Raw genomic sequence first — 115,343 nt, 5'->3', positions numbered from 1 at the left:
ATATTCCTTGCTGTGAGCGACTTTCAAGCCAGCAAGGTTGTAGCGAGCAAAGGTATCGAGTTCTCCAAATCGAAGAAGTATTTGTGTATCCAATTGCTGTTCAATTGGTCTCGGATTCTCTGCAAAACTAAGCCAAATCAGACCATGCCATGTTCGTACATGGATGGATTCTAAGGCATACTCAGGTTTGTTTACTAATTCTTCCTTGAATTCCGTTGTGTTTGGAACGCTTAATAAATTCCCGTCCAGTCCATAGCTCCAAGAGTGGTAAGGGCATTGAAGGACAGCTCTTTTTCCACAAGGATCCGTGCAAAGCTTGGCTCCGCGATGACGGCAAACATTTAAGAAAGCACGAAGAACGTAATCCTTTCCTCGGACGATGACGATATTTTCACCTTCCACATTCAACGTGATGTATTGGCCAGCCTCAGCCACATCGTATACGTAACCAACGAAAATCCATTCTTTCGAATAAATATGTTCCTTCTCCAAAGCGAAAATCTCAGGAGATGTGTACAGTGGACCTTTTAATGTTGGCTTCATATTATTAAGCTCATTTACCGCACTTTGTTCTAACACCATAACGGATCCCTCCAAAATTATTGATACGCAAAGCGTTTTGGACTGAACAAATCAATTGGGTGATTCGTTTTTCCATCGATGGCGAGGTCGGCTAAAATTTCGCCTACGACACTGGCAAACTTAAATCCGTGTCCAGAGAAACCTGCTGCCACCGATACTTGTGGATGACTTGGATGAGTAGAAATAACGAAATGCTCATCTTCCGTATTTGTATACATGCATGTTTTTCCTTGCAAAAATCGTCCGTTCAACGATGGGATGAATTGCGCTAAATACTCCCGAATCAATTCCACTTCATTTGTGTAAACGTTTCGATCAATGGTTTGAGGGGTACAAGGCTTGCCTTTTCGGAAAAAGGCGACCTTCGCTCCTTCAGCTCCGATGCCGAATGAAGGGAAGCCGTATAATTGGACGCCGTCATCGCCTTCCCATATATAAATCGGGTGTTTGCCAACACGATATGGCTCAATGCCTCCAATTGGTTCAAAGAACATCTGAATATGACGCTCGACCTCTAGGCTCACTCCTAAATCTTGTAAAAGCTGAGGGGCCCAGGCTCCAGCGGAAATGACCAATTTACCAGCTTCATAGGTTCCGTGTTCGGTCACAACTTTTACACCTTCCCCAGAAGGGTTCGCCTTCCAAGAAACAACGGGTTCAAAAAAACGGAGCTCTGCACCATGTTTTTCAGCTTGCTGAAGGTGGGTATAGACACTTAGCTCGGGTCTCACAAAACCTGCTTTTTTCTCATAAAGCGCGATATGATGTGGTTCAGGTGTAAAGGCAGGAAATCTGCTACGAATGTCATTTGAGTCCAACACTTCATAGGAGAGACCCCATTGCTTCGCGCTACCAATACTGCCGGAAACGGTTAGACTATCTGGAGGGCCGAACATCAAACCACCTGTTACGATCAGAATATCTTCTCCGCTTTCTTTTTCGATTTCCTCCCAAAGCTCGTAGGAACGCAGTAGCAATGGAACATAAGAAGGGTCTTCAAAATAGGCTTGGCGGATAATACGAGAACCACCATGACTTGAGCCTTGGTCATGTGCAGGACCGAATTGATCGATCCCAAGCACTTTCTGTCCGCGTTTTGCTAATTGGTAGGCAGTTGTACTGCCCATTGCTCCAAGACCAATGATGATTACATCATAGTTTTTCATCTTGTCACTCCTTCGGCTTTTAAAATGGAAGTATCCTTAACAGCGTCGTAACGTTGGCCAAAATATTCGATTTGAACAGGCATATTTACTACTTCAGGCTTGACGAGCGCCAATGCGACGCATCTTCCAAGCTCATACGAATAAGCTGCACTTGTAACGAATCCGACTACTTGGTCTTCGGCCAAAACAGGCTCATATCCCATTACAACCATGGATGGGTCATCAAGAATGAACGTCGAAGAAACAAGACCATTTTCTTTCCGACTCATTAAGGCTGCCTTGCCGATAAAATCGCCTTTGCTCAAATCGATCATCTCTTCAAGTCCAATTTCAAACGGGGAATGCTCGCTCCAATAATCCTTGCCGTTTTTAATGGATAAAGCTTCAATTCGAAGGTTCTCAAGGGCACGCTTCCCAGCAGGAGCAATTTGATAGGAATCGCCGGCATTCATAAGTTCATCCCATAGCGCCAGTCCTTGATCCGATGTGGTCGTGAATGAATAAGTTTCCAAGTCTCCTAGCTTTGTAAAATAGGAGAGTACCTTTGCTGTGCCAATATATAATGTCTTTGCTTGCTTCGGTTCGGCGAACACCTGGTCAAAAGCCTCGACGACAAAATTTGATTTCGGCCCGATGAGCTGAAGTTCGCATGTTCCAGAACTCAAGTCGACAATTTGAATATCTATAAAGTTTCGTGCTTGTTTTTCTATCCAACTAGCTTCCGTTGCACCAGAGCATAGGACCATGAATTTTGCTGGAGCCTCGCGAATCACGGTTAATTCATCCTTTATTCCACCAAATTCATGGAGCATCAATGTCTTGGTCACTAGGCCGATGGGAATGTCGATATTGCTGGTTGTGAGTTGCTGTAAAAATGGAATAACATCTGCTCCGCTGATTTCCAATCTCTTTTTCTCAGCTGTCACATCAAATAGGGAAGTATGTTCTTTTGTGTGTAATTGCTCTGCTTCAACAATTGGGGACCAATGCTCGGCAGACCAACCTGTACGATGATGCAGTATTTTTTCATAAGAGGATAAAAGGGTTTGATTGATCATGAACCATTGTGGCTGTTCCCAGCCTGATTTCTCATTGAATACTCCACCCAGTTCTTTCTGACGTCCAAAGTAAGGAGTCAAGCGCATATCTCGAGCAGAAGCGGGAGGCTCATAAGGATGATGAATATCGTATACCGTTGCATAATTTTCAATCGATCTTGATTTATAATAATGAGGGCTTTGGGCGTACGTATCAAAACGATTAATATCGCATAATTCCAAGTCAAGCGTTGGGGTACCATTCACAATCCATTCCGCGACCGATTTCGCCACACCGGCTGAGTGAGTAACCCAGATGGCTTCTGCCACCCAAAATCCTTGCACTTTTGATTCACCTAATAACGGCATACCGTCAGGAGTGAAAGAGAAAATTCCGTTGATGCCTTTCTTGAACCCTGTTTGCTTCAAAGTTGGAAAAAGCGCTTGAGCATCCTGCCAAGGTTTTTCAAAATCCTCTTGTGTAAAAGGTTTAACCGAAGGCATCTCTTTCGTTTCACCGTATTTCGTAATTTCACTTACCTCGACCGGCAGAGGACGGTGCTGATAGGAGCCAATTCCAATGCCATTGAATAATTGGCGATAATACAAGGCGCTGTCTTGATGACGCAGCATGGGAAGGCGAATTTCGTCCGTTTCGTTCGCTAATTCTTGTAAATCATGTGTGACCACATATTGATGGGCCATCGGTTGAAGTGGGATGGTCACACCGACCATTTCGCCGATCCGTGGACCCCAGAATCCAGCACAGCAAATGAGGATGTCTGCTTCAAAACGTCCAGCTGTCGTTTCCACAGCTTTTACTTGATTATCAATTACCTTAACGTCTCTCACTTCAGTCCGACCATAAAATTGAACCCCACATGACTTCGAGAATTCCGCCATTTTATCTACTGCTCTAAGTGGTTTGGCAATGCCGTCGGTGGCGACATAGAGTCCACCTAGAATTTGCGTTGGATCGAGTAATGGATTCTTTTCCGCACATTCTTCAGGAGATAGAATCACAGCTTCGACGCCCCAGGACTTAGCGACACCTGCTTTGCGCTTTAAATCTTCTAATCTCTCAGGTGTGTTGGCCAATTCAATGCTTCCAACGGGATGATAGGTAGGAAACGCAGGGCTGTTCAGTTCTTGGAATATCTCAACGGTTTGATTTGCGAAAGCTGTCATTAGTTTTGAAAAATTAAGCTGAAACACAAGACCTGGAGCATGGGAGGTAGAACCGCCCGTTTCAAATAAGGGCCCTTGTTCAATGACGGTAATATTGCTTTGCCCCATTTTGCTTAAGAAATAGGCGAGACTGCTGCCGACTACACCGGCTCCAATAATGACAATCTTTTTTGGCTCCATCAATTCTTCACCCTTTCTATTGGCTAGGTATGGTTGTCACATTTTCTGACGAAATCCCTTTTGGTGACGTTAACTAACTTTACATGTATGATAATTCACCAAACTTTCTCCCACAATCGTCCGTCTATGCCGAATTTTTTATGTTTCCACTATGCAAAAATTGGATGCTGTGCACAATTGTGGACGGAAGGGTGTCCCAGTTATATTAAGATGTAGGAGAAACGACCTCTAAATCAAAAGCAACTTGAATCCAAAATTGGAGCTTTACTGAATGAAGGCTTGCCCCTAATAACTGCTCAATCCGATCAATTCGATAGCGCAATGTATTTCTGTGAATATGAAGCTGCTTTGCGGTTAGTTCTCGATTATACTGATTCCGATTGAGACAACGTAATGTTTCGTAAAACGTCTTCCCTTGCTCTGAAAAAAACTCTTTTGGCAAAATCAAACTCCGTAATTCGCCTGCATTTAGCGGGTTGAGGGAACCATAGAGAATGATTTCGCGGCGGTAGCGATCTGCGTAAAAGAGCTCTTCGTTCGGATTGGCAAACTGGACTAGGCTATGGAGTTGAACAGATTCCTCATAGCTATCCTTTAGTAAAAATGGATTTGTTTTGACACCTCCAATGAGTAAAAACGCATGGAATTGCGCGTATAGATCTTTCTGTAACCTCAAAAGTTCATTTGTAATATGGATAAAGTCATCTGCAAACGTTAAAACAAATAGGATTTTCCCTTCGAATCTTTCAAAAAAACCAGAAACGCACGTACTGGAGTTGATCCAATTTTTACATTGAATATAGAGAAGCTCGGAATCGAGTTCATGGGTGGTAGCGATATATCCGCTAAACCAATTGCTTTGTGCTTGAATGCCAAGTTGATTGATTTTTTCATGGATGAGGACTGAAGCGATTTTTGGGTTATCAAGGATGAGCTCTAATAGCTCGGCCTGAAATTGTCTTCTTTTCGCGATTTTATCTTTTTCTAGTAAAATAAGTTCCTTTATTATAGGTAGCGTGTGTTGAACCGTTCGAATCTTACTTTGGGTGATCTGTTTTGTTTCACAATAGAGCCAAAGTGTTCCGTGATATTCACTTTCATCTTGGATGGGAAGTCCAATGAACTCTTGCTCTACACAAGGAATTCGGATGATGGGGTCATGGTTCTGCAGTAGCAAATGGTGAATATTTGATGTGAGTGTTTTTGTCATTTTTGATAGATTCACGGGACGATTACTAGATGAAATGGATTGGACGATGATTTGATTCGCCGAATCTGTTAGGAGAACCGGAAATCGGTAATTTTGTGCAAGGACATCGCCTATTTCTTGGAGGGAGGTTGCTCTTTGAAAAAGTTGCTGAAGCTCTGATGGGATTTGATTGACAGATTCTTCTTTTTGAAATTGACGTTTCAAGATTTCTTGATGAATTTTTCGCGTAAGCTTAACGAAGGGCACCTCAAAAGGAACCTCCAAAATCGGTATGGCGAATTTTTCTCCAAATTGAAGAACGGTATCGGGACATTCATTGAGATAACGACCAGTTGCAAAGACGATTCCTGCGATTTGATGGGCAAGAAACATGTTCAGAATTCGGCTTTGTTCGTCCAAATCCTCAGGCCAGATTTGTCCACAAGTTAAAAGGAGCTCACCGCCTTCTAAAAAATAGCCGACATCATCATGATCAATCACATGTACCCAACGAACATTTCGTCCTAAGCCATTCTTTCCCGTATGTACAATGGCACTCTGTAACTCTGGTAAATTCAGAATTTCATTCATCGTAAGCAAAAATAATCCCTCCCCATAGTGAAATGCAGGCGTCCTACTTCCAAAATATTTTTATCTCAATAATACTCGAATCTTTTTGGATGAAAAGATATTGTGTTAGATTTACTGACAAGGTAATTATTTTCAAAATTCGAAAATAAGTGTTGAAATTAATGGAAGGATTTAATAAAATCAATGTAAACGATTACATATTTTACCTCATACAAGATAATTTCAGGTGCGTATCCATTTATTTTATTATCTTGATTACAGATCATTACCTAATGTGTAAACGTTTACACGCCTCGGTGGACTGCGACATCTAGATGAATAAATTCATTTCTAAAAAAGGAGGAACTTAGAAGAGTAGTTTTTGAAAATCATTTATCTAGGGGGAAATGAAATGAAGATTTGGAAAATGTTTTCGATTTTTAGTATCATTTTAATCCTTTTATTTCAAGCAGGCTGTAGTGATTCTTCATCAACAGGAGAAGAAGATGGCGTTGTCACATTGAAATTTTGGGATATGCACACTGATGCAGAAAAGGCATTTTTTGAGGAGCTAGTGAAGGAGTATAATGCGGCTAATGAAGATAAAGTGAAAATTGAATATACCGCATTTAATCAGAGTGATTACTCCAACACCAAATTGCCAGTAGCCTTTGCAAATGATGAAGGGCCAGATGTGTTCATGGTAAGCCCTGGCGACTTCACAAAATATGCTGAATCTAATATTCTTGCAGACTTAAATTCCTATTTTCCAGAAGGTGCAAAGGAAGATTTTCTTCCAGCGTCTATTGAAGCTGTCACTTACGATGATAAAGTCCTTGCCCTACCATATGAATTAGAGTTACTTGGGTTATATTACAACAAAAAAATGCTTGCTGATGCTGGTGTTGAAGTGCCAAAAACCTGGGATGAATTGAAAGCAGCAGCAGAAAAATTAACAACTACAGATGTAGCAGGACTTGTTTTACCAACAGATAAAGCAGCATATCTGAACTTTATTTGGTATCCATTCTTATGGCAGCAAGGTGGAAATGTGTTAAATGAGGATGGCACAAAGTCTACATTTAATTCACCTGAAGTTGCAAAAGCGTTGGATTATTGGGGTTCCTTTTTCCAAGATGGGCAAGCACCTTCTAAATTACAGTACGGTCCTTGGGATGCTGGGAATTTAGGTACCGGTAGTGCAGCAATGTCCATTGTCGGTACATGGTTAATTCCTGTTTTAGAAAAAGATTATGCAGATACTGAATTTGGTCTTGCACCAATTCCTGTTCCAGAGGGTGGAAAGCCTGCAACAGATGCTGGCGGTTGGAAAATGGCTGTTAACGCCAATAGTGAGCATGTCGATGAAGCAGCAAAATTTATTATGTGGTGCTTTGCTGAAGATAAGTCTCGTCCATTAAAATGGGCAACTGAAGTCAAGTTTGCTTACTCTCCAAGAATCTCTGTTGTCGAAGAAGGAAAGGCAATTTACGATAAAGGATTGCGCAAAGTCTTCACTGAAGAAATCTATGATTCTGCGATTCCAGAACCACGTTTTGGTCCAGAAATTGTAGATGCAGTAGGAGAAGCGATGCAGCAAGTTATGTTTGGCAATGTTTCTGGTGCGGACGCAGCTGAAGAAGCGCATAAGAAAATTGAAGAAGCATTAAGTAAATAATCTTTTTCGGAAAGTTCGGTGGCTTAAAAGATAGTCTCCCGGACTTTCCTATCACTATGAATTTGGATATCTATCTGATACCTCGATATCGACGAGGAGGACAAAAAGATGAGGCGTAAGGGAATGAAAAGAAAATTAAATGAATCCTTAACCGCATACGGTTTCCTGTTGCCGAACTTGCTCGGTTTGACCGTATTTGTGTTTGTGCCTATGGTATATGCCTTTTACGTGAGCCTTCATGATTGGAACGCCCTATCACCGAAGGTTTTTATAGGCTTTGAAAATTATAAAGAGATGGCTTCAGACAAAGAATGGTGGAAATCTGTTAATCGAACATTTATTTTCACTGTTATTTATGTCCCTCTTTTGTTCGCAGGCTCTCTTTTCTTTGCTGTCATGTTGAATAGTATGAAGCAAAGATTTGTAGGGGTGGCGAGAACAATGTTTTTGCTACCATTTGCGATAACGTCTGTTATTTCAGCCGTTATTTGGATGTTTTTATATGATCCACGTCATGGTTTCATCAATCAATTTTTTGATTTGTTAGGCTTACCTAAGCAACAGTTTTTAGGTTCAACCGATCAGGCATTGTTTGCGATCATTGTCGTTATTTTTTGGATCAATCTTGGCTATAATATGATGATTTTCTTGGCTTCGATTAAAGAAATTCCGTTAGATTATTATGAAGCAGCTAAGATAGATGGAGCAACGGGTTGGAAAGCTTTTTGGAATATTACGTTCCCATTGCTTCGCCCAACAAGTATTTTTATTTTGGTCGTGACAACTATTGGCTCTTTCCAGGTGTTTGACCAAATCATGGTTATGACAAAGGGAGGACCAGCTAACTCAACGATGGTTAGTGTCCTTTATATATACAAGCAAGGTTTTGAATTTTTAAATATGGGATATGCATCTGCACTCGCGGTTGTCTTATTCTTGATAATTTTTGTTCTGTCATTAGCTCAACTTAGATTGTATACGAAAAAGGATTAGGAGGTGCCAAACAGCATGGGAAAAAATAAAACGATTTTAACTGTATTTATATTTGCATGTGGATTACTCATCATTCTTCCTATCTTTTTCTTAGTATTCTCTTCTTTCAGAGCACCGGAGGATGTTTTCAAGCTTAGTCTTAATTTAGGTAACTTAACTTTAGATAACTTTAAGGCGGTCCTTGAAACGAATATTTTAAGGGCGATATGGAACTCATTAGTGGTATCGGTGACGGTAACGGTCGTTGCCATGCTTTTTCATGCGATGAGTGGCTATGCTCTGGCACGTCTGAATTTTCCGGGTAAAAAATTTGTGTTCGGCTGGATGATTAGTACGATGATGGTTCCTTTTACTGTCATTATGATTCCACTTTACATGGTCACAAAAAATTTAGGACTAGCCAATTCTTATGGCGGGTTAATCATCCCGATGATCTTTAACGCATACGGAATTTTCTTATTCCGTCAGTTCTATCAGGATTTTCCGAAAGAATTGGAGGAAGCCGCTTATGTAGAAGGGCTATCGATAGCCGGAACCTTCTTCAGACTCGTTCTACCATTATCAAAGCCTATGATTATTCCGTTAACGATTGGATTTTTTACGGCAAACTGGAACAACTATTTATGGCCGCTCATTATAAATCAGAAAGAAGAACTCATGGTTGTACAGGTCGCCCTCGCCAATATTGTTGGTGGTGGATACGAAACAGCCTGGAGCATTGTACTTGCAGCTGCATTATTGAGTGCAATTCCGACATTCATCGTCTTCTTCTCGATGCAAAAATATTTGGTTGATGGCATTAAGATGTCTGGTATCAAGTAGCTTCTAAAATACATTCTAGGGTGGATTATGATGAAAATAAAATGGGTTGCTTGCATTGCTATTATTCTAGTAATTGGGGTGGTACTATTGCAGAAGCTGAATGGGAGTCAAATAAAAGAAGCGACCGTACCTGAAGAAAGTACTTTTTTCAGCAGTGCAACGATTGAAGAATCGGATACATACAACACGCAAACACAAGGTGATTTATGGCCATCCTGTTGGGCTGACGATGATGCACTTTATGCGGCAAATGGCGATGGCGACGGATTTACGGTAGGGCAAGGGAATGTGGTGAATGTTCCACCGAACGGAGGAAGCTCGTATTTTAATGATATTGCGGTTAGTAAAATCAACGGAAAGCCTGAAGAACTCACTGGCGAAACGATTTCGAAGGGCGAGCAAATCGGGCAAATTTGGAATAACCCAGTTGGTTATAACCGGAAGCCGACAGGCATGGCATGTGTCGGTGGCGACCTTTACTTAGCTGTACAGGATTTAAGTAAGGATTTTAATGATGTTCCAGCTGCAACGATTGTGAAATCAACAGATAAAGGGAAAACTTGGACGTGGGATAAAACTGCGCCAATGTTTGACGAATATCTTTTTACTACTATTATGTTTTTAGATTATGGAAAAGATTATGAGGACGCGATTGATGAATATGTCTATGCCTATGGGTTGGACTATAACTGGCGCGATTCCTTCAATGACCGTGTGGAAGACCCGAAAGATCTTTACCTTGCAAGAGTGCCGAAAACAAGTATTCAAGACCGCTCGGCATGGGAGTTTTATGCCGGCATAAAGGGGAAAGAACCAACTTGGACGAAGGAAATTAAAGAAAAAGTATCGGTACTTCACGATGAGCGCGTATTATACAAAGATGCTGAAGTTACACCGAATAATTTAACGGTTATCTCACAAGGTAGCGTCGTCTACAATAAGCCTCTTGACCGCTATATTTACACATCTTGGACGGAATATACATTTGAGTTTTATGAGGCACCAACCCCATGGGGTCCATGGAAGTTATTTTTATCAGAAGACTTTGGTCAATATCCATGGTCTGACACGCATAACGGTGGTTATGGGGTAACGATTCCATCGAAATTTATAAGCGAGGATGGGAAGACGATGTATGTTCAGTCCAATACATTTATGGGCGGGGCAAATAATTACAATTTCTCGTTGCGAAAGCTGCAAGTGGATACGAAATAGATGGAGTTTAATGTCATTCGTTGTGAGTATTGCTGCCCGGTATCTTGAAAGAGATATCGGATGGTTGAGACAGGGCACCAGGGATTCAGCTGTCATGAATCTGTGGTGTCTTTTGTTTTGAAATCTCTCACTCTAAAGCATTGGTAGTTTACTTTGATAAAAAGAATATTTTTCAGAATAATCGGATATTAAAATTGACAACAAGCCCTATCTCTAGGTATATTGTTTTTAACCAATAAAACTCATTGGTTTTGTCGGTTTAAAAATGAAGTGGAGGAATGTACCATGTCAAATGAAAAAGAACTAAGATTAGAGACAAAAGCCGTTCACGCAGGGCAACAACTTGATCCAGCTACATTTTCTCGTGCAGTACCCATTTATCAAACGACTTCATTTGGCTTCAAGGATAGTGAACACGCTGAAAGTCTATTCAATCTTAGCGAGAGCGGGTATATCTATACGCGAATTATCAATCCTACCACCGATGCATTTGAACAAAGGGTAGCCGCTTTAGAGGGGGGAGTAGGAGCACTTGGTGTTGCCTCTGGGCAAGCTGCGACTACACTCTCGATTCTAAATATAGCGTCTAGTGGAGACGAAATCGTCTCTTCAAGCAGTCTATATGGCGGAACCTATAATTTATTTTCTACCACATTCGCTAAGTTTGGAATCAAAGTCCATTTTGTTGATTCTGAGGATCCTGATAACTTTAGAAAGGCTATTACGCCAAAGACAAAAGCGATATTTGCTGAAACAGTGGGGAATCCAAGAGGCGATGTACTCGACATTCAGGCAGTGGCGGATATTGCTCATGAAAACGGAATTCCTTTAATCGTCGATAATACGATACCGAGTCCATATTTATTAAGACCAATCGAGCATGGGGCAGATATTGTCGTCCATTCGGCGACGAAGTTCATTGGTGGGCATGGTACAGCGATTGGTGGTGTGATTGTTGATAGTGGGAAATTCGACTGGGCTAAAAGTGGTAAGTTTCCAGGATTAACAGAACCGGATTCTAGTTATCACGGACTCGTCTATACCGATGCTGTTGGAGAAGCAGCCTATATTACAAAAGTGCGGGTTCAGTTATTGCGAGATATTGGTGCGGCTCTTTCACCTTTTAATTCCTTTTTATTATTGCAAGGCTTAGAGACGCTTCATTTACGATTACAACGACATAGTGAAAATGCGCTGAAAACCGCTGAGTTTTTAGAAAAGCATGAGTTGGTGGAATGGGTCAGCTATACCGGTTTAAGTAGCCATCCTTCCTACTCTTTAGCGAAAAAATACTTACCAAACGGGCAAGGTGCGATCTTAACATTTGGTGTGAAAGGTGGACGGGAAGCGGCTCGAAGATTAATTGATTCTGTTAAGCTTTTCTCTCATCTTGCTAATATCGGAGATTCAAAATCGCTTATTATTCATCCAGCTGGTACAACTCATCAGCAACTTACAGAGGAAGAACAGCTTGCAACAGGAGTAACTCCAGAGCTAATTAGACTATCAGTTGGAACAGAAGCAATCGAAGATATATTGTCAGATTTGGATACTGCTTTAAAAGCAAGCCAACAACCGGTTTCTGCTTCACGCGTTTGATATAAGAAGCATTGCATTCTCCCAAAAAAAAATAGTAGGTAATAGTTGGACGATCGGAAATAATCTTCTAGTTGAAGAGATTTCAGGATTGTCTTTTTTAAATTGAAACCCCTTTCATCTTAGAGAAACGACATGATAACTAAGCTTTATAGCATTTCATTCCATTCTGATAACATCTTAATCTCTATTTGGTATGATGTTAGCGAAATTATAAATAAATGAAGGGAGAGGATATCATGAATGCAATTTCTATTGTAATAGGAGCAATCTGTATTCTGATTATCGGCTATCGTCTTTATGGATATTTCTTTACGAACAAAGTATTGAAAATCAAAGATAGCGAGAAAACACCTGCTCATGAAATGAATGATGGGAAAGACTACGTTCCCACAAACAAATGGGTTACATTTGGTCACCACTTTGCGGCAATTGCTGCAGCAGGTCCGTTAGTTGGTCCGGTTTTAGCAGCACAGTTTGGTTATTTACCGGGTCTATTATGGCTTTTAATTGGAGCAGTAATTGGGGGAGCTGTACATGATGCAGTCGTATTATTTGCTTCCATGCGCCGTAATGGGAAATCGCTTTCAGAAGTAATGAGGGAAGAGTTAGGTCCAGTGGCAGGATTCTGTACGGGCTTGGCAATGTTATTCATCATTACGATTACAATGGCAGGACTTTCACTTGTTGTTTTAGGGGCACTTGAAAATAACCCTTGGGGCACATTTGCAGTAGGTATCACAATTCCAATTGCGATTTTGGTAGGACTTGCTTATAAACTCACAGGCAATTTATTGTGGACTTCATTAGTTGGTTTCATTTTATTAATGGTCGGTGTTTTCTGTGGTCCATTCATTCAGGACACAGCACTTGGAGCGTTTTTAACATTTGATCGTGATACATTGGCACTTATCTTACCTATTTATGCATTTTTTGCAGCGGCATTACCGGTTTGGTTATTGCTTGCACCGCGTGATTACTTAAGTAGTTTTATGAAAATTGGGGTATTTATTGCATTAATTATTGGAGTGTTCATTGTCAACCCAGTTATTGAATTCCCAGCAATTATTCCTGATTTCTTAAACGGTGGAGGCCCAATTGTGGCCGGTCCAGTATGGCCATTCGTATCCATTACAATTGCTTGTGGTGCGATTTCTGGTTTCCACGCTTTCGTTGGTTCTGGTACAACACCAAAAATGCTCAACAACTGGAACGACATTCGTGTTGTTGGTTTTGGTGCTATGCTAGTTGAAAGTTTAGTAGGTGTTATGGCATTGATTGCCGCAACAGCATTACATCCAGGTGACTATTTTGCTATCAACTCAGCGCCAGCAGTTTTTGCTACGCTAGGAATGGACACGGTCAACTTAGGAACACTTGCTGAAAAAATCGGTATGGACTTAGAAGGACGTACTGGTGGTGCGGTGACATTAGCGGTAGGGATGACGTATATTTTCACAGGCGTATCATGGTTTGAAAATCTATCTTCATATTTTTATCAATTCGTTATTATGTTCGAAGCGGTATTTGTCTTAACAGCGATTGATGCAGGTACACGTGTAGCACGTTACTTAATTCAGGACTTTGGTGGAAACTTATTCAAGCCTTTAAAACGGACAGAGTGGCTTCCAGGTTCTATTTTTGCAAGCGCTTTAGCGTGCTTTATGTGGGGATACTTGCTTTACTCTGGAGATATTAGCTCCGTATGGGCATTATTCGGCGTATCGAACCAATTAATGGCTTCTATTGGCTTGGTTTGTGGTGTGACACTCATTTTGAGAATTGCCGACAAACGTATCTATGCTTTAACTTGTTTGATTCCATTAGTGTATCTATATATTTCCGTGAACGTAGCTGGCTACTGGATGGTGAAAAATGTTTATTGGAACGAGGCGGCAGGTTGTTATTCTGTACTGAATGGTGTTCTATCAGTTATCATGTTAGTACTCGGCTTAATCGTTGTCATAGCTGCTATTAAGAAGTGGGTAGAGCTATGGAATTCACCACGATATGTAAATGGGTTAGCTGTACACAAAATTGACCCAATTGAAGAGAGATCCGTAAGTTAATTAAACAGTTTAAGCGCCCAGAGAAAAAATTCTCTGAGCGCTTTTTTTATGGTGTTAGCTTTCTTCAGTTACCGTGTTTTGGTCAACAGCTTCTTTTTTCTTAGAAGCTTTCTTCGTACTTGGCATAATCAGGGTCACAATCAGTGCAAGAATGGCTAGAATCAGCGTAAAAGTATAGGCAACATTTGTCCCATGAATCGCAGAGTCTAAGGAAAGTTGAGCTTTTGAAAGGACATTGCCAGATTGCATCAAGTCTTCGGCATGATTTGTTGAACTCGTTGTCATGACTGTAATAATAAGAGCCGTACCAATGGCACCAGCTACTTGACGAACGGTATTCGTTACGGCAGAACCATGCGCATTGAATTCTTTCGGAAGTGCATTCAATCCACCAGCTGTGACAGGCATCGTTAAGAATGTTAAACCGATACGCAGGACAATTGTTCGAATCATTAAGTAGGTATAAGTTGTTGATTCACTTAAATCCGTAACTCCCCATAGGGCAGGTATTGTAAAAATGAGTCCAATAATCGCAAGCGGTTTTACCCCGACTTTATCTAATAAGCGACCAGAAACTGGTGACAATAAGGCATTTAATAAAGCGCCTGGAAGTAAAAGTAGTCCTGTTTCAAGGACGCTAAATCCTCTACTTGCTTGCAAGTAAATGGGAAGTAATATCATATCTCCATACATAATCATCGTAAGCAAAACATTGATGATGGCTGTCATCGTGAACGTTTTGTATTTGAAAACCTTCAGGTTGAGTAAAGGATCCGCTGAAGTAAGCTGACGGCGACAGAATGTGTATAGAAAAATGACACCAGCAACAATAAAGGTTAATACTAATACATCGCCCCAACCTTTATCCCCAGCCGTACTAAATCCATAAAGAAGTAAACCGAATCCTAGGGTTGAAAGAATAACGCTTGTGACATCGAGCTTTGCCTTTGACGGCTCTGAAACATTAATGAGAAATTTGAGTGAAAGTCCAATAACGATTGCGACCAGTGGAAGCATTCCAATAAATAACCAACGCCATGAAAGATGTTCGATTACGATACCAGCAAGAGTTGGACCAATGGCAGGTGCGAAAATCATTGCAAGTCCAATCATTCCCATTGCCGTACCACGGCCTTCCGCTGGATAAACAACAAGAACAACAGTCATTAGTAAAGGCATAATAATCCCAGCACCAGCTGCTTGAATGAGTCGTCCTGTTAATAAAAATCCAAATCCTGGAGCGGTAGCATTAATCAAAGTACCAATGAATAATAAGAGCATAGAAGCGATGAAAAGCTGTCTAGTGGAGAATCGCTTCATTAAAAAAGCAGTGACAGGAATCAAAATTCCATTCACGAGCATAAATCCTGTGGATAACCACTGAATAGTAGTTGCTGAAACATCAAATTGGTTCATTAAATCGGGCAATGCGACATTGAGTATGGTCTGATTTAGGATCGATAAAAATGAACCTAAAAGTAAGACGAACATTAGTAGTCCTCTATTTATAGGTGTTTTTCGTTCAGTCATATATTGTTGCACAATCCTTTCTTGTTGTATAATAATTTTACACGAAGTTGTTTAATTGATACCGTGTCAATAAAATACATATTAACATGTGAATAGTGAATATAGCCATTTACACTTTTAATGAAACTGTGGATTAATTGACGTTCCTGTGGATATCTGTTGAATAAGTAGAAAATGTTAGACAAAGGATGGATAAAATGTCTAGAAAAATAGATCCTCGTATTAAGCGGACAAAGAGATTGTTTAAAGAGGCACTCATTTCCTTGATTCAAGAAAACTATGATAAGAGCAAATTGACCGTTCAGACGATCGCGGAGCGTGCTGAATTAAATCGGGCGACGTTCTACTTACATTATCGTGATATCGATGATCTAATGGAGCAAACAATCAATGAAATTCTTGAAGAACTGCACGAAACCTTGAAAGGGGCAACTGAGGATGCTCATTTCACAAATGGAAGTAATCGTCTTGTTTCTTTCCTAGAGCATTTTTACCGAAATGCGGGACTTTATAATGTGATGTTGGAAAACAAGGATTTCCGTAAAAGAGTGTTTGCAATTTTGTTAGATATCGTCATCTATTGGTCTGAATATCGTAAAAAGAAAGGCCGTTCATTTAATGTGCCTAATGAGATTGTTGCAGCCTCCGTGCTCGGGATTGTAACTTGGTGGTTGGAAGAGGGAACCCCGTACAGTCCAAACTATTTAGCGAACTTTATTGTGGAGAGATTTAAATAAAAGGTACCATGGTTTTGGCTTTGAGGCTGAATCCATGGTGCCTTTATTGTAGGTGCTTTTGCAAAAGTCATGGATTTTCTGTTTATGGTTACGATGGTTAAGAAGATCTTCAGAAAAAGGGAATCATGAAGCGTTCATGGTAACGATAGTTAAGTAGTTCTACAGAAAAAGGGAATCATGAAGTGTTTATGGTGCCGATAGATAAGGAGTTTTTCAGATAAAAGTAACCATGCTCTCCACATAGTTATGATACTCTGTGCACCCTCTCTATAAACGCTACTATGTAGAAATTACTCCAACTCCGTCCAAAAAATTCCTAGCAAAACAAACAAACTATCCCTTAATTAGCACAGATGCCTATTTTTCGCATATTGTAAGGGTATCGGATAGCGAGAAAGGGGAGTTTGTGATGCACCATTTTGGACAAATGCCTAGTACCAACAATTTCGTTCGTCAGTGCGCTGAAAATCAATATCCTTACATCATTCAGCAAGGAGATACACTATTTATAATTGCATATCGTCTTGATACTACGGTTTCCAGCATTCTTCGAACCAATCGAGGACTTGATCCATACAATCTTCAGGTTGGACAAAGTATTTGTATACCAGCCTGTCCGCCAAATCATAATGCCTATATTATTCAAACAGGAGATACACTGTGGCGAATTGCTCAAACCCATGGTGTGACGATAAAAAGCATTTTAGAGGCAAATCCAAGTGTTGAACCGGACTATCTCCGTGTCGGTCAAAGGATTTGTATTCCAAACTGTGAAGTCTGTCTTAATTAAAAATGGAATTTTCGAAAAATTATTGTCGTCGTAATAGAGGACTGGCATAATGAAAGGAAGAATATCTTCCTTTGAAAGGACAATTGCTCATGAAATCTCTATTGCTTACAGGATTTGAACCATTCTTGAACTTTACTATTAACCCAACAATGCGCATTGTTGAAGAGCTTCATGGTCAAGAAATCGGAGATTACAAAATTCATAGTGAAGTATTGCCGGTCGATTTTGAAGTGGCCGGAAAAAAGCTCATTGAACACATTGACAAGATTCAGCCTGATGCTCTTATTTCTTTAGGTCTTGCAGGCGGTCGTTACAAAATCACGCCTGAACGGATTGCCATCAATATTAATGATGGGGCACCTGATAACAATGGGAATGTTCGAGTCGACGAGACGATTCAAACTGAAGGCTCCGAAGCTTATATGTCGACCCTGCCGATTCGAGCGATGGTCAATCGCTTATTGGAGGAAGGGCTCCCGGCAGAGATTTCGAACACAGCTGGAACTTATTTGTGTAACCATGTGATGTATCAAGGTTTGCACTATACGAAAAACATCCCATCTGGTTTTATTCATATTCCTGCATCCCACGAGCTTGCCATCCAGCACGGAAAAATCCCGAGCTGGTCTCATGAGGATTTGAAAAAGGGTATTATCGCTTGTATTGAAGTGTTGTCGGAAAATCTATAGAAGAAGGAACCACTTGCGGTTTCTTTTTTTTTTGATCTTTTTTATAGAAAATAACGAATAATTACTTACTTTACAAATATGTGAATTATGATGATTTTGGCTTAATAATTTTGTAATATAATTTATAGTTCTGTAAAATCATGGGTCTTTCGTATAGTCAAAATGAGATAAGGAGGTATTGTTTTGAGAAGTAAATTAAAATGGTCCAATATTAAAATTGGAGGAAAGTACGCAATTATTTTTTCATTCATCACTATTTTCTTCTTAATCGCGATACTTGTTACAGGAATATTTATTAAGAATTCTAGTGACGATATGGATGAAACATTGAAAAGAAATGAAGTTGCCACAAATTCAGCAGAATTGGTCACTTTGTTTCATGAGAAATACTTATTAATACCAGAATATCTTCTTCTTTCAGATGAGGAAAAACTGAATGAGTATTTAGAGCACAGTATTAGTTTTGTGAACACAGCTAAGGAGCTTAAGAAAGATTTAGAAGAGGATCAACTGAAGACTTTAAATCAAATTATCGAAAATAACCACGAGCTGGATGAATACTTCTTTAGCACTATTGTTCCTAAGGTTCAACAAATTAACACAGAAGAGTTTCAACAATTACAACAAGAAGCCAATAAGTTGAAAATTGAAACGGCTGAACTTGGGGACAAACTTGCAGATGCAGCAACAAAAATTAGTAAAGAAGAAATGAAGGCGGCAAAGAGTGATCTAGAAAAATTAATTTTAACCCTAGTAATTTCTACGATCTTCTCCATCCTTATCTCACTTATTCTTTTAGTGTGGATGAGTAGAAAAATTAGCAAGAATTTAAACGATATTGTTTTAAGAAGTAACGAGATTGCTAGTGGTCAATTGAATAGCGAGGAATTGAATTATATAGGGAATGACGAGATAGGGCAACTTTCTAGTTCTATTAATTCGATGGGTCAAAGCTTGCGTGAAATGATCTCGGAAATATCCAATGTATCAAGTGATGTTGATCGTCAAAGTGCTACAATGTTTGCGTCTTCTGAGGAAGTGAAACTTGGAAGCCAACAAATTGCAATATCGATTGAGGAAATGGCTAACGGTTCGAGTTCTCAAGCAGATAGTGCAGCAACGATATCGCAAAAAACAAATGAATTTACTGACAATATTTTAAAAGCAAGTGAGGGCAGTGAACAGCTTGTTCGTTTCTCTGATGAAGTTCTAAAGGCTGCTGTGGAAGGCGATCACCAAATGAAGGAATCGCTAGAGCAAATGAATGTGATCAATCATGTTGTGAATAGTTCAGTAGAGCAAGTTCAGAGCTTGGAAAACAAAACGCAGTCTATAACAGAGATCGTCGGTGTCATAAAATCAATTGCCGATCAGACGAATCTTCTTGCATTGAATGCTTCCATTGAAGCTGCGCGAGCTGGTGAAGCAGGTAAAAGCTTCGCTGTTGTGGCAACGGAGGTTCGAAAGTTAGCGGAGGAAGTCTCTAATTCTGTTGAAGGGATTTCATCTATTATTTTTACAATAAAAGAAGAAACTTCAAGAATGGCAGAAAACCTTCAATCTGGTTTTAGTGAAGTTAATAAGGGAACTAAGCAACTTGAAGGTACTGGTTTACAATTTGCAGAAATAAAAGAGAAGGTTTCTGAAATGTATTCTGGGGTAAAAATGATTTCTTCAACATTGACAGATTTCCAGCAGTCAAGCCAAGAAATGAATGAAAATATTGAAGATATTGCGGCAATTTCAGAGGAATCTGCTGCAAGTTCAGAAGAGATCTCAGCTGCGATCGTAGAACAAACAGCAGCTCTTGATACAATTGCTGGAAGTGCCAAAAATCTCACGGACATGGTTGAAAGAATGAATCAACTTATAAAGAAATTTAAGCTTTGAGATTAAGTTGAAAGGAGGGCATAGGATGAGTAAATTTAATAGGAAATATCTCTACATTTTCTGTATGGTTTTAATCACCTTTTTGGTAGTCGGTTGTACAGGTAAAGAGGTTAAAGAAACATCACAGAAAAAAGACATGAAGTTAATTACAGATGAAGAAAAGCCCTATATCGGATTTTTGATAGATACCTTGAAAGAAGAACGCTGGTACAAAGACAAGGCTTTATTTGAAGAACAAGTAAAAAGTCTAGGTGGAGAAGTGAAGACTTTAGCTGCCAATGGACTTGACGATGTTCAAATTAAGCAGGCTGAGCTCCTTATTGGAGAGGGAGTAGATGTATTGGTCGTAGTACCTCATGATGCGACAATTTCGGCTAAGATCGTAGAAATGGCCCATGAAGCTGGAATCAAAGTAATTTCTTATGATCGTTTGATTAAAGATGCTGATGTAGATTACTATATTTCATTTGATAATGAAAAAGTGGGAGAATTACAGGCTTCTGAAATTTTAAAGAAAACTTCGAGTGGGAATTTTGCTTATATTGGAGGTTCCGAGTCTGATAATAATGCTATTTTATTCCGTCAAGGTGCAATGAAGGTATTACAACCTCAAATCGATAGTGGAAAGATCAAGCTTGTTTATGATGAGTACACGGAAGAGTGGAAGCCTGATGTCGCCAAGAGCAATATGAAAAATGCTCTATCTAAAAATGGGAATAAAATTGACGCTGTTATAGCTGCAAACGATGGAACAGCAGGTGGCGTTATAGAATCGTTGGCTTCTGTTGGGTTAGCTGGTAAGGTTCCAGTATCAGGACAAGATGCAGAATTGGAAGGGGTCCGTCGAATCGTTAAAGGAGTTCAGACGATGACGGTCTACAAATCTATTAATCAACTAGCAACAGAGTCAGCTGAACTTGCCGTGAAAGTAGCGAAAAGTGAAGAGGTTAAAACAGAGAAAACGATTAATAACGGTAAATCCGATATCCCTTCGATCTTCCTTGAACCAATCGCAATTACGCAAGATAATATCCGTGACACGATCATCAAAGATGGTTATTTGACGGAAGAAGAAATATATAAATAAAATTTTATTGCCAGTCATGCCTAAAAAGTGACTGGTTTTTTTCATGTTTTTTCGTCTATTAATAATGGAAAGGAGAAAAAAACATGAATACCATTAAAATCAAAAGAATATACGAACCTTCATCAGAGCTCGATGGCTATCGAGTTTTAGTCGACCGGCTTTGGCCGAGAGGGATTAGTAAAGAAAAATCACAAATTGATGAATGGGCAAAAGAAATTGCACCAAGTACAGACCTGCGAAAACAATTTAATCATATGCCTGATTTCTTTGACGAATTTACGAAGAGATACGTGCTAGAACTTACGGATAATGTGCATAAAGAAGGATTTCTTTCACAGATTCGAGAACAGCTTGGGCAGAGAAATGTTACTCTTTTATACGCCGCAAAAAATGAATCAATAAACCACGCAATTGTATTAAAGGAATGGCTAGAATTCACTTTAGGATGAAAGGCTGAAGTTTAAGATTTTCGAGCAAAGGTAGTATTGAATATGCTACAATGCAATAGTGACAATTAAAAATGATGAGGTTAAAAGATAAATTTGAAACAAGTTAAGTCGGAGGTATGTAATGGATTTTATTGAACTTTTAAAAGCAATCATACTTGGATTAGTAGAAGGATTAACGGAGTTTGCGCCAGTTTCATCAACAGGTCATATGATTTTAGTTGATGATATGTGGTTGAAGTCAGTCGAGTTCTTAGGAAAATACCCTGCGAACACATTTAAAATCGTCATTCAGCTTGGTTCGATTTTGGCTGTCGTGATCGTATTTAAAGATCGTTTCATTGAAATGTTAGGGCTCAATCGTGTATTTAAAAAGGGACAAACTCATTCGGGAACACATTTGAAATTAACACATGTCATTGTTGGTTTGCTTCCTGCGGGAGTACTGGGTGTTCTTTTTGATGATTATATTGATGACTATTTATTTACAACTAAAACTGTATTAATTGGGTTATTTTTAGGAGCAATCTTCATGATCGTAGCTGACCTAATGCGCTCCAAAAATCCTAAAGTAGAAACAGTTGATCAAATCTCGTACAAGCAGGCTTTAACGGTTGGATTAATTCAATGTTTATCGTTATGGCCAGGATTTTCGCGTTCAGGTGCGACAATTTCCGGTGGGGTGTTAACAGGCTTGAGTCACCGTGCTGCAGCTGATTTTACCTTTATTATGGCAGTTCCAATTATGGCGGGAGCAAGCTTTCTGTCCTTGTTAAAGAACTGGGAGTACATCGAGGTAAGTGCGTTACCATTCTATATTGTTGGATTCATTAGTGCATTTGTGTTCGCGCTAATTTCCATTCGCTTCTTCCTAAAATTAATCAACAAAGTTAAGTTGATTCCATTTGCGATATATCGAATCGTCTTGGTTATTGTAATTTACTTCTTATACTTCTAATGCAAAAAAGCTGTTCGCAAAAGGTGGATTACGCCCTTTAGTGAACAGCTCTTCTTATGATTTTTGTTTTTTTTGAATCGTGTCTTCCTACTGAACTCATGCGGACATAGTTCAAGAGATTTCTGAAATTAGTGTCTTCATGAAGGGCCCATGCGGGCATAGTTCAAGAGATTTCTGAAATTAGTGTCCTCATGAAGGGTCCATGCGGACATAGTTCAAGAGATTTTTGAAATTAGTGTCTTCATGAAGGGTCCATGCGGACATAGTTCAAGAGTTTTTTGAAAATAGTGTCCTCATGCCGTCCTACTACGAATCTAGCTCACAAAAACCTTGCTCAAAACGAAACAATCATTCCATCCTTACCAGCGTAAGTACCCATTGTTGCACCCATGTAGTTCACAATTACCTCTTTCGGTCGAAACAAGCGAATCAATTCCTGCTTGAGCACTTCTGCCTCTTCTTCATTGCCAGTATGGGTAATGCCAATCGTCGTACTAGAAAAATCGCTACTTCTTTCTGCGATAATTTCAAGAACTCGTTTCTGGAACTTTTTCTTTCCACGGATCTTTTCTAAAATTTCCACAGTTCCGCCATCTGCTCTTTCCAAGATAACCTTAATGTTAAGGATTTTCGCCAGTGAGCCTTGGAATTTGCTCAATCGTCCACCTTTAACGATGTTTTCCAACGTGTCTAATAGGACAAGGATATTCATGTTTTCTCGAAATTCAACTAGATTTGCCACGATATCATCCATCGAACTTCCAGTCTCCGCAAGCTCAGCAGCACGAATCAACTGTAGTCCATGCCCTAAGGAGCCTGCTAAAGAATCAAAAACAGTTACGCTTGCACGACCAGATAATTCTTTTCCCATGCAGGCAGATTGATATGTACCACTTAACCCAGAGGATATCGTGATACAAAGTAATTCTGTCTCCGGATCGAAGTTCGAGAATGCCTCCGCAAATGCGGCAGGAGAAGGTTGCGATGTTTTCGGCAACTCGTCCGTAGCAAACATTTTTGCGAAAAATTCCTTCGGAGTTAGGTCTATTTTTTCATGATAGTCTTGTCCATTAATGGAGACGGTCAAAGGAACAACAGTAATATCATATCTTTTCATAATCTCCTCCGGTAAATCGGAGGAACTGTCCGTAATAATCTTGATCATTTTTTCACCTCTAACGATTGTAAAAACTACTTTTATTATAACAGGTGAGGTTAAGGATGTATCAAGACAGGTGTTCCGATGGGGATGATACTTGCTAGTTCTTCGACGTCATGATTATGCATACGAATACAACCTCTTGACACGGCGTGGCCAATCGAGCTTGGATCATTTGTGCCGTGGATGCCATAATGCTCTTTGGATAAACTCATCCACATCGTGCCAAAGGGGCCACCTGGATTCGGTGCCCTATTGATGACGATGAAATTTCCGGCTGGAGTATCATGGAGCATTCTTCCAACGGCAATGGGATATTGTTTCTGTTGGACGCCATCTTTTAGCAAAATGAGCCTGCGATTATTAATGGAGACATCAATCGTATAGGGAATTGTATGAATTGGAGGAAAGCCAGGAATGACAATTGATTGGCCAGTGTATATAACATTCGGATTAATAGATGGATTTGCACTCAAGATGGCAGCCAATGGCGTACGATAATCTCTTGCGATTTGGTTCAGCGTTTCTCCTAATTTCACAGTGTGGATCAATGTGGACACCTCCGCGTATATTCCATACATTGTATGCTTCGAAAATTTGGTCGTAACAATTAAAATAAAATCTATCGGTATACATGTTTTTTATGTATGATAGTTCTATAGTCTTAGTGAAAGTGTTGGGAGAACGAATGACAAAACTTTATGACATCAATATAGACTCAGAAAAAAAGATTTTATTTGTAAAAGTAAGTGGATTTTTTCAAGAGGAAGATTCCAAATTGTACGTGAGTGAGTTTCAAACGGCCGTGAACACAATCAATCCTGCAAACTATACTTTAATTGTCGACGGAAGAGGACAAGAGGCTATTGAAAGTCATGTTATACACGATCTTAAGTTTGCGTTACAATTGTATTCATCTGCTAATTTTAAGAAAATCATCATTGTCAATCCGATTTATGAATCATCAAAAGAGCAAGTGGAGTGTTGTGTTAAGGAAGTCAACTTCAAAGGGGAGTTTGTGAATTCTCTCGAAGAGGCACAAAGTATATTAAAAGCATAACTGGTTGAATACTATGCTTATAAAAGTACGTGGAGGAGAGTATGTCAAAAAAAGAAAGCTTATTAAAAAAAGGGAATAAATCATCCTTGATTGCTGCCATTGTGAATACCATTATAGCAATCGTCAAAGGAGTCGCTTACTTTTTTACCGGAAATGTAGCGATGTTTGCAGAAACGATGCACTCTTTAGGAGATGCAGCTAATCAATTTTTTGTATACATAGGAAGTGCATTAAGTAAAAAAATGCCGACAGACCGTTATCCAAATGGTTTTGGAAGGCTTGTTAATCTAGTCTTACTCGGTGCAGTCATTATTGTCGGAATTATGAGCTATGAAACCATTAAAGAAGGGTATCATCATATTTTCCATCCGACAGAATCAACAGGGGTTACCATCAACCTGACTGTATTAGCATTAGCTGTCATCTTAGAGTCTTTCGTTCTTTATAAGGCGATGAAAGAGGTTCTTCATGAAACGCATGTCGAGGCGAAAGGATTCGGAATTGTAACGGAAAGCTTTGGTAATTTAAACAGAGCGAAGCCAGCAACAAAGCTTGTATTTATGGAAGATTTCGTTGCAACACTTGGTGGAGTCATTGCGATTATCGGTATCTTACTATCTTATTTTGCTGGTTTTCATGCGGCTGAAGGAATTGCTTCTATTATCATCGGAGTGATGATGTTCTTTGTAGTCGGAAGGGTGTTCTTAGATAATGCCAAAGGTGCTCTTGGTGAAGCCGACGACGCTTTTGAAGAGGAAATTGCTGCTTATGTCCTTACAAATCCAGAAATAAAGGATATCCAAACCCTATTTGCGGTAAAAGAAGGGGAGGACTTTCATATTGAAATGAAGCTCGAAATCGATCCTAACTTGACCGTTCGTGAGGCAGGTAAAATTAAGAATCGGATTGAAGCAAAGATCCATGAAATGAAAGGTGTCACAGATGTCATCATCGAGTTTGTTGAGGATGACGGTGTGCTGAATGGCGAGTTTAAGCCGGAAGCGAATAAAATAAATTAGACATAATTCTGTATCTGGATAGGTAACGTAAAAAGCAGTGTGACTTCATAATTGAAATCGCCCTGCTTTTCATTTTTTTTGGAATATGCTATATTATTAATATCACTTATTAAAGAACTTTAATAAGTTTTTTGTTCGAGACTTATTAAAGATATTTAATAAGTTTATTTAAATAGGTGGTGACTCTTGTGAACCCAACTCCAAAATCGATGAGAGTGGAAATCCTTCGTGGAATTCGTAGAGCTCTTTTAGAACTTGGTAATGCAACAAAAGTTGAACTTAGTGAAAAATTGGGAATTAGTTTTCCTACAATTAGCAAATTTTTCTCCCAGATGGAAAAAGACGGTGAACTTATTTCAGTCGGCCTTGATGATTCTAGTGGTGGAAGAAGAGCGAAAAGATATACATATAATCCTGAGTATATGTTAGGATTGGCGATCTTTTTAGAGAAAACAGAGACAAACTATATTGTCTTTAACTGTATAGGTGAAATCAAAGATGCAGGAAAAGCTTCAAGTGTATTGGAAAACGATGATTTAAAATCATTAACCGAGTGTGTGGAAGAAATAAAAGAGAAATATCCTCAAATTAGTTCTGTATCCATCGGGGTACCTGGTTCCGTTAATAATGGACGAATCATCTATATACCAGGATATGAGCATCTTCAAAACTTTGATTTGAAGGGATACATGGAAAATCGTTTCAATGTACCCTTCGTAATCGAGAATGATATGAATGCAGCGGTGCTTGGTTACCACGATCGTAATGGAAGGATGAGAAATAACTCTCTTATCTATTTATATTCCGGTCAAAATGGCCCCGGTGCTGGAGTTATGGTAAATGGTGTTGTTGTTCGAGGGAGTACGAATTTTTCAGGAGAAATTTCATTCGTTCCACAATATGATGATCGAAATTTTGGTCAAGCTCTAAAAAACGAGGGCAAAAAAGTATTTGTTAGTAATGAATATGAGATTGATGCTATTAGTAGATTAATAGCTTCATTTGTCGCGATCATTAACCCTCACAAAATTGTTTTTTGCGATGATGAAGTAGACCAAATGATCATAGAAAAAATTGTAAATCGAAGCTCAAAGTATATTCCTACTGAACATCTTCCAGAGCTTCTAATGAGTGATTGGAAACAAGATTATTTATTTGGATTACAAAGACTTGGTCTTGATCTCATGATCAATGAAATTAGTAGATAAGAAAAAAATAAAAGCGAGGTTATTTATGGCTACGTACTTTTTGGTAATCATCTATTTGGCTTTTATCAGTTTAGGGTTACCTGATTCATTGTTGGGTGTGTCCTGGTCCTTGATGCAATCAGAATTTGGGGCGCCGCTTGAGACGGCTGGATTGTTATTTATGACAATTGCTGGCGGAACGATCATATCTAGTTTCATTAGCGGAGCAGTACTTAAGCGCTTTGGAACAGGTATGGTCACATTTATTAGTTGCTTAATGACGGCTGGAGCACTACTTGGTTTTTATTTTTCTCCCACCCTTATTTGGTTGTTTATTTTTGCTATCCCACTTGGATTAGGTGCAGGTGCAGTTGATTCGGGGTTAAACAACTATGTCGCTTCCCATTACAAAGCACACCATATGAGTTGGCTTCATTGTTTTTGGGGTGTTGGAGCTACACTTGGCCCGGTCATTATGGCTCAATTTATTTCAGGTAACCATTCATGGAGAAGCGGGTACCTTGCCATAGCTGGTCTTCAGTTTGTACTAGTTGTTATTCTTTTCCTTACTTTGCCTTTATGGAAAAAGGTTGCTGAAACCAGTAATGCTAACCTATCTGTTGAGCCAGAACATATAAATACTGCAGATTCGAAAATTCAAAAGCCCTTGCAAATTAGGGGTGTTAAATTAGTTTTGAGTGCTTTCTTGTTTTACTGTGGCGCAGAAGCAACCATGGGTCTTTGGGGAAGTAGTTTCCTAGTAAACGTGAAGGATTTATCCGTAGATGTCGCTGCAAAATGGGTTTCCTTATTTTACTTAGGAATCACGGTTGGAAGATTTATCACAGGTTTTATTACTTTGAAAATCGGAAACCGTACGCTCATTCGGATAGGGCAGTTATTAGCATTAGTTGGTGCTGCTCTTCTATTTTTACCATTACCAACGATTTTCTCACTAATAGGTTTCATATTGGTGGGGTTAGGATTGGCTCCAATATTTCCGTGTATGCTGCACGAAACGCCAATACGTTTTGGAAAGAAGCATTCAGGGGCCATAATTGGATATCAAATGGCTTTTGCCTATATAGGGAGCACGTTTTTGCCACCTCTTTTTGGTTTCGTGGCCGCGCACTCCACAATCGGAATCTTCCCATTTGTCATTGTGAGCTTTATTGCAGCCATGCTCTTGGGCACTGAAAAATTAAATGGAAAATTGAATAAGAACACTTTATTAAGTGGAAAAGAGAAAAACTCAACAGTGATATAATCATGCGCAATCATGATTAAGTTAAAACAATACTCAAGGAGTGAAACCGAGATGAAAATAGAGCATGTGGCAATATGGGTTAAAGACATAGAAAATATGAAAACGTTTTATGTTACGTACTTTAATGGAAAAGCAAATTCAAAGTATCATAATAAAGATAAACAATTTGAATCCTATTTTCTAACATTTGATGATGGTGCACGCTTGGAGTTAATGCGTAAGTTCGGTATTGATAAGAAAGATCAGGATGACCGGATCGGCTGGGCTCATATTGCTATTTCCCTAGGGAGTAAGGAATCCGTCGATCAGATGACAGAGCGTTTACAAAATGATGGTTACCGCCTTGTAAATGGTCCACGTGTTACTGGAGATGGCTATTATGAGAGTGTAATAGAAGATCCTGAAGGCAACCTCCTAGAATTGACTGTCTAAGATTTGTAAGTAAGATTTGGCAAGTATCATAAAAAATAGAATTCAAGTTTAGGAGGAAATGAGATGATTAAGCTTGTTTTAACGGATATGGACGGAACTTTCTTGAATAATAGTGGTGACTTTAACAGAAAGCTATACAAAGATGTAAAACAGATCAAGGGGACTACTGTTGAACACTTGCAGCAATTATTGAATGTAACACCCGAAGAAACAATGGCTTTCGGAGATGGTTATAATGATTTGGAACTTATGACTCGTGCTAATTATAGTTTTGCGGTCCGAAATGCCGTGCAGGAACTAAAAGAAGCAGCGAATTTTATTACTCGTTCAAATGAAGAAGATGCTGTAATGAAAACAATTATCCCAATGTTATACTTACAAGAAAAAATACAGTAATTACTTTGTGAATTGAAGCATTCGGTGCGATATGGCTCCGAGTGCTTTTCTTATATACTTTCATATCGATTCAAAAAAGATTAGTGTATAATGTAGAAAAGCAGGAGAAATGTGCCAAAAGGAAGGTAATCTATGTCTTTGGAAAATGAAAACATTACAAGAATTGTTTTAGATGAAAAAGAATACATACTAATCGGTACGGCTCATGTATCTAAACAAAGTGCGGAGCTTGTAAAAGAGGTCATTGAAGCAGAACAACCAGATTCTGTTTGTGTCGAGTTGGACCAGCCACGATACCAGTCCATCATGGAAGGAAACAAGTGGAAGGATACCGATATTTTTAAGGTGATCAAGGAAAAAAAAGCTTCCCTACTTTTGATGAATTTAGCGATTTCTTCTTTTCAAAAAAGGATGGCGAAACAATTAGATATACAACCTGGTCAAGAGATGATTCAAGGGATTGAATCTGCAAAAGAAGTGGGAGCGAAGCTCGTTTTAGCGGATCGCAATATCCAAGTGACATTCTCTCGTATTTGGCATCAGGTAGGTTTTTGGGGTAAAATGCAGCTTTTAAGTCAAGTGATTGCGAGTATTTTTAGCAAAGAAAGCATTACCGAAGAAGAGCTTGAAAAGATGAAGAGTCAGGATATGATCAACTCGGTTCTGAATGAATTTACCGAAACCTTTCCTCGTCTTAAGAAGCCATTAATTGATGAACGTGATCAGTATTTAGCTCAAAAAATTAAAAAGGCTCCAGGGAAAAAGGTAGTTGCCGTTTTAGGTGCTGCTCATGTTCCAGGAATTAAAGAAGAAATAAAGAAGGAGCACGATCTGAAAAAATTGACAGAGCTGCCTCCTAAATCGAAGGTTCCACAAATTATCGGCTGGTCGATTCCGATTCTAATTGTGGCGATTATAGCCTTTACGTTTTTCTCAGATCCATCTGCCGGTCTACATCAGACAATCAGTTGGATACTTTGGACCGGTTCACTTTCCGCCATCGCTACAGCGATTGCTTTTGGACACCCGTTAGCGATATTGACTTCATTTGTCGCAGCACCAATGACAACGCTAAATCCAGTTCTTGCATCAGGCTGGTTTGCTGGAATTGTGCAAGCATATTTCAGCCGTCCAAATGTAGGAGATTTCGAGCGTTTAACAGAGGATGTTTTTAGCGTAAAAGGATTTTGGAACAATAAAGTAACCCGCGTTTTACTCGTAGTGGTTCTTTCCAACCTTGGAAGCTCCGTTGGTACCTTCATTGCCGGTGCTGATGTCATTCGATTATTTTTCAAACATATTTAAAAGTGCGAGTCTATTTCCAAGCGGGAGTAGGCTTTTTTATTTTGTGATTGTTCGTTAAAAATAAAACTTTATGCCTATATATCGTATTAATCCCTATTTTTCTACAAGATTCATCCTTCCACCTTTCCTCTGAATTAAGGAGGATGTCTCAAGGAATATGTGACTTAATCCCAGAATAAAATGGTAAATGGAAATAGATTCCTTTTTAAGTAACAAGCATATAGATAAATAAAAAAAGATGGGGAGAAAAAATGGGGAAACTTTTTTGGGGGTCATTTGTAGTTGCGATGGTTTTCGTAGTGCTTGTGGGGTGTCAAAAGGAAGTAAAAGTGGTTACCACACATAAAGTGTTGGCGGCTCAAACCTTAGAAACAAGGGCAATAGAAAAAGAACTGCCTGTTAGTATCGATGTGATCGATCCTTTTACAAAGGAAATTATTCGTTCCTTTGTTCCAAGAGAAATGCAATATGACGTGAATGAAGATGCGTTCCGAGACGAGCTTGAAGCGTGGGCGAAGGATTTAGCGAGTGGAACCGATGAAGCAAAGGGCTATGATCAGCGGATGGTTTTGGATCGAATTGGCGCAGATGGACAAATTATCAAAGGGAAACCAAGGGTGATCCTAAAGGAATCAGAACTAGTGGAAAGAGTATTGGCAGCAGTGGAAAAAGGAGGAACAGTTGAACTTCCTTTAGAAGTGCAGGAAAGTCAGTACAATCCTGAAGAAGCACAGAGTTTAAATGAAGTCGTTCTTGCCTCTTATACGACGTATTTTGATAGTAGTGTAATAGGAAGGGTGAAAAATATTGAGCTTTCGGCAGCTGCGATTAACAATGTGATTTTGGGAGTTGGAGATATTTTTTCCTACAATGAAGTGGTAGGTCCTCGTACAGTGGAGAGAGGTTACCAGAAGGCGATGGAGATTGTGAACAAGGAGCTAGTGGAAGGGATTGGGGGAGGAATCTGTCAAACTTCCTCCACGCTATTTAATGCGGTCGACCAAGTTGGTGTGGAGTATATTGAATGGCATCATCATTCGATTCACATCGGTTACGTCCCGATCGGAAGGGATGCAACTGTCTCTTGGGGAGGTCCAGATTTCCGATTCCAAAATAAAAAGTCCGTGCCGATGCTCATCAAAGCCTATGTCAACGGCGGTTCCATTACCGTAGAAGTAAGGACTTCGCAGGCGAATGCGAGTCAGTTATAGAAGGTTAGTAGATTTAGAGAGAGGGCTCTGGCCCTTTTTCTATTTGGATGTGGTACATTTCGAGAAAATACGAAATAGTTGTCTTCATGAAAGCCTCATGCGGACAGGTTTCACTGGATTCTTGAAATAGTTGTCTTCATGTCACTATCAAGGCCACTGAATACGTATCATTTTTAGAAAAAGGCAATTTTTTTAGTACCCAAAGGTCTACGCAAGTTAAAAATTATAAGTTCAACAAAAAGTGAATTTTTCAAAAAGATAGATAAAAACGCATGTTAGGAAGAGATTGGAAGTAGTATAATGTGTTTGTATACATAAATGAGAATGCTAGAGGAGGATGGGATTATGCGTAACAAAGAGATGCTTTTAATACCAGGACCTACACCAGTTGTCGATTCAATTTATGATGCATTATCAAGTGAAACTAGAAGTCATACGGATCCGAGATTCGTTGCCATCTACAAAAGCGCCATTGAAAAAACGAGACAAATGCTGAAAACAGACGGCGAAGTCTTCGTGATTTCAGGTTCAGGCACGATTGCCATGGAGATGGCCCTTGTCAATACAGTAGCTGCTGGGGAAAAGCTACTTGTGATTAGCCATGGCTACTTTGGAGACCGATTTATTAAACTGGGCCAAGCTTTTGGAATCGAAGTAGATGTCCTTCAGGCTGAATGGGGAAAGCAGGTTAACCCCGTAGAAGTTGAGAAAAAGCTTAGCGAAGGCAACTTTAAGGCAGTTACGATTACACATGCCGATACCTCTACAGGCGTTGCCGCTAATTTAAATGTTCTTGTACCTATTATCAAAAAAGCTGGAGCACTCGTTATCCTTGATGGAGTCTGTGCAACAGCAGCGATGGAAGAGGATATGAGCAAAACTTACGGAGATGTTGATGCTAAAATTGATGTTGTGTTAACTGGTTCTCAAAAAGCAATCGGCGTTCCACCTGGCCTAGCAATCATTGCTTTTAACCAATCTGCCTTAGAGGCAAGAGAAAAAATCGAGAGAGTACCAGCTTACTATTGTGATATATATAATTGGATGCCAATCATGAATGATCCATCGAAATACTTTGCGACACCACCCGTGAATCTTGTCTACGCTTTTGAAGAGGGCATGAGACTTGTTTTAGAAGAAGGAATGGAAAATCGCTATAAGCGCCATGCCGCTTATGGTAGAGCAGTACGAGCGGGACTTGCCGAATATGGAATGAAGGCCATCGCAGATGAAGAAGTAGCGGCTGCAACCTTGAGCTGCATTCTTTATCCTGAAGGCATTAACGATGCAGCATTCCGAAGTGCCCTTGCGGAAAAAGGATTGATTGTCGCTGGAGCATTAGCTCATTTAGCAGGAAAAGCGTTCCGCATGGGACATATGGGGAATACAACAGTCGAAATTCTTGAGCAAGCGATTGTTCTAATCGGTGAAACCTTAAATGAGCAAGGAGTTTCAGTAGATACGATCAGAGCCGTAGAAAAATTTCAGGAATATGCTTTAGCTGTGAAAAATTGAGGATTCCTCAGGAGTGCCATTACTTTACTGGTAATGGCACTCCTTTTTTGTTTTAATGAATGTGGTGAAAGATATTGGGATAGGAGCCAACGCTATGTACCTAACAGTTAAAGAAACAGCTGAATATTTATCAATTACTGAATCAGCTGTAAATGAACTTATTTTATCGAAAAAAATCCGTGCCCTCCACGATGGGGAGCAATACTTAGTCAATAAAGAGCAATTCAATACTCATCTAAAGCAAGTAGAGAAATACAAGGAACTCATCGAAGAAATTCTAAACGAGCCGATTCCTGAAGACATTGATATTAAAGATGAAGATTAATGTCCGGTACCAAAGGAGTCCTAATTTATGACCATATACATAAAGGAAATTATTCTTCACCGTCTTCGGATGACGCTGAATGATCCGTTTTCCACAAGCTTTGGCACAATGCAGGAAAAAGACTTCTTTGTTATTGAAATGATCGATCAAGACGGTCATCGAGGCTACGGTGAATCTGTTGCATTTACGAGCCCTTGGTATACAGAAGAAACGGTCAAAACGGTCGAGCATATGATGGAGGATTTCTTAATTCCACTGTTGTTTGAAGCACCGATTGAACATCCAAATGATGTTACGAGACGCTTTTCTTCTATTAAAAGAAATACAATGGCCAAGGCTGCCCTTGAAGGGGCCGTGTGGGACTTGCATGCAAAACGGCATAATCAAACTTTAGCCGAAAGTCTTGGGGGTTCGAAAAAAGAGATTGATGTTGGTGTTAGTATCGGCGTTCAACCGACAGTGAAGGATTTGCTGTCAACAATCGAAAAATATGCAACCGAAGGCTATAAGCGCATAAAAATGAAAATCAAGCCAGGCTGGGATATAGATGTTATCAAAGAGGTAAGAAGACAGTTTCCTGACATTCCGCTTATGGTGGACGCAAACTCTGCCTATACACTGCAGGACATTGAGCGCTTAAAGAAACTAGATGAATACAATCTCATGATGATTGAGCAACCATTAGGGCATGATGACATAATGGAACATGCAAAGCTTCAACAGAAATTACAAACGCCGATATGTCTAGATGAAAGCATCTATTCATTGAACGATGCAAAAATGGCGATAGAACTAGGTAGCTGTAAAGTCATTAATGTGAAGGTTGGTCGTGTTGGTGGTTTAACAGAGTCAAAGAAAATCAATGATTACTGCAAGCAACATAATATTCCGGTTTGGTGTGGCGGTATGCTGGATGCTGGGATAGGAAGAGCTCATAATATTGCGATTACGACTTTGGACCAGTTTGTGTTACCAGGCGATACTTCAGCTTCCGATCGTTATTGGAAAAAAGACATTATTGAACCCGAAGTGACAATGGATAATGGTGTAATCAAAGTTCCAACTAAGCCGGGCATTGGTTACGACATTAATTGGAGTGCACTTGAAGAATATCGAATCGAAAAAAGAATATTTAAACCAAAACGATAGGATAAAATCTATCGTTTTTCTTATTTTTATACATCTATATACAGTAATTATCTACCATAATAATATTTTGAAAAAATATATTGCATAAATAATCATGGGTAAGTATAATTAAAACATGTTAAAGAAGACATAAAATAATTTACTAGAATATAAAAGGGGTAGACAAAAATGAAAAAGATAACAAAGTTAAGCTTATTATTCATTGTTGCATTTGCGGCCATTTTAACAGGATGTGGCTCAAACGAAACAAGTGGAGATAGCGATTCAAAAACACTTAAAGTTGTAACAAATGCAGCTTATGCACCAATGGAATATATGAATGGTGATAAGATTGAAGGTTTCGATATAGATTTCATCAATGCTGTTGCTAAAGAAGCTGGATATCAAGTAGACATTAAGCACACTGGCTGGGATGCAATGTTCGTTGAAATTGAAGATAAGATTTCTGATTTAGCTGTTGCAGCGATTACTGTTACGGATGAAAGAAAAGATTCCTATGATTTTTCAGTACCTTACTACTTGTCTACTAATATGATCTTAGTAAAAGAAGGTAGCGATATTAAGAGTGCAGCAGATTTGAAGGATAAGAAGGTTGCTGTTCAAAACGGTACAACTGGACAAGAAGCAGCAGAGTCCATTCTTGGAGAAAACAGCGAGCAACTGAAGAAGTTTGAAGACAACAATATTGCGATTCAAGAACTTTTAAGTGGCGGTGCAGATGCGGTTGTTGCGGATAACACGGTTATTGAAACATATGTGAAGAATAATCCGGATCAAAAATTACAAGTAGTGGAAGATGCAACAGCATTTGATGCAGAATTCTATGCAATTCTTTTCCCTAAGGGTAGCGAATTAAAAGCAGAATTCGATAAGGCGTTAAATACAATTATCGATAATGGCAAGTATGCTGAACTTTATAAAGAATGGTTCGGTGCTGAACCGGATGTTGAAGGGTTAAAAGCTCAACAATAATATAAGTGTTAGAAACATTCCTTTCGTTGTGAAAACAGACTTAAAATGTTCACAAGATTCTAGAACCATTTGTTATAAAATTGGTTGTGTGCATTATTTCACAAAATCAAGAGATACGGAAGGAATGTAGTCTACATGTCTCATTACAAACCTGAGGAAATTGCAACCATTACTATTCAAAATGGTGTAAAAAAAGCCCATTACCCATTATTAAAATCTGCAATCCTAGGCTTTCAGGCTGGTGCATTTATTGCACTTGGTTACTTATTATATATTCGCGTAACAGCTCCGCTCGGAGGAGAACTTGAAGGGTTTTCTACGATTCTAGGAGCTTCTGTTTTTCCAATCGGACTCATCCTGACATTGTTGGCCGGTGGAGAACTTCTAACTGGAAATATGATGGCCGTACCTATGGCTAGATTTGCCAAGAAAATCAACAATCGAGCATTGATACAGAACATAGCAATCATTACATTCAGTAATTTTATCGGCGCTGTGTTTGTTGCCTATTTTTTTGGACATATTGCACAGTTAACGGAAGTAGGTCCATATTTAGAAAAAATGGTAGATATCGTTGAGCATAAATTGGACAGTTCATTTCTCCAAGCTTTTGTATCAGGAATAGGTTGTAACTGGCTTGTCGCGCTAGCAGTTTGGCTTTGCTATGGTTCGAACAGTTCGTCTGGTAAGATACTAGGGATTTGGTTTCCGACGATGACCTTTGTGGCGATTGGATTCCAACACGTCGTGGCTAATATGTTTGTGATACCGGCCGCAATTTTTGCAGGATATTTCAATTGGATGGAATACATTATCAATTTCATTCCAGTATTCTTAGGGAACTTAGTGGGAGGAGCCATATTTGTAGCGATGCTTTATAAATATTCGCTTTATAAGGATGTACTTGAGACAAAGCCCGAGGAAAAAACATGGAAGGTAAGTTAAGAACCCTCATGAAAAATGATTGTAAGTAGAAATATTCTTTATTCTAATATAGGACTATATTAATAGATTATAGGTTGCGTAGGGAACCTTTACTCAGTATAATATCATTATATCGGAATTTATAGAAAATTTTAAACTTACAATCAATGAGGGGGAAGGATTTTGAAAAAATTATCAAAACTAGGCTTAGTCTTGGTTCTAGGTCTTATGATGTTACTAACTGCTTGTGGAACGAGTGAGACGGGATCTACAGATTCAGGAAACTCAGGAGATTCTGGTGCCTCTGATGAAAAGAAGAAATTAAGAATTGTGACGGATGCTGCCTATGCTCCATTTGAATCTTTAGAGGGAGATAAAGTCGTTGGTTTTGATGTTGATTTTATTGGTGCAGTTTTAGAAGAAGCAGGCTATGAAGTGGTAGCACCAGAACATGTTGGTTGGGACCCACTTTTCATTGAAATTGAATCAGAAGAAGCAGATTTAGCTATTTCCGCGATTACCATTAACAGTGATAGACAGCAAACGTATGATTTCTCTGTCCCTTACTTCTTATCTACTAACAAAATCTTAATTCCAAAGGATAGCGATATTAAGAGTGGCGCTGATTTGAAAGGTAAGAAAGTAGCCGTTCAAAATGGTACAACAGGTCAAGCAACTGCTGAAGCAATTTTAGGAACGAACAGTACAGATATTAAAAAATTCGAGAACAATAACCTAGCGATTCAAGAGCTTCTAGCTGGTGGAGCAGATGCAGTTATTGCTGACAACACAGTTATCGAAGAATATGCAAAAAATAACCCAGATCAAAATCTAGTTGTTATTGCAGATGATTCTTTCGAACAAGAATTTTACGGTGTCATGTTCCCTAAAGGAAGCGAGCTAAAAGCTGAATTTGATGAAGCTATCAACAAAGTTTTTGATAGTGGGAAATATGAAGAAATTTATGAAGAATGGTTTGGCGTTGCGCCAGATGTGGAAAACTTAAAAGCACAGCAATAGAGGCAACATACTATTTAATTGCGTAACTCTATCACCTAGTGTTACGCAATTTTTTTTCAGGAGAGGTGAAAGATTGATGGATTTTCGGTTTGATTTAATTGTGGACTATGCTCCCCTGTTTTTGAAAGGGACATTGTACACGATCGGGATTTCACTAGTAGGAATCTTGCTAGGTACGATTTTAGGATTATTAATCGGGTTAGGAAAAATGATGCAAAATAAGCTTCTTGCATTTCCTTTCAACCTATACATCGCTTTTTTTAGAGGAACCCCGTTCTTCGTGCAAATCTTTATCATCCATTTTGGTGTGATTCCTGCTATTTTAGGAACAACGAATGGACTTGCAGCAGGGATTTTGGCTCTATCATTAAACTCTGCAGCTTACATTGCGGAAATTTTCCGTGCTGGTATACAATCCATTGATAGAGGTCAAATGGAGGCAGCTCGCTCTCTTGGTATGAACCACATTCAAGCAATGAGATATGTTATTTTACCACAGGCTTTTAAACGAATGATTCCACCGTTAGGCAATGAATTTATTGTCCTTTTAAAAGAATCCTCCTTAACAGCCCTAATTGCCGTTCCAGAGTTAATGTACTGGGGACGCGCATTTCAAGGCCAATACTATAAGGTGTGGGAGCCTTATTTAACAGCAGCCCTCATTTACTTTATCTTAACTTTAACATTGAGCTATTTATTAAGTCGTCTAGAAAAGAGGTTAGCAACAGAATGATCAAAGTAGAAAAACTTAAAAAATCTTTTGGTGCTAATGAAGTTTTAAAAGATATAAATGTCACAATCCAGCAGCAGGAAGTAGTTGTGGTCATTGGACCATCAGGTTCAGGGAAATCAACTTTTCTTCGTTGCTTAAATTTACTTGAAACCATTACAGCTGGTCATGTTTCTATTGAAGGCGTAGATATTACGGACAAGCAGACAGATATTAATAAAATCAGAGCTGAAGTTGGAATGGTGTTCCAGCAGTTCAATCTTTTTCCTCATAAAACGGTTTTAGAAAATATCATGCTTTCACCTCTTAAGGTGAAAAAAATCACTGAAGATAAAGCAAGAGAAACAGCTCTATCGCTTTTGAAAAAAGTTGGCCTCGAGGATAAAGCGAATGCTTATCCAGATTCTTTGTCTGGTGGTCAAAAACAACGTGTGGCAATTGCGAGAGCTTTAGCTATGGAACCGAAAATCATGCTTTTTGACGAGCCAACATCAGCACTTGACCCAGAGATGGTAGGAGAAGTGCTAGAGGTAATGAAGCAGCTCGCAAAAGAAGGTATGACGATGGTAGTTGTGACACATGAAATGGGCTTTGCGCGCGAAGTTGGAGATAGAGTTCTTTTCATGGATGGCGGCTATATAGTCGAAGAGAATGTTCCACAGGAGCTATTCGACAATCCGCAGCATGAACGTACGCAAGCCTTTTTAAGCAAGGTATTATAAGGGCTAGATGAAAACCGAGTCTATGTTAGGCTCGGTTTTTAGGTATGCTCTTTTCTCAAACTTTGTTGCTTTTTGAACAAAAATTAAAGAATTTATCTTTGTTTTCAACTATATCTAGTCTTAAATCAATGAGAAAAGAGCCAGTTTTTTTCGTAGAAAAAAACATACAAACTAACTACGATGCACAAAATGGATATTTCTACGTTAAAATTGGTAGTAAGATTTTAACAATAATCTCTCCGAAGCAGCCTTTAGGTATGAAAAAATTATGTTATGCTAATGATGGTAGATGAAACTTTACTAGAAATAAAACGTCTAAGAGGATGAGGTGATTGCAATGAAAAAACTAATTTGGGTCTTATTAACCGCACTTGCATTACTAGTCATGACTGCTTGCGGAACAGCCGACACTGAGGACAAGACGACCGGCGATGACCAACAAGTAGAGACAAATCAAGCAGAAGAAAACGCAGTCGATGAGACTGAAACAGATGAGGAAGCAGTAGAAGAAGATACAGCTACCGAAACAGAAGATGTGATTGTTGAAGAAGCAACATATGTGGGGATGGCAGATCCACACACAATTGAAGTAAATACAGAGACTGACACGATTTCACTTCAGATCCTAGATCCTGGTGTGCAGGATGTCGATTTCGAAGCGATTGAAGAAGAGGCTCATGTAACGATCGAGTATCATAAAGAAGGCGAACAAAATATCTTAACAGGTATTGAAATACACTAATAGAAGAGGCTGTTCCAAAGTGAATTTTGGAACAGCCTCTTTTTTTGGTCGGGCGCAAAAAAATTCAATAGTGCCCATCAGGATGTTTTTTTTGAAACAAAGGTAATGATGAAAGCTTCATAATGCCCTTTTTGAAGAAAAAAGAGTAACAAAGGTAACTAAGTAAGCTTCATAATGCCCTTTTTGAATAAAACCGAGCAACAAAGGTAATTATGAGAGCTTCATAATACCCTTTTTGAGTAAAATCGGGCAACAAAGGTAATTATGAGAGCATCATAATGCCCTTAGTGAATAAAACCGAGTAACAAAGGTAATTAAGAGAGCTTCATAATGCCCTTAGTGAATAAAACCGAGCAACAAAGGTAACTATGAGAGCTTTTAATGCCCTTAGTGAATAAAACCGAGCAACAAAGGTAATTAAGAAGGCTTCATAATGCCCTTTTTGAATGCCCTTAGTGAATAAAACCGAGTAACAAAGGTAACTAAGAAGGTTTCGTAATCCCCTTAGTAAAGAAATACTGTTACTATCATGCACCGATCACCCATGCTGCTTCGCGAACGTTGGATATCTTTGAATCACTGCGATAAGCAAAAATCCACTAAGTAACAGTAGTGCGCTTGTGATAAAGAAGACGGATGAGATTCCAAAGTATCCTGCAATGAAACCGCCCATGACAGGCCCAATGACATTCCCTAGGAAGCGTAAGCTTGTGTTGTAGCCAAGCACCTCTCCTTGCATCGCAATTGGTGCTTCCTGGCGAATATAAGCGACCCGCACTGGAATAATTCCTCCGATGGCCATTCCTAGTAAAAATCTGATGATAACGAGTTGCCAAATGTTTGTGACAAAAGCGCCCGGTAAATAAACCACACCTGCCACTAGCAAAAGGGCAATTAATACTTTAATGTATCCATAACGATCCGCGATTTTTCCCCATTGTCGAGCCATCATTAAATTTCCGAGGCCTGCTACCGAAAATGCAATTCCTGAAAAGAAAGCTAGATTAGCGGGACCGTGTAGCTCGCTCACATACAAGGATAAAATCGGCTGAATGCTAAAATGAGCTATTTGAATAAGGGTTGAGATTAATAAAACATTTAGCAGCAAAGGATTTCGTCCAATATGCTTGAAGATCTCTTTTGTTGTGTAAGAGGTTTTTGTTCCTTTTGCATCCTCCATCCTGTATTCCTTGGTCGTGATGACAAGAATGGCAGAAATGAAAATAGCGATGGACGTCCATTTAAAAGTAGAAGCATATCCGAAGGAGTCTGCTAATACACCACCGAGTAATGGCCCGATTAATTGTCCAGTGATACTACCCGTTTGTAAGGTTCCTAAAACTCGACCTGCAATCTTTTTAGGCGTTTGCGTCGAGATGAATGCTTGTGACATGGAGATGAATCCAGCAAATATCCCCATGAACGTTCTTAGTAAAAATAACTGCCAAACCGATTGAACAAATCCCATAATCATAATGGAAAAGGCCATCCCGAATGCAGAAAAGATAAGTATTCTCTTTCGTCCGTATTTATCACCGATTCTTCCCCAAAGTGGTGAAAATAAAAAGGCGGTTACAAAGGTAACGCCAAAGGTCAAACCAGACCAATGCTGAACATACTTCTCTGAAAAGTTTCCGAAGGTCTCAATATAAAGTGAAATAAAGGGAAGAACCATCGTCATGCTGCCAGAAATAAAAAAATTCGCAAACCACATAATACGTAGGTTGTGCTTCGCGATTTGTTGACCGTCCATGAATAACACTTCTTTCTATGAAGAAATTTCGGTTTCCTAAATATTATTTTAACTGAAAAATACAAAAATACAAGAAATTAATATTTCCCATCTTAAAATTGAGAAATAAGCCTTCTCTCGCTATTTACTATTCCCTATTTTGCTTGTAATCTTAGAATAAAAGTATTTGGTGTAGGAGGTTTTCGGAGTGGTTAAAGCGGTTATTTTTGATTTAGATGATACATTGCTTTGGGATCAGAAAAGTGTCAAAGAAGCATTTGTCGCAACATGCTTATTGGCAGAAGAGAAATATGGAATCTCTCATGTAGAACTAGAAGCAGCCGTACGAGAAAAAGCCAGTGGGATTTATGCATCCTATGAAACCTTTCCTTTTACAAAAATAATTGGGATTAATCCATTTGAAGGATTATGGGGAAATTTCCTCGATGATACCGATGATTTTCGTAAAATGAAAGAGATTGCCCCTAACTATCGAAAAGAGGCTTGGACACAAGGATTGCTTGCACTCGGAATTGATGATGCCGTTTTTGGAGAAGAACTGGCAGAGCGCTTCCCGCAAGAACGACGAAATAAGCCATTTGTCTATGAAGAAACTTTTGCTGTATTGGACAAGTTGAAAGATGAGTACAAGCTTCTTCTTCTAACCAATGGTTCACCAGATCTACAAAATACGAAGCTAGCAATAACTCCAGAAATCGCGCCATATTTTGACGAAATTGTTATATCGGGGGCATTTGGAAGAGGGAAGCCAGACCCGACTATTTTTGAGCATGCCTTGCAGATTATGAATGTTTCCAAGGATGAGGCTATAATGGTAGGGGACAACCTAATGACAGATATTCTTGGCGCATCACGAGCCGGGATGAAATCTGTCTGGATCAATCGCCATGATAAAGAACGTAATGAAGTCATTCCAGATTATGAAATTAAGCATCTTGAGGAGCTTATTGAAATACTAGAAACGCTCAATTCTGGTGTTCGCCGATAAAAATCGTTTTTCGCCGACATAATTGAAAAATCGCCGATATAATTTTCGCCGATATCGTTCCACAAAGTGAGGTTATTACCAATGTTTGAACAAGCTGAACAGCTTTTGCAATCCTATTTTGGTTACTCTTCGTTTCGAAAGGGACAAGAAGAAGCCATCCGTTCCGTTTTAGCGGAAAAAGATACAGTCTGTGTCATGCCAACAGGAGGCGGGAAGTCGATTTGCTATCAGATTCCCGCTCTTGTTTTACCAGGTACAACGATTGTTATTTCACCCCTGATTTCCTTGATGAAGGACCAGGTTGATACACTTCTGCAGGTTGGTGTTCCAGCAACTTATATTAATAGTTCCATCACAGTTCAAGAGGCTAACGAGCGCATGAATGATGCGATGGAAGGTAAATACAAACTTATATATATAGCTCCCGAGCGTCTAGAATCCTATGATTTTATTGAACGTTTAGAAGGAATTGAGATTCCTCTTGTGGCCGTCGATGAAGCTCACTGTATCTCGCAATGGGGCCATGATTTTCGTCCAAGCTATCTTCATATTCAAAAGTTAATCGACCGCCTCCCGAATAAACCAATCGTGATGGCTTTAACCGCTACGGCAACTCCACAGGTTCGAGCTGATATTTGTAAAACCCTCCAAATTGCTGAACAAAATACGATTATTACAGGATTTGCAAGGGAAAACCTATCGTTTCAGGTTATCAAAGGGCAGGACCGCTACGCTTTTTTACGAAACTATGTGAAAAAGAATGAGCAGGAAGGTGGCATCATTTACGCTGCCACAAGAAAAGTGGTAGACCAGTTGTATGAAAAGCTCCAAAAAGAAGGAATTGCGGTCGGTCACTATCATGCTGGCATGAGTGATAGCGATCGTCACGAGGAGCAAGAGAAGTTTCTTCAAGATGAGACTACGGTTATGGTTGCAACCTCGGCATTCGGAATGGGGATTGATAAATCCAATATAAGATATTGCCTCCACTATCAAATGCCGAAAAATATGGAGAGCTATTACCAAGAGGCGGGTCGTGCTGGCCGTGATGGTTTAGACAGTGAATGTATCCTTTTATACTCTTCTCAGGATGTGCAGGTTCAGAGATTCCTAATCGACCAATCTGCCGATGAGAGAAGAATTGCAGGAGAGCTAGAAAAGCTTCAATCCATGATCGATTATTGTCATACTGAAAGCTGCTTGCAGTCTTATATTCTCGCATATTTCGGGGATAGCGATGGGGAAGATTGCGGTCGTTGTGGAAATTGTACTGATTCCCGTTCAACGGTCGATGTCACAAGGGAAGCCCAAATGGTTCTATCATGCATCATTCGCATGGGGCAACGATTTGGGAAGACGGCTGTTGCTCAAGTTTTAACAGGATCGAAAAATAAGAAAATCATTGAGTTGAGATTTGATAAATTACCAACCTATGGGATTTTAAACGAAATGAGCACAAAGGATGCGAGCGAATTCATCGAATTTCTCATTTCTCAGGATTTAATTGGTGTCGAGCAAGGGGCTTATCCGACTATTTTTGTGACCCCAGCAGGGAAGAATGTTTTACTCGGAAAACAGATGGTTCATCGTAAAGAAATCATTGAAGTTGTTCAGGTTTCTACAAAGGATCCCCTGTTTGAATTACTTCGTGAGGTACGAAAAACCATTGCCGATCAAGAAAAAGTTCCACCGTTTGTCATCTTTTCCGATGCAGCCCTTAAGGATATGTGTGTAAAATTGCCACTGAGTCCAGATGAGTTTCTGCAGGTCAATGGGGTCGGGGAATTGAAGCTAGAGAAGTATGGGGAAGCCTTTATCCAAGCCATCCTCGAGTTTTGTGAAGCGAATCCAGAACGTAAGAGTGAAGCTTCAGTAGTGACCAATGCAGCTCCAAAGAAAAAGAAACCAGAGAAAAACTCTCATCTTGAAACCTATCAGCTTTTTAAAGAGGGCTTAACGGTTTCGGAAATTGCGAAGAAAAGAGAAATGGCGACGAGCACAATCGAGAATCACATCATGCATTGTATGGATCAAGGGATGGACATCAAATGGACGGACATCATTCCTAGTGCATACGTGCCACTTCTTGAGCAAGCTGTCGAAACAGTTGGCCGGGAAAAGCTGAAGCCGATTAAGGAACAATTGCCGAAAGAAGTTAGCTACCTGATGATTAAGGTATTTTTGGATAAGTAAAAAACTGCCCCGAAATTTGGGGCAGTTTTTATTAACCTATAAATTGCTCTGCTCGCAACAACGGGATGACTTCACCCATTCGTTTTACGACAAGGTCAGCAGAAGTCTCGTTTCCTAAGCCATGAGGGTCAATAAAAATTGTCATACAGCCAAGTGATTGGACGGGATGGATTTCGTTGATCCAATTGTCCCCAACGCTAAGGATTTCATCATACTGAACGTTGAAATGATTTTTGACAAATTCAAACCTTTCGATTGTACGGGTTGGTTTTTCACCATTAAAAATTTTAAAATCGAGTACTTGATCAAGCCCGATTTTTGTTAAAATCGCTTCACTATCTGGTTGTGGACTATTTGTTAATAAAACAAGCTTTACTTTGCTATGTATGCCTTCCAACGCCTCTTTAAAGCCTTCTATCGGTTCCATTTCAAAGTCTGGTCCCATCATATATGCCCTTGTTTCTAAAAAGGCTTGATAACTCTGTTTGCTATTAAGTCCATAGTGGACCGCAATGGAGGTAGAAGTCCACCACGGGTCTCCGACATTTACCATCGTCTCCAGATTAAATTCAATCGGTTCAGGATACAGTTCCTTCACCTTTTCGTCTGGAAGCTTATTGCCGTCCCAATCATACGCTTCCTGTACATGATTATCTAAATAAACTAAGATTAGGTCTCGCAGGGCATCATAAATTCGCCCGATGCGTAGAGGGTGCTTATTTTCTTTTACTGCTAGAAAGTCTTTTTCAAACAATGACTGCTTTTCCAACGGGAGTTTTTCCTTTAGACGCGCTGCTTGAAATTCGAAATGGTGCGTGTCTTCATATAATGTGCCGTCTAAATCGAATACGATTACTTTTATTTTTGTAAAATCCATCTGTATTCACCTCTTTATTAGTGTAAAGAAGTTTGGTAGTGAATGACAAGTGACTGTGAAAAATTTCTGTAAAATTGTCATTCGTCTAGTTTGATATTATGATAATACATATTTAGGAGATCAATTTCTCAGGAGCCTTTTTGAAATTGGTTTAAAATTATTTTTTCAAGGGGAAAAGATATGACGATTCAACAGGAATACACGTATGACGTGATGGAAGTGTGTCTACTTGCAGGAAAAATCATGCTTGAGAGTGGAGCGGAGACCTATCGTGTCGAGGATACGATGATGAGAATGGCCCAAGCGTTTGGGGCGAAGGAATCTCACAGCTATGTCACTCCAACAGGCATTATTTTTTCCATTGAAAGTGAACAACCGACGAAAACAAAGCTGTTTCGCATCACGAATCGTACCACTGATTTACATAAGGTTACATTGGTTAATAGCATATCGAGAAAAATTACGAGTAAGGAACTAGCGATGGCTGAGGCCTATCATGCCCTAAAAGAGATTGAGAAATCTGGCGTAGAGTATTCTGTAAAGCTGCAAGTACTCGCTGCAGCGATTGCCAGTGGATGTTTCTTAATTATGTTTAAGGGAACTTGGGTTGATTTCTTACCAGCGGTAATTGCTGGTGGTACAGGATTGGTTTCCTTTATATTGGCTCAGAGTCTAGTTCCGATCAAGTTTTTTGCTGAATTTGTGGCTTCATTGATTATTGCGCTTCTTTCTCTATTTTTTGTCTCCGTTGGCTGGGGCTATGAGCTTGATAAAATTATCATTGGTTCTGTCATGCCACTTGTACCTGGACTGGTCTTGACGAATGCTGTTCGTGATTTAATGGCGGGGCATCTTGTATCAGGTCTGTCAAAGGGAGCCGAAGCTTTATTAACGGCCTTTGCGATTGGTTCAGGTGTCGCAGTCGTCTTAACTTTTTTGTAGGAGAGTAATGTATATGATTATTGAACAGCTCATTACGAGCTTTATTTCAACCGCAGCGTTTGGCATTATTTTTAATGCGCAAAAGGATTCCTTAATCAAATGTGGGATTGTTGGCATGTCAGGTTGGTTTATCTATGTTGTGATGACCAATTTTGGAGTAGATGCAGTTCCTGCCTCTCTTGCAGGCTCATTTATTGTGGCATTAATCAGCCAGACTTTTGCAAGGATGTATAAAACGCCGATTATCATCTTCAATGTTGCTGGCATTATCCCGCTTGTTCCTGGAGGATTAGCTTATGACGCCATGAGAAACTTTGTTGAAAATGATTACAATTTAGCCATCAGTTTGGCTGCGAAAGCTGGATTGATCTCAGGGGCCATCGCCCTTGGTCTTGTTTTTTCTGAGGTTATTAATCAATTGATTCGCAAGTCCAAGCTACCTCCAAAAGTATATAAAAGATCGAGACTATGATTTAAGAGACGTTCTCCATAACGGAGGGAAGTCTCTTTTAGAGTCTGCATGAAGAGCCCATGAAGACACTATTCCGAGTAAACCAGTAAATAGAGTCTGCATGAAGAGCCCATGAAGACACTAATCTGAGTAAACCAGTAAATAGAGTCCACATGAAGAGCCCATGAAGACACTATACAGAGTGAACGAGCAAATAGAGTCCGCATGAAGAGCTCATGAAGACACTATACAGAGTGAATCAGCAAACAGAGTCCGCATGAAGAGCTCATGAAGACACTATACAGAGTGAATCAGCAAACAGAGTCCGCATGAAGAGCCCATGAAGACACTATACAAAGTGAACAAGCAAATAGAGTCCGCATAAAGAGCCCATGAAGACACTAATCTGAGTAAACCAGTAAATAGAGTCCACATGAAGGGCCCATGAAGACACTATACAGAGTGAACGAGCAAATAGAGTCCGCATGAAGAGCCCATGAAGACACTATTCCGAGTAAACCAGTAAATAGAGTCTACATGAAGAGCTCATGAAGACACTAATCAAAGAAATCAAACAAACAGTTTCCCTACCAAAAGAGACTTTCTCCGTATTTAGGAGCAAAGTCTCTTTTTTATGTATAACGAAAGACCTTTACATAAATAACCAATTTTCTGAGAAGAATATGGAACAAGAAGCAAAAAGTAGGAAGTACAATAATGCTGAAAAATAGGATGATCAGAGTGGTGACTTTCACATTTACAATGATATTTTCTGGACTTTTACTAATGATAGCACTTATCGATATGTTTATATGGCAACAATCTTTTTATCAATGCGTCTCCAAACTTTTCGCCTTAGATGAAGGGGCGAATGAAGGATACGTCATTGCAACAGCAGCTGCCGGTTTTATTTATAGCATCGCATCGGATTATCGCATTAGGAAGAAAAAAAGGTCACAGCAATCATGAGTAAAAAACTCGTAGAAAATATTTCATTATGGCAGCTTGCGGTATTAATGTTTACTTTTGAAATTGGTAGTGTCGCAGTAGTAGGTGTTGGGACAGACACCAAACAAGATGCTTGGATAGCAGTGGGTGTCGCAACTGTTTTGGGTGCGGGACTTGTTTGGTTCTATGTGTATCTTTTAAAGCAGCTTCCAGGCAGAAATTTATTCGAAATGATTACATTTTGCTTTGGAAAATGGTTAGGGAAAATCATTGGGTTATTATATGTTTATTATTTTTTATATATTTCAGCCAGGGTTTTAAGAGACTTTTGTGAACTTATCACATCAGTCATTTTCGAAAACACACCTATTGAGGTTATATCGATTACGATGGTGGGAATATGTGCGTACATGCTCTATTTAGGTCTTGAAGTATTTGGACGAACAGGAGAAGTATTTATTCCTTACGTTTTCACCTTCATTATTTTAATTGGATTAGCTATCTTGTTTTCAGGTGAATTTCAAATGAAGAATTTGCTTCCGATTTTAGGGGATGGCTTGGGACCTATTCTCAAGCATGTCTTTCCAAGACTACTCACTTTTCCATTCGGTGAGTTAGTTACATTCATGGTCATTATTCCATATGTTTCTCATTTTGCAAAAGCTGCAAAGGTGAGTGTGTTCACGGTTCTTATCAGTGGTTTCATTATCATTTACGGAACGGTGATTGAAATCGCATCTTTAGGAGCTAGACAAATGGAGAGAACGGTTTTTCCATTGCTTTCAGCTGCACGAGAAATCTCTTTGCTTGAATTCATTGAGCGGGTCGATTTAGTCATTGTATTCGTCGTTATGTTTGGGATTATCACAAAAGTCAGTGTGTTTTTATTTGGTGGTCTAAAAGGACTTGAACACATCATGAACATTCCATATCGATACTTGGTATTCCCGGTTTCCATGATTATTGGCTACATCGCCATTCAAATCAGTGCCAATAATGCTGAACATATTGAAGAGGGCATTCGTTTTATCCCTCTGTATATGCATATTCCATTTCAGATTATCATTCCGATTCTCATGGCACCTCTTCTTATCTGGAAGGTAAAAAAACAAAAAAGGAGATCGGACGCAAATGGGTCTCGCTGATTTTTTATTTAATCGAAGAAAACATAAGAATAATAATAAAATAACTGCGGAAGAATTATTTCAGCAGGAAAATATATCAAAGAAATATTACAAAAGCTTAGACAAGAACATAAAGCAAATACAAGAGCTTTTTGAGCATTCTTTTGACTTCACAGTCGATAAAATTAAACTTGGTGATACAGATGCATGTGTCTGTTATTTAGGCACAATGTTAAGTAAGGATACTCTTACAAACAAGGTGCTAAATAGTCTACATCCACAAAATGATCATCCAAAGCCTAAGGATATTAATTCGATTCGAGATAATTATTTTCCAACCGTTTCCTATGAATATGCGGATACCTTTCATACGGTTGTGTGGAATGTTTTAAACGGTTATGCGGTCATCATGGTGGATGGTCAAGGGAAGGCACTTTCTCTAGAAATTGGCAATATTGAGAAGCGGGCCATTACAGAACCAAGTACGCAAACGATTATTCGCGGTCCGAAGGAAGCTTTTACAGAAGATATCAACACGAATATTAGTTTAATTCGAAAAAGAATCAGAAATCCTCATTTGAAATTTGAAAGCTTTTATGTCGGTAGGGATACAAAAACACATCTTGTAATTGGATATATGTCGACGATTACGAATGCGGATATTTTGGAAGAAGTTAAAAAAAGAATTGAGAAAATCGATATAGGGGGAGTACTTGATTCTGGGAATATTGAAGAGCTTATTTCTGATAAATCTTTTACACCTTTTCCGCTCATTTTTAATACAGAAAGACCGGATAGTATATGTGGCCACATTATGGAAGGGAAAGTGGCCTTGATTCTAGATGGAAGCCCTTTTGTACTGACTGTACCGAGTGTGCTGACTGACTTTTTTGAGTCCTCCGAGGATTATTATCAACCATTTTTAATGTCGAGCTTTGTACGCTTAATCCGTTATATGTCTTTTATGATCGCTTTAGTCCTTCCATCCCTTTATGTAGCTTTGTCCACCTTTCATCAAGAGCTCATGCCAACACAATTATTATTGAGTATTCAAGCACAGAGAGAGGGGGTTCCTTTTCCGGCTGTAATTGAAATTTTTGTGATGGAACTAACATTTGAAATTATGCGAGAAGCGGGAGTACGGATGCCAAGAGCGGTAGGACAAACTGTTTCCATTGTAGGTGCATTGGTCATCGGCCAGGCGGCGGTTGAGGCTGGGCTAGTTTCAAACGTTTTAGTCATTATTGTCGCGTTCACAGCAATAGCAAGCTTCGTGTCCCCAATTTATAATTTTTCCATTTCGACCAGATTGCTTCGGTTTATTCTGATTCTCTTTTCAGCTATTTTCGGACTATACGGAGTACTATTATTTCTCATAGTAATGGTGATCCATCTTGTGAGCTTACGTTCCTTTGGCGTCCCATATTTGGCAGCAGTTGCTCCATTTAATATTAAAGAACAGGATGATATTTTTGTTAGATTTCCGATTTGGGCGAATCGAAAGCGACCATCTTATTTATACCCAGAATCCCCAATGAAAAAGAAAGGGAAAAACATCCCTTCTCCACCACCAGCAAGGGGGGGAGGCAAGTGAAGAAAAGGCTTCTTTTTCTCCTGTGTGCCGCATCTGTAATTCTTACGGGCTGTTGGGATAGTATCGAGTTAAATGATATCGCCATAGTTACAGGAATGGCGATCGATCCTGGGAAGGAGAAAAAGTATCGATTAACTGTGGGATATGTGAATCCTGCCCAGTATTCCAAGCAAAATCCTGCCCATGGTGCGCCTGTTTCGATCATGACATTGGAAGGAAATTCTCTTCCAGAAATCTCCGCTAAAATGAATGTAGGCGTGAGTAGAAGACTTATATTCTCTCATACTAGAGCCCTATATATTAATGAAAAAGTTGCTAAAGAAGATGGGGTGAGCCATTTTTTAGATTCTTTGGAACGGAGTCCTCAATTTAGAAACGATTTCAATATCTTAATTACGAAAAATAATAGTGCTAGTGACTTTGCAATGATTAATGATCCTGTTGAACGAGTACCTTCATTGAAAGTTCAAAAGTCCATTAAATCCCTCTTGAAAAGTTGGGGAGGCGACCCAAGGGTTCGTTTGACTGATTTTATTGATGCAATTATTGCGGAAGGACGTAGCCCTGTCGCAAGTACGGTTGTTATTGATGGAGATCCTGAAAAAGGACAAAATGCCGAAAGCAATATGGAAGTGAAGGCACCGGCTAGAATTATGCTTGATGGATTAGCTGTGTTTAAGAAAGACAAATTAATTGGTTATTTATCATTAGATGATACTCGGAATTATTTATGGACACAAAAATTAGAATCGACGATGATCAGTATTCCTTGTGAAGAGGACGGGGATAAAAATAATCCCCTTTACTTTGATATTGTTATTACCAATAATAAATCAGAAATGAAAACGTACTACAAAGGGAATCAGCCGCAGTTAGAGCTTAATATTTTTTCCGAGGCAAGTATTAATAGCATGCAATGTCAGAAGGACTTGTCTAGTAAAGAAATTTACACAGAATTGGAGAAGCGGAGCGACAAGCAGATCAAGAATATGATTACTGAAACGATTAAAAAGGTTCAAAATGATTTTGGTGTTGATATTTTTGGTTTTGGTGAAGCACTCAATCGACAGCATTATAAAAAAGCAAAAAAGGTACTTGGGCATTGGAATGAAGAATTTTCTCGAGCAGATGTTGATGTGAATGTTAAGATCGCTCTCCGTAGATCTGGTACAAGGAATAAGAGCTTTATTTCAGAATTGCCTAAGAAGGATGTGGAGGATTAAAAGGATTGCCTAGCTTTTTCCTCCTTTTTTCTGTATCTTTAAGAGTGGCTCAATTCTTAATTTTTTCAAATGATTAGAGAATCGAGTAATGGTATCTCAAAAAGAAATGCTATATTTCATGTATTAGTCCTTGAAAGTAGCCTTAAGAATAGAAAAATTAAAGGAGTACAAAATGAGTGAATTAGTACAAACAGAAATGAAGCCCTTTATCCAAGCTGTATGGGAAAAAGAACAATTTGGACAACCGACACAGGTTCAAACATCTGCCATTCCATTAATTTTAGAGGGAAAGGATGTTCTTGCTGAATCTCCTACGGGAACTGGAAAAACACTTGCTTATTTATTGCCAGTCTTAAATAAAATCGATCCAGATAAAAAATCGATTCAAGTGGTTATTTTAGCTTCATCCCAAGAGCTTGTGATGCAAATTTTACAGGAAGTGCAAAAATGGAGTGAAGGTAGTGGCATTCGATCTGCGTCGTTTATAGGCGGAGCGAACGTCAAAAGACAACTAGAAAAGCTGAAGAAAAATCCTCAAATTATCGCGGGGACGCCTGGACGCCTATTCGAGTTAATTAAACAAAAAAAGGTTAAGATGCACGAAGTAAAAACGATCGTGTTAGATGAAGGGGATCAGCTTTTAACCCATGAACATCTGCCAACCGTTCAGAATATTATTCGTTCGGCTTTAGCGGACCGTCAAGTCGTTCTGTTTTCGGCAACTTTGTCCAAGTATGTTGAAAAAGAAGCGAAGGACTTAATGAAGGATCCTGAAGTCATTCGTATTGAGAAGGATGAAACGATTCAAGCTGGGAAAGTCGAGCATATTTATTTTATTGCTGAGCAAAGAGAAAAGCTCAAGCTGTTGGAAAAAGTGTCCCGATTACCTGAAGCGAAGGCTCTTGTTTTTATCAAGGATATTGGAAACTTAACGGTCGCGGGAGAAAAGCTGGCTTTTAATGGCATTGAGACAGCCCTTCTTCATAGTGATTTAAACAAGGATAAACGAAAAAATGCCTTAAAGGATTTCCGTACAGGAAAAGTGAACATGCTGTTGGCAACGGATGTTGCAGCAAGAGGTCTCGATATTAAAGGGGTCACTCACGTTGTCCATTTAGATTTCCCTCAGGACATTGAGCAATATGTTCATCGTTCAGGTCGTACTGGCCGATTTGGAGCAGATGGAACAGTGATTTCTCTTGTGACAGAACGTGAAGAACGTGAACTAAAGAAATTCTGCCGTGAATTAAATATTTCTGTCGAGCGTAAAGTGTTTTTCAAAGGGGATATTGTTAGCCCTGACGCGCGAAGATAAATATTTTTTGCAAAGAAAACTCATACTACCAATGACAACGAATGAAGGAGTTGAGGTAGTTGGGACGTCAAAAAAAGGGCAATGCCAATGCCGAGCGTAATAAAAATGCAAAAAACCAAAAGGTGAGTTCTGAGCTTGTGGAATTCACGCCAAAAGCCGAAAGAAATCAAAAAAGAATAGAAGATTAGAAAACTGACTCAGGACTTGGTGCCTGAGTCAGTTTTTCTTAATTTGCCTATTCTTCCAATTTTGCTAGAGGCTTAACGGCTGGACCGTCTATGACCTCTCCATCCACAGAGTATCTTGAACCATGGCAAGGGCAATCCCAGGTTCGATCTCCATGATTCCATTCAACTTCACATCCTAAGTGAGTACACGTTCCATCGACAAGATGGAGCTTGCCTTCCATGTCCCGATAGGCAGCAGCCCGCTTGCCATTGACCATAACCGGGGAGCCCTCATCATTTTCTAAATCATCTGGGTGATTAGGAATGAATTCAAGTTTTCCTTTAATTAGATTTTTTGCAACATCGAGATTGGTACTGATAAATTTTTTTACATCTGGATCCGCATGGAATCGATGTGGCGAATAAAGATCTTTATACGGATTTACTTTGTCTAAAATCGTATCCTTTAGAAGCATTGCGGCAGATGTACCATTCGTCATCCCCCATTTTCTATAGCCGGTCGCAATGAGTATGCGAGGTTGACTCTCGAGAATTGAACCGACATAAGGAACTTTGTCTAATGTGTACATATCCTGAGCGGACCAACGATATAAGTAATTTTCAATGCCAAGAACTTGAGCGCCAAACTGTTCGAGTGCTTGGTAGTGCTTAAGTGTATCGATTCCTTGTCCTGTCTTATGACCATCTCCACTAATTAACACCAATTCCTCTCCATTCATAGGGGTACAACGAAGGGAGCGGGTTGGGGAATCGGCACTAATATACATGCCACCAGGAAATAGTTTTTTTGTTTTTACAGCAAGAATATAGGCTCTTTCTACATACATTCTCGCAAAATAGAGCCCTTTTTTGTCGCAAAAAGGAAAATGAGATGCGGCAATAATATAGTCACAATTGATTTTTTTTCCGTTACGGAGCATGACCTGTGGACGCTCCCCGTCATCAATGTCCATTGCTGCTGTATTTTCGTAAATTGTTCCTCCAGCCTCGACAAATAATTGGACAAGCTTATGTAGGTATTTTAAGGGATGAAACTGACCCTGATTATGCATCACTAAACCATTTTGAATATCGATATCAAGAAGAAGGCTGTTAACTGTTGTACTTGTAATGCCAAGCTTTTGATAAGCTTTGGCTTCTTTCTCAACTTTGACTTTGCCTTGATCGGTTGATGCATAAATTATGGCATCCTGATCGCTGTAATCACAATCAATATGATGTGTCTGAATCGTTTTTCGGATGAAGTTCAGAGCGCCATGATTTGCGTCATAATAAAGTCGTGCCTTTTCTTCACCAAAATGACTTATGAGCTCATCGTAAATGATGTTATGCTGCGCTGTGATTTTCGCAGTTGTATGACCGGTTGTTCCTGTTAAAATTCGACCCGCTTCAACTATGGCTACCTTAACCCCTTCTTTTGCTAAAAGATAGCCTGCTGTAATTCCGGTAATTCCTCCACCAATAATTGCGACATCAAATGTTTGATCTTCTGTTAACTTATTAAAAATCGGTAATGGATACTTTCTCCAATAGGACTCTGGAAAAGTAGGCATTTCATAATTTCCCACCATCTTAACCCTCCATCAAAAATCATATTATAGATAATTTTTCCAATTGGATGGGATTTATTCATGAAAAAAGACTGCTCAAGTAAAGGCAGTCTTAATCTTGATTCTTCGGAAGTTTGTCAACGGTTGTGGAATCTTCAGTCGGAAGAGCTTTTCTTAAGAAATGGATAAAAATCCAACCAACAATGAAAAGACTAATGAGAAATCCGATCGTTGTGAGTGCCCATAATAACATGAAACCCCCTCCTTCCATTACACATATATGCAAGGAAATGTCGATAAAGAAGAGGATTTCTTGAGTGTCTTCAAGAATTAGTAGGGAAAAGAGTGTAAGGGGGATGAATATGAGTGTGAGAACGGCAGATTTATGTGATGATTTTTCTAAAGAACTACAGATCGTTGGCTCTGCTTTTCAATCCTATGGGAAAAAGAAACAGTTTTCTGGCCCCATTGAAACGGTGCAGGTATTCGAGGATAATGTCTTGGTGAAAAGTGCATTAGAAATAATTCCTGAAGGCAGTGTATTAGTGGTCGATGGCGGTGGTTCAAAGCGCTGTGCACTAATGGGAGACCGATTGGGAGAAATCGCGCAAGAACGAGGATTAGCTGGTGTGATTATTTACGGCTGTGTGCGTGATTCAGCTGAGTTAGCTAAATTGGATGTGGGCATTTTCGCATTAGGGACGAATCCGTTAAAAAGCAATAAAGAAGGAAAAGGGGAGAAGAATATCTCTTTAAGCTTTCTAGATGTCAAATGGAATCCTGGTGATTATGTGTATGCAGATGAAGATGGGGTTGTAATCTCCAAAAGAAAGCTTAAAGAATAGGGGATAAAGAGAAGAATAGAGTTAGTGCATTATTTTTAATAAACGCTAGGTTCATTCATTTCAAAATGAACCTAAGCGTTTTATTTTAATTTTTTTGAATGCATCACAGTACCAGATCGAAGTGAAAATCTTACCGAGCTAGTTAAAAAAACTGGAACATAGTATAGCAAAACATTTCATTAAGACGCAACCTAAGTAAAAAGGTGCTCTTCTATTCACGACGATATTATTCATTCAATCTCATTGCTTCCAGAATAAGCGAAGTGAAGGCTTCTGGTTGTACTTCTTCCAGTTTTTTAATTCTAATATACCTTAAAGCTTTACCTGTCCCTTGTAATAACTTATTAACGTCTTTCTCTTGAAGTTCATTTCCTCTATGAAAACCAAGATTAACATGGTTCTTAGCAGTTTGGAGATAGCAAACTAATCCATTGTAAGAATAATTAGGCATAGACCATTTATACTCTTCTATAAGCTCTGTCGAAGTATTAAGAATGATTTTTCTTAAAGAAATCGCAATGTTTTGAATATCTGGTGGTAAATTCAAAATAAACTTATTAACCTCGTCAATTTCTCTGTTCTTTTCTACCATAAATTATCTCCTTTTAATAAGTGCTTAAAATACTTCTAAAACAAGTACCCGAATACAAATTTTCCCCCAATTTCTATATTTAATTTAACATAATAAGACACTTACAAAAACCATGACTTTCTATCCTTTCTCAGGAAAAAACTTAGTAATTAGCAAGTTAACCGTTAATTGTTATAGAAGTATTCCCTTTTTCATTGAACTTGGATATAACAACCATGTATGATTTCTCCTTTTTGATGAATTCTATCATCAGAGGAGGTGTAGTGAATGCTGAAAAAATTAGTATTAAGTATTTCATTGTTAGTAGCATTGGTGACTGTTCCGACGATTTCTCATGCTCAACAAGTACATACGGTCAGTCCGGGAGATTCGATGTGGAAGATCTCAGTGTGGTACCAGGTAGGGTTATCTGAAATCATCTCTGCCAACCCGCAAATTAAAAATCCTGCATTGATTTATCCAGGTCAAAAGATCACCATTCCAAATTATGATGCGACAAAATCAATCGAGAATCAGGTAATTCAATTGACGAACCAAGAGCGGGCAAAGTATGGCTTAAAGCCATTGAAGGCCAATTGGGAGCTTTCCCGCGTCGCACGTTATAAGTCAGCAGATATGCGGGATAAGAATTATTTCTCCCATACGAGTCCAACGTATGGCTCTCCTTTTACGATGATTAAAAGCTTTGGGCTTTCCTATCGAAGTGCAGGAGAGAATATTGCTGCAGGTCAAACAACGCCAGCACAAGTAGTGCAGGCTTGGATGAATAGTGAGGGGCACCGCGCTAATATTTTGAACGCTGGTTATACAGAGATTGGTGTTGGGTATGCTGAAGGTGGCTCGAAGCGGTACTATTGGACGCAAATGTTTATATCGAAATGATGAAATGCCGGGTGATTCCGGCATTTTTTTGTTTTTGGTGGGATCGATCGTGTCAGATTAAAACTCTTTATGTAACCCCTCAATAACCAAGTCCGACCTCCAACTAAGCCTCAAGACCGATCTGAAAATAAAGCTCAGGCTCGTTATGAAAAGCTTGAATTCTAGGTAAGATGGAAACATGAAAGGAGGCAACAACAAAATGAAAAAATTCGGGTTGCTTTTAATAGGAGTTATCGCAGCATCAATTTTAATTGCAAATGTTGGTCCGATTGTGGGGTTAATTGTTAGTCTTGCGATCCTGTACTTTGTCTTTAAACAATTCTTAAAAACAGAATCTGTAGGGGGGAAAATTGCTCTTGGTATTTTGGGTGTCTTCTTATTACTCACAGCCGCATCAAATGCACCTGCCATTATCGGAGTTGCAGCTGCGTATGTCCTGTATGTCGTCTACAAAAAATGGAACGGAACAAAAAAAGTCATCAGAGATGACAACGACCCATTCCAAAACTTCGAAAAACAATGGTCAGAGTTAAATAAATAATATTAATAAAAAAATAAGGAGAGATCGAACATGACAAACCTATTCACTCGTATTAAAAATACTGTTTTAGCAGACTTAAATGAGGCTTTAGATCATAAGGAAAAGAAAAATCCGATTGCTCTACTTAATCAATATCTACGTGAATGTGAACAGGAAACAGATAAGGTTCGTAAGCTGATTGAACGTCAATATCAATTAAAGGATGAATTTGCTCGCGAATATCAGCAAGCAGCAGACCTTTCGGAAAAACGCAAAGCGCAGGCTGATATCGCTGCAAAAGCTGGAGAGCAGGAGTTACACCAGTTCGCGTTCCAGGAAGCGAACCACTATGAAGAGCGTGCGACTCGTATAAAGAACACATTAAATGAAGCGGCAACTGAGCTACAAAACCTTGAAAATAAATATGAAGAAATGAAGCACAAATTAAAGGATATGCACCTTCGTAGAATGGAATTAATGGGTCGTGAAAATGTATCGAGAGCGAACCACCGTATCAATCGCGTAATGGATAATGATGCTTTTTCAGAGAAATCCTACTCTAAATTCGTCGAAATTGATTCATATCTTGAGCGACTAGAAAAAGAGGTTACGCAATCCTACAATCGCAATACAATTGACGCACGCATTGACGAGCTTGAAAAATCAATGAAAAAAGAAGAAAAGCTTTTAAACGAATAGTCTTGAAAAGCTAGACAAGTATGTGCATACTTGACCTTAGAATGGGCGTAGAATCTACGCCTTTTTCGCAATATATCCATAGCTCATGCATTGAAGGGGAGAAGAGCATGCAATTTAAAATGAATAGCGATTTTACAAAAAAGGCCGTGTTATTTGGGATTGTCGTCCTACTACTTGAGGTGTTGTTCTTTAATCACGGTGTCATCTTTACCCTTCTCGTGGCTATAGGGATGATTTATTTTGGTCGAAAAAAGATGCCCCGCCAAAGCGGAAAGCTCCTCTTTTGGTTCGGGATTATCCTGTTTGTGATATGTATTTTTGGAATGATGACCTTCAAGTTTTTGCTGTTGGCAATCCTGATTCACTTTATCATTCAATATTATCAATCGAAAAAAACGCCACAGATTATTCAACCGAAGATTCATAAAGAAGAAATTTTAGAAGAAAAAATCATTGAAACAAAGCCAAACTTTGAAAATACATTGTTTGGGGACCGAAAAACGACTGATCATGTATATGAATGGAAGGATATTAACATTCAGTCAGGAATCGGAGATACTACGATTGATTTAAGCTATACAGTGCTTCCAAAGGGAGAAACGGTTATTTTTATCCGAAAATTTGTCGGAAATCTTCAAGTCTTAATTCCGTATGATATTGAAGTAAGTGTTCATCACTCTTCGATTGCAGGAAAGGCCAATGTGTTTCAATACGGTGGAGATAAGATTTTTAACCAATCCGTGCAATATGAAACAGAAGGCTATGACAAGGCAGAGCAAAAGGTAAAAATCTTCACCTCGTTTCTTGTAGGCGATTTAGAGGTGAAGCGGGTATGAATATCATCCAAAGACAAATCGGCTGGGGAATGCTTGTTGCCTTTTTTGTGTTTGTTTTACTGGTTGTATCCTTTACGATATCATTCCCTTCTGTTAGATTAGTTGACCTTTGGGAACGAAATTTGATGGATATTCCCTTTATCTTGTTTGTTCCTAGTGTGAGCCTTGCAATTGGACTTTTATTTGGTGTCTTCTCAGGCTTTTACTGGAAAAAACAATTCCAATCGATCGATCAGGTTCTTCACGATGTAGAAGAGGGAAGAACCTTTCAAATAAATGAAACAGGCTCATTTGATGAAATTAAAACAGCTTTTGAACGTATTAGGAAAATTCAAAAGCAAATCACAGAACAAGCGATGCTATCACAAAAATTAGCAAACGAAAAAGCTGAGGATCAAGAAAATCGAATTCAGGAGATTATCTCGCAGGAACGGAACCGACTTGCAAGAGAACTCCATGATTCGGTAAGTCAGCAGCTATTTGCCGCTTCCATGTTGATGTCTGCGATCAATGAAACAAAGGCACCGGCAGATGAACGAGAAACCAAGCAATTAAGAATGGTCGAGAGTATGATTCACCAATCTCAGCTCGAAATGAGAGCACTCCTTTTACACTTACGTCCTGTTGCTTTAAAAGGGAAGACGTTACAAGAAGGAATCGAAGAGTTACTAGTTGAGTTGTCCCAAAAAGTAACGATGGAGATAAACTGGAAGGTGGAAGCCTTTCCGTTAGATAAAGGGGTAGAGGACCATCTATTTCGAATCATTCAGGAATCCCTCTCGAATACTTTAAGGCATTCGAAGGCGAATGAACTAGAGGTACTGTTAATCAATCGCGATGGATTTATCATTTTACGAGTCGTTGATGACGGGATTGGATTTGATGTGGAAGAGTCAAAAGCAGGTTCGTATGGCATGCAGAATATGTATGAACGGGCAGTGGAGATAGGGGGAACCCTTAAGATTGTCAGTGTTAAAAATAAAGGAACACGTCTAGAAGTGAAAGTGCCAATATTGAAGATAAAGGATGAGGCCAATGATTAGAGTATTGTTTGTGGATGATCATGAAATGGTGAGGATCGGAGTTTCTTCCTATCTATCGGCTCAACCTGACATAGATGTAGTCGGGGAAGCAGATAATGGACAAACTGCGATAGAGATGGCGCTCGATTTGCGTCCAGATATTATTTTAATGGATTTAGTGATGAAGCAAATGGACGGGATTGAAGCGACGAGAAGAATTATCGAGCAATGGCCTGAAGCAAAAATCATCATTGTCACAAGCTTTCTAGACGACGAAAAGGTTTATCCAGCCCTAGAGGCTGGAGCTACAAGCTATATGTTGAAAACTTCAAAAGCAAGTGAAATCGCCAATGCAGTTCGAGCTACATATGAGGGCCAATCTGTGCTGGAGCCAGAGGTAACAGGCAAAATGATGACAAAAATGAGGCAAAGAAATAATGCCCTTCCACATGAAGAGTTAACCACTCGTGAGATGGAAATTCTTTTACTAATGGCTGAAGGGAAAGCCAATCAAGAAATTGCAGATGAATTATTCATTGCATTAAAAACGGTGAAAACTCATGTCAGTAATATTTTGAGCAAGCTCAATGTGCAGGACAGGACCCAAGCAGTTATTTACGCATTTAAGCACTCGTTGGTGGAATAAAAGATTATACACAAAAAGCTCAGAATATATCTGGGCTTTTTACTTTAGTGGGCTCTTCTCTTTCTGATATAATGCGAATGCTTATCCCCTCTGTTTGAAAATTAAACGGAAAATTTCCGAGTGAATTGCAAAATCCCTATTATATTCTTGATATAAAAGAATTTTTTCCGTTTATATGATCAAAATCTTTGGATTTTGCCATATTTAGAGCACTTAATCGGAAAATCTCCGTTTATATATGCTTTTTTAGCCTCTATGATCTACATTAGACGGAAATTCTCCGCTAATAATTCACATACACGAAAAATTGTGTTTTAAGAAATATAGCAAGCCGATTTCGACTGTTTTAATTCGCAAAACTAAAAACTTTAAAATATTCTCCTAACTTGTCTCATATATTTATGGAGTAAGTAAGAAGGTTAGGAGGTGCAGCATGAGTACTTTTGTAAAAGGGTCACTTTTATTGATAGTTGCTTCTTTTTTAGGGGAGTGTGTGGAGTTTATCATGAACATGGTGCTTGCAAAGGAGCTAGGGGAACAAGGACTCGGGCTGTATATGTCAATACTTCCGACTGTCTTCCTCATTGTTCTCTTAGCGAGCTTTGAATTGCCTATCTCGATCTCAAAATTCATTGCTGAAAAAGATTCGAAATATCATAGACATATGTTGAAATCGGCCATCCATTTAACGATTGTGACAACGGCAGGATTTATGGTGCTATTCTTGTTGCTCATGCCCTTTTTAACAATGTTTCAGGAGTATCATCCGTTATTCAAGTGGTTAGTTATGCTATTAATTCCGCTTATTTCTTTTTCCTCCATTACAAGAGGTTTTTTTATGGGGAAAAATCAAATGGGGAAAATCGCATTGGCCAATTTCTTGAGAAAGTTTGTTCAGCTTGGCTTACTTGTTTTCTTGTTTCAGCTTTTCCAATTTGATACACAGACGTCGATTATGATCGCCTTCTTTACATTCGTAGGAAGCGAAGTTGTGATATTTATATACTTGATTCACATGTTCTATATTCAATTTCAACAATTAAAGAGGCGTCCTTCTGAATATATCAGTGAAAAAGTTGTCCGAAAAAATCTCATTTCCGTCTCAATCCCGACAACAAGTATCAGAGTATTTCACTCCTTGACACATGCGATACAACCATTTTTGATAAAAGCGGCTTTACTTCATTCAGGAGTATCAGCAACAGTGGCTACTGAACAGTTTGGATTGATTGCGGGTGTTGCTATGTCAATTGGATTCTTCCCAGCTTTTATCGCACATTCCTTGCTTATTGTATTGATTCCGACTGTGTCAAAGGCTTATGCAGAGAGGGATATGTCTCGCCTTCAGGAACTATTAAGAAAAGTAATGGGATTTACCTTCTTGTATGGTATTCCTGTAGTACTTGTTTTTTATTTTTTTGCTGAGCCTTTAACAAATCTATTTCTACACTCACCAACAGCAACAGGCTATTTACAAATCTTAATTCCGTATTTTCTCCTTCATTTCTTTGTCATTCCATTACAGGCTTACTTAATTGGGCTTGGCTTACTGAAGGACGCCTTTCTTCACAATATCTGGTCAACAATCATTTCTTTTTCTCTTATGTATATTCTAGGTTCAATGGATGAATTGCGTATGGATGGTGTGATTATTGGAATGAATACAGGTGCAATGCTCCTTACTTTGATGCACTATATGACGATTTGCAAGAAGATTGGTGTCTCCTATTACTCATTAAGAAGCGAAACGAGTCATCATTTCTAAACAAAGGTGAGAATCCTCACCTTTGTTCAAGCTTTATACAAACCATACTGTAAATGATGAAAACCCTTAGTAGTAGGGGTTTTTCTTGTGTAATGAGGAGAGAAAGGTGACAAAAAATGACTCTGTTCAAAAGTTAGCCATAACTTTATTGCAGATTTGTGAATAAAATCACAAACCACTTTTTTTTGCTGATAAACGTGGTAATCTTTAAGTGTAATAAGAAATCATAACATAACCTAATAAAAAGGGAGAGATTAAAATGATTGGAAAATTATTAAGAGAAAACAACATCGTTGCAGGTGCATTAACACTCGTTCGTATTTATCTAGGCTGGCATTGGATGACAGCTGGTTGGGGAAAATTAACTGAAGGATTCGATGCAGCAGGATTCTTAAAAGGTGCAGTAGCAAATCCAGTAGTATCACATGATGTTCTTGCTTATCCAGGTTGGGTATCATTCTTAGAAAGCTTCGCAGTTCCAAATGCAGGATTATTCAGTACTTTGATTCCACTAGGTGAATTCTTAGTAGGTTTAGGACTTATTCTTGGATGTTTAACAACTGCAGCAGCATTCTTTGCAATGGTAATGAACTTCTCATTCATGTTCTCTGGTACAATTTCTAGTAACCCAATGGATATCTTAATGGGAGTATTCATCGCAGCAGCTGGTTACAACGCTGGTAAATTTGGTTTAGACCGTTACGTATTACCTTACCTTCGCAAGCTTGTTTTCAAAGGTAAAAGTCACGAAGGAAGCTCTGTTACAAACTAACTAATACTATCACAAACAAGCAGTAGGGATATCAAAATCCTGCTGCTTGTTTTTTTGTGTAAAAGTGTAGGGAGCCAGAAACCTAAAAGCGTCTATTATTAATGAAGTGCTTTTAGGAGGAAATCCCATGAAACAGCAACAACAATTCGAAAATTGGATATGTGAAAACGGACATCTATTATTAAAATTTATTTATAGACAAGTACGAAATAAAGAGCTATCAGAGGATCTTTATCAAGAAGTGTTAATCTCAGCATACTTAGCTTTGCCGAATTTCGAAGAACGTTCTCAGATGAAAAGTTGGATCTTCAAGATTGCCATAAATAAATGTAGAGATTATTGGCGTAAGGAACAAACGGTACGAAAGTTTTGGGAGGAAAAAGTCTATCACTACGATGTGGATTCAACCATTCCACTTCCAGAGGAAAGTGTCATCAGTAAATGTACGAAAGAAGAGATGATAGAAACAATCAATGAGCTTCCAGTCATGTACCGCGAGCCAATGTTATTATATTATTTTTATGATCAATCATTATTAGAAATAAGTTCATCCAAAAATGTACCGATTTCAACTGTGAAAACTAGAATGAGAAGAGCTCGGTTTCAGTTGAAAGAGAAAGTGGACGCACTTGTTGCTCTTTAAAAATCGCATAAATACATATAATATAGAAAGGATGAATTCGAAAAAGGAGAAAGAGCATGAGCGAAAAATATTGTAAGGAATCTTTTGTCGTGAAGACAAGCATTGTTTTGCCACCAGATACAAATAATTACGGTACATTATTTGGCGGGAAGCTGATGGAGTATATAGATGATGTCGCCGCTATTTCTGCGATGCGTCATTCTCGAAAAAATATTGTGACAGCCTCAACGGATTCCGTTGATTTTCTGCATCCCATTCATGAAGGGAATTCTGTTTGCTTAGAGTCTTTTGTGACGTATACGGGCAGAACATCTATGGAGGTTTTTGTCCGAGTGATTGCAGAGGATTTGTTAACAGGTGAACGTAATATTTGTGCGTTATCGTTTTTAACAATGGTGGCGATTGATGAGAACGGAAAACCGACCGAAGTTCCGAAGGTTGTGCCGCAATCAGAAATCGAGAGGGAACTTTATCAATCTGCGAAAGAACGTGCAGAAGTTAGAAAGAAACGAAGAAAAGAGACCGAGAATTTGTCCAAGAAATTTGGTGCGGGTCTTCCTTGGTAGAATTAGACTGAAAGCTGTCTTTTGAAGACAGCTTTTTTTGTCGAATAAATTCATTATTTCCTCGGAAATTTGGTGTTTTCAATGAAGTTTGACGAAACGAACGAAATAGTAGTTAGAATATTGTATAAATTGTTATAATGGTTTTACGTGATTTTTAATAATGGGGTGAGGGTATGCGATCGATCATACTTGGGTTATGTGCAGCATTCTTTTTTGCTACGACCTTTGTATTGAATAGAGGAATGGAAATGTCAGGGGGCAGCTGGATTTGGAGCGCCTCACTTCGGTTTATGTTTATGGTGCCGTTTTTATTGGTTATTGTGATGAGAAGAAAAAAACTCAAACAATTATTCGATGTGATGAAAGAAAGTCCAGGAACATGGCTATTGTGGAGTATCGTGGGGTTTGGGTTATTCTATGGGCCAATTTGTTTTGCCACAGTTTATTCACCTGGTTGGCTCGTCGCAGGAACATGGCAGTTTACGATTATCGCAGGTTCGTTGCTAGCACCCTTCTTTGTTGAGACGGTTCAATCAGCAAATGGTCCAATTCTAATGAGAGGGAAAATTCCAGCTAAGGGCTTGTTGTTTTCTCTAATTATTTTGGTTGGAATCGGGCTTATGCAATGGGAGCAAGCAGAGCAACTGTCATTGAAGGAGCTTTGGCTAGGCATCTTTCCTGTGGTGGTGGCTGCGTTTGCCTATCCGCTAGGAAACAGAAAAATGATGAGTTTTGTAAATGGCAGACTTGATGTTTTTCAACGTGTCCTTGGGATGACACTGGCAAGTATGCCATTATGGATCCTTTTATCGATATATGGATTAATGACGGTGGGACCTCCGAGTATGAATCAAACGGTACAATCCCTCATTGTAGCCATTAGCTCTGGAGTAATCGCAACAGTACTCTTTTTTATGGCGACGGATATGGTAAAGGACAGTATGCAAAAATTAGCATCAGTTGAGGCGACACAATCGATGGAGGTACTCTTTGCATTGGCAGGAGAAATGGTATTCCTATCAATTGCATTTCCTTCACTACTTTCATGGACTGGGATTTTTTTAGTGATAGTGGGGATGATTTTACACAGTTATGCTAGTCGTGGAGACATAAAGCTTATAAGTAAAGAAAAGGTGTCACAAATGTAAAAAGAACGGCCCAGGCCGTTCTTTTCTAATCTCTACTTCCCAGGATTCCAAAGATCCGAAGAATGCTAATAAATAGGTTAATAAAATCTAAGTAAAGATTCAGTGCCATAAGTGGTACTTCTTCCGCACTTACCCCATAGTGTTTCATTCTGTTGAAGTCAAATAACACATAACCACTAAATACTAATACGCCGATAAATGAAAATGCGAGCATACCCGTTGAGCTTAATGGCCAGAAAATGTTAAAGATTGAAATCGCAATAAGCGCGATGAGAGCAGCCAATAGCATTCCACCTAAGAATGATAAATCTCTCTTCGTAGTTGAAGCATAAATAGCTAAGCCTGCAAATACAGCTGTTGTTGTACCAAGTGCCATTATCACGGTGTTGGCGCCAATCGTTGCTACGTAATGTGACACGATTGGATATGTCGTTAGACCAGAGATAAAAGTGAACACATACAAGAATGTATAAGACATTGCCTTCTTACGTCTTAGTAAAAACGCACCGAGTAGCATAGCGAATTCTAAAATCATGAGTGGTAAGAATAAAGCTGGTGGGACAAATACGCCTGTCATTGTGCCGGCAAATGCGATTGCAAGTGAAATCGCAAATGTTCTTAAGACAGATGGTAAATATTGATTTGTTGTTTGATATGAATACATAATAACCTTTCTCCTCTTAATTAAATTGGTTTTGATAGTTATACGTGCTTTTAGACAAGAAGTTTCAATTATTTTTTAGCAAGTCACGTATTTCTCTTAATAGTTCTTCTTTTTGATCGATTACTGGAACTGCCTCTTTTGGCTCTTCCTTACGTTTAAACTTATTCAGGGTTCGTACGAATAAGAAGATCGAAAAAGCGATAATCAAAAAATCAACGATGTTTTGAATAAATAAACCGTATTTTATTACAGCCTTTCCAACCTGAAAAGAGAGTTCCGAAAAGTTATTCCCGCCACTAATTAGTCCAACTAGTGGCATAATAATGTTATCCACTAGAGATGTAACGATTTTACCAAAAGCAGCCCCAATCACAACCCCAACGGCAAGGTCTATTACATTGCCTTTCATTGCAAATTTCTTAAATTCATTCCACATCTATATTTCCTCCTTAAAACAAGCAATTCTACTCTACTATAATTTAAGACAAAAACGATGTACAATAAACATGACTATAGTGTTATCTTGTTACAAAGGAGCTTAGAAATGAAAAATGGAATAGATGAAAAAGATCCGCGCTTCAAAGTGGCGAACAAAGAAGCCTTGATAGGGATCATTCTAGTTATTATTAACTTCTTATGGTGGTTTGGGTTCGCTTATGGCATGGGCTCTGAATCAGTCGAAAATTATTCATACATAATGGGACTACCAGCTTGGTTTTTTTATAGCTGTGTAGGTGGATTTATTTTAATGGTTTTACTTGTAATCTTCGTGGTGAAGTTCTTTTTTAAAGATGTGCCCTTTGAGGATGAAGGGGGAGAATCAGAATGAATTGGGCAGTTATTCTTCCATTCCTAATTATCCTATTTGCTTTTTTTATCATCGGACTATGGGCGAGTAAGCCTCTTGCTAAAAGCAACTCGTTTTTGCAGGATTATTTTCTTGGAGACCGACAGTTAGGAGGCTTCATCCTAGCGATGACCATGGTGGCAACATACGGAAGCGCAAGTAGTTTTATCGGTGGACCAGGGATTGCCTATACGCAAGGTCTTGGATGGGTACTGCTATCGATGGCACAGCTTGCAACAGGCTATTTTGTTTTAATGATACTTGGGAAAAAATTCGCCATTGTTGTACGTAAATACAAGGCAATCACACTTGTGGACTTTTTAAAAGAACGTTATCAAAGCAAATGGGTCGTACTTCTATCGGCTTTTAGTATCATTATTTTCTTATTCTCCTCTATGGGGGCGCAATGGGTTGGAGGAGGTGTCCTAATTGAATCTTTAACGGGGCTGTCCTATACAACGAGCTTATTTATTTTTGCGTTGTCAGCGATCGTCTATGTGATTCTTGGAGGATTCCGAGCAGTTGCCCTAACTGATGTTTTACAAGGAGTTGTCATGTTCGTTGGGACTCTTACTCTATTGATTGGAACGATTATTGCAGGTGGGGGAATTGAGAATATCATTGCAGAACTTACCGCGGAAAATCCCAATTTGATTACACCTTTTGGATTTGATGGTGGACTTAAGCCACTTTACGTTTCATCCTTTTGGATTTTAGTAGGAATTGGAGTAGTAGGGTTGCCACAAATTACGGTAAGAGCGATGTCCTACAAAAATTCAAAAGCGATGCATCAGGCCATCATTGTGAGCACAATTGTTGTTGGGTTTATTATGTTAGGGATGCATTTAATCGGAGTATTTGCACGACCAATTTTACCGGGTATTGAAAAAGGCGATACAGTCATGCCGCTATTAGCGATGGAAGTTTTACCAGCTTGGTTAGCGGGAGTTGTCTTGGCTGCACCAATGGCAGCGATTATGTCGACGGTGAATGCATTGCTGCTACTAGTTAGTTCGGCAATAGTCAAAGACGTATATGTCAATTACATGAAGCCTGATGCAAGTGAAAAGGCTGTGAAAAATATAAGCTTGATGGTAACAACGATCATAGGAATCTTAGTATTCCTCATGGCACTAAGTCCTCCAGATTTTATTATTTGGTTAAACCTATTTGCATTTGGAGGATTAGAGGCAGCGTTCATTTGGCCGGTTATTCTTGGACTGTATTGGCAAAAAGGGAACAAGTACGGAGCTGTTTTCTCGATGATTATCGGGGTAGGTTCTTATATCTTATTTGATTCCTTTTATCCCAATGCGTTCGGGATGCATACTGTAACGTTACCAATCATATTGTCCCTAGTTGCTTATGTAGTGGGAAGCTTGGCTACGAAGCAAGAAGTGAAATTGGGATAAATGGATTGATAAAATTTGTCGGTCAAGATGATAGAGAACCTTGGTGGAGTTGACCGACAAATCTAGTTTGCACGCCAAGAAGAGAGTCTATCTGGTGAAGCTGACCGACAAATCTGATTTGTACGCCAAGAAGAGGGGAAATCTAGTCAAACTGACTGATAAATAAATCATGTTCCGAAATAAGATCAAAAGAAGCTGTGCGTACCACCTGTACGAACAGCTTCTGTTTTAATATCGTATTTTAAAAGAATGAAAAGGCTCTGTATCTGCTAATTCATTTATGTTTATATCCGTAACTTTGGAAAATGGATTTCCTTGGCGGAGGCTTTTAATGAACTGGTCTACGTTGTCTTTATCTCCGACAGCAACAATCTCCACTTCACCATCAGTTGAATTTCGTACCCAACCTGTAATGTGGTATTGAACAGCCTTCATTTGTGTAAAATAGCGGAAGCCAACTCCCTGAACAACTCCACTAACTGTAATATGTAATCGAACCAACCCAATTCACCTCTCATACCTTAGGTCCATCCGCCTAAAAGTCTTCTCTATACTAATATCGTCCCACAAACTTAATAACAATGCAACAATGAAAACAAGAAGAAGATTGTAAATGAAACAAAAAAAAAGGATAGTTCACCAATGTGGCGAACCATCCTTTAGTCATTTTTAGAATGCCCAATCACCTTTACGGAACACTGGTTCAACTGTTCCGTCAGCTGTGATACCATCAATGTCCATTCTTGCTGAGCCAATCATGAAATCAACATGTGTGATACTTTCGTTAATTCCAGCTGCAGCAAGCTCTTCGCTCGACATTTTCTTTCCGCCTTCAATACAGAATGCATAGGCACTTCCAATTGCAAGGTGGTTCGATGCATTTTCGTCAAATAGTGTATTGTAGAACAAAATATTGGACTGTGAAATAGGTGAGTTATGTGGAACTAGAGCAACTTCCCCTAAGTAGTGAGAGCCTTCATCTGTATCAACAAGGTCCTTTAAGATTTGTTCTCCTTCTTCTGCCTTCACACCAACGATGCGACCATTTTCAAATGTTACGGAGAAGTTGTTGATTAAGTTTCCACCGTAGCTTAATGGCTTTGTGCTTGCTACCGTTCCGTTTACACCTGTTTTATGTGGAACAGTAAAGACTTCTTCTGTTGGCATATTTGCCATGAATTCATCGCCATTTTCATTAACACTGCCAGCTCCAACCCATAAATGTCCTTCAGGAAGTTCGATTGTTAAATCTGTACCTGGAGCCTTGTAATGAAGCTTCTTGTAGCGCTTTGCATTTAAATAATCGACTTTTTCGTGTAATGTTTCATCATGTTTTTTCCAAGCTTCAACAGGATTGTCTAGGTCAGCGCGAGTAGCTTTAAAAATTGCATCCCAAAGTTTTTGGACACTCGTTTCAGGAGCTTCATTCGGGAATACCATTTCTGCCCACTTTTGTGAAGGGGTTGCTACAACCACCCAACTCACTTTGTCTGATTGAATATATTTGCGGTATGTACTTAGGGCTTTTCCGGCAGCCTTTTGGAAGTTTGAAATACGCGCTGGATTCACGCCTTTAAAAAGGTCTGGGCTAGAAGAAACAACTGACATAAATGCTGCACCGCTCTCTGCAAGAGCTACTGTTTCTTTAGCACGAAATTCTGGATATTCATTGAAAGCTTCATCTGGAGCAAGATCATATTTTAAGCGAGAAACAGTATCATCATTCCAGTTCACGACAACATTATGAGCTCCAACTTCATATGCTTTTTTCACAACAAGGCGAACAAATTGAGCTGCATCAAGCGAAGCATTTACGACCAAGGTTTGCCCTTTCTGGATGTTGACGCCGACTTTAACCGCAAGCTCAGCGTATTTTTCTAAGTTCTTTTGGAAATCGCTCATGGATTATATCTCCTTTTTGTTTGATAATTCATATTTTAACTTTAATTCAAAGAATAAACTAGTCAAAGCAAATGGGCAAATAAAAAAATCGGCGATTTCGCCGATTTTTAGGATTGTGATATTATTCTATTCGCCTAAGTCAACATTATGGTAAACTTGCTGAACGTCTTCTAAATCTTCTAATGCATCAATCATTTTTTCAAATTGTGCATTTGCGTCTTCTGGAAGAGTAACATCGTTTTGCGCAAGCATTGTAAGTTCAGCTACTGTAAATTCAGTTACGCCAGCATTTTTGAATGCTTCCTGAACAAGATGGAATTGGTCAGGCTCAGCATAAACGATAACAGAATTATCTTCTTCAATAATATCGCGAACATCTAAGTCAGCTTCCATTAATAATTCAAGAACCTCATCAGCTGATTTTCCTTCTACACCGATAACAGCAGTTTTATCAAACATATAAGCAACAGAACCGCTGACACCCATGTTTCCACCGTTTTTACCGAATGCAGCACGAACCTCAGATGCTGTACGATTTACGTTATTTGTTAACGCATCAACAATAACCATAGAACCGCTTGGTCCAAATCCTTCATAGCGTAGCTCATCGTAGCTTTCTTCACCGCCGCCTTTAGCCTTTTCAATCGCACGGTCAATGATATGTCTTGGTACACTGTACGTTTTCGCACGTTCTAGAACAAAACGTAATGCCTGATTTGATTCAGGATCCGGTTCACCTTGTCTAGCTGCCACATAAATCTCACGGCCAAACTTTGCATATATACGGCTAGTATTAGCGTCTTTTGCCGCTTTTTTATCCTTAATATTATTCCATTTACGGCCCATTACTGAACACTCACTTTCAACTTTTGTAGATGTCTATTTTTCACAACTAATATTATAGCAAAAAGTAGGCTATCTGGTCACATTCGAAATCAAATAGTCTTGTCTTTTAAAGAAACTTTCTGTAAAACAGCAAACATCATCCAATAAAGGAACGAGCTTAACAATGCTAGTAGACATAGGATGAAAAAGGTCCATTCATAGCCAACCCATACGGTTAAAGGGATCGATATTGGAGCGATTGTCTTACCGAATGTATAACGTAGGCTCGCTGCTGCAAAGTATTGACCTCTCATATGCTCAGGAGAAATTCTTGAAATAAAGGTTTGCTGGAGCCCGGCTACCATTAATTCTCCGAAGGTAAACAACGCCATTGCCATTAATAGTCCCCAAATCCAATTGGTTTGTCCGAAAAATAAGATGGCCATCGCGTACATGACTGATGATAAAACAAACACATTTCTTTCCTGATATTTCGTCATCCATTTCGTCACCGCAACGGTTAATAGAGCGACTAGTAACCCATTAAAAGCAAGAATGATTCCATAGGCTTGCTCTCCACCAACTTTAAAACTTCCAATCAAGGTCTGATTATGAACGACATCCTTTACGTAAACAGGGAAGAGTAAGTCTAGTTGCATAAACGTTTGAGATGCTAGAACGCCTCCAATGATAAAAATAAGGAAGACTTTATCCTTGAAGATAACACCATATTCCTTAACCTGTTCGAGCAAAAAGGAGTACCATTTTTCCTCTGTATTATGTCGCTTCACATTTGGAGAAGTTTCTCTAGTCCATTTTGCTAGTACTAGAGCCAACCCAACGCAAATGGTTCCACAAATAAACAGGAGCTCTGAGAAGTAATTTGTGTAAAAAACAGCTCCCAATAAAGGACCGATGACGACTGCAATATTAATAGAAGTATAGAAAATCGCAAAAACATGGCTACGATCTTTTTCCTCCACCACGTCTGCCACCATCGCTTGGCTAGCTGGCCAATAAATCGAACTAAAGAATCCGACAAAAGCGAAGGCAATAAATCCTATCCAAGGTGAGCTTGTCATCGCAAAGAGCAGAAAACATATCCCTTGTCCCATAGATGAAAGGACCATCATTCTTTTTCGACCAAAACGGTCTGCACAATATCCACCTAGTAAATTAGCAAAAACGGAGAAGGCTTGCGAGAAGATAAGCATAATTCCTGCCTGTCCTTTGCCAAACTCCTCGGCGAAATAGATTGTTAAGAAGGGAAAGAACATCCAAAACGTGATATTCATTAACGCTTCCCCAAACAATCGAATCTTTAAATTTGTATCCCAATCTCTTATTCTCATGTTGTATTTCCTCGATTCTTGATTCTACAAGATATCATACTCTTAACTGTTAATCTTTTACAAGGAAAAAACCAAGCGTGGATGCTTGGTTTAGTAAAATCTATTCCTTATCTTCTAATGCTGCCTTCAGTAAATCACCTAAGCTTGTTCCAAAGTCATCCTTCTGAGAATACTTTTGAACAAGTTTTCGTTCTTCTCGTTTGTTAACAGCTTTTTTCTTTCCTTCGGCTTTTTCAACCTTGTTGCACGTACGGCATTGGAAGTAGAGTCCAGCTTTGCCCTCGTGCATTTCCATTTTTTTATGACATGTCGGACAACGACGGTTCGAAAGCTTCGGATCCTTTCGCTTGCGATACTTACATTCAAGGCTAGAGCACACAAGAATTTTTCCTTCTTTTGTGTTGCGTTCCTTTAAGAAAGAACCACATTCCGGACACTTTGAGCCTGTGAGATTATGAGCACGATATTTCTGATTGCTCTTCTTAATTTCAGAGATAAGCTCTTTTGTTTGCTTACGAATCTTTTCGCGGAAAACTTTTGGATCACTTTTTCCACGAGATATTTGTTCGAGCTCTTTTTCCCATTTAGCCGTAAGTTCTGGAGACTTTAACTCGTCATTCACAATCTCAATTAGCTGTTTCCCTTTGGCTGTTGTATAGAAGCGACCGTTCTTTCGCTCGACAACTTCGGTTTGGATTAAACGTTCGATAATTTCTGCTCTTGTAGCGGGTGTACCCAGACCATACTTCTCCATTTGAGTGAGCACATCGGCTTCTGAGTAGCGGTTCGGTGGCTCAGTCAATTTGGATTCAACGGCAACATTTTGGACAGACAAGCTCTGACCTTTTGATAAATTAGCAAGACTTTGTGCTGCCGGTTCAGCCTCTTTACCGGTAACCTTTTTAAATCCAGGGTCCACAACAACTGTTTCGTTTACGGTAAAAGTTTCATCTGCTACTTCGATTACTGCTTTAATCCCTTCATAGCGATACGGCTTATGGAAAAGTGCTAAGAATCGCTTAACAATCATGTCATAAAGCTTTCTTTCATCTGATTCCAGGTCGCTTAAATGGGAGCGTTCTTCAGTTGGAATAATTGCATGGTGGTCTGTTACTTTTTCATTATTGAATACACGCTTTGCAAGGACCTTACCTTTATTCGCAATAAGGGGCTTAACCTCGTCACGATAACTTGAAGCTAGACCGTGAAGGCGATCAAGCATCGTTGCCTCCATATCCTTCGTTAAATAACGAGAATCCGTTCTTGGATAGGTGACGAGTTTATGTTGTTCATATAATTTTTGTAAAACAGATAACGTCTTTTTTGCTGAAAATCCGAAGCGATTACTGGCATTGCGCTGTAATTCAGTTAAGTCATAAGGAAGTGGCTGCTGCTCACTTTTTTCTTTACGCTGAATCGCTTGTACAGTTCCTTTTTGACCTTTTACTTTCTCCGTAATCTTCTGAGCGACATCTGAAGAAAAGATACGCTTTTCTCCATTTTGTTCCCAACTTGTTTTCAGTGGACCGATTTGCGCATCGATCGTCCAATATTCTTTTGGTACAAAGCTTTGAATCGCTTTTTCTCTTTCTAAAATAAGAGAGAGGGAAGGGGTCTGAACTCTTCCTGCAGAAAGGGGATCTTGGTATTTAGTTGTTAACGCACGTGTCACGTTTAATCCAATGAGCCAGTCTGCTTCTGCTCGACAGACGGCAGATTGATAGAGGGCTTCAAACTCTTTTCCCGGACGAAGCTTTTGAAAGCCTTCCTTAATAGAACGGTCTGTATGGGAAGATATCCATAAACGCTTAAGTGGCTTATTCCATTTGATTTTTTCTAAAATCCAACGTGCAACTAATTCACCCTCGCGTCCAGCGTCTGTAGCGATTATGCAGTCTTTAACGTCTTTTCTTTTCGCAAGATTTTCAATGGCTTTGAATTGATGGCTTGTTTGCTTCATGACCTTTGTTCCCATATGCTCTGGGATTATCGGAAGGTCTTCTAGGTTCCAGTTTTGAAATTTTTTATCGTAATGCTCCGGCATTTTAAGTTCGATTAGATGGCCAAGAGCCCAAGTGACAATGTATTGGTTTCCTTCAATATAACTTTTATGTGATTGATTGCACCCAAGAACGCGCGCAATTTCGCGAGCAACACTCGGTTTTTCTGCAAGTACAAGAGATTTCATCGTTTCACCTCATATTAGATTCCTTAACAGTATAACGGAATTCAAGGGAGATTGGTAATGAAGGAATTTAGTTTTTGAATGGGTTAGAATAGGGTTAGTGAGTATTTTAGGAGGCATTTATGATAAGAAAATTTATGATTGGGGAAAAAGGGGAAGAGGTTCTTCGTTTGCAAAGACAAGCTTATAAGGTGGAGGCCGCATATATTGGTACTTACGATATACCGCCTTTAAAGGAAACATTGGAAGAGCTATTGAATAGTAGAGAGACGTTTATAGGTTATTTTGTTGATGATACCCTTGCTGGAATCTTATCCTACAAGTTCAAAAAAGGGGTTATTGATATTCATCGTGTGATGGTTCATCCTGCTTTTTTTCGGAGAGGAATTGCGGGAAGTTTGATTCAATACATTGAAGATAAAATGGTCTCTGCAGAATTCGCGATTGTTTCGACTGGAGCGAAGAATATTCCGGCAATAAAGTTATATGAAAAACTAGGATTTGAAGAACTTGATCAAAGTGTGGTTGGCGATGGATTAGTGTTAACGAACCTTAAAAAGAAGTTGAAAAAAGACAGGTGATTATTGTGGCACCTGTCTTTTGGCGTTTAAAGTTTATTCTTGATAGTTACAGCCGTACCAGTCGCGATACACATCATCATGCCATCACGCAAGGTTTCAAAGTCAAGGTCGACGCCCACAACTGCATTCGCTCCAAGTCTTCTTGCTTTGTCTTCCATTTCACGAATCGCAATTTCACGACCTTCGGACAATTTGTTTTCATAAGCACTGCTGCGGCCACCAATGATATCCGTAATTCCTGCTAAAAAGTCGCGTACGACATTGGCGCCCATTATTGCCTCGCCTGTTACCACCCCGTGATAACGCTCAATTTCTTGTCCTTCTACAGATGGAGTAGTTGTTACTAACATAAAAATCCTCCTCATTAGGTAAAATTAATTTCTATATGTTAATACGTATCGAGTTAATGGGAGGTTTCACAAAAATGGTGCTACTCCACATCCTCCTGTTCAACTCGGTTTTTAAAGGCTTCTCGAACAACAATGAATTCTTCATCCCCAATAGCCTCTTTTGATTTTTTTTCAACTAACGTATTTTCGGGGAATTCTCCAGGATGTCCTTTGCGTTTATGATTAAATTCTTTACCGCGTGCCATATTTTACACTCCTTTCTTAATGTTCATAGATTGCCCGAAAAAGAAAAATTTATGGATAGGATTTTTTGTATCTAAATGACCTGAGTTCTGACCCAGACAAAACAAAAACCCCCACGGAAAATAACCGTAGGGGCCGTACTCATCAAGTGTTCTTAATCTTTTCTGCTGACTGAGCAGTTTCGCTAATATAGCTCGCAATCTTTTGATTGTCTTCGTTAAGTGTTTCGATAGTTGCATTCATTTCTTCGAGCCCCGCCGTTGCTTCCTCAATAACGGCTGCAAGCTCTTTCGTCGCAGCTTCAACTGCAAAGGTTTGGGATTTCACGTTCTCGACAGTACCACTAAACGAACTGAAGTTTTCATTAAGATTATTAAGAATCGTACCAACCTCGTGGAATAATCCAGATACCTGACCAACGGCTACTAGGCTTTCATTAAACTTCGTACTACTTTCGTTCATTTGGACAAAGGCGCTCTGGTTCGTCGAATTCACTTCCGACAGATTTTTCGTAATCTGTACCGCAGTCTCTCTTGTCATTTCCGCCAGTTTACGGATTTCTTCAGCAACAACTGAGAAACCTTTACCCGCTTCACCAGCACGTGCAGCTTCAATCGATGCATTCAGTGCTAAGAGATTTGTTTGCTCCGTAATCCCTTGAATGTTCACGATAAATCCATTCGTTTCTTCAATCTTCTTCGTCAAGTTGGAAAAAATATTCCCTAGTTGCTGAATGGATTCTGCTAATTCTTTCATATCTGATTGTAAATCAGATACCTTAGCTAGGCCATTTTTAGAAGCATTGCTAGCAGAAGCGGCTTCTGTTGAAAGATTTAGCGAAACCGTTGCCATTTCATCCATCAATGCTTTTGTAGCGCCTGCATTTTCTGAAATATGATTGATTTGCTCTGTTTGAACCTGGCTTCCTGCAGAAATCTCAGATACGGCAATTTGCATTTCATTTTGTGAAGCAACGTGATTTTGAATCTGCTCATTAATTTTGTTGAGGCTATCCGTAATGACCGAAATCTCACTATGTAAAAATTCGCTGCTGGAAGCTTTTTCTTGCTGTTCTAATTCGGATTCCATCAAGAATTGCTCAATCTTTTTAAACTGAGCCTGATTGAGCTTAATCAGGACAAATAGAACAATTCCCATCAAGACATAAACAAGAATCGATGCTGAAAAGATTTCATGCAAAAATTGTTCCGACTCAGGTGCTAATAGAGTATTAAGAATAAGATTCACAAAACCTAGAACATATCCTAGGATAAATAATTTTTGGTCAAAGTGAACTGCAGAGATAATCGTGAGAAAAATGATGACCAAAAAGATCGCACTTGCTCCACCAAAAAGACCTATATTTGTGAAGTTACATGCAAAAACGACGGGTATTGCTAGATAAGGGAATAATTTTTCTTTCTTTAACCAGACCTGAAAGATTAGAAACATCCCGACAAACAGGATTAATTCACTTGCATAAAGAATTGTTTTGTTAAAAGAATGTTGTTCAAGTGCTGTAAAAATAGTCGTGCAAACTAAGGCGATTGAAAAAGTTGAGAACATCAAGGAGTTTTTCTTTTTCAAATCACTTCTTCTGAGGTCTAAAATAGCCTGCAAATCAATCAACTCCATATATTTATATAATTTCAATCTTATTATATAGGAAATAAAAACTTTGACTAGATGTTTGTTTTTAGAAAAGAAAATATTTTTTGTTAACTCTTAAAATTGTATTCCTTTCTTAAAAACTATGATGGAACGACTAAAAATTCCAAGAATCTTGTCGAAATAAATAATATGATAGATTCAAACAATGATACTCTTATAAATAAACAAGCTAAGGGATAGGTGGACTATAAATGGATAAAACGTCATTACTTGGGATTTTGATTGCAGTTATAGGTGTTGGAGTAGGGATGGTTCTTAAAGGAGTAGAACCAGGTGTATTATTAAATCCAGCTGCAATTCTAATAATTATTATGGGTACGATTGGTACGGTAACCATTGCATTTCCAACAAGCGAAATCAAGAAGGTGCCTAAGTTATTCGGGATTTTATTCAAAGAAAAGAAGTTAATGAATCCTTCAGAGTTAATCAGCATGTTCTCTGAATGGGCACAGCTTGCTCGTAAAGAAGGACTTCTTGCATTAGAAGCAAAAACAAGTGAAATTGATGATGATTTCTTAAAAAATGGTCTTTCTTTAGCAGTAGATGGACAAAGTGCAGATTATATTCGCGATGTTTTATCAGAAGAAATTGAAGCAATGGAAGAGAGACATCAACAGGGTGCTTTGATCTTTACTCAGGCTGGAACATACGCGCCAACATTAGGAGTACTTGGTGCCGTTGTTGGATTAATCGCAGCTCTAAAAGATATGAGTGATATTGATGCACTTGGACATGCCATCAGTGCAGCCTTTGTAGCAACATTACTAGGGATTTTTACAGGGTATGCCCTTTGGCACCCATTTGCAAATAAACTAAAAAGAAAATCAAAGCAAGAAGCGAAATTGAAATATATGATGATTGAAGGCGTATTATCCATTCTTGAGGGAGAAGCACCACGAGTGATTGAGCAAAAGCTAGCTTCCTACTTACCAGCAAGTGACAGGAAGAAGTTCCTAGAAGAAAGCGGTGAGAAGAAGAGTGAGTAAACGTAGAAGGAAGAAAGAGCACCATGAAGAGCATGTTGATGAATCATGGCTCATACCGTATGCAGATATTTTAACGCTTTTATTGGCATTGTTCATCGTATTGTTTTCCATGAGCACAGTTGATGCACAAAAATTACAAGCTATGTCACAAGCTTTTAATGAAGCCTTATCAAGCGGAACAGGAATTTTTGAATATCCAAGTCCAATGCCTGAGAATGAGGCACAAGCTCTTGATGATGTGAAGAGTGAAGAAGACGAAGAACAGAATGAAGAAAAAGCGAAGCAAATTGAAAAGCTTGAGCTTGAAAACATCCAAAAAAAGGTCGAAGCTTATATAGCAGAGAAGAATCTGACCGATAAGCTTGATACGTCCTTAACAGATGAAGGTTTGTTGCTAACCATCCGTGACAATGTGTTGTTTCCATCTGGAAGCTCAGAGGTAAGAGCAGAAGATTTAAAGACGGCAAGTGAAATTTCAGATTTACTTGTTATGAGTCCACCGAGAAATATCGTGATAAGTGGGCATACAGATAATGTACCTATTAAAAATCCTCAGTTTGAATCGAACTGGGAACTGAGTGTCATGAGAGCCATCAACTTTATGAAAATCCTTTTAAAGAATGACCAATTAAACCCTCAGTGGTTCAGCGCAAAAGGTTTTGGTGAGTTCCAACCAGTTGCGAGCAATGATTCAGCTGAAGGAAAAGCAAAAAATCGCCGTGTAGAGATATTGATTTTACCAAGAACATCAACGAATTAAGTACAAAAAAGCTAGCTTCAAAGGGTCGCGACAAACGACTTATTGAAGTTAGCTTTTTTGATCCTTTGATTCTTCTTGCTTGACTGTTGGTTTACACATCCGGTCTAATAGAAAGCCGATAGCAATCATCGATGCAATGGGAATTGCAAAATTGAGAACATGAAAGAATGTCATTGCATTACCACCTTTCGTCCTATACTTATAGTAATTATATTCTTTTTGTCACCAATTTGACAAATAAATTTAACAGAATATTCAAAACTTAATATGACACAAAAAGGAAAGATAAATGCGAGAATAAGGCGAAATTTCAAGAATATTGTTCGTTAAAAAGAAAAATATGACGATTTATCTCTGTGTTAAAACTGTTATAAAAGTACTAAAATAGAGATATATTCTTTATAAAGAACATGTCATCGGTTTATAGAACAATAGAAAAGGTGATTAGCATGTATCGGAAAAATTGTGAGAAATGTAATAGGCCTTCTTTTAGTAGTAGTGAGTTTGGCAAATGGTCTTGCCCTTTATGTGGAAACGATTTAACTGAACGCCCTTTCTTTGATGCAAACACACATGAACGGATTCATGTGAAAACCTTCCCAAGAAAGAGGCTCCTACAAAACTACCAGAAGTTATAGAATTCGGTATAGCTTTCATTTTAAGTCCGTAGCAGTGAAAAATCTTCTCATGCATTTTCGACAGAAAGAAACAGAAATAGTTGTAGTTATACATAGATAAGGAGGTATTGAGAAAAATAAATTAGTTTTTCTGTTAGGGAATGACGATTTTTGTAGGAAAATAATATTCGAAAAATTCACTCTAATGACAAATACCTACACTTTTATTGCAAGAAAGGAAGTAGACTAAGTTTGGGATAAAAAATATAGGACGCTAAAAAGGCAAACTTATTGAAAAATAGGGGCGCAAAGTCGCGGGTCTAAGGTAGGTATTGATGCTATGACGGCTGGACTGCTGAAATTCGATCCGAATTTTAGGGGGAAATATGGTGATAGAAGTGAGAACGAGCATTGAGGGATTGGATACGGAATGGCTTGAATTAATTAAAGAAGCAAAAAACCTAGGGATAGAGAAAGAAGAAATTCGGGAGTTTCTTAACAGAAAAGAGAATTGAGATACGTTGTTGCTCACTCCTAAAAGACCATTAAAAAAAGCCTGTTCAAAAAATGAACGGGCTATTTGCCTTGATCTATTTTCCATTTGTTAAATTCAAGATACTCTCTAAATTGGTCTTTCGTTACACCTGAATCCATCGCTTCTTTTACGATTTTAATCCACTCAGAGTCAAGATCGTCGTCATTTAAGTGCTCGTGAATAAGGTAATCAACTGGGACACGCAAAACACCTGCGATTTTCTCCAGGAACTGAATGGATGGATTGCTTTGAAGATTCCTTTCTAAGGAACTTAAATATGACTTCGCCACTCCTGCTTGTTCAGCGAGTTCTGAGAGAGACATCTTTTTTTCTTGTCGGAGTTTTTTTACGCGATCACCAATCATGCAAGTCACACACCTTATCAATATGAATAATTTTATCATAACAAATATTTAAAAATAGTTCCATATTCAGAACGAAAAAGTTCTTTCTAATATTTTAACACATCTGATAATCTAAAGCCTATATAAGTTTTCGAAGTTATGGAAATTGTTAGAACAATATTTTCATCTACATAATAGTATAATTATTTCATGGTGACAATGCTAAAGAAAGAATGAGTGGTAAAATTTATTTTGATTGTGAGTTGAAAAGTATTACAATTATGTAAGGTACTTTTTGTACTCGTATTAAGGAGGGTCATAAATGATTGTTTTAAAATCACCAAGAGAAATTGAAATGATGCAAAAAGCGGGTGAATTACTTGCTTCTGTTCATAAAGAAATTGCAAAAATGATCAAGCCAGGTATCACCACTTGGGAAATAGAAAAATTTGTTGATGCTTATCTTGAAAAACAAGGGGCAACAGCAGAGCAAAAAGGTTATAAAGGATATGAGTATGCTACTTGTGCAAGTATAAATGATGAAATTTGCCATGGATTCCCTCGTAAAGAGCCGCTTAAAGAGGGTGATATCGTCACGGTTGATATGGTTGTGAATCTAAACGGTGCTCTTGCCGATTCAGCATGGAGCTATGCGGTTGGAAAGGTTTCTGATGAAACAGCGAAGCTTTTAGAAGTGACAAAAGAAGCTTTGTATAAGGGTATAGAGCAAGCACAGGTTGGCAATCGAATCGGAGATATCGGTCATGCCATTCAGACTTATGTTGAAGGAGAAGGATTCTCAGTTGTCCGTGATTTTATCGGTCATGGCATAGGTGCATCGATTCATGAAAAGCCAGATGTTCCTCACTACGGTTTACCAGGAAAAGGGGCAAGAATTAAAGAAGGAATGGTCTTTACGATTGAACCGATGGTAAACGTTGGTGAGTATTACATGAAGATGGATGATAACGGCTGGACAGCTAGAACAGTGGATGGAACTTATTCAGCACAGTACGAGCATACGATTGCCATTACCAAGGATGGTCCAATTATTCTTACTGAGCAAAAATAAACTTTATCTGAAATTGGCCAAAAATGGTCCCATAGAAAATATGGATTAGAAGGGGAAGTACATGAGACTTATTAGTATTGATGATTATAATCCAAAACTAATGCAGCTGGCACGGCCAATTTATGATAAGCACCGACGAGTTTTACTTGGAGCAGGGAGATCTATTCATCCAACGTATTTGCAAAGAATAAAGGGGTTGGACATCCGTTACTTATTCGTTGAGGATGCCGTTTCTTACGGGATTACGATGGAGGAAATGGTCGACATTCCAAACTGGATGGATGCTATTGATGTGTTAAAGAAGGCTTATGATGCTGTTGTTGAAAAAAAGGAACTTCCAATACGGGAGCTTCAAAGACAAGTGCTTTTACTTGTCGATGAGGTCTCGAAACGAAAGGCGATTTTCTTAGTTCCAACTTCTTCTTTGGCAGAGGAGCTAAGAGAATATGCGCATTCTGTTAATGTCACACTTTTGGCGCTCCAATTAGCGAAGAAATTAGGCATCTCCCAAATTCAGATTAAGGATTTGGCGATGGGTTGCCTGCTACATGATATTGGAAAAGTTTTAACGGTTTCCGATGAGACAGAGCATCATGCAAGGGTGGGCTTTGAGTACTTAAGAAAAATCCGCGAAGTGAGTCTCTTATCTGCTCATGTTGCCTATCAGCATCATGAAGCAGTTGATGGAAGTGGGGAGCCTCGAGGAATTCCAGAAAAGGAAATCCATGAGTTCGCACAAGTATGTGCCATTGCGAATTTTTATGAAAACAGTCTTTCGAAAGAAGGATTACCGCCACATGAGGCGATGGAGTACGTCATGACCAAAAGCAATATCATGTTTAAAGCGGATTTAATCAGCCTTTTCGTGCAGCAGGTTCCTAGTTATATTCCAGGAACAAAAGTACGACTTAATAATGGTCGTGAAGGAATCGTAACGAAAATTCTTGGGAGCTTACAGCGTCCATATATTCGCTACATAGATACCAATGAAGAGATTTCTTTAGCGGAACATCATACACTGCTTATTACTGAGGTTTTGCAAGAAGCGTAAAATACGAAGAAGCTATCCCGAGATGTAGTTTAAATATCTACATTTGGGATAGCTTCGCTTTTAATTGTCTGTCTTTGGAATTGAATAGGTCATGTGGACACTATCCGTTGGATACTTGCAATAGTTGTCTTTATGAAGGCTTCATGCGGACACTAATCATTGGATTCTCCCGATAGTTGTCTTTATGAACTTCAAACTTTCTAGCTTATTGCTTGCGCAAGTTACCTAGCTCTTCTGCAAGGGCCTGCATTTCGTTCGGGCTGAAGGAATCTTTCTTCATCACTAAGTCATAGATTTCTTTTAATTCTTCATACATATTTTCATCAAAATGAGATGGCTTAATGGCGCCAAAGTTGAGCACTTTCAGTTTTTCTTTAATTTTTTCAATCATAAATTCCACATTTTCAATCGAAGCAACTGATAAATTCATGTTGATCCCCTGCCTTTACTTTATAGTCGATTAATTATATGCACAGTCCATAGATGAATATTAACATCTCTCAGGCATTAAATATATCATAATGGTACAGATTTTTAAAAGAAGTATTGCGTAGTACATAGGTATCAAAGAAAATGGAAGCAAGGAGGGAATGTCACATGGTTAAAGTGTTATTTGTTTGTCTCGGGAATATTTGTCGTTCTCCAATGGCGGAGGCGATGTTTCGTCATGAAGTAAAGAGGGAAGGATTAGAAAAGATGATCCAGGTGGATTCAGCAGGGACTGGAGACTGGCACGTTGGACAACCTCCTCATCAAGGTACACTAAATATTCTTGAGAAAAATAGCATTAGTGCTGCAGGATTAAGGGCTCGGCAGATTCATGAACAGGATTTAGATGAATTTGAATATATTATCGCCATGGATTCAGATAATAAAAGGAATATTGAAATGCTCAAAACAGCTTATCCGAAGGCAAAAATAGAAGTTTTACTGGATTTTGTTCCAAGTACTCAGGAAAAAAATGTTCCAGACCCATACTATACGGGGAATTTTCAAGAGGTTTTTGATTTAGTTGAACAAGGCTGCAAGAATTTATTGGAACATATCAAAACAACTGATTTAAACGGAAAGGAAGGACATGCTAATGAGTACCAATAAGTTTTGGAAGGGCATTTTACTTGGAGCTCTAGCTGGAGGCGCGATTAGCCTACTCGATCGACAAACAAGAACATCTGTCGTAGAAAGCTGCAAAAAAGGAACAAAAGAGGTATCCCATTATATTAGTCATCCTACTGAAATGGCGGAAAAAATTAAGGTGAAGACTTCCAAATTACGTTCGACGGTAGAACAAGTCAGTGAGGATGTATCGTTTATAGCAGAAAAGGTAGAAGAGTTGAGAGATGTAACACCAACTGTAGTGGGTATCGTCAAAGATACGAAGGAAGCTTTTGCTCACGATGAAGAGGAAATTCCTTATTCTTGAAAAATATTGTTTGAGAAAAGAGCTTTATGAAAAACCATAAACCGAGGTGGTGGAATGGAGCTTTTTAGTATAAGAGGGTTGTTGTTTTTATGGAAAAGAGTTGAGGAGGATGATGTATTTGGATTGGCTGCTCAGCTGGCTTATTTCTTCCTTTTGTCTCTTTTCCCGCTATTGATTGTACTTGTTTCGTTGATTCCCTATTTACCAATTACACAGGAAGAAATGCTTGGAGTAGTGGCAGATTTTGCTCCTGGTGAGACGATGGAGTTCATCAATACCAACTTAACAGAAATTATGAGCCACCAAAGTGGTACATTGCTATCTTTCGGGATTATCGCAACCATTTGGTCCGCCTCTAATGGGTTGAATGCGATTATTCGTGCCTTTAATAAAGCGTATGAGGTGAAGGAGAGTCGCTCCTTTTTTGTCTCAAGGGGAATCGCGGTTCTTTTTACGTTAGCGATGATCTTTGTCTTTATTGTAGCCTTGCTACTGCCTGTTTTTGGTAAGCAAATTGGCTTGTATTTGTTTGATACATTTGGCTATTCAAATCTCTTTCTCGGTTTTTGGAATATGATACGCTGGTTATTAAGTGCCCTTATCATTTTTATTGTCTTTCTCGTTTTATACTGGCTAGCACCGAACAAGAAATTTAAATGTATTGATGCATTGCCAGGGGCGACTTTTTCAACAATAAGCTGGCTAGTTGTTTCAGGTGGATTTTCGTATTATGTGAGTAATTTCGGTAATTACTCGGCCATGTACGGAAGTATTGGGGCCGTGATTGTCATGTTAATTTGGTTTTATCTATCTGGGATTATTATTATTCTCGGAGGGGAAATCAACGCTTTATCGAGTTATTTGAAGGATGACAGCTGTTGAAATGGCGTATGCAATAGGCGTACGTCATTTTATTGTTGTTGGGAGGATTTATCTGCTGATTTGTTGAATTGTTTGATAGAGAAAAAATTATGGAGGGAGAAATTAGGTTTTGCTCAGACCTTTGCTGCAGAAATCGATGGAGAGCCAGTACATTATGAACTCGTATTGGATGGTTTCAAAGTAGGCATAGCAACTAAGGAATCGACAAAAAAAGTACATGGGTTATCGCCATGACAAAATAGGGGCTGTGAAATTGTCGTTTGGACAGAAGATGCTGACTCAGCCATACAATATTTATTGGAGAACGGGGCTACAATATACTGTGATAGGTGAGTATATTCACCCATCTGCTTTGTTATGTACAGATACAGCAACGAACTATAAAAAGTTTGCCAGAATAAAGGGATTACAGCACGAAACTGTCAATGAACGACAAAAACAGCGTGTAAAGAAGGGAATCTATCACATTCAACACGTCAATAACTTTCATAATCGTTTGAAGACTTGGATGGAAAGGTTTCAAGGAGTTGCAATGAAATATTTGGACAACTATCTCTATTGGTTTCGTTGGCTTGAATTAGGGAAGAATTTAGCATTTGAAAAACGAGTGGAGCAAATGCTTATTTCAGCGTGTCAAAAATCAAATTACGGAACTGTTCAAAAGTTGAGGAGTGCATAAAAAAGACCTCGATATGAGGTCAATTTATCACTTTCTAATAGAACCACTGATGAAAAGTCCATCTACTGTGGTATCCAAAACAGAGGCTATGTCAAACGCTAATTGTAAAGTAGGGTCGTATTTATCATTTTCGATTGCATTTATTGTTTGTCTGGATACCTTACAGAGTTTAGCCAGTTCTTCCTGGGATAATTTAGCTGATTTTCTTAATTCTCTAATGTGATTTTTCATTTAATCACCATATTTTTTTCTGTAAATTAGTAATGTTACCAGATATATAATTGAAATCACCGTCATAAACACTATGGGCGAAATTCCATTCCCATTGTAAGAAGTATTCCCCTGGATAGTTAGATAAATTGACTGTGCAACTTCTAAAATAAGCATACCTATAACTACGATAAACGCATATGATTGAGCTTTCGAGTTGATAAACTTCCTTCTTTCATCACCCTTTTGAAACGATGGTGCAACAAAAATCAAAATTCCACTAACTAACAATATGACTGAATACACAATTTTAACATAATCCATTTTTAGTTCCCTCCCTTGTTAAAAATGTAAAAAGTTTTTTACACTTGTTATTGTAGCATTAGTTTTAAAAATGTCAAATCCTTTTTACATTTTAAATTATTTATAAAACTATAACTAAAAACAACAATCTTTTAGAAAACAGCCTTTGTAAAAGAAAAAGAATCTAAAAATACTATTGAAATTGAGGGACATGATAATGGCTCAACACGGAATCTTAATTGTTCAGTACGATCCTAAGTATACTGAGCAAACAGTGAAAATGTGGAGAGAAAGTAAAGAACGAGCAATTGGTCAGAAAGAAAAGCATAGCTTCGAGAGTCATTTGTATTTTTTAGATCAAATATTACTAGAGCGATTTCAAATAGACTTAGCATTGATTGATGAAAAAGTAGTAGGAATGGTTGCCTACAATAAAACGGAAATAAGTCAGCTTTATGTTCATTTAGATTATCAAGGAATAGGTATTGGTCAAGCGTTACTAGAGAAAGCGAAAGCACAATCAGACGGAGTATTAACCTTATACACTTTTGAAATAAATAAAAACGCACAGAGATTTTATGAAAAGAATGGATTTGAAATAATAGGTAGAGGGTATGAAAATGAAGAAAATTTGCCTGATATTCAGTATGAGTGGAAGGAATTAATCTATTAAAAAAGCAAACCCGCCAGTAAAGGTGAGTTTGCTGTTCTATTCGCTGTTTTCGTAATGATTGTGGTTTTTCTCGTAAATGTCCAAAAGCCGACATTTACACTTCCTACGAGGTTCTTATTCACACATTATTTTTGCACGGCACTTTTCGCTGCCATCTGATTTTCATTTGATTTTAAACTTAAAATGTATTTACCAAGTTATTACTCAAAAGCAACAATGTTTGCGAAAAGAGCCTTCCTATTAGTTAGACTTCAACAATCTCAAGCCATTTAAAATAACCAAAATTGTACTTCCTTCGTGACCAATGACACCAAATGGTAGGTCGATAAATTGAAGGAAGTTAGTGATGATGAGTAGCATGATGACACTAATCGAGAAAATTACATTTTGCTTCACGATTTGATTCATCTTTTCTGATAGTTTAATAGCTTCGGCAATACGCGGCAATTCGTTTTTCATTAAAACGACATCAGCCGTTTCGAGTGCCACGCCAGACCCTTCACCCATGGCAATCCCGACATTAGCTGTTGCAAGAGCGGGGGCGTCATTGATACCGTCTCCGACCATAGCCACTTGTCCGAATCGTTCCTTCAGTTTTTTCAATTCATCTACTTTATTTTCCGGTAGGCACTCTGCAATAAATTCATCTACATGGCTTTCTGCTGCGATTGCGTTAGCTGTACTTTGGCTGTCTCCTGTTAGCATGACCGTGTAGATGCCTTTTTTTCTTAATGTCTTGATTGCTTCCTTTGTTTCGTCACGTACAACATCTTTTAAGGCAACAACGCCAACAATCGCGTCATTCTTTTTCGCAAAAACAACCGTTTTTCCTTCGCTTGATAGCTTTGGAGCTACCCCATCTAGAAATGCATCGGCTGCATCTTTTCCAACAAAATCAGCTTTTCCGATTTTCCATTTATCTTGTGCAATAGATGCTTGAACCCCATAACCTGAAACGTCTTCTATACTTTCGAGTGTCATTAGTGGTTTATGAAGTTCCTTTTTTGAGTATTGTACGATGGCATTTGCCAATGGATGGGTCGAATGACTTTCGATTGATGCTGTGATTGATAAAATTTCTTCAACGTCTAATCCTTCTAAAACAAATACATCTGTTACTTCAGGCTTTCCTTTTGTTAACGTACCTGTTTTATCAAAAGCAATGGCTTTTAAATGTCCGAGATTTTCTAAATGGACGCCACCTTTAAATAGAATTCCATGTCTTGCGCCGTTTGAGATTGCTGATAAGCTTGCTGGCATAATCGATGCAACAAGGGCACAAGGTGAAGCAACAACGAGTAGAATCATCGCACGATAAAAGGTTTCCGTCCAAGTCCAATCTAATAAGAAATGTGGTAAAAACATCATCAAGGCGACAACGGCAAGAACAACCTTCACATAAGTTCCTTCAAACTTCTCGATGAAAAGTTGAGAAGGGGATTTCTCGCTTTGTGCGGATTGGACGAGCTGGATGATTTTTTGAAAAAGGGTTTCCGTACTCGCTTTCGTAATTTCAACCGTTATTGATCCGTTCAGATTCACCGTGCCAGCATATACATCTTCATCAATCCCTTTTGTAACGGGAATCGATTCACCTGTAATGGCAGCCTCATCCACATTTGTTTGTCCTTTGACGATCCGGCCGTCTGAAGGAACGCGTTCCCCTGGCTTAACGAGAATCAAGTCGCCAATTTTTAAATCAGAAACTGCAGTGATCTTTTCAATTCCGTTTGTGACAACCAAAGCTTCCTCAGGCTGTAACTCCATTAAAGCGGAGATTTCTTTATGACTTTTGTTCATTGTGTAAGTCTCTAACGCACCACTCATGGAGAAAATGAAGATTAAGATCGCTCCCTCGGTCCAATAACCAATGATGGCTGAACCAATCGCGGCAAAAATCATTAACATTTCCACATTGAGTTCTTTGTTTTCAATTGTGTCTTCGATTCCTTCTTTTGCTTTTGCAAATCCTCCGATTACAAATGCGAAAAGGAACAAGACAATCGAAGCCGTCGTGAACTCATTTTTTTCTAAAATCCAACCAATTAATATTAAAACCCCACTTAAAATCGCGGCAATCAATTCGGCATGTGGCTTGATTTTCTCGAGTCTACTTTCGTTATGTGCTTGCACTTCTGCTACTCTGTTCATTTCTGCTTCCATTTCTATGTCCTCCTCTTGTAGTGAGAATTAATATCAATTACATAATCTAATTGAGAAAAATAATCATCATCAGTACCCTTAAAAAACACGAAAGCTGTCATCAAATGGATGACAGCAGGTTTATTTCTAAAAACTATTAATTTATATTTATTCTAATTATAACAGAAGGTGTTCGATTCGTGAAGTATTTTTTATAGAGTGAGTCCTTCCATTTCTTTTCGTGGTTTAAAGAAGAATAATGCAATAAAAATGCTAATAAGCATAAGTCCAATCATATAGAAAAGACTTACTCCTTTTAGATACTCAATCATTAAACCTCCGAGAAATGGTCCTGCCATACTGCCAATCCCATAAAAGACACTGCACATAATATTTCCAGCAGGGAGAAATTGTCTTGGTAGAAGGTCTGCCATATAGGTGATGCCAAGAGAGAATGTGGAGCCAACCAACATCCCGCTAATAAAAAAGCAGGTAAACAGGGCGGCTTCTGATGCTTCAAATATTCCAGCCGCGATAAAGGTTAGAAAACCAGCGCTCATGACAAAGCTTAATGTCTTTTTTCTACCGTAACGGTCACTTAAATAGCCAAGCGGCATTTGAAAAACGATTGTGCCAATGGCGAAAGCAGGCAATATGATCGAAACGGAATCTACATCAATACCAATTCTTAACGCATAGACTGGAAAGTTTCCGTTTAAAGACCCTTCCAAGAATCCATAGCAGAATGGCGGAAGGAAGGCAATCCAAGCATATTTCCACACTTTCCCAAACCGTTTAAAGGTGTTGAAAAAGGATGTATCTTCGATTGAATCCTGAGCAGGAAATTCGTTTTTTAGCAAAAAGATTGTCACCCAAGCGAGCAAGCTTAACACCGCGGATAAGATAAACGGTAAGTTTTCACTTATTTCGAGTAGTCGGGTCATCATCGGTCCACCGGCAAATCCTAAACTGAAAAATACTCCATAAAGCGCTATGTTCCGTCCTCTGTTGGCAGCAGTGGAGAAGGAGGTAATCCAAGTTTGTGTTCCGAAGTGGAGGAGGCTATCTCCGATTCCGATCAAAAGTCGCAAGATAAACCAAAACCATAAAGACTTCCATACAGGAAAAAGTGCCATAGACAGAATAACAATCAATCCGCCGATGACGATCGTTGGTTTGAAGCCGAGTTTCTGTAACGGTTTTTCCATAAATGGTGAAATGCCTAATATTCCGATATAAATGGCTGTTGCATGCAATCCGTTGATGGAAGATGAAAGTCCATCCTGTTCAAAAATAATTGCAATAAGCGGCATGAGCATTCCTTGAGAAAATCCAGAAATCGCAACAATACCTACGAGAATCCAAAGCCTTATGTTCATTTTGTGTATACCCCGTGATTTCCAATATTCTTCCTGATGTTAACTGATAATAGGGAATTTTGGCAAGAAGGAATCTTTGTAAAATTGCAGAACTTTTTTTATTATTAGGATGAAGAGAGGGTGAACAATATGGAGTTTAAAATGAAAGAAGTAGGTTTTTATACAGAAACAGCCAACGGTAGATTGAACATCGCTGGCGATGAGAATTATGGGTTCCGCCCATTTCAGTTGCTTGTCTCATCAATCGCAGTTTGTAGTGGTGGCGTCATGAGAAAAATTTTAGAGAAAAAGCGAATTAGCTATGATGATATTCATATTAAGGCGGATGTGGAAAGAAATCCTGACAAGGCAGACAAAGTGGAGAAAGTGCATTTGCATTTTACCATTACTGGTGCACAGATCGAAGAGCATCAAATGGAGAAAATCATGGTGTTAACGAGGAAAAATTGTTCGATGGTTCAATCTGTTTTGGACAGTATTGAGATAGAAGAGAGCTTTGAATTAATCCGATAAATTAAATTATGGATAAGATGGTAGAACTCTGAAAAAACTATGTATACGAGTTGATTTCTAGATGATACGTGACGAATGGAATTGACTCCTACATATTGTGAAGGGAGTTCTACTCATTATGAAAAAAATGATACCCTTTTTAGTAGTTGGACTATTTATTTTGCAATTGTCCATACCGAATGCACTAGCAGCCAAAAAGGTTGAGGATATAAAGGTCCCAGATTCGGTCCTCAATATTACGAAGGAAAATACGTACCCAAATCCAACGCAGAATTTGCCAACTTTGCAGCCAAGTGAGCTGACGTCTGATTTGATTGCAACAACGAAAGTGAAAATTGAGAATCCAAATTTAATCCGGATGCTTAATGAAACGAGTGTGAATAGTACGCCATTTGCGCTCGGTTACCGTGCGGTGATTTATTTAGGTCATTGGCCTTTAAACTATGAATCAACCGAAACGGCTCCTAACTGGGAATATCAAAAAGTGAATACGAATTATTATGATAATCGAGGAGGCAAGGCGAATTATCAAATTCACTATGTTCAAGAAGCCCAAAAGGTTGTAGAGGGTGGCTTAACAGCAAAAGTGCCACAAGCGGATGATGTGAAAAAAATGATGTTACTGAGAGCAGCGGAAAAAACAAATCTTCCTCTCTCATTCCAAACCGTAGTTGGAGCAGGGACGAAGAAGGGGCATGTCTACAACATCGCTCCCAAAAGACTTGGTTACCTGTATGGATACGTACCTGCGGTAAATGAAAAAGGGAAAGTTACTTACGGAGAAGTTTACTTAATGCTCAAAGGTAATAAGAAAATGATTGTTGTCAAAAACGTGACCTCACAAGGAATAGGGGCATGGATCCCTATTCAGGATTACATTTCATTTCAATTTATTGCATCGGATAAACCTGTATAAAAAAGAACGTCGGCCAGCTCACTGGTCGACGTTTTCTCTATTATAGACTTATTTTAGCTGTACGATTTTGGAAATCAATTTCCGGATAGTAACTATTTTTCACCAAGACGTTCGGACCAAGACAGCGTACAGCTGGACAATGGCAATTTAGGCTTTTTGCCAAGTCGGACTGCATCCATTTTTCGTAAGCCGCTGGAAGTGTGTCCGTTTGAATATTGCCCAGTGGAGGTGTATCGCCAAAATCAGTCACAATAACATCGCCTGTGAAAATATTGATATTTAAGCGTGAGCGTCCATCAGGATCGTTGCGGACTGTCACCTTCTTACTATTGTATAAACGTTGCTGAAGCTCCAAATCTTTTTCATTGCTGTTACAAGGGTAAAATGGCAGTGTGCCAAATAGCATCCATGTATTTTCATCTCGGATATCAAGGAGATGATGAATGGCATCTCGAATCTCATCAAGACTTAATACCTCAAGGGCTGAAGCGAAGTCTGATGGGTACATTGGGTGCACTTCATGCCTTCCGCACTTCATTTCCTCTACGATTTGATGATGGATATGTTCAAGATGAGGCAATGTCCGTTTGCTTAGCATCGTTTCTGCAGAAACCATCACGCCTGCTTCTGATAAAGCGCGGCTATTTTCAATCATTCGTTGAAAAAGAACAGCACGTTGTTCCACGGTCGGCTTTCGCTCCATCATCGCGAATCCACCTTCGACGAAATCCTCGAGGGTTCCCCAGTTGTGTGAGATATGTAAAACATCCAAGAATGGAGCGATTTTTAAATAACGCTCCAGATCAAGTGTTAAATTCGAGTTAATTTGCGTACGAACTCCGCGGGAATGGGCATACTGAAGTAAAGGGAGCACGTAATTTTCAACGGACTTTTTCGATAACATCGGCTCTCCACCAGTGATACTTAACGAACGAAGAGTTGGAATTTCGTCTAATCGTTTGACGAGCAGGTCGAAAGAAAGAGCATTCGGGTCCTTTGGTTGCAATGTATAACCTACTGCACAGTGTTCGCAGCGCATATTGCACAAAGTCGTTGTGGTAAATTCGACATTCGTTAATGTCATCTTCCCATATTGCTCTACATCCAAATAGGCTTCCCAAGGATCAAAGCTGGGAGTTATTTGTCTTTTTGTTATGTTCATGAAGAAAACTCCTTTTTATTATAGGCTCTTTTCGAATTTTATGCGAAAACAGTCTATAGCTAACACAAAATACCTTTATTATCAATTTCTATGTTCGTTATGTCAATGTATTTCTCTTATTTTTCCTTCGATACAGGTTGCCTATCTGAAAAGGGTATTGTACGATGGAAGACGATGTTTATTGGAAAGTGTTTTATTGGAAGGAGCAAATAACAATGGGTAATCCGATTAAAGAAAAAGGCGACCAAGTCGTATTTTTAAAGCAACGTTTAGGTATGTTCCTAGACCTTTTAGATGCGATTGAGCCTGAAAGCACAGAACTAGAGGATATTGATCGTCTAATTTCGATCATTGATGACTTAGAATCCAAATGCCGCGAATTTAAAAACCGAGATGAAGAGTAATTTGTGAAGAGCCTAATTAGGGCTCTTTTTCAATTTCCGGAAAAAATGGTAGACGTTCCGGAATTATCGACCGAAGTTCCGGAATTATTTCGATTTGTCCAGAATTCCTTCTCAAATTTCCGGAAAAAGCTCCCTGGCGATTATTGAGTTTGTGCCACTTTCATTAAAATGCCGATAGGAGTATAATAAAAACCGAAGAATTATTGTAATTTTCACAAACAAAGGGTTAAGCGTTTACTTTTTTTCAGAGCAAAAGGGGACAAAGGGAAAGGGGAAACTTGCATGGACATTCAAAAATTTCAGAACAGTATGTACAAGCTGATTGTTGAAACATCAACAAACTTACCAAAAGACGTACGCCGCGCAGTAAAAGCTGCAAAGGAAAAAGAAAGCGCTGGAACACGTGCAGCGATGAGCTTAGCAACAATTACAAACAATATTAAAATGGCAGATGACAATGTATCGCCGATTTGTCAGGACACAGGGCTGCCAACCTTTAAAATTAAAACACCAGTTGGGGTTAACCAAATTGAGCTCAAAAAGGCCATTCAAAACGCGATTGCAGAAGCGACAAAGGACGGAAAGCTTCGTCCGAACTCAGTTGACTCATTAACAGGGGAGAATAGCGGGGACAACTTAGGGCTTGGTCTTCCCGTCGTAAAGTTTGAGCAATGGGAAAAGGATTATATTGATGCGCGCCTGATTTTAAAAGGTGGCGGTTGTGAAAATAAAAACATCCAGTATAGCTTGCCTTGTGAGCTTGATGGCTTAGGCCGTGCTGGTCGTGACTTAGACGGTATTCGTAAATGTATTATGCACTCTGTATATCAAGCGCAAGGGCAAGGGTGTAGTGCTGGCTTTATTGGGGTGGGAATTGGCGGCGACCGCTCTTCAGGTTATGATTTAGCGAAGGAACAACTTTTCCGTTCGAATGATGACGTGAATCCGCATGAAGATCTTCGTAAGCTTGAAGAATATATTATGGAAAATGCCAATGAACTAGGAATCGGAACGATGGGATTTGGGGGAGAAACAACTCTTTTAGGTTGTAAAATTGGCGTGATGAATCGTATTCCAGCAAGCTTCTTTGTGTCTGTAGCTTACAACTGTTGGGCGTTCCGTCGCTTAGGGGTCGTCGTTGACGCTGCAACTGGTGAAATCAATGAATGGTTATACCAAGAGGGAGACAAAATTGACTTTGCCCCAGAGGCTGAAAAAGAAACAGCAGCTGCTGTTGAAGCGGAACCAGAAGTCATCACGTTAAAAGCACCGATTAAGGAAGAACAAATTCGTGAACTAAAAGTAGGAGATGTCGTCCGAATTGATGGCAGAATGTACACAGGTCGCGACGCCATTCATAAATATTTATCTGAGCATGACGCACCAGTCGACTTAGATGGTCAAATTATTTACCACTGTGGACCTGTTATGTTGAAAGATGAGGAAGGCAACTGGCATGTGAAAGCAGCTGGGCCAACAACAAGTATCCGAGAGGAACCTTATCAAGGGGATATTATGAAGAAGTTCGGAATCCGTGCAGTCATCGGAAAAGGTGGCATGGGTCCCAAAACTTTAGCAGCATTAGAGGAACATGGTGGCGTGTACTTAAATGCTATTGGTGGAGCTGCTCAGTATTATGCAGATTGTATTAAGTCTGTCGATGGTGTTGATTTAATGCAATTTGGAATTCCAGAAGCGATGTGGCATCTAAACGTTGAAGGCTTTACGGCGGTTGTAACGATGGATGCACACGGAAACAGCCTGCATCAGGATGTAGAAAAATCATCATTAGAAAAACTAGCTCAATTTAAGGAGCGAGTATTTTAATTAACAGCAGGAAGTCTGTAAACAGATAGCGAACTTAATTAAATACAAAATGACAAACGCTTGAAAATACTTTTTTCAGGCGTTTGTTTTGTTTAAGGGGGACGTGATGAAGGAATTATTCCGTGATAGAAAATTTGTGTTTCTTTGGCTCGCGCAAGCGGCATCTGGATTGGGAAGTACGTTTGCGACTTTTTCATTATCTTGGCTCGTATATGAAATGACAGGCTCAAAGATGGCGATGGGAAGTATCTGGCTTAGCTTCATGCTTCCGAATATCATTATTCAAATGTTTGCTGGTCCTTATTTGGATCAATGGGATCGAAAAAAAGTCATGATTTTTTCAGAATGGTTCCGTGCTGGAATCTTTCTTATTCCAGCCATTTTATTGCCTTTTGAGGTTTTAGAATCCTGGCATTTATACATAATATCTGTTGCGATTGGACTCGCTCAACCTTTGTTTTATCCTGCAAGCATGGCCTATATTGCTGATATTTTACCAAAAGATAAATTAACAAAAGGGAATTCTATATTAGAAGGTACTGGACAGTTAATGACTCTTTTGGGGCCAACTCTAGGAGGGATTTTAATTTCAGTATTTAGTGTAGAATGGGTGCTCTATATCCTGATTCTCGCACTAGGTGTTGCAGGTCTTTTATTAATGATGAATCCAAGCTCGAAAAAACAGCATGTGAAACAAAAGGAAAGCTGGTTTTTTCAATTTAAGGAGGGGCTTAAATTCTTTCGTGTCTATCCAGTATTATTCTGGGTTGGCATAATGATGATGTTCATTAATTTTAGTTCTGGGGCAGCTCAACCAATGTTCCTTCCTTATATCACGGATGAATTAGGTGGAACAGCTTTTCAATATGGATTGTTTACATCCGCTTTTTCCCTGGGGATGTTAGGTGGTTCCTTGCTGACAGGAATTTTAAAAGAGCCAAAGAATCGAAAAAGAGTAATGTTAGGTTCCTTATTCATAGATGGATTATTATTTATTGGTCTAGCTTGGACACCTTATTATTGGCTCGCTCTCGTGTTTTCGTTCGGACAAGGCTTATTTGCAATTATGTTTAATATCAACAATACAACACTATATCAGCGTAGAGTGCCTGAGCATTTACGTGGGAGAGTTTTCTCGGTAAGAATATTGCTTGCACAGGCTGGAATTCCATTCGGGGCCGCATTAGGTGGTATGTTTGCTGAAGCCTTTTCCATTCCGCTATTATTTGCTATTCTAGGGAGCTTGATTGTTTTAACAAATGTAATCTGTTGGATGCACCCGATTTTTGAGAAGTTGAACGACCATGAAATTAAAGACTTGGATAATAAAGATTTTTTGGCATAAAAAATGAAAATATTGTGTCTAGTACTGGAAATCGATCGTTAATTTGTCCAGAAATAGTATAATTCGATCATAAGAGGAATCGAATGAGAGGTGACTTACATGAAAGCGAAAATTGTGTTCCTTATTATGCTTTCTAGCATGATGTTAGTAGCTTGTAGTGGAGACAAGCAAAGTGAAGAAAGCTCTTCCGGAAAAAATGAATCGGTTAACATCAAGGAATTAGTTCATGATTACAGTACGGGTAGCATCAAAGGCGAAACAGCTTCTATTACTTCCAAGCAATTGAATGTAACGGATGAAGACAATAAGGAGACATTGTACGACTTGCCGGATGATGAATTTTTTGTTTCCATCGCTCCTTATATCAATGAAACTCATCCTTGAACGAATCATAGCTTGACAGGTTGTCAAGGAGAATTGGTAGAAAAAGAATTCGATGTATACATTGAAAATGAAGATGGCGATGTTGTAGTAGACGAAAAGTTGATTTCTCAAGCAAACGGATTTTTCGATTTATGGCTTCCTCGTGATGAAACTTATAAAATCACGATTGCTTATGACGGGAAAACCGTTGAATCAGAGCTATCAACTTTTAAAGAAGATGGAACTTGTATCACCACAATGAAGTTGAGCTAAAAATGAACTGCATCTCAATCAATTTGAGATGCAGTTTTTTGATCCAATTCAGTTTCAGAAGTAGTCTCCACTTGTACAAAACCTGAATATACTAAAGAAAAATGATTCGGAGGAATTCACAATGGATTTCTTATTAGTGGGAATCGGTCTATGGGGATTATTGATTTTGGGTGGATTGTTGTTTCTTTTTGGCCTTTGGAAAAAGTCTTGGCTCGCGCACTTTTTTAGCGGGTTAACACTGCTTGTGCCAGCCATTATTCTTGCGACGCAAAAAGGAATTTTTATATTATTTATTCTTTTACCATTTATCGCTTTTGGATTTGCTGTTTCAGAGAAAAGGTAATCATTGTAAATCATCTTTTCCCTCCAATTAACGAAAAATAAGGAAAAAGTATTAGTAGGAGGAGAAGGAATGAAACTCAAACGAAGCATTTGTTTCCTATTTGTTTTTATGCTCTTTACCACCACTGCTTCAGCAAGTGTTAGCAATACAGCGATTCACTGGGGTTTTAAAAAAGGTAGAGATGAGCAGCCTGCAGAGGCGGGGCCAGAATTGGATCAGCTACTTGAAAAATATGATGCAGTATACAAAGGGGAACCAGAAAGAAAAGACATTTATTTAACCTTTGATAATGGCTACGAAAATGGCTATACAGAACAGTTTTTAGATATTCTGGAAAAAGAAAAGGTACCGGCGGCATTTTTTCTAACAGGACATTATTTGGAAAGCCAGCCTGATTTGGTTCGAAGAATGGCGGAGGAGGGTCATATTATTGGCAATCACTCGTATTATCACCCTGATTTAACAAAGGTTGATGATGGTCGGCTGGAGAGGGAATTAGAAAAAGTAAGAAAGAAGACAGAAGAGATCACGGGAATTAAAAATATGGTGTATCTACGTCCACCTCGAGGAGTGCTTAGCGAAAGAACTCTTAAGCTTGCAAAGGAACAGGGCTATACCCATATCATGTGGTCGGTTGCTTTTGTCGATTGGAAGGTCAATGAGCAAAGAGGTTGGCAATACGCTTACGATAATATTATGAGACAAGTTCATCCTGGTGCCGTAATCCTGCTTCATAGCGTCTCCAAGGATAATGCCGAGGCCCTAGAGAAAGCGATTAAGGATTTAAAGAAGAGAGGGTATACGTTTAAGACGCTCGATGATTTGATGAAAAGTAAAGCGATGAAGAATCCAATTCTGTTTTAAGTGATATGGCCCATGTCTCCGTTAAGTTCGGGAATGGGCTTTTTTTCGTAATTAATGCTATAATACGGGCAAATTGACTAGGTGGGATGACGGTGAAAATTTCGGGACCTTATAATTTTGATTTGGTGTTGGACAGGCTTGCTCTTGATCCACTTCATGCGATTGATAGAGGAAATAGAAGTGTTAATGTTCCACTGATGGTGAATCAGAAACCACAGGTGGTTGAAGTGAAAGCTATCGGGAGTACAGACGAGCCAGAGTTCAGCATTTCTTCACGTAATCCCGAAGCTATCGAAAAACTAGCCCATATTTTTCAATGGAACAGACCATTAACGGATATTCATGATCATTTTCAAATGACCGATCTGAATCCGATTTTTGAAAAACATCGCGGTACACCACTAGTGCTTGATTTTGATCCTTATGGCTGTCTGTTAAAATGCATTGTTCACCAACAATTGAACTTGAGTTTTGCGCATACCTTAACGGAGCGGTTTGTGAAGACATTCGGATTTGAGGTGGATGGTGTATTCTTTTACCCACAGCCTGAAAAAGTAGCAAGTCTCACAGTTGAGGATTTAAGAGAGCTGCAATTTAGTGGTCGGAAAGCAGAGTATGTGATCGGCATTGCTCAAGCAATTGTAGATGGGACTCTAGATATAGATAGTCTTCGTAAAAAAACAGATGAAGAAATTATGAAGGAATTAATTAAGCTGCGTGGTGTCGGGCCTTGGACTGTCCAAAATCTATTGATGTTTGGATTGGGTCGTCCGAATCTCTTTCCAGTGGCAGATATTGGTCTGCAAAATGCATTAAAAAAACTATATAATCTTGAGAGTAAGCCAACTCTAGAAGAGATGGAAGAATATAAAAAGGCGTGGGAGCCTTATTTAAGCTATGCTTCCCTATATTTATGGAGAAGTCTTGAGGAAGCAATGTAGAACGAATAGATGGAGTGAAGCATCATGAAAAAAAAACAAACAGTGAAAATACAACTGAAGCAAACCTTTCCTTTAACGATCAAGCGACTAGGGATCAATGGGGAAGGTGTCGGTTATTTTAAAAAGCAGGTCGTCTTTGTACCAGGTGCGCTGCCGGGTGAAGAAGTGGTAGTAGAAGCAACAAAGGTCCATCCGAAATTTGCGGAAGGTAAAATAAAAAAAATCCGCAAGAAGTCAGCTTACCGAGTTCAGCCACCGTGTCCAGTGTATGAGGAGTGTGGAGGTTGCCAGTTGCAGCATTTACGCTATGACCAACAGCTAAAAGAGAAGCGGGATATCGTTATTCAGTCGCTTGAACGACATACGAAATTAAAAGTAGATGCGCTAGAAATTCGAGAGACGATTGGAATGGAAGACCCGTGGAATTATCGTAATAAGAGTCAATTTCAGGTTGGAAACCGTGATGGTCAGGTATTAGCTGGTTTGTACGGAATCAATTCACACAAACTAATTAATATTCAGCAATGTGCGGTTCAGCATCCTTTAACAAATAAAGCGACGGAAGCAGTCAAACGTATTTTACAGGAACTCAATATTTCGATTTATAATGAAAAAACGAGAAAAGGAATTGTTCGGACGATTGTTGCGAGAGTTGGGATTCAGACTGGCGAATTGCAAATTGTTTTGATAACGTCGCAAAAAGAATTGCCGAAAAAGAACATTCTTGTAGAGAAAATTAAGACTCATGTTCCTGAAGTGAAGTCGATTGTGCAGAACGTCAATGGGCAGAAGACGTCCCTTATTTTTGGTGATGAATCAGTCACATTAGAAGGAAACGATTTTATTCAGGAGACGTTGGGTGATTTACAATTCGAGCTTTCTGCGCGAACATTTTTCCAACTGAATCCTGAACAAACAATCAGACTCTATAATGAGGTCAAGGATTCTGCAGGACTGACAGGGGCAGAAAAGGTTGTCGACGCTTATTGTGGAGTCGGTACGATTGGCTTATGGGTTGCTGATAAAGCTGGTGAAATTCGTGGCATGGACGTGATTCGTGAATCGATTGAAGATGCCAAGAAAAACGCGGCTCGTCATGGAATTAAGCATGCAAAATATGAGGTAGGAAAAGCAGAAGAAGTCATGCCGAAATGGGTGAAGGAAGGCTGGAAGCCGGATGTGGTTATCGTTGACCCTCCGCGTACAGGGCTTGATCAGCAATTGCTGAAAACCATTTTACAGGTGAAACCGAAAAAAGTAGTATACGTGTCATGTAACCCTTCTACTTTGGCAAAGGATATCGCCGTATTGTTACCAAAATACAAGGTTGAATTCATGCAGCCGGTCGATATGTTTCCACAGACGGCGCACGTGGAGTGTGTTGCCTTGATGTCTAGGGTGGAGAAATAGCGCTATTCAAAGTAATGATAAATAAAGGGTTTTCGAGATTGGGAAACATTCTGCCAGTTGTGCGATGGATATTCTTAGTCTCGAAAACCCTTGTTTTTATTTATTAAGGAAACATATCGACTGTGGAAATGGGCAAAGGGTTGAGGAGATAGGATGGATAATTTTGTAGGGTGTGGAGATAGGATAGATGTAATAAATAACAAATGTCCAAACTATATCTGTTCGAAATGATAGGTGGAATTGAAATAATAAGTATTTAATATAAACAGTATATATCAACGCTAATTCATATCTATTACCATTAAATCATATTTAATATTGCAATTTTATGTTAAAATATTTATATTCATAGGTTTTATGTTATAATAGATTACTATAATTATTATCACCAGTTTGATATCCGAGGTGAAAGAAATGAATGAGATGAATGAAAAATGGTCAAACCTTGAGGAAATTTCTGAGTATTTAGGGGTTACAAAAGATACAATTCGAAATTGGATAAAAAAAACTGATATCCCTGCTCATAAAATTGGTCGGCAGTGGAAGTTTAAACTTTCAGAAGTTGATGAATGGGTCAAGAGTGGAAAAAGTGCGATAGAATAAGTTTTGGAAGGAAGAGCTTTATGGCAGAAATACGTTTATACAACGGTGATTGTATCGAAACGATGAAGCAACTAGACGATGCATCTGTTGATTTGATAATAACCGATCCCCCATATAATTTAGGGAATTTTATGAAAAATAGAGATACCAATCTTGTAAAAATGAGAGAAAACTTTTTTGGAGCAGCTGGTTGGGATGACCTTGACTTTGATGATTGGCAAAAGTCAATGGATAACTTTTTTATGGAGTCTGCTAGGGTATTAAAAAAAGGTGGTTCTATGATTGTCTTCATGGCAATTATTAAAGTTGAAACGTTGATTAGGCTTGCAGAAAAAAGTGGATTTTATTATAAGACTACAGGTATTTGGCATAAGTTAAATCCAATGCCACGAAATATGAATCTCCATTTTGTCAATTCAACTGAAGCATGGCTATACTTCACATATAAAACACGTACAGGTACATTTAATAATGAAGGGCGTTTAATCCATGATTTTATAGAAACCTCAATTACACCGAATGGGGAGAAAAAATATGGCAAGCACCCTACTCAAAAGCCAGAACAATTAATGGAACATTTTGTGGAAATTTTATCTATTGAGGGTGATACTGTCTTGGACCCATTTATGGGAAGCGGAACAACTGGAGTAGCTGCGAAAAGACATAATAGAAACTTTATTGGAATTGAGTTAGATAAAGATTATTTTAATGCTGCATCTAAGCGTATCGAGGAGGTGCAAAATGAAGCCTAAAGTAATCGATTTATTTGCAGGTGTTGGAGGAATGTCTTTGGGATTTGAACAAATGGGATTTGATGTAGTATTTGCAAATGAATATGATGTCTCAATAGCAGATGCCTATAAAATAAACCATCCTAATACGGATATGTTAGTGGCCGATATAACAACTGTAGATTTTGAAAAAACATTTTCAAGGTATTTTGGGGAAATAGACGTGATTATCGGAGGGCCACCATGTCAAGGATTTTCGCAGAAGGGTCAGAGAAAAACAATTCATGATGAACGTAATTTCCTTTTTAAGTCTTTTGTGAGAGTTGTTGAGAAAGTACGACCAAAGTACTTTGTGATGGAAAATGTCCCCAATTTACTTACTGCTGAACGCGGGTATTTTAAGAAGGAACTAGAGAAACTCTTTAATGACATGGGTTACGAATTAAACATGGGAGTGTTAAATGCGTCAGATTATGGAGTGCCACAAAATAGAAGACGTGCGATAATTATTGGTAAGCAAGGAGATGTTGCCCCTTCACTCCCAACACCACAAGAAGGTAAAGTAACAATATGGGACGCAATAAGTGATTTAGCTTACTTGAATTCTGGTGAGGGATCTGAAAAACAAGAATATAGAAACCCGCCACAAAGTTCTTACCAAGAAACTTTGAGAAAAGAATCAACTATTTTATATAATCACGTTGCAACTAATCATTCTGCTTTAGCTTTAGAAAGGTTGTCATTGATTCCACCAAATAGTGGCAAGGAGGTTCTTCCAGAAGAGCACTTAACAAAATCTATTTATAGTGGTACTTGGACCCGTATGAGAAAAAATGAAGTATCTGTTACCATTACGACACGGTTTGATACACCATCATCAGGAAAGTTTACACATCCTTTTTTGAATCGTGCAATTACTGTTCGTGAAGCGGCTCGCATACAGTCTTTCCCAGACTCCTTTCACTTTGTTGGTACTAAAGGATCTCAAATGAAACAGGTAGGAAATGCTGTTCCGCCTTTATTAGCTAAAGCCATTGCTCAGGTTATTATGAAAGATATAGAAGTCTATAAGGAGGATACTGCATATGCAAAGGCCTGAAAACATGGAAATTTATGAAGATATAGATTTAAAGCTTGGCATTAAGTCATCTTTGCCCAACGTTAAAGCTACACTTGCCCTTTTTATTTTGATTTGGAAGAGTGAAGGACGTCCGGCAGAAGTAAAATATTCAGTTCAAGATGGTGATTCAATTCGTATTTCGGATGAACTCATGAATAAGCTTATTGCATACTCTTCACCAGTGTATAGTGCTCATGGCGTTTCGGATGATCAATTTCGTCAAACGGTGAATAACAATCAACTATTAAAATCACAAATGGAAGCTCTTATTGTAGCGTTTGAACTGTATTGGAAATTGGGCGAAATTGTTTTTCAGGATAATACTAAGCCTGTTAGTTCTGAGAGAACAGGTGGTGTGAGATATCCAAAAGAGATACATTTTACTTTGAATATGGATATTATTGATGTAGCTATGGCTGTGGCAGAGGAGAAATATAAGGAAGTTTTGCTTAATTGGTTGGGATTGAATGTTGCCACAAGTGAACGAGAAGATAAATTGCTTAAGTCCGTATTAACGGCTTTGTCAGAAACAGCCGTATTTAAACTTGATGATAGTGGTCAAGATGTAATTTTTAATCAAGATAGCATCTATCGTAAACTTTTAGCTACCACCGAACCAGTAGACATTAATGGTGATAAAGAAGCCAAGGGTTCATTACGAGTTCTGAAAACCTCGCTAAATGATGGAACTAATCCATATTTGAACTATTCGCGTGGAACAGTTACCTCTACAAATGATCCGGATCTAAACCTTGCCGATTATCAAAAACGTGTTTCTACATTCTTGTCTCTAAGTACTACAAAAATCGTAGGAATTGATGAGTATGAAGAAGTACAGAGTGGGGCAGATGCTGCACATGAATCCAATGATGACTATCTTACCGATTCTTCTAATGCTGAATTAATAAAATATAAAACAGGATATCAAACTGATTTCCACCATAATAGAATTATCTTTGGTGCTCCAGGAACAGGTAAAAGTTATACTTTAAATCGAGATAAGGAGACCTTGCTTAAAAATGGTGGCGAGTACGAGCGTGTGACTTTCCATCCCGACTATTCGTATGCTAACTTTGTGGGAACTTACAAGCCTACGATGGTGGATTCAGTAAAGAATCTGATTGGAAGCAAAGATGAGAGGGATGTTTTAACTGTTCTGTTGGATGATAAAACGGCTCAAGAAAAATATGATTTGCTATATGAAAAATTTAAAGATGGCGATTTAACTCGCTTACCACTTTTACTAGGATTATATAGTGATGACAAGTTTAAAACTAAGAAAAAAGATGGCTCTGATGCTAGTGGTGATAATAGCGTTGAACGAAATCATGGTCGTGCGATTAGGCCATATGTAAATCTGATTTCAAATAAACAACCTGCTAGTGAAATTGCATATGAATACGTTCCTGGCCCATTTATGAGGACGTATGTTAAAGCACTTAAAAATGCTCAGTCAGATAGTCCTAAGCCATTTTTATTAATTGTTGAAGAAATCAACAGAGCGAATGTTGCAGCTGTATTTGGTGATATATTTCAGTTATTAGACCGTGATGAGGATAATGTTAGTGAATATGCTATTCAAACATCTGAGGATATTAAAAAATATCTTGCTAAAGAATTAGGAGGTAATCCACAAGAGTATTCTGAAATCAAAATTCCAGATAATATGTTTATATGGGCAACTATGAATAGTGCTGACCAAGGAGTATTCCCTATGGATACTGCATTCAAACGTAGATGGGACTTCACTTATTTAGGTATTGATGATAGCGAAGAAAAAATTGTAGGTAAAACTGTTGAACTAGGTAAAGGTGCAAACAAGAGAATAGTTGAGTGGAATGAATTGCGTAAAGCGATAAATACTGAACTTCTTTCATATAAAGTGAATGAGGATAAGTTGCTTGGCCCATATTTTCTGTCAAGGAAAATCGTTCCTGAAACGGAGCCTATTGACCCAACAAAGTTTATCGCCACATTTAAGAGCAAAGTTATCATGTATTTATTTGATGACGCAGCAAAGCAAAAACGCCAGACTCTTTTTGATGGTTGTAATGATAAGACGACATACTCTTCTATTTGCAAAGAGTTTGAGGAAAAGGGTGTATTTATCTTTGCCAAAAATATCAGCAATAAATTCCCTGCTACTGCACCTACAAATAACCTTACAGGGGACGGTGCAGAATGATATCGAAGTTTGTCCGAGAACAGAAAAGATACAATCAAACTGAATTACAGGACATCTTTCAATGCTCGGAAGAAAAAACGGTAGATATTATTAAGCGTTTGAAAGAGTTTGGTGTTCTAAAGGCTGTTAAAGCTACGGATTCTCAAAAAAATATGTCAGACCTTTTGGAAGAGGATATTGAAGTTGCAGATGTAGAAATTGGTGAGAACGAATACCTTTATGTGTTTACTTTCGTTGGCGTAATAACCGTTTGGGGTTGTGTATTAAAATGCTATCCTAAATATATCTTAACTAATAATGATCCCTTAACTGAGTTAAAAACAATAATAAAAGTTCTTGAAAAGTATAATGCCAAAGAGCAAATCATTCGTATGTATAATGATAACAGTGAAAGTAGTGCTTTCAACTTGCTTGCTGTTATGATTTTCTTGCTACATGACTACTACGAAAATGGTGCATATACGAATACAAAGGATATAATTGAAACTAATGGTTCGGGTGAAATACTGTGGGACAAGACGATAAATGAGACCTTTACTTATCTCAGTAATAATCGACCATATTACATAGAACTGTTTACACAAAAACGTATAAATGATGATTTTGATTACTTTAAAAGACTCCATGAATCTATTATAAGTATTTGCTCTAGGGAACTAAAAGATGCAGATTTATTGGATTTGTTTGATATACTGCCGGTTGAAGTGTCCGATGAAGAACTTGATGACTTTGGAGAAAAAGACTATATACTTTACCGCATACAAAATGAATTGAATTTGCAGTTTAATACAAGAAAGCAGTTATTACTAAAGACGTTATACGCCTATGTTGCACATAGTAGCACACTTGCAGAAATTGATTGTTTCACTATGTTTGGTACAAACAGTTTTAATTTAGTATGGGAAAAGGTGTGTGCGGAAGTACTGGACAATCAATTACAGACTCCACTAGGTTCACTGCCTATTTCGTTATCTGACGGATATAATCCTTATGACCTGCTCATTTCATTAATAGAAAAGCCAAAGTGGAATGGTTATAAGCAAGATGGTTCTGAATTTCAAAAGGCCGCTAGGGAAACCCTCGTCCCAGACCTTGTGTCAATCCATAAGATGAATAACTCACATCAGTTCATTATATTTGATGCTAAGTATTATAATATTCAACTTGAGCATGGAAAAGAACTACGGGGACAACCTGGAATTGGTGATATTACAAAGCAGTACCTATATCAGTTGGCATATAAAAATTTTGTTAATGATCATGGAATTCAAGATGTTAAAAATTGCTTTTTGATGCCAACCGAACAACATAGCATTATTAATAAGGGATACGTCAATATAGAAATGTTAGATGCTCTCGGGTTACAGAATATACAAATAAGACAGTTGCCCGCAGAATTGATATACTCGCACTATTTAGCAAATGAAAAAATGGATATAGGCTTACTTCATTTATAAAGGGGATGTGGGGGAGTATGGCAGGTAATCGTTCATTTAAAGAATATGTGGCAGAAAGATTCTATAATAAAATGTTTGCTGCCATACAGGATTTCACCGAAGAAAACTACGATGGCTTAGACTTACGGCTATACAGAGTTCAAAACATCGGCGGCATTGAGTTATCAGATATAGAAGTAAAGTTCGTATCTGTTAATGACTTACCGGACATGAAAATAGAATTTGATGTTGCTGTTGAAGCTGAATTCGAAGTCCGTGAATCAAATCATCGTTATGATGAATCAGAAAATTGTCGGCAATGGTTTATGCTGGAATGCTCAGGAGATTTGGATTGCAATTTGGATGATTTTTCAATCTCTAGTATAACTGAGTATACTAGCAAAAATAAGCAGCCGAAACCTATGTCAGACTCCCTTGTCCCTATCATTCATAAGGAACAACTAGAATCTGTTGCCACAGACTTCCTTAGAAGACATTACCCTGAAGCATTAAAAAACCCAATGGCAGTTGAGCCACAGGTGTTGGCAGAAAAAATGGGCCTTACAGTAGAAATGAGAGAGATTACAAAGGATTTCTCTGTTTTTGGGCAGATATACTTTCACGACTGTGATGCAGAGTTTTATGATGAAGATAGCGATGAAATGGTACAGACCCATGTGAGTGGCCGTACAATAATCGTGGATCCTAAAGCTTACTTCCTTCGTAACCTGGGATCAGTCAATAATACTATTGTGCATGAGTGTGTTCATTGGGACCAACATAGAAAAGCATTTGAATTGGAACGGTTATATAATAGCAGTGCCACACGAATCAAGTGTCAGGTAGTCGGAGGTATAAAAGACAATACCAGAGATGCAACTGACTGGATGGAATGGCAGGCGAATGCCCTCGCCCCAAAGATACAAATGCCACTTGCTATGTTTAAAACCCAAGCGTTCAAATTTATTAAGCAATTCAGTTCAGAACTGGGAACATCTGAACTTATAGATGTAATGGAGCCAGTTATTGACGCCTTAGCAACGTTCTTCAGCGTATCTCGGACAGCAGCTAAAATTCGAATGATTGATGCTGGATACGAGGAAGCAATCGGAACTTTTACTTATATAGATGGTCGCTACGTCAAGCCACACAGATTTAAGAAGGGTGCGCTTGAAAGAAATCAGACCTTTTCTATAGGCGCCGAGGATGCTGCCATCCAAAGCATAACCAATCCAGAAATGGCCGCTCTAGTTAGAGACGGAAGTTATATATATGTAGATTCTCACTTTGTGCTAAACTATCCAAAATATTTAACACATGATATATTCGGACAAACGGTACTTACTGACTACGCACGAACCCATATGGAAGAGTGCTGCTTGGTTTTCGAGTTATCAGTCAAATCCGGGTGTAGGGAAAGATACTATACTGAATGTTTCCTCAACCGTGATAAGACATCAAATATAGATTTTGATATAAAGTATTGTAATGGTTTTGAGTATGCGGCTCCAGAAAAGAAGGCCCAATTACTAGCTGAAACAATAGCTGAAGAAATGCGAATCTATAATGAATTGCCAAATAGCTATACCAGCTCTCTCAAAATAGTACGTGAGTGGAAAAAAGTAACTTATAAAGAATTAGCAGAGAAAATATTGGTCAACGAGCGTACCATAAGACGAATCGTTAATGGTGAGGAACCGGGATCTATTAATTCCATTGTATTGATTTGCCTTGGACTTCATCTACCGCCAAATATTAGCAGTCATATAATTCGCAACTCACCATTTTCATTGAATTTCAATAATAACAGTCATATTTGGTATAACTTTGCATTAACTCACCTATATGCAAAATCGATGGATGAGATTAGAACGTTTTTACAGGAACATGGCGCAGAGCCATTATAAAATTCAATAATATTTTTGAAAAAGCGGACACAGGATGTCCGCTTTTTAGTTATTAACTAAGTAAGCCATACATGAATCCTTTTAAGGGTTTGTGTATGGCTTTTTTTATTGTTGTTTTTAGGTGTTTTTGTTGGGAAAAGCGTCATTTTGAGCCTGAAATTAACGGGCATGAGGTGTCCGCCAAGGCTGTCCAATTCTCACCTACAATAATGATAGATGAAGGAAAGGTCCTTCGTAGTTAGCAAGAATTAGACCATTCCTCGTCTACAAAAAAATATCAAATGCCTGATTTGCAATAAGGGCAAAGGATACATATTGCTACGTTTCAGTCCGTTTAGGATTGTTATGCGTTGCAATAGAAGTACCTTACCTTGTTGCGCTCATTTTCAGGACAAAGGGTCTGTGTACTTCGAGGCACAGACCTATTTTTGTATCCTTTGCCGCCAATGCAGTCCGGCGGAAAGGATGCAAAATGAAAATTAGAATTATGTACGACAACAAACCTACCTATTTGGAGGTACCAGACGAGGACTGCACTGTAATGATTGATATGGACTATGAGGACAGGCTGTCCTGTGCCGAAGATAAGGAAACTGTGACTCGACGTTCACCACAGGAGATTATGGACGAGCGTTTTAACAAGCCCGACTACAATAACTGGCATAAATTTGACAGACATAGAGGGATGCCAAAAAAACCATTCCGTAAGGACGACGAATCCGAGGATGCAACGGATCATATGGACTATCTCCCCGATAATACCCATGAAGTGGCACGAATTAAAAAGGAAGATTATGAATATTACTGTGAGATTATTCGTTCCATTCTCAAGCCAAAACATTCAGAACCTTTTATTGCTGTATATCTTGATGGCATGACAATGACTGAGTATGCAGAGCGTGAAGGTGTCAGTAAAAGCGCCATTTCACACCGTTTAAATACAGCCAAGAAGAATTTAAAAAAAGTTTTTCCAGAATCCTCAACTTTCCCATCTTGCCACGGCTAATAGATAGAGGGCAGTACATAAACGCTCTCGGAAAGAGGTGAAGAACATGAAACACAACTTGAAAATCAGTGTTTCAAAAACTCCACAGTCTGGCGGGATTGTAACTTGCCGTAATGTCACCATAAGGGAGCGCTTCCTTCGTTTCTTACTTGGTGATAAGCAGAAGCTGACTATTCTTGTTCCGGGTGACACCGTACAGGAACTCGCCATCAGTGAGATTAAGGAGGGGGGATTAAACCATGAGCAAAATCAAACTACTTCTTGATGTGGTTTCTGATATGCGCTCTTTGGCAGACAGCATACAAGCGGTTGCTGATGCAATGGCGGGTAGTGAGCCTGTCGAAGCAAAAGAACCGACCACAACTGTAAAAGAGCCAGAACCAAAGAAAAAGGAAATCACTCTAGAGGAAGTCAGAGCAAAACTCGCTGAGAAGAGTCAAGCTGGTCTTACTGACCAAGTGAGAGAAATCATCCAAAAATACGGTGGCTCTAAATTAAGCGAAGTTGACCCGAAACATTATGCAGATATGTTGAAAGATGAGGAGGTACTAGGTAATGAGTGATCACGCAGTACTTTCCGCATCGGGGTCCCATAGGTGGCTTAATTGCCTTCCTTCTGCAAGATTGGAACTGGAATTTGAAAATAGTGAATCCAATGCAGCCGCTGAAGGTACCGCCGCTCATGCTCTCTGTGAACATAAACTTAAAAAAGCACTTCACATGAGAAGTAAACGGCCAGTCTCGGTGTATAACTCTGATGAAATGGAAGAACACAGCGATGCCTATGTGGAATTTGTAATGGAGCAGCTTGAACTGGCGAAACAAAGCTGTACGGACCCGTTAATACTTATTGAACAACGTCTTGATTTTTCTTGCTATGTACCCCAGGGGTTCGGAACTGGTGATTGCATCATTATTGGCGATAAAAAGCTTCATATTATCGATTTTAAGTATGGCATGGGAGTGTTAGTAGATGCAGTGGAAAACCCGCAGATGAAATTGTATGCCCTTGGTGCTTTAGAAATCTACGATAGCTTGTACGATATCGAGGAGGTTTCCATGACCATCTTCCAACCCCGCAGGGAAAATGTCAGCACATGGACAATCCCGGTAAAGGAATTAAAGGACTGGGCAGAAAATGAACTGAAACCAAAGGCGAAAAAGGCCTATGACGGTGAAGGTGAATATCTGACCGGTGAGTGGTGTACTTTCTGCCGAGCGGCTGTTAAATGCCGTGCAAGGGCTGAAGAAAAGCTGAAATTAGCACAGATGGAGTTTAAACTGCCACCCCTACTTCTGGACTCCGAAATTGAAGAAGTTCTTTCTAAACTGTCTGACCTTACAAAGTGGGCAAATGAAATCATTGCTTATGCCACGGATGCTGCTGTTAATCACGGGAAAGAGTGGCACGGTTTTAAGGTAGTCGAGGGCAGGTCTATCCGTAAATATAAAGACGAAGAGGCTGTGGCTGAAGTAGCCAAGGCAAATGGCTATAAGGATATCTATCGTCAGAGTCTCATTACCCTTACGGAAATGCAGAAGCTGATGGGTAAAAAGAAATTTGAGCAAATTCTCGGTGGTCTCATACATAAACCACCGGGCAAGCCAATGCTGGTTCCAAATTCGGATAAGCGGCCAGCTATGAATATATCAAACGTAAAAAACGAATTTAACGAAATAACGGAGGAATTGGAATATGAATAATCAAAACAGAACTAAGGTTGTTACAAGCGTCAACACACGTCTTAGCTACTTTCACGGCTGGGAGCCGGTATCCATCAATGGCGGAGCGGAAAAGTACAGCGTATCCGTATTGATTCCCAAAACAGATAAGGAAACCATCAATGCTATCAATGCAGCAGTAGATGCAGCCATTGAAGAGGGCATTGCAAAGTTTGGTGGTAAAAAGCCGAATAAGGCGGCTATTAAACTGCCACTTCGAGATGGTGACGTAGAACGTGATGACGAGGCTTACAAAGGACATTACTTTGTAAATGCCAACAGCAAGACTCCACCCCAAATAGTAGATAAAGCGGTTAGACCTATCCTGGATCGTAACGAGGTTTACAGCGGTTGTTATGCAAGAGTATCCCTAAATTTCTACGCTTTTAACTCTAATGGCAATAAGGGTGTAGCATGTGGTCTTGGCAACATCCAGAAGATAAGAGATGGAGAGCCTTTAGGCGGAAGAACCAATGCAGCTGATGACTTCACAACTATTGAAGATGATGATTTTCTAGCATAAAGAATAAATACAAACGAGGTGGTGGAGGTTGTTCTTCTGCCACCTCGTTTGTATTGGAAGGGGCGGTAATACATGAATTCTATTTCTATTGATATTGAAACATTTAGTAGTGCCAATCTTCAAAAGTCTGGAGTTTACCGTTATGCCGAGAGTGATGATTTTGAAATTCTACTATTTGGCTATTCGGTAGATTCTGGTGAAGTACAAGTTGTTGATCTTGCCTGCGGAGAGGAAATCCCAGCTGAAATTATAAACGCACTTATGGATGATTCCGTTACAAAGTGGGCTTTCAATGCAATGTTTGAGCGTGTGTGTCTATCAAAATGGCTTAACCTTACTGAATATCTTGACCCCGCATCCTGGAAATGTTCCATGATATGGTCGGCATATATGGGACTTCCTCTTTCTTTGGAGGGAGTCGGTGCAGTTCTAGGTTTGGAGAAACAAAAGCTAACAGAGGGTAAAGACCTCATCAAATATTTCTGTACACCTTGCTCCCCTACAAAATCTAATGGTGGTCGAGTTCGTAATTTACCAGAACACGACATGGATAAATGGGAGCGGTTTAAAGTATATAACATTCGCGATGTGGAATCCGAGATGTCAATACAACAGAAATTATCCAAGTTTCAAGTACCAGAGAACATCTGGGAGGAATATCATCTCGACCAGGTAATCAATGATCGTGGCATTGCCATTGACATGACTTTCGTAAAACAGGCTGTAGAGATGGATGAACATTCTCGTGAAAAGCTAATGGCTACGATGCAAGATATAACTAATTTGGAGAATCCAAACTCTGTACAACAAATGAAAGACTGGCTTGCCGACAATGGGCTAGAAACAGATACCCTTGGTAAAAAAGCGGTTGCTGAGATGTTAAAGACGGCTCCTGAACCACTAGGCACTGTTTTGGAACTTCGCCAGCAGCTTGCAAAATCATCGGTGAAAAAATACACGGCAATGGAAAATGCGGTATGTAGTGACGGTCGTGCAAGAGGAATGTTTCAGTTTTACGGAGCCAACAGAACCGGCAGATTCTCTGGCAGGCTGATTCAGTTGCAAAATCTCCCCCAAAACCATATGCCCGATTTGGAACAGGCTCGTGCTTTAGTTCGAAGCGGAAACTTTGATGCTCTTACTTTACTCTATGATTCAATCCCAGAGGTACTGTCGGAACTTATCCGTACTGCTTTTATACCGCGAGAAGGTATGAAGTTCATTGTGGCAGATTTTTCAGCGATTGAGGCTCGCGTCATTGCTTGGCTTGCAAGTGAAAAATGGAGAATAGATGTATTCCAAAACGGCGGTGACATCTACTGTGCCAGTGCCTCTCAGATGTTTAATGTACCTGTTGAGAAGCATGGTGTGAATGGCCATCTTCGTCAGAAAGGGAAAATTGCCGAACTTGCTCTCGGTTATGGCGGATCGGTTGGGGCATTAAAATCAATGGGAGCTTTAGAGATGGGGATTGAAGAAGAGGAACTTCAGCTTCTTGTAACGGCTTGGAGACAATCCAATCCCAATATTACAAAACTGTGGTGGGATGTTGACCGAGCAGTAAAAACTTGTGTTAAGCAGAAAACTCCTACAGAAACACACGGTATTAAATTTATATATCAAAGTGGAATGCTCTTTATTGTCCTTCCTTCCGGCAGGCGGCTTTCCTATGTAAAACCTCGTATGGGAGAGAACGTATTTGGTGGTGAGTCAGTTACTTATGAAGGTATCGGCGGGACAAAGAAATGGGAAAGAATCGAAAGCTACGGTCCCAAATTTGTAGAGAATATTGTTCAAGCAATCAGTCGTGACATTTTGTGTCATGCCATGCAGACATTAAAGAATTGTTCCATTGTGGCCCATGTACACGATGAAATTATCATCGAGGCGGAAATGGGTATGTCAATTTCTGCTGTCTGTGAGCAAATGGCAAGGACACCAACCTGGGCGAATGGTCTGTTACTCAGTGCTGATGGCTATGAGTGTCAGTTTTATCAAAAAGATTAAATTAATTGGTAATCGGATAATCGTGTGGGAGGAGGTTAAAAGACCTTCAATTTTTAAATAATGAAAACAGGATAGCACTTATTTTATGACCGGTACGTGCTATCTTGTTTGTTTAATAAACGCTCCATTTTTGTGGAATAAAGGGTTAAAATTCGAATCTTGAAGAAATATAGTGAAAGAACCGATTTTGACTCCTCTCTCTATAAAGTTAATGGCTCTGTTAAAGGTTGATGTTGAAAATTGATTACCTTCAAAAAAGTAGTTATAATAAGAACAAACATTCTTATTTGGAGGGTCCAAAGGATGAGTAAAGCGTTTAGCAATTTATTAAAACATATCGATAAATTATCGCATACAGATAAAGAACGAGTGTTTCAATGGGTAAAACACTATGTTGAACCTTCTTTAACTGTTGATGGTCGCTTAATCGATGAAATGCGGGAAGTACGTTATAAAGAAGGTTTTGAATGCCCTCATTGCACTTCAGAACACATTAATCGATTCGGTAAAGTTAATGGTCGCCAACGATATCGCTGTAAGGCTTGTCGTAAAACGTTTATGGATACTACAAATACAATTCTTTATCGCACTCGAAAAGGTAATGAATGGATTACTTTTGTTGAATGTATGTTTAAAGGATATTCCTTGCGTAAATCAGCAAAAATTGTGGGCGTTACTTGGGTTACATTATTCTATTGGAGACATAAGCTGTTATCAGCTCTTAAACAAATGGGTTTTGAACAATTTGATGGTATCGTTGAAGTGGACGAGACTTATTTTTTGTATTCTCAAAAAGGTCAACGTGGCATTAGTGAACGTAAACCACGTAAGCGAGGCGGTAAATCAACACTAAGAGGAGTTAGTAAGGAACAAGTCTGTGTTCTAGTTGCTAGAGACCGAACAAAAGCAACAGTTTCAAAGGTAGCCTGTATGGGGCGTGTTGTTAAAACCAAAGTTGATGGTATGATTGGGTCTAAACTAACACCTAATAATGTACTTGTAACAGACGCTTGGAGAGCCTATAA

Annotated in this window: 117 protein-coding genes, 2 pseudogenes and 1 riboswitch (2 of these 120 only partly in view); of the genes and pseudogenes, 89 read left to right on the top strand and 30 right to left on the bottom strand. The window is 38.9% G+C overall.

The features are described 5' to 3' along the window. The 4 genes from FA727_RS15460 to FA727_RS15445 form a co-directional block, all read right to left on the bottom strand. Positions 1-582: the 5' portion of an aromatic ring-hydroxylating oxygenase subunit alpha gene (locus FA727_RS15460; RefSeq protein WP_136832306.1), read on the bottom strand. 567 nt of this gene lie to the left of the window's left edge; only the first 582 of its 1,149 coding nucleotides appear in the window; it begins with the start codon at positions 580-582; the stop codon falls past the left edge of the window. 17 nt (positions 583-599) lie between these two features. After that, entirely contained in the window at positions 600-1,748 is a 1,149-nt protein-coding gene (gene solA / locus FA727_RS15455) for an N-methyl-L-tryptophan oxidase (RefSeq protein WP_136832304.1), read from the bottom strand. After that, a complete protein-coding gene (locus tag FA727_RS15450; RefSeq protein WP_246041914.1) occupies positions 1,745-4,153 on the bottom strand; it encodes a GcvT family protein in 2,409 nt (802 codons plus the stop codon). The genes solA and FA727_RS15450 overlap by 4 nt, the downstream gene beginning before the upstream one ends. A 205-nt stretch (positions 4,154-4,358) precedes the next feature. Next, a complete protein-coding gene (locus FA727_RS15445; protein ID WP_246041928.1) occupies positions 4,359-5,933 on the bottom strand; it encodes a PucR family transcriptional regulator in 1,575 nt (524 codons plus the stop codon). Positions 5,934-6,324: 391 nt separating this feature from the next. Between FA727_RS15445 and FA727_RS15440 the strand changes: the two genes are divergently transcribed. From FA727_RS15440 to FA727_RS15415, 6 genes are all read left to right on the top strand, one after another. Beyond that, positions 6,325-7,590, top strand: coding sequence for an ABC transporter substrate-binding protein (locus FA727_RS15440; RefSeq protein ID WP_136832298.1), 1,266 nt, complete (start codon positions 6,325-6,327; stop codon positions 7,588-7,590). A gap of 108 nt (positions 7,591-7,698) precedes the next feature. Then, a complete protein-coding gene (locus FA727_RS15435; protein ID WP_206663845.1) occupies positions 7,699-8,583 on the top strand; it encodes a carbohydrate ABC transporter permease in 885 nt (294 codons plus the stop codon). A gap of 15 nt (positions 8,584-8,598) precedes the next feature. Next, entirely contained in the window at positions 8,599-9,405 is an 807-nt protein-coding gene (locus tag FA727_RS15430) for a carbohydrate ABC transporter permease (protein ID WP_136832296.1), read from the top strand. Positions 9,406-9,435: 30 nt separating this feature from the next. Continuing rightward, a complete protein-coding gene (locus tag FA727_RS15425; RefSeq protein WP_206663844.1) occupies positions 9,436-10,620 on the top strand; it encodes a DUF4185 domain-containing protein in 1,185 nt (394 codons plus the stop codon). A 285-nt stretch (positions 10,621-10,905) separates the two neighbouring features. After that, complete coding sequence (locus FA727_RS15420; protein ID WP_136832293.1) at positions 10,906-12,219, top strand: homocysteine synthase; 1,314 nt, start codon at positions 10,906-10,908, stop codon at positions 12,217-12,219. Between the two features lie 236 nt (positions 12,220-12,455). Next, positions 12,456-14,285, top strand: coding sequence for a carbon starvation CstA family protein (locus tag FA727_RS15415; protein WP_136832291.1), 1,830 nt, complete (start codon positions 12,456-12,458; stop codon positions 14,283-14,285). Between the two features lie 54 nt (positions 14,286-14,339). Here the strand turns inward: FA727_RS15415 and FA727_RS15410 are convergent, their stop codons facing one another. Next, positions 14,340-15,815, bottom strand: a complete 1,476-nt coding sequence (locus FA727_RS15410; RefSeq protein WP_136832289.1) for a DHA2 family efflux MFS transporter permease subunit — start codon at positions 15,813-15,815, stop codon at positions 14,340-14,342. A 197-nt stretch (positions 15,816-16,012) separates the two neighbouring features. Here FA727_RS15410 and FA727_RS15405 point away from each other — a divergent pair, with 197 nt between their 5' ends. The 7 genes from FA727_RS15405 (at position 16,013) to FA727_RS15375 (ending at position 22,412) form a co-directional block, all read left to right on the top strand. Next, entirely contained in the window at positions 16,013-16,552 is a 540-nt protein-coding gene (locus FA727_RS15405) for a TetR/AcrR family transcriptional regulator (protein ID WP_136832286.1), read from the top strand. 409 nt (positions 16,553-16,961) lie between these two features. Further along, positions 16,962-17,342 (top strand): LysM peptidoglycan-binding domain-containing protein, encoded by a 381-nt coding sequence (locus FA727_RS15400; RefSeq protein ID WP_246041912.1) that lies wholly within the window; start codon positions 16,962-16,964, stop codon positions 17,340-17,342. A gap of 89 nt (positions 17,343-17,431) precedes the next feature. Then, positions 17,432-18,031, top strand: a complete 600-nt coding sequence (locus FA727_RS15395) for a pyroglutamyl-peptidase I (protein ID WP_136832284.1) — start codon at positions 17,432-17,434, stop codon at positions 18,029-18,031. A gap of 183 nt (positions 18,032-18,214) precedes the next feature. Beyond that, entirely contained in the window at positions 18,215-19,921 is a 1,707-nt protein-coding gene (locus FA727_RS15390; RefSeq protein ID WP_158318884.1) for a methyl-accepting chemotaxis protein, read from the top strand. A 25-nt stretch (positions 19,922-19,946) separates the two neighbouring features. Continuing rightward, the gene (locus FA727_RS15385; RefSeq protein ID WP_246041911.1) at positions 19,947-21,008 is read left to right on the top strand and encodes a sugar ABC transporter substrate-binding protein; all 1,062 of its coding nucleotides are present in this window, start codon (positions 19,947-19,949) and stop codon (positions 21,006-21,008) included. An 83-nt stretch (positions 21,009-21,091) separates the two neighbouring features. Beyond that, positions 21,092-21,457 carry a DUF488 domain-containing protein gene (locus FA727_RS15380; RefSeq protein ID WP_136832282.1) on the top strand — a complete coding sequence of 122 codons (366 nt, stop codon included), beginning with the start codon at positions 21,092-21,094 and terminating at the stop codon, positions 21,455-21,457. A 121-nt stretch (positions 21,458-21,578) separates the two neighbouring features. After that, positions 21,579-22,412: an undecaprenyl-diphosphate phosphatase gene (locus FA727_RS15375; protein WP_136832280.1), complete on the top strand. Its 834-nt coding sequence runs from the start codon at positions 21,579-21,581 to the stop codon at positions 22,410-22,412. A 334-nt stretch (positions 22,413-22,746) separates the two neighbouring features. On the opposite strand, the gene FA727_RS15370 is transcribed toward FA727_RS15375, so the two are convergent. Then, positions 22,747-23,577 carry a DegV family protein gene (locus FA727_RS15370; protein ID WP_136832278.1) on the bottom strand — a complete coding sequence of 277 codons (831 nt, stop codon included), beginning with the start codon at positions 23,575-23,577 and terminating at the stop codon, positions 22,747-22,749. A 50-nt stretch (positions 23,578-23,627) separates the two neighbouring features. Further along, positions 23,628-24,122: a L,D-transpeptidase family protein gene (locus tag FA727_RS15365; protein WP_136832276.1), complete on the bottom strand. Its 495-nt coding sequence runs from the start codon at positions 24,120-24,122 to the stop codon at positions 23,628-23,630. 137 nt (positions 24,123-24,259) lie between these two features. On the opposite strand from FA727_RS15365, the gene FA727_RS15360 reads away from it, so the two are divergent. The 17 genes and pseudogenes from FA727_RS15360 (at position 24,260) to FA727_RS15280 (ending at position 39,547) form a co-directional block, all read left to right on the top strand. Continuing rightward, positions 24,260-24,631 (top strand): hypothetical protein, encoded by a 372-nt coding sequence (locus FA727_RS15360; RefSeq protein WP_136832274.1) that lies wholly within the window; start codon positions 24,260-24,262, stop codon positions 24,629-24,631. A gap of 41 nt (positions 24,632-24,672) precedes the next feature. After that, on the top strand, positions 24,673-25,650 hold the full coding sequence (locus tag FA727_RS15355) for a cation diffusion facilitator family transporter (protein WP_136832273.1): 978 nt from the start codon (positions 24,673-24,675) through the stop codon (positions 25,648-25,650). A 209-nt stretch (positions 25,651-25,859) separates the two neighbouring features. Further along, on the top strand, positions 25,860-26,858 hold the full coding sequence (locus FA727_RS15350; protein ID WP_194138543.1) for an ROK family transcriptional regulator: 999 nt from the start codon (positions 25,860-25,862) through the stop codon (positions 26,856-26,858). 25 nt (positions 26,859-26,883) lie between these two features. Beyond that, positions 26,884-28,104, top strand: a complete 1,221-nt coding sequence (locus tag FA727_RS15345) for an MFS transporter (protein WP_136832269.1) — start codon at positions 26,884-26,886, stop codon at positions 28,102-28,104. Between the two features lie 51 nt (positions 28,105-28,155). Next, on the top strand, positions 28,156-28,536 hold the full coding sequence (locus FA727_RS15340) for a VOC family protein (RefSeq protein WP_136832267.1): 381 nt from the start codon (positions 28,156-28,158) through the stop codon (positions 28,534-28,536). Between the two features lie 156 nt (positions 28,537-28,692). Next, positions 28,693-28,932 (top strand): annotated as a pseudogene (locus tag FA727_RS15335) (HAD family hydrolase); the annotation flags it as partial. A 138-nt stretch (positions 28,933-29,070) separates the two neighbouring features. Then, positions 29,071-30,237 (top strand): TraB/GumN family protein, encoded by a 1,167-nt coding sequence (locus FA727_RS15330; RefSeq protein ID WP_206663846.1) that lies wholly within the window; start codon positions 29,071-29,073, stop codon positions 30,235-30,237. 251 nt (positions 30,238-30,488) lie between these two features. After that, positions 30,489-31,448 carry a VanW family protein gene (locus FA727_RS15325; protein ID WP_136832262.1) on the top strand — a complete coding sequence of 320 codons (960 nt, stop codon included), beginning with the start codon at positions 30,489-30,491 and terminating at the stop codon, positions 31,446-31,448. Positions 31,449-31,793: 345 nt separating this feature from the next. Beyond that, on the top strand, positions 31,794-32,963 hold the full coding sequence (locus tag FA727_RS15320; protein WP_136832260.1) for a pyridoxal-phosphate-dependent aminotransferase family protein: 1,170 nt from the start codon (positions 31,794-31,796) through the stop codon (positions 32,961-32,963). 94 nt (positions 32,964-33,057) lie between these two features. Beyond that, entirely contained in the window at positions 33,058-33,288 is a 231-nt protein-coding gene (locus FA727_RS15315; protein ID WP_136832258.1) for an excisionase family DNA-binding protein, read from the top strand. A gap of 27 nt (positions 33,289-33,315) precedes the next feature. Then, positions 33,316-34,437 carry an o-succinylbenzoate synthase gene (gene menC, locus FA727_RS15310; RefSeq protein WP_136832256.1) on the top strand — a complete coding sequence of 374 codons (1,122 nt, stop codon included), beginning with the start codon at positions 33,316-33,318 and terminating at the stop codon, positions 34,435-34,437. Positions 34,438-34,605: 168 nt separating this feature from the next. Next, positions 34,606-35,409 (top strand): basic amino acid ABC transporter substrate-binding protein, encoded by an 804-nt coding sequence (locus FA727_RS15305; RefSeq protein ID WP_136832254.1) that lies wholly within the window; start codon positions 34,606-34,608, stop codon positions 35,407-35,409. Positions 35,410-35,544: 135 nt separating this feature from the next. Then, the gene (locus FA727_RS15300; protein ID WP_136832252.1) at positions 35,545-36,354 is read left to right on the top strand and encodes a formate/nitrite transporter family protein; all 810 of its coding nucleotides are present in this window, start codon (positions 35,545-35,547) and stop codon (positions 36,352-36,354) included. A 162-nt stretch (positions 36,355-36,516) separates the two neighbouring features. Then, positions 36,517-37,353 carry a basic amino acid ABC transporter substrate-binding protein gene (locus FA727_RS15295; protein WP_136832250.1) on the top strand — a complete coding sequence of 279 codons (837 nt, stop codon included), beginning with the start codon at positions 36,517-36,519 and terminating at the stop codon, positions 37,351-37,353. Positions 37,354-37,429: 76 nt separating this feature from the next. Further along, on the top strand, positions 37,430-38,086 hold the full coding sequence (locus FA727_RS15290; RefSeq protein ID WP_136832248.1) for an amino acid ABC transporter permease: 657 nt from the start codon (positions 37,430-37,432) through the stop codon (positions 38,084-38,086). Next, positions 38,083-38,805, top strand: coding sequence for an amino acid ABC transporter ATP-binding protein (locus FA727_RS15285; protein ID WP_136832246.1), 723 nt, complete (start codon positions 38,083-38,085; stop codon positions 38,803-38,805). Before FA727_RS15290 ends, FA727_RS15285 begins: the two co-directional genes overlap by 4 nt. A gap of 337 nt (positions 38,806-39,142) precedes the next feature. Further along, the gene (locus FA727_RS15280; RefSeq protein ID WP_136832244.1) at positions 39,143-39,547 is read left to right on the top strand and encodes a LytA/YqiH family protein; all 405 of its coding nucleotides are present in this window, start codon (positions 39,143-39,145) and stop codon (positions 39,545-39,547) included. A 538-nt stretch (positions 39,548-40,085) separates the two neighbouring features. Here the strand turns inward: FA727_RS15280 and FA727_RS15275 are convergent. Beyond that, positions 40,086-41,300 (bottom strand): MFS transporter, encoded by a 1,215-nt coding sequence (locus tag FA727_RS15275; protein ID WP_136832242.1) that lies wholly within the window; start codon positions 41,298-41,300, stop codon positions 40,086-40,088. Between the two features lie 187 nt (positions 41,301-41,487). Between FA727_RS15275 and FA727_RS15270 the strand changes: the two genes are divergently transcribed. Then, positions 41,488-42,288: an HAD family hydrolase gene (locus FA727_RS15270; RefSeq protein ID WP_136832240.1), complete on the top strand. Its 801-nt coding sequence runs from the start codon at positions 41,488-41,490 to the stop codon at positions 42,286-42,288. A gap of 81 nt (positions 42,289-42,369) precedes the next feature. Beyond that, on the top strand, positions 42,370-44,481 hold the full coding sequence (gene recQ / locus FA727_RS15265; RefSeq protein WP_136832238.1) for a DNA helicase RecQ: 2,112 nt from the start codon (positions 42,370-42,372) through the stop codon (positions 44,479-44,481). A 31-nt stretch (positions 44,482-44,512) separates the two neighbouring features. Here recQ and FA727_RS15260 read toward each other — a convergent pair whose 3' ends face one another. Further along, positions 44,513-45,358 carry an HAD family hydrolase gene (locus FA727_RS15260; protein WP_136832236.1) on the bottom strand — a complete coding sequence of 282 codons (846 nt, stop codon included), beginning with the start codon at positions 45,356-45,358 and terminating at the stop codon, positions 44,513-44,515. 180 nt (positions 45,359-45,538) lie between these two features. Between FA727_RS15260 and FA727_RS15255 the strand changes: the two genes are divergently transcribed. The 8 genes from FA727_RS15255 to FA727_RS24970 all read left to right on the top strand — a co-directional run bounded on the left by FA727_RS15255 (position 45,539) and on the right by FA727_RS24970 (position 53,143). Beyond that, positions 45,539-46,300 carry a threonine/serine exporter family protein gene (locus tag FA727_RS15255; RefSeq protein ID WP_136832234.1) on the top strand — a complete coding sequence of 254 codons (762 nt, stop codon included), beginning with the start codon at positions 45,539-45,541 and terminating at the stop codon, positions 46,298-46,300. 13 nt (positions 46,301-46,313) lie between these two features. After that, positions 46,314-46,772 carry a threonine/serine exporter family protein gene (locus FA727_RS15250; RefSeq protein WP_438646629.1) on the top strand — a complete coding sequence of 153 codons (459 nt, stop codon included), beginning with the start codon at positions 46,314-46,316 and terminating at the stop codon, positions 46,770-46,772. A 696-nt stretch (positions 46,773-47,468) separates the two neighbouring features. Then, positions 47,469-47,720 (top strand): hypothetical protein, encoded by a 252-nt coding sequence (locus FA727_RS15245; protein ID WP_136832231.1) that lies wholly within the window; start codon positions 47,469-47,471, stop codon positions 47,718-47,720. Then, positions 47,717-48,844: a GerAB/ArcD/ProY family transporter gene (locus FA727_RS15240; RefSeq protein ID WP_136832229.1), complete on the top strand. Its 1,128-nt coding sequence runs from the start codon at positions 47,717-47,719 to the stop codon at positions 48,842-48,844. Before FA727_RS15245 ends, FA727_RS15240 begins: the two co-directional genes overlap by 4 nt. Continuing rightward, entirely contained in the window at positions 48,831-50,417 is a 1,587-nt protein-coding gene (locus tag FA727_RS15235; RefSeq protein WP_136832227.1) for a spore germination protein, read from the top strand. Before FA727_RS15240 ends, FA727_RS15235 begins: the two co-directional genes overlap by 14 nt. Beyond that, positions 50,414-51,640 (top strand): Ger(x)C family spore germination protein, encoded by a 1,227-nt coding sequence (locus FA727_RS15230; RefSeq protein WP_158318883.1) that lies wholly within the window; start codon positions 50,414-50,416, stop codon positions 51,638-51,640. Before FA727_RS15235 ends, FA727_RS15230 begins: the two co-directional genes overlap by 4 nt. A gap of 172 nt (positions 51,641-51,812) precedes the next feature. Next, positions 51,813-52,955, top strand: a complete 1,143-nt coding sequence (locus FA727_RS15225; protein WP_136832223.1) for a DEAD/DEAH box helicase — start codon at positions 51,813-51,815, stop codon at positions 52,953-52,955. A 59-nt stretch (positions 52,956-53,014) separates the two neighbouring features. Further along, positions 53,015-53,143 (top strand): hypothetical protein, encoded by a 129-nt coding sequence (locus FA727_RS24970; RefSeq protein ID WP_281280902.1) that lies wholly within the window; start codon positions 53,015-53,017, stop codon positions 53,141-53,143. Positions 53,144-53,190: 47 nt separating this feature from the next. On the opposite strand, the gene FA727_RS15220 is transcribed toward FA727_RS24970, so the two are convergent. Together FA727_RS15220 and FA727_RS24435 are read right to left on the bottom strand one after the other, a co-directional pair. Then, positions 53,191-54,714 carry an FAD-dependent oxidoreductase gene (locus tag FA727_RS15220; RefSeq protein WP_246041908.1) on the bottom strand — a complete coding sequence of 508 codons (1,524 nt, stop codon included), beginning with the start codon at positions 54,712-54,714 and terminating at the stop codon, positions 53,191-53,193. Positions 54,715-54,805: 91 nt separating this feature from the next. After that, positions 54,806-54,946 carry a hypothetical protein gene (locus tag FA727_RS24435; protein ID WP_170209277.1) on the bottom strand — a complete coding sequence of 47 codons (141 nt, stop codon included), beginning with the start codon at positions 54,944-54,946 and terminating at the stop codon, positions 54,806-54,808. A gap of 109 nt (positions 54,947-55,055) precedes the next feature. Here FA727_RS24435 and rraA point away from each other — a divergent pair, with 109 nt between their 5' ends. After that, on the top strand, positions 55,056-55,538 hold the full coding sequence (rraA, locus tag FA727_RS15215) for a ribonuclease E activity regulator RraA (RefSeq protein WP_136832221.1): 483 nt from the start codon (positions 55,056-55,058) through the stop codon (positions 55,536-55,538). Between the two features lie 226 nt (positions 55,539-55,764). Here the strand turns inward: rraA and FA727_RS15210 are convergent, their stop codons facing one another. After that, a complete protein-coding gene (locus tag FA727_RS15210; protein WP_136832219.1) occupies positions 55,765-56,130 on the bottom strand; it encodes a DUF1801 domain-containing protein in 366 nt (121 codons plus the stop codon). Positions 56,131-56,397: 267 nt separating this feature from the next. On the opposite strand from FA727_RS15210, the gene safA reads away from it, so the two are divergent. The 11 genes from safA (at position 56,398) to FA727_RS15155 (ending at position 65,629) form a co-directional block, all read left to right on the top strand. Further along, complete coding sequence (safA, locus tag FA727_RS15205; protein ID WP_136832217.1) at positions 56,398-57,012, top strand: SafA/ExsA family spore coat assembly protein; 615 nt, start codon at positions 56,398-56,400, stop codon at positions 57,010-57,012. A 199-nt stretch (positions 57,013-57,211) separates the two neighbouring features. After that, entirely contained in the window at positions 57,212-57,553 is a 342-nt protein-coding gene (locus FA727_RS15200) for a lmo0954 family membrane protein (protein WP_136832215.1), read from the top strand. Positions 57,554-57,583: 30 nt separating this feature from the next. Beyond that, a complete protein-coding gene (locus FA727_RS15195; RefSeq protein ID WP_136832213.1) occupies positions 57,584-58,231 on the top strand; it encodes a PspA/IM30 family protein in 648 nt (215 codons plus the stop codon). 107 nt (positions 58,232-58,338) lie between these two features. Next, complete coding sequence (liaF, locus tag FA727_RS15190) at positions 58,339-59,067, top strand: cell wall-active antibiotics response protein LiaF (protein ID WP_136832211.1); 729 nt, start codon at positions 58,339-58,341, stop codon at positions 59,065-59,067. After that, entirely contained in the window at positions 59,064-60,110 is a 1,047-nt protein-coding gene (locus tag FA727_RS15185; RefSeq protein ID WP_136832209.1) for a sensor histidine kinase, read from the top strand. Before liaF ends, FA727_RS15185 begins: the two co-directional genes overlap by 4 nt. Next, positions 60,103-60,735, top strand: coding sequence for a response regulator transcription factor (locus tag FA727_RS15180; protein ID WP_136832207.1), 633 nt, complete (start codon positions 60,103-60,105; stop codon positions 60,733-60,735). Before FA727_RS15185 ends, FA727_RS15180 begins: the two co-directional genes overlap by 8 nt. A 433-nt stretch (positions 60,736-61,168) precedes the next feature. Then, on the top strand, positions 61,169-62,500 hold the full coding sequence (locus FA727_RS15175) for a polysaccharide biosynthesis protein (RefSeq protein WP_136832205.1): 1,332 nt from the start codon (positions 61,169-61,171) through the stop codon (positions 62,498-62,500). A 259-nt stretch (positions 62,501-62,759) separates the two neighbouring features. Further along, positions 62,760-63,272, top strand: a complete 513-nt coding sequence (locus tag FA727_RS15170; protein ID WP_136832203.1) for a DoxX family protein — start codon at positions 62,760-62,762, stop codon at positions 63,270-63,272. A gap of 127 nt (positions 63,273-63,399) precedes the next feature. Continuing rightward, positions 63,400-63,915: an RNA polymerase sigma factor gene (locus FA727_RS15165; protein ID WP_136832201.1), complete on the top strand. Its 516-nt coding sequence runs from the start codon at positions 63,400-63,402 to the stop codon at positions 63,913-63,915. Positions 63,916-63,971: 56 nt separating this feature from the next. Next, a complete protein-coding gene (locus FA727_RS15160; RefSeq protein ID WP_136832199.1) occupies positions 63,972-64,481 on the top strand; it encodes an acyl-CoA thioesterase in 510 nt (169 codons plus the stop codon). A gap of 173 nt (positions 64,482-64,654) precedes the next feature. Then, a complete protein-coding gene (locus FA727_RS15155; protein ID WP_136832197.1) occupies positions 64,655-65,629 on the top strand; it encodes a DMT family transporter in 975 nt (324 codons plus the stop codon). A gap of 25 nt (positions 65,630-65,654) precedes the next feature. Here FA727_RS15155 and FA727_RS15150 read toward each other — a convergent pair whose 3' ends face one another. Both FA727_RS15150 and mscL read right to left on the bottom strand, forming a co-directional pair. After that, positions 65,655-66,293 carry a Bax inhibitor-1/YccA family protein gene (locus FA727_RS15150; protein ID WP_136832195.1) on the bottom strand — a complete coding sequence of 213 codons (639 nt, stop codon included), beginning with the start codon at positions 66,291-66,293 and terminating at the stop codon, positions 65,655-65,657. Positions 66,294-66,357: 64 nt separating this feature from the next. Beyond that, positions 66,358-66,729, bottom strand: a complete 372-nt coding sequence (gene mscL, locus FA727_RS15145) for a large conductance mechanosensitive channel protein MscL (protein ID WP_136832193.1) — start codon at positions 66,727-66,729, stop codon at positions 66,358-66,360. A gap of 108 nt (positions 66,730-66,837) precedes the next feature. Between mscL and FA727_RS15140 the strand changes: the two genes are divergently transcribed. Continuing rightward, positions 66,838-67,122: a YhdT family protein gene (locus FA727_RS15140; RefSeq protein ID WP_136832191.1), complete on the top strand. Its 285-nt coding sequence runs from the start codon at positions 66,838-66,840 to the stop codon at positions 67,120-67,122. Continuing rightward, positions 67,119-68,552, top strand: coding sequence for a sodium/pantothenate symporter (panF, locus tag FA727_RS15135; protein WP_136832189.1), 1,434 nt, complete (start codon positions 67,119-67,121; stop codon positions 68,550-68,552). The genes FA727_RS15140 and panF overlap by 4 nt, the downstream gene beginning before the upstream one ends. A gap of 228 nt (positions 68,553-68,780) precedes the next feature. Here the strand turns inward: panF and FA727_RS15130 are convergent, their stop codons facing one another. From FA727_RS15130 to FA727_RS15110, 5 genes are all read right to left on the bottom strand, one after another. Next, the gene (locus FA727_RS15130) at positions 68,781-69,053 is read right to left on the bottom strand and encodes an acylphosphatase (RefSeq protein WP_136832187.1); all 273 of its coding nucleotides are present in this window, start codon (positions 69,051-69,053) and stop codon (positions 68,781-68,783) included. A gap of 168 nt (positions 69,054-69,221) precedes the next feature. Next, a complete protein-coding gene (locus FA727_RS15125) occupies positions 69,222-70,454 on the bottom strand; it encodes an aminopeptidase (RefSeq protein WP_136832185.1) in 1,233 nt (410 codons plus the stop codon). A gap of 126 nt (positions 70,455-70,580) precedes the next feature. Then, on the bottom strand, positions 70,581-71,300 hold the full coding sequence (locus FA727_RS15120; protein ID WP_136832183.1) for a YebC/PmpR family DNA-binding transcriptional regulator: 720 nt from the start codon (positions 71,298-71,300) through the stop codon (positions 70,581-70,583). Between the two features lie 89 nt (positions 71,301-71,389). Further along, a complete protein-coding gene (locus FA727_RS15115; protein ID WP_136832181.1) occupies positions 71,390-72,631 on the bottom strand; it encodes an MDR family MFS transporter in 1,242 nt (413 codons plus the stop codon). A gap of 100 nt (positions 72,632-72,731) precedes the next feature. Continuing rightward, positions 72,732-74,819, bottom strand: coding sequence for a DNA topoisomerase III (locus FA727_RS15110; RefSeq protein ID WP_136832179.1), 2,088 nt, complete (start codon positions 74,817-74,819; stop codon positions 72,732-72,734). A gap of 119 nt (positions 74,820-74,938) precedes the next feature. Between FA727_RS15110 and FA727_RS15105 the strand changes: the two genes are divergently transcribed. Continuing rightward, the gene (locus tag FA727_RS15105; protein ID WP_136832177.1) at positions 74,939-75,397 is read left to right on the top strand and encodes a GNAT family N-acetyltransferase; all 459 of its coding nucleotides are present in this window, start codon (positions 74,939-74,941) and stop codon (positions 75,395-75,397) included. A 26-nt stretch (positions 75,398-75,423) separates the two neighbouring features. Here the strand turns inward: FA727_RS15105 and FA727_RS15100 are convergent, their stop codons facing one another. The 3 genes from FA727_RS15100 to FA727_RS15095 form a co-directional block, all read right to left on the bottom strand. Next, complete coding sequence (locus FA727_RS15100) at positions 75,424-75,747, bottom strand: YbjQ family protein (protein ID WP_136832175.1); 324 nt, start codon at positions 75,745-75,747, stop codon at positions 75,424-75,426. Between the two features lie 80 nt (positions 75,748-75,827). Next, entirely contained in the window at positions 75,828-75,992 is a 165-nt protein-coding gene (locus FA727_RS24430) for a hypothetical protein (RefSeq protein WP_170209276.1), read from the bottom strand. A gap of 142 nt (positions 75,993-76,134) precedes the next feature. Beyond that, entirely contained in the window at positions 76,135-77,643 is a 1,509-nt protein-coding gene (locus FA727_RS15095; RefSeq protein ID WP_158318882.1) for a methyl-accepting chemotaxis protein, read from the bottom strand. A 209-nt stretch (positions 77,644-77,852) separates the two neighbouring features. Between FA727_RS15095 and motA the strand changes: the two genes are divergently transcribed. Together motA and motB are read left to right on the top strand one after the other, a co-directional pair. Continuing rightward, positions 77,853-78,647 carry a flagellar motor stator protein MotA gene (motA, locus tag FA727_RS15090; protein WP_136832171.1) on the top strand — a complete coding sequence of 265 codons (795 nt, stop codon included), beginning with the start codon at positions 77,853-77,855 and terminating at the stop codon, positions 78,645-78,647. Next, positions 78,640-79,407, top strand: a complete 768-nt coding sequence (gene motB / locus FA727_RS15085; protein ID WP_136832169.1) for a flagellar motor protein MotB — start codon at positions 78,640-78,642, stop codon at positions 79,405-79,407. Before motA ends, motB begins: the two co-directional genes overlap by 8 nt. Positions 79,408-79,455: 48 nt before the next feature. On the opposite strand, the gene FA727_RS24965 is transcribed toward motB, so the two are convergent. Beyond that, on the bottom strand, positions 79,456-79,581 hold the full coding sequence (locus FA727_RS24965; protein ID WP_281280901.1) for a hypothetical protein: 126 nt from the start codon (positions 79,579-79,581) through the stop codon (positions 79,456-79,458). A 714-nt stretch (positions 79,582-80,295) separates the two neighbouring features. Further along, positions 80,296-80,384: riboswitch (cyclic di-GMP riboswitch) on the top strand. Positions 80,385-80,410: 26 nt separating this feature from the next. Between FA727_RS24965 and FA727_RS15080 the strand changes: the two genes are divergently transcribed. Further along, on the top strand, positions 80,411-80,539 hold the full coding sequence (locus tag FA727_RS15080; RefSeq protein ID WP_136832167.1) for an anti-repressor SinI family protein: 129 nt from the start codon (positions 80,411-80,413) through the stop codon (positions 80,537-80,539). A 61-nt stretch (positions 80,540-80,600) separates the two neighbouring features. On the opposite strand, the gene FA727_RS15075 is transcribed toward FA727_RS15080, so the two are convergent. Continuing rightward, positions 80,601-80,924 (bottom strand): helix-turn-helix domain-containing protein, encoded by a 324-nt coding sequence (locus FA727_RS15075; protein WP_136832165.1) that lies wholly within the window; start codon positions 80,922-80,924, stop codon positions 80,601-80,603. Positions 80,925-81,225: 301 nt separating this feature from the next. Between FA727_RS15075 and map the strand changes: the two genes are divergently transcribed. Together map and FA727_RS15065 are read left to right on the top strand one after the other, a co-directional pair. Then, complete coding sequence (gene map / locus FA727_RS15070) at positions 81,226-81,975, top strand: type I methionyl aminopeptidase (protein WP_136832163.1); 750 nt, start codon at positions 81,226-81,228, stop codon at positions 81,973-81,975. 61 nt (positions 81,976-82,036) lie between these two features. Then, positions 82,037-83,026 (top strand): HD-GYP domain-containing protein, encoded by a 990-nt coding sequence (locus tag FA727_RS15065; protein WP_136832161.1) that lies wholly within the window; start codon positions 82,037-82,039, stop codon positions 83,024-83,026. Positions 83,027-83,231: 205 nt separating this feature from the next. On the opposite strand, the gene FA727_RS15060 is transcribed toward FA727_RS15065, so the two are convergent. Further along, a complete protein-coding gene (locus FA727_RS15060) occupies positions 83,232-83,456 on the bottom strand; it encodes a DUF1128 domain-containing protein (protein ID WP_136832159.1) in 225 nt (74 codons plus the stop codon). Between the two features lie 167 nt (positions 83,457-83,623). Between FA727_RS15060 and FA727_RS15055 the strand changes: the two genes are divergently transcribed. From FA727_RS15055 to FA727_RS15040, 5 genes and pseudogenes are all read left to right on the top strand, one after another. Further along, on the top strand, positions 83,624-84,124 hold the full coding sequence (locus FA727_RS15055) for a low molecular weight protein-tyrosine-phosphatase (RefSeq protein ID WP_136832157.1): 501 nt from the start codon (positions 83,624-83,626) through the stop codon (positions 84,122-84,124). After that, positions 84,111-84,449, top strand: coding sequence for a YtxH domain-containing protein (locus FA727_RS15050; protein ID WP_170209275.1), 339 nt, complete (start codon positions 84,111-84,113; stop codon positions 84,447-84,449). The genes FA727_RS15055 and FA727_RS15050 overlap by 14 nt, the downstream gene beginning before the upstream one ends. Before the next feature lie 54 nt (positions 84,450-84,503). Next, the gene (locus FA727_RS15045; RefSeq protein WP_136832153.1) at positions 84,504-85,331 is read left to right on the top strand and encodes a YihY/virulence factor BrkB family protein; all 828 of its coding nucleotides are present in this window, start codon (positions 84,504-84,506) and stop codon (positions 85,329-85,331) included. Between the two features lie 63 nt (positions 85,332-85,394). Next, a complete protein-coding gene (locus FA727_RS24080; protein ID WP_158318881.1) occupies positions 85,395-85,565 on the top strand; it encodes a hypothetical protein in 171 nt (56 codons plus the stop codon). An 88-nt stretch (positions 85,566-85,653) separates the two neighbouring features. Continuing rightward, positions 85,654-86,010 (top strand): annotated as a pseudogene (locus FA727_RS15040) (IS1595 family transposase); the annotation flags it as partial. Positions 86,011-86,037: 27 nt separating this feature from the next. On the opposite strand, the gene FA727_RS15035 reads toward FA727_RS15040, so the two are convergent. Both FA727_RS15035 and FA727_RS15030 read right to left on the bottom strand, forming a co-directional pair. Beyond that, a complete protein-coding gene (locus FA727_RS15035; RefSeq protein ID WP_136832151.1) occupies positions 86,038-86,241 on the bottom strand; it encodes a helix-turn-helix transcriptional regulator in 204 nt (67 codons plus the stop codon). Continuing rightward, positions 86,242-86,544 carry a hypothetical protein gene (locus FA727_RS15030; protein ID WP_136832149.1) on the bottom strand — a complete coding sequence of 101 codons (303 nt, stop codon included), beginning with the start codon at positions 86,542-86,544 and terminating at the stop codon, positions 86,242-86,244. 196 nt (positions 86,545-86,740) lie between these two features. Between FA727_RS15030 and FA727_RS15025 the strand changes: the two genes are divergently transcribed. Continuing rightward, entirely contained in the window at positions 86,741-87,196 is a 456-nt protein-coding gene (locus FA727_RS15025) for a GNAT family N-acetyltransferase (RefSeq protein ID WP_136832147.1), read from the top strand. Between the two features lie 240 nt (positions 87,197-87,436). Here the strand turns inward: FA727_RS15025 and FA727_RS15020 are convergent, their stop codons facing one another. Beyond that, positions 87,437-89,359, bottom strand: a complete 1,923-nt coding sequence (locus tag FA727_RS15020) for a heavy metal translocating P-type ATPase (RefSeq protein ID WP_136832145.1) — start codon at positions 89,357-89,359, stop codon at positions 87,437-87,439. Between the two features lie 191 nt (positions 89,360-89,550). Next, complete coding sequence (locus FA727_RS15015) at positions 89,551-90,717, bottom strand: MFS transporter (protein WP_194138537.1); 1,167 nt, start codon at positions 90,715-90,717, stop codon at positions 89,551-89,553. Positions 90,718-90,846: 129 nt separating this feature from the next. Between FA727_RS15015 and FA727_RS15010 the strand changes: the two genes are divergently transcribed. Then, positions 90,847-91,230 (top strand): OsmC family protein, encoded by a 384-nt coding sequence (locus tag FA727_RS15010; protein WP_136832141.1) that lies wholly within the window; start codon positions 90,847-90,849, stop codon positions 91,228-91,230. Positions 91,231-91,348: 118 nt separating this feature from the next. Then, complete coding sequence (locus FA727_RS15005; RefSeq protein ID WP_136832139.1) at positions 91,349-92,146, top strand: YfkD famly protein; 798 nt, start codon at positions 91,349-91,351, stop codon at positions 92,144-92,146. A 40-nt stretch (positions 92,147-92,186) separates the two neighbouring features. On the opposite strand, the gene yfkAB is transcribed toward FA727_RS15005, so the two are convergent. Continuing rightward, positions 92,187-93,308, bottom strand: a complete 1,122-nt coding sequence (gene yfkAB / locus FA727_RS15000) for a radical SAM/CxCxxxxC motif protein YfkAB (protein ID WP_136832137.1) — start codon at positions 93,306-93,308, stop codon at positions 92,187-92,189. A gap of 215 nt (positions 93,309-93,523) precedes the next feature. On the opposite strand from yfkAB, the gene FA727_RS14995 reads away from it, so the two are divergent. From FA727_RS14995 to FA727_RS14890, 21 genes are all read left to right on the top strand, one after another. Beyond that, a complete protein-coding gene (locus tag FA727_RS14995; protein ID WP_136832486.1) occupies positions 93,524-93,712 on the top strand; it encodes an SE1561 family protein in 189 nt (62 codons plus the stop codon). A 282-nt stretch (positions 93,713-93,994) separates the two neighbouring features. Then, on the top strand, positions 93,995-95,539 hold the full coding sequence (locus FA727_RS14990; protein WP_136832135.1) for a fumarate hydratase: 1,545 nt from the start codon (positions 93,995-93,997) through the stop codon (positions 95,537-95,539). A 106-nt stretch (positions 95,540-95,645) separates the two neighbouring features. After that, complete coding sequence (locus tag FA727_RS14985; protein WP_136832133.1) at positions 95,646-96,884, top strand: MFS transporter; 1,239 nt, start codon at positions 95,646-95,648, stop codon at positions 96,882-96,884. A 99-nt stretch (positions 96,885-96,983) separates the two neighbouring features. Further along, the gene (locus tag FA727_RS24495) at positions 96,984-97,520 is read left to right on the top strand and encodes a CueP family metal-binding protein (RefSeq protein WP_194138536.1); all 537 of its coding nucleotides are present in this window, start codon (positions 96,984-96,986) and stop codon (positions 97,518-97,520) included. 121 nt (positions 97,521-97,641) lie between these two features. Further along, positions 97,642-97,863, top strand: a complete 222-nt coding sequence (locus tag FA727_RS14970) for a hypothetical protein (protein ID WP_136832128.1) — start codon at positions 97,642-97,644, stop codon at positions 97,861-97,863. Positions 97,864-97,932: 69 nt separating this feature from the next. Then, positions 97,933-98,727, top strand: a complete 795-nt coding sequence (gene pdaA, locus FA727_RS14965) for a delta-lactam-biosynthetic de-N-acetylase (RefSeq protein WP_136832126.1) — start codon at positions 97,933-97,935, stop codon at positions 98,725-98,727. 86 nt (positions 98,728-98,813) lie between these two features. Next, positions 98,814-99,668 (top strand): DNA-3-methyladenine glycosylase family protein, encoded by an 855-nt coding sequence (locus tag FA727_RS14960; RefSeq protein WP_136832124.1) that lies wholly within the window; start codon positions 98,814-98,816, stop codon positions 99,666-99,668. Positions 99,669-99,692: 24 nt separating this feature from the next. Next, entirely contained in the window at positions 99,693-101,078 is a 1,386-nt protein-coding gene (gene rlmD, locus FA727_RS14955; RefSeq protein WP_136832122.1) for a 23S rRNA (uracil(1939)-C(5))-methyltransferase RlmD, read from the top strand. A 414-nt stretch (positions 101,079-101,492) separates the two neighbouring features. Further along, positions 101,493-101,681 carry a helix-turn-helix domain-containing protein gene (locus tag FA727_RS14950; RefSeq protein ID WP_035198876.1) on the top strand — a complete coding sequence of 63 codons (189 nt, stop codon included), beginning with the start codon at positions 101,493-101,495 and terminating at the stop codon, positions 101,679-101,681. 20 nt (positions 101,682-101,701) lie between these two features. Next, positions 101,702-102,433, top strand: coding sequence for a DNA-methyltransferase (locus FA727_RS14945; RefSeq protein ID WP_082169272.1), 732 nt, complete (start codon positions 101,702-101,704; stop codon positions 102,431-102,433). Next, positions 102,423-103,511, top strand: a complete 1,089-nt coding sequence (locus tag FA727_RS14940; protein ID WP_048717973.1) for a DNA cytosine methyltransferase — start codon at positions 102,423-102,425, stop codon at positions 103,509-103,511. The genes FA727_RS14945 and FA727_RS14940 overlap by 11 nt, the downstream gene beginning before the upstream one ends. Beyond that, positions 103,498-105,717: a 5-methylcytosine-specific restriction endonuclease subunit McrB gene (locus FA727_RS14935; protein ID WP_053094372.1), complete on the top strand. Its 2,220-nt coding sequence runs from the start codon at positions 103,498-103,500 to the stop codon at positions 105,715-105,717. Before FA727_RS14940 ends, FA727_RS14935 begins: the two co-directional genes overlap by 14 nt. Continuing rightward, entirely contained in the window at positions 105,714-107,174 is a 1,461-nt protein-coding gene (locus FA727_RS14930; RefSeq protein ID WP_048717975.1) for an LlaJI family restriction endonuclease, read from the top strand. The genes FA727_RS14935 and FA727_RS14930 overlap by 4 nt, the downstream gene beginning before the upstream one ends. 17 nt (positions 107,175-107,191) lie before the next feature. Then, entirely contained in the window at positions 107,192-109,060 is a 1,869-nt protein-coding gene (locus FA727_RS14925; RefSeq protein ID WP_048717977.1) for a helix-turn-helix domain-containing protein, read from the top strand. Positions 109,061-109,532: 472 nt separating this feature from the next. Then, entirely contained in the window at positions 109,533-110,066 is a 534-nt protein-coding gene (locus FA727_RS14920) for an RNA polymerase sigma factor (RefSeq protein WP_239687080.1), read from the top strand. 46 nt (positions 110,067-110,112) lie between these two features. Next, positions 110,113-110,331, top strand: coding sequence for a hypothetical protein (locus tag FA727_RS14915; RefSeq protein ID WP_048717981.1), 219 nt, complete (start codon positions 110,113-110,115; stop codon positions 110,329-110,331). Beyond that, positions 110,306-110,629, top strand: coding sequence for an rRNA biogenesis protein rrp5 (locus tag FA727_RS14910; protein ID WP_048717983.1), 324 nt, complete (start codon positions 110,306-110,308; stop codon positions 110,627-110,629). Before FA727_RS14915 ends, FA727_RS14910 begins: the two co-directional genes overlap by 26 nt. Next, complete coding sequence (locus tag FA727_RS14905; protein ID WP_048717985.1) at positions 110,622-111,770, top strand: DUF2800 domain-containing protein; 1,149 nt, start codon at positions 110,622-110,624, stop codon at positions 111,768-111,770. The genes FA727_RS14910 and FA727_RS14905 overlap by 8 nt, the downstream gene beginning before the upstream one ends. Further along, positions 111,763-112,311: a DUF2815 family protein gene (locus tag FA727_RS14900; protein WP_001064737.1), complete on the top strand. Its 549-nt coding sequence runs from the start codon at positions 111,763-111,765 to the stop codon at positions 112,309-112,311. Before FA727_RS14905 ends, FA727_RS14900 begins: the two co-directional genes overlap by 8 nt. Before the next feature lie 72 nt (positions 112,312-112,383). Next, positions 112,384-114,318, top strand: a complete 1,935-nt coding sequence (locus tag FA727_RS14895; RefSeq protein ID WP_048717986.1) for a DNA polymerase — start codon at positions 112,384-112,386, stop codon at positions 114,316-114,318. A 303-nt stretch (positions 114,319-114,621) separates the two neighbouring features. Then, positions 114,622-115,343 carry the 5' portion of an IS1595 family transposase gene (locus tag FA727_RS14890; protein WP_048717987.1) on the top strand. It continues 307 nt past the right edge of the window, so only the first 722 of its 1,029 coding nucleotides appear in the window; its start codon is at positions 114,622-114,624; its stop codon lies off the right edge, out of view.

The organism is Robertmurraya kyonggiensis (genome assembly GCF_005116465.1).
GTDB lineage: Bacteria > Bacillota > Bacilli > Bacillales > Cytobacillaceae > Robertmurraya > Robertmurraya kyonggiensis.
The sequence above is the reverse complement of the archived record's forward strand: the minus strand, read 5'-3'. Positions and strand labels throughout refer to the sequence as shown.

Bases quoted from the DNA above. Each gene is read 5' to 3' on its own strand.
- solA (WP_136832304.1), bottom strand. From the start codon at position 1,748: ATGAAAAACTATGATGTAATCATCATTGGTCTTGGAGCAATGGGCAGT.
- FA727_RS15450 (WP_246041914.1), bottom strand. From the start codon at position 4,153: ATGGAGCCAAAAAAGATTGTCATTATTGGAGCCGGTGTAGTCGGCAGC.
- FA727_RS15445 (WP_246041928.1), bottom strand. From the start codon at position 5,933: ATGAATGAAATTCTGAATTTACCAGAGTTACAGAGTGCCATTGTACAT.
- FA727_RS15440 (WP_136832298.1), top strand. From the start codon at position 6,325: ATGAAGATTTGGAAAATGTTTTCGATTTTTAGTATCATTTTAATCCTT.
- FA727_RS15435 (WP_206663845.1), top strand. From the start codon at position 7,699: ATGAGGCGTAAGGGAATGAAAAGAAAATTAAATGAATCCTTAACCGCA.
- FA727_RS15430 (WP_136832296.1), top strand. From the start codon at position 8,599: ATGGGAAAAAATAAAACGATTTTAACTGTATTTATATTTGCATGTGGA.
- FA727_RS15425 (WP_206663844.1), top strand. From the start codon at position 9,436: ATGAAAATAAAATGGGTTGCTTGCATTGCTATTATTCTAGTAATTGGG.
- FA727_RS15420 (WP_136832293.1), top strand. From the start codon at position 10,906: ATGTCAAATGAAAAAGAACTAAGATTAGAGACAAAAGCCGTTCACGCA.
- FA727_RS15415 (WP_136832291.1), top strand. From the start codon at position 12,456: ATGAATGCAATTTCTATTGTAATAGGAGCAATCTGTATTCTGATTATC.
- FA727_RS15410 (WP_136832289.1), bottom strand. From the start codon at position 15,815: ATGACTGAACGAAAAACACCTATAAATAGAGGACTACTAATGTTCGTC.
- FA727_RS15405 (WP_136832286.1), top strand. From the start codon at position 16,013: ATGTCTAGAAAAATAGATCCTCGTATTAAGCGGACAAAGAGATTGTTT.
- FA727_RS15400 (WP_246041912.1), top strand. From the start codon at position 16,962: ATGCACCATTTTGGACAAATGCCTAGTACCAACAATTTCGTTCGTCAG.
- FA727_RS15395 (WP_136832284.1), top strand. From the start codon at position 17,432: ATGAAATCTCTATTGCTTACAGGATTTGAACCATTCTTGAACTTTACT.
- FA727_RS15385 (WP_246041911.1), top strand. From the start codon at position 19,947: ATGAGTAAATTTAATAGGAAATATCTCTACATTTTCTGTATGGTTTTA.
- FA727_RS15380 (WP_136832282.1), top strand. From the start codon at position 21,092: ATGAATACCATTAAAATCAAAAGAATATACGAACCTTCATCAGAGCTC.
- FA727_RS15375 (WP_136832280.1), top strand. From the start codon at position 21,579: ATGGATTTTATTGAACTTTTAAAAGCAATCATACTTGGATTAGTAGAA.
- FA727_RS15370 (WP_136832278.1), bottom strand. From the start codon at position 23,577: ATGATCAAGATTATTACGGACAGTTCCTCCGATTTACCGGAGGAGATT.
- FA727_RS15360 (WP_136832274.1), top strand. From the start codon at position 24,260: ATGACAAAACTTTATGACATCAATATAGACTCAGAAAAAAAGATTTTA.
- FA727_RS15355 (WP_136832273.1), top strand. From the start codon at position 24,673: ATGTCAAAAAAAGAAAGCTTATTAAAAAAAGGGAATAAATCATCCTTG.
- FA727_RS15350 (WP_194138543.1), top strand. From the start codon at position 25,860: ATGAGAGTGGAAATCCTTCGTGGAATTCGTAGAGCTCTTTTAGAACTT.
- FA727_RS15345 (WP_136832269.1), top strand. From the start codon at position 26,884: ATGGCTACGTACTTTTTGGTAATCATCTATTTGGCTTTTATCAGTTTA.
- FA727_RS15340 (WP_136832267.1), top strand. From the start codon at position 28,156: ATGAAAATAGAGCATGTGGCAATATGGGTTAAAGACATAGAAAATATG.
- FA727_RS15325 (WP_136832262.1), top strand. From the start codon at position 30,489: ATGGGGAAACTTTTTTGGGGGTCATTTGTAGTTGCGATGGTTTTCGTA.
- FA727_RS15320 (WP_136832260.1), top strand. From the start codon at position 31,794: ATGCGTAACAAAGAGATGCTTTTAATACCAGGACCTACACCAGTTGTC.
- FA727_RS15315 (WP_136832258.1), top strand. From the start codon at position 33,058: ATGTACCTAACAGTTAAAGAAACAGCTGAATATTTATCAATTACTGAA.
- menC (WP_136832256.1), top strand. From the start codon at position 33,316: ATGACCATATACATAAAGGAAATTATTCTTCACCGTCTTCGGATGACG.
- FA727_RS15305 (WP_136832254.1), top strand. From the start codon at position 34,606: ATGAAAAAGATAACAAAGTTAAGCTTATTATTCATTGTTGCATTTGCG.
- FA727_RS15300 (WP_136832252.1), top strand. From the start codon at position 35,545: ATGTCTCATTACAAACCTGAGGAAATTGCAACCATTACTATTCAAAAT.
- FA727_RS15290 (WP_136832248.1), top strand. From the start codon at position 37,430: ATGGATTTTCGGTTTGATTTAATTGTGGACTATGCTCCCCTGTTTTTG.
- FA727_RS15285 (WP_136832246.1), top strand. From the start codon at position 38,083: ATGATCAAAGTAGAAAAACTTAAAAAATCTTTTGGTGCTAATGAAGTT.
- FA727_RS15280 (WP_136832244.1), top strand. From the start codon at position 39,143: ATGAAAAAACTAATTTGGGTCTTATTAACCGCACTTGCATTACTAGTC.
- FA727_RS15275 (WP_136832242.1), bottom strand. From the start codon at position 41,300: ATGGACGGTCAACAAATCGCGAAGCACAACCTACGTATTATGTGGTTT.
- recQ (WP_136832238.1), top strand. From the start codon at position 42,370: ATGTTTGAACAAGCTGAACAGCTTTTGCAATCCTATTTTGGTTACTCT.
- FA727_RS15260 (WP_136832236.1), bottom strand. From the start codon at position 45,358: ATGGATTTTACAAAAATAAAAGTAATCGTATTCGATTTAGACGGCACA.
- FA727_RS15255 (WP_136832234.1), top strand. From the start codon at position 45,539: ATGACGATTCAACAGGAATACACGTATGACGTGATGGAAGTGTGTCTA.
- FA727_RS15250 (WP_438646629.1), top strand. From the start codon at position 46,314: ATGATTATTGAACAGCTCATTACGAGCTTTATTTCAACCGCAGCGTTT.
- FA727_RS15245 (WP_136832231.1), top strand. From the start codon at position 47,469: ATGCTGAAAAATAGGATGATCAGAGTGGTGACTTTCACATTTACAATG.
- FA727_RS15240 (WP_136832229.1), top strand. From the start codon at position 47,717: ATGAGTAAAAAACTCGTAGAAAATATTTCATTATGGCAGCTTGCGGTA.
- FA727_RS15235 (WP_136832227.1), top strand. From the start codon at position 48,831: ATGGGTCTCGCTGATTTTTTATTTAATCGAAGAAAACATAAGAATAAT.
- FA727_RS15225 (WP_136832223.1), top strand. From the start codon at position 51,813: ATGAGTGAATTAGTACAAACAGAAATGAAGCCCTTTATCCAAGCTGTA.
- FA727_RS15220 (WP_246041908.1), bottom strand. From the start codon at position 54,714: ATGGTGGGAAATTATGAAATGCCTACTTTTCCAGAGTCCTATTGGAGA.
- FA727_RS24435 (WP_170209277.1), bottom strand. From the start codon at position 54,946: ATGTTATTATGGGCACTCACAACGATCGGATTTCTCATTAGTCTTTTC.
- rraA (WP_136832221.1), top strand. From the start codon at position 55,056: ATGAGTGTGAGAACGGCAGATTTATGTGATGATTTTTCTAAAGAACTA.
- FA727_RS15210 (WP_136832219.1), bottom strand. From the start codon at position 56,130: ATGGTAGAAAAGAACAGAGAAATTGACGAGGTTAATAAGTTTATTTTG.
- safA (WP_136832217.1), top strand. From the start codon at position 56,398: ATGCTGAAAAAATTAGTATTAAGTATTTCATTGTTAGTAGCATTGGTG.
- FA727_RS15200 (WP_136832215.1), top strand. From the start codon at position 57,212: ATGAAAAAATTCGGGTTGCTTTTAATAGGAGTTATCGCAGCATCAATT.
- FA727_RS15195 (WP_136832213.1), top strand. From the start codon at position 57,584: ATGACAAACCTATTCACTCGTATTAAAAATACTGTTTTAGCAGACTTA.
- liaF (WP_136832211.1), top strand. From the start codon at position 58,339: ATGCAATTTAAAATGAATAGCGATTTTACAAAAAAGGCCGTGTTATTT.
- FA727_RS15185 (WP_136832209.1), top strand. From the start codon at position 59,064: ATGAATATCATCCAAAGACAAATCGGCTGGGGAATGCTTGTTGCCTTT.
- FA727_RS15180 (WP_136832207.1), top strand. From the start codon at position 60,103: ATGATTAGAGTATTGTTTGTGGATGATCATGAAATGGTGAGGATCGGA.
- FA727_RS15175 (WP_136832205.1), top strand. From the start codon at position 61,169: ATGAGTACTTTTGTAAAAGGGTCACTTTTATTGATAGTTGCTTCTTTT.
- FA727_RS15170 (WP_136832203.1), top strand. From the start codon at position 62,760: ATGATTGGAAAATTATTAAGAGAAAACAACATCGTTGCAGGTGCATTA.
- FA727_RS15165 (WP_136832201.1), top strand. From the start codon at position 63,400: ATGAAACAGCAACAACAATTCGAAAATTGGATATGTGAAAACGGACAT.
- FA727_RS15160 (WP_136832199.1), top strand. From the start codon at position 63,972: ATGAGCGAAAAATATTGTAAGGAATCTTTTGTCGTGAAGACAAGCATT.
- FA727_RS15155 (WP_136832197.1), top strand. From the start codon at position 64,655: ATGCGATCGATCATACTTGGGTTATGTGCAGCATTCTTTTTTGCTACG.
- FA727_RS15150 (WP_136832195.1), bottom strand. From the start codon at position 66,293: ATGTATTCATATCAAACAACAAATCAATATTTACCATCTGTCTTAAGA.
- mscL (WP_136832193.1), bottom strand. From the start codon at position 66,729: ATGTGGAATGAATTTAAGAAATTTGCAATGAAAGGCAATGTAATAGAC.
- FA727_RS15140 (WP_136832191.1), top strand. From the start codon at position 66,838: ATGAAAAATGGAATAGATGAAAAAGATCCGCGCTTCAAAGTGGCGAAC.
- panF (WP_136832189.1), top strand. From the start codon at position 67,119: ATGAATTGGGCAGTTATTCTTCCATTCCTAATTATCCTATTTGCTTTT.
- FA727_RS15125 (WP_136832185.1), bottom strand. From the start codon at position 70,454: ATGAGCGATTTCCAAAAGAACTTAGAAAAATACGCTGAGCTTGCGGTT.
- FA727_RS15120 (WP_136832183.1), bottom strand. From the start codon at position 71,300: ATGGGCCGTAAATGGAATAATATTAAGGATAAAAAAGCGGCAAAAGAC.
- FA727_RS15115 (WP_136832181.1), bottom strand. From the start codon at position 72,631: ATGAGAATAAGAGATTGGGATACAAATTTAAAGATTCGATTGTTTGGG.
- FA727_RS15110 (WP_136832179.1), bottom strand. From the start codon at position 74,819: ATGAAATCTCTTGTACTTGCAGAAAAACCGAGTGTTGCTCGCGAAATT.
- FA727_RS15105 (WP_136832177.1), top strand. From the start codon at position 74,939: ATGATAAGAAAATTTATGATTGGGGAAAAAGGGGAAGAGGTTCTTCGT.
- FA727_RS15100 (WP_136832175.1), bottom strand. From the start codon at position 75,747: ATGTTAGTAACAACTACTCCATCTGTAGAAGGACAAGAAATTGAGCGT.
- FA727_RS24430 (WP_170209276.1), bottom strand. From the start codon at position 75,992: ATGGCACGCGGTAAAGAATTTAATCATAAACGCAAAGGACATCCTGGA.
- motA (WP_136832171.1), top strand. From the start codon at position 77,853: ATGGATAAAACGTCATTACTTGGGATTTTGATTGCAGTTATAGGTGTT.
- FA727_RS24965 (WP_281280901.1), bottom strand. From the start codon at position 79,581: ATGACATTCTTTCATGTTCTCAATTTTGCAATTCCCATTGCATCGATG.
- FA727_RS15080 (WP_136832167.1), top strand. From the start codon at position 80,411: ATGGTGATAGAAGTGAGAACGAGCATTGAGGGATTGGATACGGAATGG.
- FA727_RS15075 (WP_136832165.1), bottom strand. From the start codon at position 80,924: ATGATTGGTGATCGCGTAAAAAAACTCCGACAAGAAAAAAAGATGTCT.
- map (WP_136832163.1), top strand. From the start codon at position 81,226: ATGATTGTTTTAAAATCACCAAGAGAAATTGAAATGATGCAAAAAGCG.
- FA727_RS15065 (WP_136832161.1), top strand. From the start codon at position 82,037: ATGAGACTTATTAGTATTGATGATTATAATCCAAAACTAATGCAGCTG.
- FA727_RS15060 (WP_136832159.1), bottom strand. From the start codon at position 83,456: ATGAATTTATCAGTTGCTTCGATTGAAAATGTGGAATTTATGATTGAA.
- FA727_RS15055 (WP_136832157.1), top strand. From the start codon at position 83,624: ATGGTTAAAGTGTTATTTGTTTGTCTCGGGAATATTTGTCGTTCTCCA.
- FA727_RS15050 (WP_170209275.1), top strand. From the start codon at position 84,111: ATGAGTACCAATAAGTTTTGGAAGGGCATTTTACTTGGAGCTCTAGCT.
- FA727_RS15045 (WP_136832153.1), top strand. From the start codon at position 84,504: ATGGAGCTTTTTAGTATAAGAGGGTTGTTGTTTTTATGGAAAAGAGTT.
- FA727_RS15035 (WP_136832151.1), bottom strand. From the start codon at position 86,241: ATGAAAAATCACATTAGAGAATTAAGAAAATCAGCTAAATTATCCCAG.
- FA727_RS15030 (WP_136832149.1), bottom strand. From the start codon at position 86,544: ATGGATTATGTTAAAATTGTGTATTCAGTCATATTGTTAGTTAGTGGA.
- FA727_RS15025 (WP_136832147.1), top strand. From the start codon at position 86,741: ATGGCTCAACACGGAATCTTAATTGTTCAGTACGATCCTAAGTATACT.
- FA727_RS15020 (WP_136832145.1), bottom strand. From the start codon at position 89,359: ATGGAAGCAGAAATGAACAGAGTAGCAGAAGTGCAAGCACATAACGAA.
- FA727_RS15015 (WP_194138537.1), bottom strand. From the start codon at position 90,717: ATGAACATAAGGCTTTGGATTCTCGTAGGTATTGTTGCGATTTCTGGA.
- FA727_RS15010 (WP_136832141.1), top strand. From the start codon at position 90,847: ATGGAGTTTAAAATGAAAGAAGTAGGTTTTTATACAGAAACAGCCAAC.
- FA727_RS15005 (WP_136832139.1), top strand. From the start codon at position 91,349: ATGAAAAAAATGATACCCTTTTTAGTAGTTGGACTATTTATTTTGCAA.
- yfkAB (WP_136832137.1), bottom strand. From the start codon at position 93,308: ATGAACATAACAAAAAGACAAATAACTCCCAGCTTTGATCCTTGGGAA.
- FA727_RS14995 (WP_136832486.1), top strand. From the start codon at position 93,524: ATGGGTAATCCGATTAAAGAAAAAGGCGACCAAGTCGTATTTTTAAAG.
- FA727_RS14990 (WP_136832135.1), top strand. From the start codon at position 93,995: ATGGACATTCAAAAATTTCAGAACAGTATGTACAAGCTGATTGTTGAA.
- FA727_RS14985 (WP_136832133.1), top strand. From the start codon at position 95,646: ATGAAGGAATTATTCCGTGATAGAAAATTTGTGTTTCTTTGGCTCGCG.
- FA727_RS14970 (WP_136832128.1), top strand. From the start codon at position 97,642: ATGGATTTCTTATTAGTGGGAATCGGTCTATGGGGATTATTGATTTTG.
- pdaA (WP_136832126.1), top strand. From the start codon at position 97,933: ATGAAACTCAAACGAAGCATTTGTTTCCTATTTGTTTTTATGCTCTTT.
- FA727_RS14960 (WP_136832124.1), top strand. From the start codon at position 98,814: ATGACGGTGAAAATTTCGGGACCTTATAATTTTGATTTGGTGTTGGAC.
- rlmD (WP_136832122.1), top strand. From the start codon at position 99,693: ATGAAAAAAAAACAAACAGTGAAAATACAACTGAAGCAAACCTTTCCT.
- FA727_RS14950 (WP_035198876.1), top strand. From the start codon at position 101,493: ATGAATGAGATGAATGAAAAATGGTCAAACCTTGAGGAAATTTCTGAG.
- FA727_RS14945 (WP_082169272.1), top strand. From the start codon at position 101,702: ATGGCAGAAATACGTTTATACAACGGTGATTGTATCGAAACGATGAAG.
- FA727_RS14940 (WP_048717973.1), top strand. From the start codon at position 102,423: ATGAAGCCTAAAGTAATCGATTTATTTGCAGGTGTTGGAGGAATGTCT.
- FA727_RS14935 (WP_053094372.1), top strand. From the start codon at position 103,498: ATGCAAAGGCCTGAAAACATGGAAATTTATGAAGATATAGATTTAAAG.
- FA727_RS14930 (WP_048717975.1), top strand. From the start codon at position 105,714: ATGATATCGAAGTTTGTCCGAGAACAGAAAAGATACAATCAAACTGAA.
- FA727_RS14925 (WP_048717977.1), top strand. From the start codon at position 107,192: ATGGCAGGTAATCGTTCATTTAAAGAATATGTGGCAGAAAGATTCTAT.
- FA727_RS14920 (WP_239687080.1), top strand. From the start codon at position 109,533: ATGAAAATTAGAATTATGTACGACAACAAACCTACCTATTTGGAGGTA.
- FA727_RS14915 (WP_048717981.1), top strand. From the start codon at position 110,113: ATGAAACACAACTTGAAAATCAGTGTTTCAAAAACTCCACAGTCTGGC.
- FA727_RS14910 (WP_048717983.1), top strand. From the start codon at position 110,306: ATGAGCAAAATCAAACTACTTCTTGATGTGGTTTCTGATATGCGCTCT.
- FA727_RS14905 (WP_048717985.1), top strand. From the start codon at position 110,622: ATGAGTGATCACGCAGTACTTTCCGCATCGGGGTCCCATAGGTGGCTT.
- FA727_RS14900 (WP_001064737.1), top strand. From the start codon at position 111,763: ATGAATAATCAAAACAGAACTAAGGTTGTTACAAGCGTCAACACACGT.
- FA727_RS14895 (WP_048717986.1), top strand. From the start codon at position 112,384: ATGAATTCTATTTCTATTGATATTGAAACATTTAGTAGTGCCAATCTT.